Origin of the sequence: Arenicella sp. 4NH20-0111, from assembly GCF_040366405.1 — a bacterium.
Lineage (GTDB): Bacteria > Pseudomonadota > Gammaproteobacteria > Arenicellales > Arenicellaceae > Arenicella.
The window spans coordinates 230,687-346,029 of the sequence record NZ_BAABWF010000001.1 but is presented as its reverse complement, the minus strand read 5'-3'; the positions used below and the strand labels follow the sequence as shown (position 1 = coordinate 346,029).

86 protein-coding genes, 1 tRNA gene and 5 pseudogenes (2 of these 92 running past the window's edge) are annotated in these 115,343 nt (G+C 45.7%); 58 read left to right on the top strand and 34 right to left on the bottom strand.

Annotated elements, in window-relative coordinates:
* The 3 genes from ABWW54_RS01455 to ABWW54_RS01445 all read left to right on the top strand — a co-directional run.
* A protein-coding gene (locus ABWW54_RS01455; protein WP_353409364.1) for a hypothetical protein crosses the window boundary here: on the top strand, window positions 1-585 show its 3' portion. The gene continues 54 nt to the left of window position 1, outside the view; the window shows 585 of its 639 coding nt (coding positions 55-639); its start codon lies off the left edge, out of view; its stop codon occupies window positions 583-585.
* 194 nt (window positions 586-779) lie between these two features.
* Window positions 780-3,518: a hypothetical protein gene (locus ABWW54_RS01450; protein ID WP_353409362.1), complete on the top strand. Its 2,739-nt coding sequence runs from the start codon at window positions 780-782 to the stop codon at window positions 3,516-3,518.
* Window positions 3,515-4,213, top strand: coding sequence for a pesticin C-terminus-like muramidase (locus ABWW54_RS01445; protein WP_353409360.1), 699 nt, complete (start codon window positions 3,515-3,517; stop codon window positions 4,211-4,213). The genes ABWW54_RS01450 and ABWW54_RS01445 overlap by 4 nt, the downstream gene beginning before the upstream one ends.
* 123 nt (window positions 4,214-4,336) lie before the next feature.
* On the opposite strand, the gene ABWW54_RS01440 is transcribed toward ABWW54_RS01445, so the two are convergent.
* Both ABWW54_RS01440 and ABWW54_RS01435 read right to left on the bottom strand, forming a co-directional pair.
* Window positions 4,337-7,327 (bottom strand): TonB-dependent receptor, encoded by a 2,991-nt coding sequence (locus ABWW54_RS01440; protein ID WP_502907756.1) that lies wholly within the window; start codon window positions 7,325-7,327, stop codon window positions 4,337-4,339.
* A gap of 489 nt (window positions 7,328-7,816) precedes the next feature.
* Window positions 7,817-13,348, bottom strand: a complete 5,532-nt coding sequence (locus ABWW54_RS01435) for a DUF7379 domain-containing protein (protein ID WP_353409358.1) — start codon at window positions 13,346-13,348, stop codon at window positions 7,817-7,819.
* A gap of 265 nt (window positions 13,349-13,613) precedes the next feature.
* On the opposite strand from ABWW54_RS01435, the gene ABWW54_RS01430 reads away from it, so the two are divergent.
* Genes ABWW54_RS01430 through ABWW54_RS01420 form a run of 3 tightly spaced genes read left to right on the top strand, consistent with a single transcriptional unit; the run spans window position 13,614 to window position 15,244 of the window.
* Complete coding sequence (locus ABWW54_RS01430) at window positions 13,614-13,940, top strand: YbjQ family protein (RefSeq protein ID WP_353409356.1); 327 nt, start codon at window positions 13,614-13,616, stop codon at window positions 13,938-13,940.
* Between the two features lie 15 nt (window positions 13,941-13,955).
* Window positions 13,956-14,402 (top strand): YbjQ family protein, encoded by a 447-nt coding sequence (locus ABWW54_RS01425; RefSeq protein ID WP_353409354.1) that lies wholly within the window; start codon window positions 13,956-13,958, stop codon window positions 14,400-14,402.
* Window positions 14,403-14,407: 5 nt separating this feature from the next.
* Entirely contained in the window at window positions 14,408-15,244 is an 837-nt protein-coding gene (locus tag ABWW54_RS01420; RefSeq protein ID WP_353409352.1) for a M48 family metallopeptidase, read from the top strand.
* Between the two features lie 204 nt (window positions 15,245-15,448).
* On the opposite strand, the gene ABWW54_RS01415 is transcribed toward ABWW54_RS01420, so the two are convergent.
* Together ABWW54_RS01415 and ABWW54_RS01410 are read right to left on the bottom strand one after the other, a co-directional pair.
* Entirely contained in the window at window positions 15,449-15,898 is a 450-nt protein-coding gene (locus ABWW54_RS01415; RefSeq protein ID WP_353409350.1) for an anthrone oxygenase family protein, read from the bottom strand.
* Window positions 15,895-16,752 carry an NAD(P)H-binding protein gene (locus ABWW54_RS01410; protein ID WP_353409348.1) on the bottom strand — a complete coding sequence of 286 codons (858 nt, stop codon included), beginning with the start codon at window positions 16,750-16,752 and terminating at the stop codon, window positions 15,895-15,897. Before ABWW54_RS01410 ends, ABWW54_RS01415 begins: the two co-directional genes overlap by 4 nt.
* Window positions 16,753-16,874: 122 nt before the next feature.
* Between ABWW54_RS01410 and ABWW54_RS01405 the strand changes: the two genes are divergently transcribed.
* The 4 genes from ABWW54_RS01405 to ABWW54_RS01390 all read left to right on the top strand — a co-directional run bounded on the left by ABWW54_RS01405 (window position 16,875) and on the right by ABWW54_RS01390 (window position 20,661).
* Window positions 16,875-17,825: an AraC family transcriptional regulator gene (locus tag ABWW54_RS01405; protein WP_353409346.1), complete on the top strand. Its 951-nt coding sequence runs from the start codon at window positions 16,875-16,877 to the stop codon at window positions 17,823-17,825.
* A 163-nt stretch (window positions 17,826-17,988) separates the two neighbouring features.
* A complete protein-coding gene (locus ABWW54_RS01400) occupies window positions 17,989-18,693 on the top strand; it encodes a DUF4386 domain-containing protein (RefSeq protein WP_353409344.1) in 705 nt (234 codons plus the stop codon).
* A gap of 220 nt (window positions 18,694-18,913) precedes the next feature.
* The gene (locus ABWW54_RS01395; RefSeq protein ID WP_353409342.1) at window positions 18,914-19,927 is read left to right on the top strand and encodes a hypothetical protein; all 1,014 of its coding nucleotides are present in this window, start codon (window positions 18,914-18,916) and stop codon (window positions 19,925-19,927) included.
* 203 nt (window positions 19,928-20,130) lie between these two features.
* Window positions 20,131-20,661 (top strand): DUF6265 family protein, encoded by a 531-nt coding sequence (locus tag ABWW54_RS01390; protein ID WP_353409340.1) that lies wholly within the window; start codon window positions 20,131-20,133, stop codon window positions 20,659-20,661.
* A gap of 41 nt (window positions 20,662-20,702) precedes the next feature.
* Here ABWW54_RS01390 and ABWW54_RS01385 read toward each other — a convergent pair whose 3' ends face one another.
* Both ABWW54_RS01385 and ABWW54_RS01380 read right to left on the bottom strand, forming a co-directional pair.
* Entirely contained in the window at window positions 20,703-21,320 is a 618-nt protein-coding gene (locus ABWW54_RS01385; protein WP_353409338.1) for a uracil-DNA glycosylase, read from the bottom strand.
* A gap of 54 nt (window positions 21,321-21,374) precedes the next feature.
* A complete protein-coding gene (locus ABWW54_RS01380) occupies window positions 21,375-22,043 on the bottom strand; it encodes a hypothetical protein (protein WP_353409335.1) in 669 nt (222 codons plus the stop codon).
* Window positions 22,044-22,303: 260 nt separating this feature from the next.
* Here ABWW54_RS01380 and ABWW54_RS01375 point away from each other — a divergent pair, with 260 nt between their 5' ends.
* From ABWW54_RS01375 to ABWW54_RS01330, 10 genes are all read left to right on the top strand, one after another.
* Window positions 22,304-24,769: a type I restriction-modification system subunit M gene (locus ABWW54_RS01375; RefSeq protein WP_353409332.1), complete on the top strand. Its 2,466-nt coding sequence runs from the start codon at window positions 22,304-22,306 to the stop codon at window positions 24,767-24,769.
* Complete coding sequence (locus ABWW54_RS01370; RefSeq protein WP_353409329.1) at window positions 24,769-26,124, top strand: restriction endonuclease subunit S; 1,356 nt, start codon at window positions 24,769-24,771, stop codon at window positions 26,122-26,124. The genes ABWW54_RS01375 and ABWW54_RS01370 overlap by 1 nt, the downstream gene beginning before the upstream one ends.
* Window positions 26,121-27,467 (top strand): ATP-binding protein, encoded by a 1,347-nt coding sequence (locus tag ABWW54_RS01365; RefSeq protein ID WP_353409327.1) that lies wholly within the window; start codon window positions 26,121-26,123, stop codon window positions 27,465-27,467. Before ABWW54_RS01370 ends, ABWW54_RS01365 begins: the two co-directional genes overlap by 4 nt.
* Entirely contained in the window at window positions 27,464-30,607 is a 3,144-nt protein-coding gene (locus ABWW54_RS01360) for a type I restriction endonuclease subunit R (protein ID WP_353409325.1), read from the top strand. Before ABWW54_RS01365 ends, ABWW54_RS01360 begins: the two co-directional genes overlap by 4 nt.
* Window positions 30,608-30,621: 14 nt before the next feature.
* The gene (locus tag ABWW54_RS01355; RefSeq protein ID WP_353410364.1) at window positions 30,622-31,332 is read left to right on the top strand and encodes a M48 family metallopeptidase; all 711 of its coding nucleotides are present in this window, start codon (window positions 30,622-30,624) and stop codon (window positions 31,330-31,332) included.
* 317 nt (window positions 31,333-31,649) lie between these two features.
* Window positions 31,650-34,556, top strand: coding sequence for a P-loop NTPase fold protein (locus tag ABWW54_RS01350; protein WP_353409322.1), 2,907 nt, complete (start codon window positions 31,650-31,652; stop codon window positions 34,554-34,556).
* 3 nt (window positions 34,557-34,559) lie between these two features.
* Window positions 34,560-34,847 carry a LytTR family DNA-binding domain-containing protein gene (locus tag ABWW54_RS01345; RefSeq protein WP_353409319.1) on the top strand — a complete coding sequence of 96 codons (288 nt, stop codon included), beginning with the start codon at window positions 34,560-34,562 and terminating at the stop codon, window positions 34,845-34,847.
* A gap of 156 nt (window positions 34,848-35,003) precedes the next feature.
* Window positions 35,004-35,321 (top strand): hypothetical protein, encoded by a 318-nt coding sequence (locus ABWW54_RS01340; RefSeq protein WP_353409317.1) that lies wholly within the window; start codon window positions 35,004-35,006, stop codon window positions 35,319-35,321.
* Between the two features lie 233 nt (window positions 35,322-35,554).
* A complete protein-coding gene (locus ABWW54_RS01335; protein WP_353409315.1) occupies window positions 35,555-36,736 on the top strand; it encodes a DUF2726 domain-containing protein in 1,182 nt (393 codons plus the stop codon).
* 125 nt (window positions 36,737-36,861) lie between these two features.
* On the top strand, window positions 36,862-38,472 hold the full coding sequence (locus tag ABWW54_RS01330) for a cation:proton antiporter domain-containing protein (RefSeq protein ID WP_353409313.1): 1,611 nt from the start codon (window positions 36,862-36,864) through the stop codon (window positions 38,470-38,472).
* A 303-nt stretch (window positions 38,473-38,775) separates the two neighbouring features.
* Here the strand turns inward: ABWW54_RS01330 and ABWW54_RS01325 are convergent, their stop codons facing one another.
* The 5 genes from ABWW54_RS01325 to ABWW54_RS01305 all read right to left on the bottom strand — a co-directional run bounded on the left by ABWW54_RS01325 (window position 38,776) and on the right by ABWW54_RS01305 (window position 43,411).
* Window positions 38,776-39,192 (bottom strand): hypothetical protein, encoded by a 417-nt coding sequence (locus tag ABWW54_RS01325; RefSeq protein ID WP_353409311.1) that lies wholly within the window; start codon window positions 39,190-39,192, stop codon window positions 38,776-38,778.
* 12 nt (window positions 39,193-39,204) lie between these two features.
* Window positions 39,205-40,515: an FAD-dependent thymidylate synthase gene (locus tag ABWW54_RS01320; protein ID WP_353409309.1), complete on the bottom strand. Its 1,311-nt coding sequence runs from the start codon at window positions 40,513-40,515 to the stop codon at window positions 39,205-39,207.
* Window positions 40,516-40,683: 168 nt separating this feature from the next.
* Entirely contained in the window at window positions 40,684-42,030 is a 1,347-nt protein-coding gene (locus ABWW54_RS01315) for a B12-binding domain-containing radical SAM protein (protein ID WP_353409307.1), read from the bottom strand.
* On the bottom strand, window positions 42,027-42,578 hold the full coding sequence (locus ABWW54_RS01310; protein ID WP_353409305.1) for an AAA family ATPase: 552 nt from the start codon (window positions 42,576-42,578) through the stop codon (window positions 42,027-42,029). Before ABWW54_RS01310 ends, ABWW54_RS01315 begins: the two co-directional genes overlap by 4 nt.
* Window positions 42,575-43,411, bottom strand: a complete 837-nt coding sequence (locus ABWW54_RS01305; RefSeq protein WP_353409303.1) for a hypothetical protein — start codon at window positions 43,409-43,411, stop codon at window positions 42,575-42,577. Before ABWW54_RS01305 ends, ABWW54_RS01310 begins: the two co-directional genes overlap by 4 nt.
* A gap of 246 nt (window positions 43,412-43,657) precedes the next feature.
* Between ABWW54_RS01305 and mobQ the strand changes: the two genes are divergently transcribed.
* The 7 genes from mobQ (at window position 43,658) to ABWW54_RS01270 (ending at window position 50,274) form a co-directional block, all read left to right on the top strand.
* Window positions 43,658-44,767, top strand: a complete 1,110-nt coding sequence (gene mobQ, locus ABWW54_RS01300) for a MobQ family relaxase (protein ID WP_353409301.1) — start codon at window positions 43,658-43,660, stop codon at window positions 44,765-44,767.
* Between the two features lie 15 nt (window positions 44,768-44,782).
* Window positions 44,783-45,394: a hypothetical protein gene (locus tag ABWW54_RS01295; protein WP_353409299.1), complete on the top strand. Its 612-nt coding sequence runs from the start codon at window positions 44,783-44,785 to the stop codon at window positions 45,392-45,394.
* Between the two features lie 121 nt (window positions 45,395-45,515).
* Complete coding sequence (locus tag ABWW54_RS01290; RefSeq protein WP_353409297.1) at window positions 45,516-47,969, top strand: TraM recognition domain-containing protein; 2,454 nt, start codon at window positions 45,516-45,518, stop codon at window positions 47,967-47,969.
* Window positions 47,962-48,990 carry a hypothetical protein gene (locus tag ABWW54_RS01285; protein WP_353409295.1) on the top strand — a complete coding sequence of 343 codons (1,029 nt, stop codon included), beginning with the start codon at window positions 47,962-47,964 and terminating at the stop codon, window positions 48,988-48,990. The genes ABWW54_RS01290 and ABWW54_RS01285 overlap by 8 nt, the downstream gene beginning before the upstream one ends.
* 13 nt (window positions 48,991-49,003) lie before the next feature.
* Window positions 49,004-49,318, top strand: coding sequence for a hypothetical protein (locus tag ABWW54_RS01280; RefSeq protein WP_353409293.1), 315 nt, complete (start codon window positions 49,004-49,006; stop codon window positions 49,316-49,318).
* Window positions 49,319-49,326: 8 nt separating this feature from the next.
* Window positions 49,327-49,590 carry a hypothetical protein gene (locus ABWW54_RS01275; RefSeq protein ID WP_353409291.1) on the top strand — a complete coding sequence of 88 codons (264 nt, stop codon included), beginning with the start codon at window positions 49,327-49,329 and terminating at the stop codon, window positions 49,588-49,590.
* 240 nt (window positions 49,591-49,830) lie between these two features.
* Complete coding sequence (locus ABWW54_RS01270) at window positions 49,831-50,274, top strand: 5' nucleotidase, NT5C type (RefSeq protein ID WP_353409289.1); 444 nt, start codon at window positions 49,831-49,833, stop codon at window positions 50,272-50,274.
* Between the two features lie 157 nt (window positions 50,275-50,431).
* Here the strand turns inward: ABWW54_RS01270 and ABWW54_RS01265 are convergent, their stop codons facing one another.
* The 7 genes from ABWW54_RS01265 to ABWW54_RS01235 all read right to left on the bottom strand — a co-directional run bounded on the left by ABWW54_RS01265 (window position 50,432) and on the right by ABWW54_RS01235 (window position 55,133).
* Entirely contained in the window at window positions 50,432-51,289 is an 858-nt protein-coding gene (locus tag ABWW54_RS01265; protein ID WP_353409287.1) for a hypothetical protein, read from the bottom strand.
* A gap of 198 nt (window positions 51,290-51,487) precedes the next feature.
* Window positions 51,488-52,303 (bottom strand): GIY-YIG nuclease family protein, encoded by an 816-nt coding sequence (locus ABWW54_RS01260; protein ID WP_353409284.1) that lies wholly within the window; start codon window positions 52,301-52,303, stop codon window positions 51,488-51,490.
* Window positions 52,304-52,553: 250 nt separating this feature from the next.
* Window positions 52,554-52,844, bottom strand: a complete 291-nt coding sequence (locus ABWW54_RS01255; protein ID WP_353409282.1) for a hypothetical protein — start codon at window positions 52,842-52,844, stop codon at window positions 52,554-52,556.
* Between the two features lie 2 nt (window positions 52,845-52,846).
* Window positions 52,847-53,074, bottom strand: coding sequence for a hypothetical protein (locus ABWW54_RS01250; RefSeq protein WP_353409280.1), 228 nt, complete (start codon window positions 53,072-53,074; stop codon window positions 52,847-52,849).
* 73 nt (window positions 53,075-53,147) lie between these two features.
* On the bottom strand, window positions 53,148-53,789 hold the full coding sequence (locus tag ABWW54_RS01245) for a ParA family protein (protein WP_353409278.1): 642 nt from the start codon (window positions 53,787-53,789) through the stop codon (window positions 53,148-53,150).
* Between the two features lie 227 nt (window positions 53,790-54,016).
* Window positions 54,017-54,895, bottom strand: coding sequence for a replication protein RepA (locus ABWW54_RS01240; protein WP_353409276.1), 879 nt, complete (start codon window positions 54,893-54,895; stop codon window positions 54,017-54,019).
* A 13-nt stretch (window positions 54,896-54,908) separates the two neighbouring features.
* A complete protein-coding gene (locus tag ABWW54_RS01235) occupies window positions 54,909-55,133 on the bottom strand; it encodes a plasmid-related protein (protein ID WP_353409274.1) in 225 nt (74 codons plus the stop codon).
* An 84-nt stretch (window positions 55,134-55,217) separates the two neighbouring features.
* Here ABWW54_RS01235 and ABWW54_RS01230 point away from each other — a divergent pair, with 84 nt between their 5' ends.
* The 6 genes from ABWW54_RS01230 (at window position 55,218) to ABWW54_RS01205 (ending at window position 60,055) form a co-directional block, all read left to right on the top strand.
* Window positions 55,218-56,345, top strand: coding sequence for a sigma-70 RNA polymerase sigma factor region 4 domain-containing protein (locus ABWW54_RS01230; protein WP_353409272.1), 1,128 nt, complete (start codon window positions 55,218-55,220; stop codon window positions 56,343-56,345).
* A gap of 62 nt (window positions 56,346-56,407) precedes the next feature.
* Window positions 56,408-56,797 (top strand): hypothetical protein, encoded by a 390-nt coding sequence (locus ABWW54_RS01225; RefSeq protein WP_353409270.1) that lies wholly within the window; start codon window positions 56,408-56,410, stop codon window positions 56,795-56,797.
* 20 nt (window positions 56,798-56,817) lie between these two features.
* On the top strand, window positions 56,818-57,408 hold the full coding sequence (locus tag ABWW54_RS01220; RefSeq protein WP_353409268.1) for a hypothetical protein: 591 nt from the start codon (window positions 56,818-56,820) through the stop codon (window positions 57,406-57,408).
* A 47-nt stretch (window positions 57,409-57,455) separates the two neighbouring features.
* The gene (locus tag ABWW54_RS01215; protein WP_353409266.1) at window positions 57,456-57,671 is read left to right on the top strand and encodes a hypothetical protein; all 216 of its coding nucleotides are present in this window, start codon (window positions 57,456-57,458) and stop codon (window positions 57,669-57,671) included.
* 72 nt (window positions 57,672-57,743) lie between these two features.
* Window positions 57,744-58,931 (top strand): hypothetical protein, encoded by a 1,188-nt coding sequence (locus ABWW54_RS01210; RefSeq protein WP_353409264.1) that lies wholly within the window; start codon window positions 57,744-57,746, stop codon window positions 58,929-58,931.
* An 11-nt stretch (window positions 58,932-58,942) separates the two neighbouring features.
* Window positions 58,943-60,055 carry a hypothetical protein gene (locus ABWW54_RS01205; protein WP_353409262.1) on the top strand — a complete coding sequence of 371 codons (1,113 nt, stop codon included), beginning with the start codon at window positions 58,943-58,945 and terminating at the stop codon, window positions 60,053-60,055.
* On the opposite strand, the gene ABWW54_RS01200 is transcribed toward ABWW54_RS01205, so the two are convergent.
* The 4 genes from ABWW54_RS01200 to mutY form a co-directional block, all read right to left on the bottom strand.
* Window positions 60,052-61,086, bottom strand: coding sequence for a site-specific integrase (locus tag ABWW54_RS01200; protein ID WP_353409260.1), 1,035 nt, complete (start codon window positions 61,084-61,086; stop codon window positions 60,052-60,054). The genes ABWW54_RS01205 and ABWW54_RS01200 overlap by 4 nt on opposite strands.
* Window positions 61,087-61,194: 108 nt before the next feature.
* A tRNA-Phe gene (locus ABWW54_RS01195) sits at window positions 61,195-61,270 on the bottom strand.
* Between the two features lie 144 nt (window positions 61,271-61,414).
* Window positions 61,415-61,714 (bottom strand): oxidative damage protection protein, encoded by a 300-nt coding sequence (locus ABWW54_RS01190; RefSeq protein WP_353409258.1) that lies wholly within the window; start codon window positions 61,712-61,714, stop codon window positions 61,415-61,417.
* A gap of 21 nt (window positions 61,715-61,735) precedes the next feature.
* Complete coding sequence (gene mutY, locus ABWW54_RS01185; RefSeq protein ID WP_353409256.1) at window positions 61,736-62,785, bottom strand: A/G-specific adenine glycosylase; 1,050 nt, start codon at window positions 62,783-62,785, stop codon at window positions 61,736-61,738.
* A 137-nt stretch (window positions 62,786-62,922) separates the two neighbouring features.
* Between mutY and ABWW54_RS01180 the strand changes: the two genes are divergently transcribed.
* The 7 genes from ABWW54_RS01180 (at window position 62,923) to ABWW54_RS01150 (ending at window position 84,333) form a co-directional block, all read left to right on the top strand.
* Window positions 62,923-64,059, top strand: coding sequence for a nucleotidyltransferase family protein (locus ABWW54_RS01180; protein WP_353409254.1), 1,137 nt, complete (start codon window positions 62,923-62,925; stop codon window positions 64,057-64,059).
* A gap of 1 nt (window position 64,060) precedes the next feature.
* Window positions 64,061-64,351: a PqqD family protein gene (locus ABWW54_RS01175; protein WP_353409252.1), complete on the top strand. Its 291-nt coding sequence runs from the start codon at window positions 64,061-64,063 to the stop codon at window positions 64,349-64,351.
* Between the two features lies 1 nt (window position 64,352).
* Window positions 64,353-65,246, top strand: a complete 894-nt coding sequence (locus ABWW54_RS01170; protein ID WP_353409250.1) for a hypothetical protein — start codon at window positions 64,353-64,355, stop codon at window positions 65,244-65,246.
* Between the two features lie 589 nt (window positions 65,247-65,835).
* A complete protein-coding gene (locus ABWW54_RS01165; protein ID WP_353409248.1) occupies window positions 65,836-78,744 on the top strand; it encodes an SdrD B-like domain-containing protein in 12,909 nt (4,302 codons plus the stop codon).
* Window positions 78,741-80,912 carry a C25 family cysteine peptidase gene (locus tag ABWW54_RS01160; RefSeq protein ID WP_353409246.1) on the top strand — a complete coding sequence of 724 codons (2,172 nt, stop codon included), beginning with the start codon at window positions 78,741-78,743 and terminating at the stop codon, window positions 80,910-80,912. Before ABWW54_RS01165 ends, ABWW54_RS01160 begins: the two co-directional genes overlap by 4 nt.
* Window positions 80,913-80,942: 30 nt before the next feature.
* A complete protein-coding gene (locus tag ABWW54_RS01155) occupies window positions 80,943-81,482 on the top strand; it encodes a hypothetical protein (RefSeq protein ID WP_353409244.1) in 540 nt (179 codons plus the stop codon).
* Window positions 81,483-81,744: 262 nt separating this feature from the next.
* A complete protein-coding gene (locus tag ABWW54_RS01150; protein WP_353409242.1) occupies window positions 81,745-84,333 on the top strand; it encodes a S8 family serine peptidase in 2,589 nt (862 codons plus the stop codon).
* Window positions 84,334-84,390: 57 nt separating this feature from the next.
* Here ABWW54_RS01150 and rpiA read toward each other — a convergent pair whose 3' ends face one another.
* From rpiA to ABWW54_RS01120, 6 genes are all read right to left on the bottom strand, one after another.
* Window positions 84,391-85,050, bottom strand: coding sequence for a ribose-5-phosphate isomerase RpiA (rpiA, locus tag ABWW54_RS01145; RefSeq protein WP_353409239.1), 660 nt, complete (start codon window positions 85,048-85,050; stop codon window positions 84,391-84,393).
* Window positions 85,051-85,062: 12 nt separating this feature from the next.
* Complete coding sequence (locus tag ABWW54_RS01140) at window positions 85,063-85,545, bottom strand: dihydrofolate reductase (protein WP_353409236.1); 483 nt, start codon at window positions 85,543-85,545, stop codon at window positions 85,063-85,065.
* 36 nt (window positions 85,546-85,581) lie between these two features.
* A complete protein-coding gene (gene thyA, locus ABWW54_RS01135) occupies window positions 85,582-86,487 on the bottom strand; it encodes a thymidylate synthase (RefSeq protein WP_353409233.1) in 906 nt (301 codons plus the stop codon).
* 15 nt (window positions 86,488-86,502) lie between these two features.
* Entirely contained in the window at window positions 86,503-87,792 is a 1,290-nt protein-coding gene (gene purD / locus ABWW54_RS01130; protein WP_353409230.1) for a phosphoribosylamine--glycine ligase, read from the bottom strand.
* Between the two features lie 157 nt (window positions 87,793-87,949).
* A complete protein-coding gene (locus ABWW54_RS01125; protein WP_353409228.1) occupies window positions 87,950-88,801 on the bottom strand; it encodes a YIP1 family protein in 852 nt (283 codons plus the stop codon).
* Window positions 88,802-88,910: 109 nt separating this feature from the next.
* On the bottom strand, window positions 88,911-89,309 hold the full coding sequence (locus ABWW54_RS01120; protein ID WP_353409226.1) for a DUF2391 family protein: 399 nt from the start codon (window positions 89,307-89,309) through the stop codon (window positions 88,911-88,913).
* Between the two features lie 227 nt (window positions 89,310-89,536).
* On the opposite strand from ABWW54_RS01120, the gene ABWW54_RS01115 reads away from it, so the two are divergent.
* The 4 genes from ABWW54_RS01115 to ABWW54_RS01100 all read left to right on the top strand — a co-directional run bounded on the left by ABWW54_RS01115 (window position 89,537) and on the right by ABWW54_RS01100 (window position 97,277).
* A complete protein-coding gene (locus ABWW54_RS01115; protein ID WP_353409224.1) occupies window positions 89,537-91,330 on the top strand; it encodes a cation:proton antiporter in 1,794 nt (597 codons plus the stop codon).
* Between the two features lie 140 nt (window positions 91,331-91,470).
* Entirely contained in the window at window positions 91,471-91,818 is a 348-nt protein-coding gene (locus ABWW54_RS01110) for a 5-carboxymethyl-2-hydroxymuconate Delta-isomerase (protein WP_353409222.1), read from the top strand.
* 63 nt (window positions 91,819-91,881) lie between these two features.
* Window positions 91,882-93,753 carry an autotransporter assembly complex protein TamA gene (locus ABWW54_RS01105; RefSeq protein WP_353409220.1) on the top strand — a complete coding sequence of 624 codons (1,872 nt, stop codon included), beginning with the start codon at window positions 91,882-91,884 and terminating at the stop codon, window positions 93,751-93,753.
* Entirely contained in the window at window positions 93,750-97,277 is a 3,528-nt protein-coding gene (locus ABWW54_RS01100) for a translocation/assembly module TamB domain-containing protein (protein ID WP_353409218.1), read from the top strand. Before ABWW54_RS01105 ends, ABWW54_RS01100 begins: the two co-directional genes overlap by 4 nt.
* 14 nt (window positions 97,278-97,291) lie before the next feature.
* Here ABWW54_RS01100 and ABWW54_RS01095 read toward each other — a convergent pair whose 3' ends face one another.
* Window positions 97,292-98,257 carry a zinc transporter ZntB gene (locus tag ABWW54_RS01095; protein ID WP_353409216.1) on the bottom strand — a complete coding sequence of 322 codons (966 nt, stop codon included), beginning with the start codon at window positions 98,255-98,257 and terminating at the stop codon, window positions 97,292-97,294.
* Window positions 98,258-98,563: 306 nt separating this feature from the next.
* Here ABWW54_RS01095 and ABWW54_RS01090 point away from each other — a divergent pair, with 306 nt between their 5' ends.
* On the top strand, window positions 98,564-99,025 hold the full coding sequence (locus ABWW54_RS01090) for a tRNA (cytidine(34)-2'-O)-methyltransferase (RefSeq protein WP_353409214.1): 462 nt from the start codon (window positions 98,564-98,566) through the stop codon (window positions 99,023-99,025).
* A 17-nt stretch (window positions 99,026-99,042) separates the two neighbouring features.
* Here the strand turns inward: ABWW54_RS01090 and ABWW54_RS01085 are convergent, their stop codons facing one another.
* Window positions 99,043-99,984, bottom strand: a complete 942-nt coding sequence (locus tag ABWW54_RS01085) for a 2OG-Fe(II) oxygenase family protein (protein WP_353409212.1) — start codon at window positions 99,982-99,984, stop codon at window positions 99,043-99,045.
* Between the two features lie 275 nt (window positions 99,985-100,259).
* On the opposite strand from ABWW54_RS01085, the gene ABWW54_RS01080 reads away from it, so the two are divergent.
* The 10 genes and pseudogenes from ABWW54_RS01080 (at window position 100,260) to ABWW54_RS01040 (ending at window position 110,320) form a co-directional block, all read left to right on the top strand.
* Window positions 100,260-101,108: an enoyl-CoA hydratase/isomerase family protein gene (locus ABWW54_RS01080; RefSeq protein ID WP_353409210.1), complete on the top strand. Its 849-nt coding sequence runs from the start codon at window positions 100,260-100,262 to the stop codon at window positions 101,106-101,108.
* 198 nt (window positions 101,109-101,306) lie between these two features.
* Complete coding sequence (locus ABWW54_RS01075; protein ID WP_353409208.1) at window positions 101,307-102,104, top strand: SDR family NAD(P)-dependent oxidoreductase; 798 nt, start codon at window positions 101,307-101,309, stop codon at window positions 102,102-102,104.
* Between the two features lie 10 nt (window positions 102,105-102,114).
* Window positions 102,115-102,360: an HP1242/YdcH family protein gene (locus ABWW54_RS01070; protein ID WP_353409205.1), complete on the top strand. Its 246-nt coding sequence runs from the start codon at window positions 102,115-102,117 to the stop codon at window positions 102,358-102,360.
* A 427-nt stretch (window positions 102,361-102,787) separates the two neighbouring features.
* Complete coding sequence (locus ABWW54_RS01065) at window positions 102,788-104,008, top strand: DUF6531 domain-containing protein (RefSeq protein ID WP_353409202.1); 1,221 nt, start codon at window positions 102,788-102,790, stop codon at window positions 104,006-104,008.
* Window positions 104,009-104,010: 2 nt separating this feature from the next.
* Window positions 104,011-107,304 (top strand): annotated as a pseudogene (locus ABWW54_RS01060) (galactose-binding domain-containing protein); the annotation flags it as partial.
* A gap of 231 nt (window positions 107,305-107,535) precedes the next feature.
* Window positions 107,536-107,688 (top strand): annotated as a pseudogene (locus tag ABWW54_RS20140) (RHS repeat-associated core domain-containing protein); the annotation flags it as partial.
* A 424-nt stretch (window positions 107,689-108,112) separates the two neighbouring features.
* Window positions 108,113-108,427, top strand: coding sequence for a tetratricopeptide repeat protein (locus tag ABWW54_RS01055; protein WP_353409198.1), 315 nt, complete (start codon window positions 108,113-108,115; stop codon window positions 108,425-108,427).
* Between the two features lie 511 nt (window positions 108,428-108,938).
* Window positions 108,939-109,094: pseudogene (locus tag ABWW54_RS01050) on the top strand (RHS repeat-associated core domain-containing protein); the annotation flags it as partial.
* A 135-nt stretch (window positions 109,095-109,229) separates the two neighbouring features.
* The gene (locus ABWW54_RS01045; protein WP_353409194.1) at window positions 109,230-109,541 is read left to right on the top strand and encodes a transposase; all 312 of its coding nucleotides are present in this window, start codon (window positions 109,230-109,232) and stop codon (window positions 109,539-109,541) included.
* Window positions 109,538-110,320 (top strand): IS3 family transposase, encoded by a 783-nt coding sequence (locus ABWW54_RS01040; RefSeq protein WP_353409192.1) that lies wholly within the window; start codon window positions 109,538-109,540, stop codon window positions 110,318-110,320. Before ABWW54_RS01045 ends, ABWW54_RS01040 begins: the two co-directional genes overlap by 4 nt.
* An 18-nt stretch (window positions 110,321-110,338) precedes the next feature.
* Here the strand turns inward: ABWW54_RS01040 and ABWW54_RS01035 are convergent.
* Window positions 110,339-110,425 (bottom strand): annotated as a pseudogene (locus ABWW54_RS01035) (helix-turn-helix domain-containing protein); the annotation flags it as partial.
* Between ABWW54_RS01035 and ABWW54_RS01030 the strand changes: the two are divergent.
* Both ABWW54_RS01030 and ABWW54_RS01025 read left to right on the top strand, forming a co-directional pair.
* Window positions 110,385-111,557 (top strand): RHS repeat-associated core domain-containing protein, encoded by a 1,173-nt coding sequence (locus ABWW54_RS01030; RefSeq protein ID WP_502907755.1) that lies wholly within the window; start codon window positions 110,385-110,387, stop codon window positions 111,555-111,557. The pseudogene ABWW54_RS01035 and the gene ABWW54_RS01030 sit on opposite strands and share 41 nt — an antisense overlap.
* Window positions 111,541-112,065, top strand: coding sequence for a tetratricopeptide repeat protein (locus tag ABWW54_RS01025; protein ID WP_353409188.1), 525 nt, complete (start codon window positions 111,541-111,543; stop codon window positions 112,063-112,065). The genes ABWW54_RS01030 and ABWW54_RS01025 overlap by 17 nt, the downstream gene beginning before the upstream one ends.
* 39 nt (window positions 112,066-112,104) lie before the next feature.
* On the opposite strand, the pseudogene ABWW54_RS01020 reads toward ABWW54_RS01025, so the two are convergent.
* Window positions 112,105-112,227, bottom strand: a pseudogene (locus ABWW54_RS01020) (helix-turn-helix domain-containing protein); the annotation flags it as partial.
* A 255-nt stretch (window positions 112,228-112,482) separates the two neighbouring features.
* Window positions 112,483-113,379 carry a LysR family transcriptional regulator gene (locus tag ABWW54_RS01015; RefSeq protein WP_353409186.1) on the bottom strand — a complete coding sequence of 299 codons (897 nt, stop codon included), beginning with the start codon at window positions 113,377-113,379 and terminating at the stop codon, window positions 112,483-112,485.
* A gap of 105 nt (window positions 113,380-113,484) precedes the next feature.
* Here ABWW54_RS01015 and ABWW54_RS01010 point away from each other — a divergent pair, with 105 nt between their 5' ends.
* Complete coding sequence (locus ABWW54_RS01010) at window positions 113,485-114,471, top strand: zinc-dependent alcohol dehydrogenase family protein (RefSeq protein ID WP_353409184.1); 987 nt, start codon at window positions 113,485-113,487, stop codon at window positions 114,469-114,471.
* An 83-nt stretch (window positions 114,472-114,554) separates the two neighbouring features.
* Here ABWW54_RS01010 and ABWW54_RS01005 read toward each other — a convergent pair whose 3' ends face one another.
* Window positions 114,555-115,343: the 3' portion of a mechanosensitive ion channel family protein gene (locus ABWW54_RS01005; RefSeq protein WP_353409182.1), read on the bottom strand. The gene runs 48 nt beyond the window's last position; 789 of the gene's 837 nt are visible here — the last part of the coding sequence; its start codon lies beyond the right edge, outside the window; it ends in the stop codon at window positions 114,555-114,557.

The following is a 115,343-nucleotide window of genomic DNA, read 5'->3' as shown; positions in this document are numbered from 1 at the left end:
TGTTCACACGCTCCTAAATACAGTGAACGAATCTCGGGGCATAGAGTAATTTTCATACCAGAGACACCAGAGGAAAACCAACGCTTGCAAGGCGATAGTTCGTTGGAAAATAGCGATTTAACACCGCAGGCGCCACATATAGATATAGCTCTTACCAATACCAGTCATCTCTCATTATGTGATGTTAAAGCTAAAATAGTTGGGGTGAATAACCCTGATGCGGTATCAAACGTTTTACCAAGTGATATTCATCGACATTCCATCGTAAAATCGGTGACCGCTCCGAACTGGCACCCCGGACGTGTTTGGTATTTAGGTTTAGATGAGAAGTTTCAGTGTGTTATCCCCGTGCACGTGATTATCACATACTCCTATTTGAAACCTAAGAAAGAGTTTAAGCCTAAGGACTATTTCCAACAACCTATCGTCAATGATTCCTGCGATTCGAATGGAAAAGGAGAGAGCAGAAAACGTCGCAGAACAAAGGTTTATGAGTTCGTGAAGTTACCGCATAGGCCGACTGCAATAAGCACAGATAATTTAAAGGTCTGCGGCTTTCCAAAAAGTGACCGCGTTAAAACTTAACGGGAAAGAGTCCGTTCCTTGCAAAGCAATCGCTGTAAATTTTGACTGGTGTAGTGAGACTTCTCGATTCTTGAGAACACTAATGAAGAAGGAGCGGATGATCAAAGTACTTCCCAACTAAGGTTGGTATCACGATCTTCATTGCTCACGGTCTTATCGTTAGAAATACATACACAGTTAAAAAGGAGAACAGAATGAGTCGTGCATCAGAAAACTTAAGTCAGCATACGTTAATTAAAGCGCCTTCAGACATTGCAATTACTCAGGGCGCCGAATTCGTCATTGAAGGAATGTCCGGTTTCGATCCAGCGGAGTATTTATCCGTTGCACCGTCGTTTAAGTTTAGGCGATCGAAGGAGCTTATTGTCGCAGATATATCGGAAGTGAGTGATTTTCAAGGTGGCTTATTCCTCGATAATGATTACGTTTCAGCTATTAGGTATTTTCTAGAAAGCCTATGGATGCCTAAAAATGAAGGGTTTGTAGATTATGAGCAGGTGGCTGCGATAGCGGCAAGTAAAATTAAATCGTATAAATTGCCGGGCGCGGACAATCCAAATGGTCCGCATTTAGTGGAAGGAGTCCACTCCGAGGAAGGAACGAGTTTTAAGGATGTCGAAAAAGACTCGATTATAGCCGAGGCAAAAGTTCCCGATACGAATGAAATCTACTACTACCTCTTGTCCACCTTAGACGCTGACCCTTTGACTTTGAGTGACTTTATCGATGATGAAAATCGCTTAGAACGATACTTAGACACGTGGGAGAACAAGGTTGATGTTATTAAGCGTGTGTTTCCAAAGGGAACGCAATTGTCTAGTCGACACGAGTACCTGGATTTGTCGGTTGGTGCGTTGATGGAGTTTTTCCCCTATCTTGCAAACGTTAATAGAAGCACGCTGAAATTGAAAGCTCAACTCGAAAAGCAAATGAGCGATTCAACAGACTTCCGTATGACAAAGGCATTGCATCAGGAGTTGGGTGATATTGCTCTTGAGTTGGCGTCTATTAAGCGATCAATGGCGAACTTACAAAGCTTTGCATCTTCAAGAGGCTACATTTTAATAACAGAAGATGGAAAAAGAGAGGTCACTTATCGCGGAAAAAAGGCAACCCAAGACGTAAAAGAAGGGCAGCTTTTACAACAGTATTCATTTGAGTCTACCTGGGTAGAAGAGTACAAAGTGCATAAGTCGCGAAGAAGGTTGTTTAGAAGCCGTAAACGATGGACAGTTACTAGAAGGCGCACTAGAAAGGCCATCGATATAGGTTTGCGTCTAATTAGGAGCCCCGATGAAAATTTAAACGATTTTCTCGAAAATAGTTTGATCTCTAAAGGCATGGAACCGATCGTTTTTGAAAATAACGACCAGAGTCTATTGTCTCAAGACGGAAGAACCGTGGATGAAGTTCTTGAACTTTGCGACATAGATCCAATGTTTCGAAAAAGATGTGCGATTTTACTCCCCACCTATACGCAAACTTTATTTGGGGATGACGTCGTTTCAGGGTTTCACGTTATACGGGAGCCTCAGAGAGGTAAAGCCATCATTGGCATGCCAGACTATTTTGTCGAAGAAAGCCTGTCTTACCGCTTTCGATGGCTCGGTTGTGAGCTAGGAGAGTTAGTGTCTAGTATTAATTTATTGCCAGGCGAAGAGCGCGAAATTTCCATCAAAACTACTCGTAGCAGCCTCAGAGAGCATGAACTTAAAAGTACAACGAATGTGGAAAATGAATCCAGTTCTTCTTTTGATACGCTGACCTCGGTTGAAAACGAATTTCAAAAGGAAAATAAATCCGAAAAAACGAAATCTTGGAGCGCGAAGGCCTCGGGTTCCTACGGTGGTATATCCGGTGGTGTGAGTGCATCTGGTACTTCAAAAAAATCGGCCCGACAGTTTGCTAGGACGTTGAACAAAGTATCTTCGAAAGCCGTCAGTAAAATGCGAAGAAAAACAAAGCAAGAGGTAGTGGCTAGAGAATTAACACGAGAGTCTGCGGAAAATACGTCCTCATCGTCAGGGACTATAGTGAACCCCAACGTTGGCCGAACGTTGAATATCAATTTTTTCACAGTAAACAACGTGTATTCATCGGGGACCTTTTTGGATGAGTTTGGTTTTCTTTACGTGTCGCCGTTTGAAATGATCGATGGAACCGGGGTTAGGCAGACGTTCTATTTTGATAAAGAAGATGCGGCTGATTTCATTGAGAGGGCATTGAGCGACGTTGAAGTGTTGGCTTCCCGTAGTTTGAGGATGTCGAATCCCAAACTAAGTGAAGCCGACTACAATAAGGTCATAAAGACGTTTGTCACAGACTACTCTAAAGAGCTTAGATCGGGTATTTTCAAATCACTGGAGGATTATTCCCTCCATGAGGATGCGCCCGACGCAGTAGCGAGCGAACGTTCACCAGTGAATGCATTGTTAGCGAAAGACGATGAGCATAACTTTATTAGTGTTTCTCAAGCAGCGAAAAGTGGCCGAAGTATTGCCGATGTTCTCAAAGATATATCCACAACGGATGCGCCCATTGAACCGACGTTACTCTCAAGCCCTTCGAAAGCACTATATGCCGAATCAGGACTAGGGAACAATGAGGCGCTTGAAGGGTATGCCGTTGATATGAGGCGACTTGAGGTAGAGAAACAACTCACCGACATCATGGTTACACAGGACAGTTTGGGAAAAAAGACCACTCTGCAAAACCAAGTTTACCGTAATGTTTCGTATAAGCGAATCGAGAACAAAATCACGTTAAAAGTTGGAGGGAAAATTGAACTGGGATCTTGGGACGTGTTTCTTGCCGGTGCCAACTTAGGCTCTGTAGAGGTCACTAAAAACAAGCTGACCTATGAATTACTGGTTGAAGATCAATCTAACTTGCCTAATTCGGAGGATTACCCAATGGCTTTGGTGAAATCATGATGAGAATCCCCAGTTTTTTGGCATACCCAAGTGCGCCTCCAAGAGCTTATGCACGAGCGTTGCGCAGTCGGCAACGCAATTCTTTGGAGATCGACTGGGAATTTATCAGTAGAGAAGAGGGCGGACAACGATTGGTGGGCTACGTTCCATTGGCGAGCAAGTCTCAGAGTGGTGTGACCGTAGCGACTGGTTTTGACCTTGGATCTCGCAGTGTCTGGAGTTTATATAAGCTGGGTCTTAGCGAGGTGCTTGTTAAAAAACTAACGCCTTTTGTGGGGTATAAATCGCTGGCGGCCCAATCCATTTTAGATTCCTACCGTGATGCAGGCTCGCCTTTGATTATCACTCGGACTGAGGCGCAGGAGATCGATCGGTTGAGTAAGGAGCAGGCAACCAGTCTATTAGTGAAGCAATTCGATCGTGCTTCTAGAATCAAGTTTTCGAGTATGCCAAGGGGATACCAAACGGCGGTTGTTTCTCTCGCGTTTCAATATGGAAATTTGAGAATAAGAACGCCTAAGTTTTGGCGCTACGTCACGAGCGGAAATTGGAATATGGTCGCTAAGGAATTACGGAATTTTGGAGACAATTATAAGAAACGACGTGAGCGCGAGGCTCTTTTAGTTGAGAGTGAAATGGCGAATGGGCCGCAAGATGAACTGACCGACAATTCTATTTTACTTAACCAGAAATGAGTATTTCTGACGGATCAGTAGACTGATTTTTTGATGCGCCTATGTAGATAAAAATAAACCCCAGACTGACGACCGGGGTTTATTTTGTTTTACGAGCTTCTTTAGATAAAGAATGTTTCCTATCTAGAAACTATAACTAGCACCAACCGTTATGCGTCGATCGGTCAAACCTTGGAAGCACAATAGAGCGCCTTCATTGACGCAAGACTGTACAACGTCTTCTTCGGTCAAGTTAACGGCTTCTATGCCAATGTTTAATCGTTCGTTTACGTCATAGCTGATACTTGCGTTGAGTTGTCCACGATCCTCTTGAACCACTGGGAAACCCCAAGGAAAGCTGCTCGTGCTACCGAAATCGTCTGATCGATAGGCTTCACGCCATGTGTATCGCATTCTGGCTGAAAGACCATACTTTTCATAAAACACGGTGATGTTGTAAGAATTTTCCGAGAGGTCAAGCAACTGTGCGCGAAGATCCACGTCAGTTAAACCCGACGTTGCTTCAAACACATTTGACGCTCGACTGGTCGCGCCATTAAATGACTCGCCGCCGGTGAACTCTTGAATCGTGTAGTTAGCGAGAAGTCCAAACCCTGACGCCCAACCTAACTGATCTTCGAAATTCGAAAGGTCGTATTGAAAAGCAAGTTCAAAGCCTTTTTGCGTAGTCTGCCCGGCACCATTGATGCGTTGTGAGGAAGGTACACAAACTCCAACACCACCATCAGGACCAAATACGTTCACGTCCGCGATTGGGTTAAAAATACCGCCTTGTTCGCAAGGAGCCGTGGTGTCTCTGAAACCTGTAACAGGATCTTCAAATGGGCTTTCGTCATTTTGCACGAATAAGCCTGTACGCTTCTTATTGAAATAGCCGATGCTCACAACAGCCGCAGGAGCAAAATACCACTCAGCAGAAAGATCAAAGGATTCAACCTCTTCAGGCTCTAACTCAGGGTTACCGAGTTCTACATCAGGGTTAGGGCTGGTGCTAAACGTAAATGCAGATGATAGGTCGTCAAAGTCAGGACGTCGAATATCTTTACCATACCCAAAACGAAGAACCACATTTTCATTAACATTTGCCACTAAATTGATTCTAGGCAGTAGGAAGTCGTAAGACCCTGTTGAAGATGTGGGTGAAACCACACCATCTAACTCGGAAAAAGAATTAGAGGTAATGTCAGTTTCTAAATACCGAACCCCGACGTTGCCGCGGAAGATACCATGTTCAAAGTTTGCTTGCGCATACAAAGCGTTGGTTTCTTCTTCGATGTCAAAGAACGAACTTGTGCTTGACGTTGGTGAGCTGATCGATCGTGTGCCACCAATGGTTGTTATAGCTGAGTTCAGCGTTGCGAGGACCGCATCTGGGTCTGACGCAACTAACTCAGGGTCAATCACTAGGAAATCACGAACAAACAGTTCTCGACCGTCAGCGGCATTGAAGTTGTCTGGGCCTGCGACGAGGACGTTAGAAAACAAACTGCCTCTAGGGCTGTCCGATAAACTTCTTAAGCCGACATTGGTTCGGATCTGGTCTCGTACGCTGTTTGTTTCACTACGGCGGAAACCAAAATCAACTGATGTGATGCCTGTTTCACTCAAGTCATAGCTAAAATCAGCGCGCAACGCGTCTTCGCTGTTCTCGGCCCTGTCTTGTCGAATGCTTACATCACGAAGTACGAAATTCTCTGGGTCAAGAAATTGAGATGCTGTCGGAGCAAACTCCTCGCCAAATGCTACTCCGAATGCCAACGATCCGCCGGTTAAGTCGTAGATGAATGGCGTACTGTTATCGTTTGCGCCACCCGGGTCGAGCGGAGCATTAGGATTGATAAAGTTTAAAACCGTGTTGAACTGAGGAGTCGTTGTGTCTGAACTGGACGACGCTAATTGAAATTTCGCGGAAAGACGTTCGTTTATTTGCCAATCTGCTCCTAGACTGAAAATTTCACTTTTAGTAATACGTGAATTTGTCTCAGTGGAAGAACGAAAATTCGGATCGTCGTCATCGTCATTTAAGTCAACGCCAATCACACCACTCAACGCGGCTTGGATGCTACCTAGGTTTTGAATACCGTTGGAGCCATCTAATGAACCAAAATTGACGGTTTCAAACTGATCAGGAACTGAGATGTTATTCAGACTACTAACCCCGGAGGCTTGAATCCGCGAACTTTCTTCTCTGCGTTCTTGGTCATTGATGACTGCATCAAAAGACAGCGTTAAATTTTCGTTGGGTGCCCATTCAAAGGTACCAGCCAGGTTAGTGGTTTCGTACTCTAAGTTGTCATAGTCTTGCACGAAAAATTGAATCGGAAGGAAATCAAAACTCTGTGCACTGGCTGCGCCACTGTCGGCAGCGATCAAGTTGTCTCTGTCGGCTCGGGGACGAAATGCTGATACGTCTTGCTCTGTGTAAACGGCGCTTATTACGAGGCCAAAATCTCCGTTGTCGGTCGTCCAATTATCACCGTATGTTCCAGAGACGCGTGGTGTCGCACTGTCAGTAGACAGGCTGCTGTCTTCAGCTTGTACGCGAATAGAACCAACACGCTCTTTGAGCTCCAGAGGTCGGATGGTTCTTAAGTTAATAGTGCCACCAACTGACCCTTCAATGGTTTTAGCTTCGGGTGATTTTGTCACTTCTACCGCAGAAATGATGCCCGCTGACACGTCGTCAAAATCGATGCCGCTTCTTCCTGCACCCGAACCAACGGTCGATACACCGTTAATTTCTGTTCGATTAGCGTTAGTGCCGCGAATTTGAACCCCAGTACCTACGCCCGCTTCACGAGTGATTTGGATGCCGGTTACGTTCTCAAGAACTTCAGCTAAGTTTTGGTCAGGAAGCTTTCCGATATCTTCAGCTTGAATCACTTCAATCAGATTGTCGGAAGATCTCTTTTCTTCTAATGCATTAGCCAGGGAGCGTCGTATCCCTGTAACAACAATTTCTTCCAACGCTTTATCACCTTCAGCGGACGCGCTCGTCTGCGCAGAAACGGTGTTTGACATGCCAAGCATGGTGATTGAAAGACTTCCAATCATCAACCCTCTGGTTGATTGATGCGAAAGCGCCTCAGCAATTCTCCTCATTTTAAATTTCATCATATTATTCTCTTTGTTTGACTTGTATGGTGCGCGCTATCCTTCGATAGCATTTTTTAAGTCTTACAAAGTATTAAGACAATTACAATAAATATATCTTACATAATTGCACATTATTGGTATGACCAATTATGCAATAATCAGTATGTTTTGCCGTTTTAGTGACCCCTTGGTAAGTATAACTTATTGAATTATAAGGGTATTGTTCTTTTTTACACGCGTTATATCCTACTTGGGGAAGAAATAGGCAATATTGGTAATACAATTGGCCAATATATTGGTCAGTTCAGTTTTTTCCTACTTTATAGTCTCATTACCGGCTTGTTTTGAGGTTGGAGCAGGCCAAATTGTCGTAGCGGTGGGCCAGTTAAATAAGTTGAGCGACGCCAATTTCGCTCACCTCTTTGGGACGAATGGTAGATGACAATTCTATTGTAGGCGCTTGATGTTATCCCAGCATGAAATATAGTTTAGCGCCTACGATTGTACCTAATCTTGCAGCGAATTTACCTCACTTAACAACTCTTCAATTCGTGCTCTGGGCGTTGATTTACCAACCCCGCCGTGTTTTGCGAGCACAATACTAATGTATCTTAGGTGATCCCTAATTGACGTAAATTGCTTTTTAGAGCCCACCACAAATCGATAGTTCGGCAGCTCTAACTGACGATCGGAGGTTTCAGCCAACAGACCTAAGGTCTGTAAGTAGCATGAATCGTTCCTGTCCCAAAATGATTGGTCGATGTTTAATCTACTGGTCTCTATGTATAGCGTAACTTCATTAAGCAATTGCTTGATGTGTTTTGGGCACGCCGAGCGTTGGCTTTTGCGAGTGGTCCAGTAAACTAATAGCTCTGCGGTTGCCCTAGACAGTCCTGCATGAGGCTTTACGCCGACTTCAACATCGTCGTTATCTGACGAAGCAGAATGTAATTCGCTGATTCTTTCTAGAATTTCAGTTGGTTTTTTGGTTGATCTGGATTCCGCCTTCTTTAGAACTTCATACTTGAGCGTCGACGCCGCATAGTTGTAAAGAATGGGTTCGCGGTTACGTGTGATGAGTTGCGTTTGTAGGTAATTATTTGCTTCATCAAATAGGCGATCGGCATACGCCAATTCTTCTTTGAAGCTTTCTTTGATCTTGGTCTTCTCTCCTTTATCAGCGGCAACCAATGCGTCATGAAAATTCAAGCGAATGTGTATTGCCAGGTGAGATTGGAAGCTGGCTAGATGATCAAGTACCTTATGCGACAGTTCGGAGCAGCTCTCACTCCTGGCCAGCTTAATTGCCTGAATTGCTTCCTTGAATCTTCCAAGTTCGCCGTAGGCCATGCCAAGTTCGCTGAGGAAAACTGATTCATGAAGCCAGCCACGTTCGGCCACTGAAGCCTTGATCCTGTCGATGGTTTCTATGAGTGCGCTTTGGTTAAAGGAGGAACTTTTTGAGTTTCCTCCTGCTTTTGCCACAGAACGAATGTTTTTCAATTTTAACGTGACTTCATCAAGTGTGGCAAAACGATAGGGTGTATACACTTTAGATTTTCCTGGTGTTTTTCCACTGTCGGTGATTCTCAGCTGATATGAGGGGTCGCCGTAACATTGATAGGCACCCCACGTGTTGTCTAGCGGATTAAACTCGTAAGTGGCCCGTCTAGCTGCCTTGATCGCCTCACCGAAGGTCGCTTTGTTTTCTAGCATTTCGGTGTAAAAAACCTCCGAAAAAACTTCGGCCATTCTGTCGTCAACAGACCATCCTGCTGCCACGATGGCCTTCACTCCCATATTAATGAGTTCCCGAGATATAGACGCGGCCAACAAGTGAGGTTGTTTTGGTTGAGCTAATTCTGAGTTGCTTCCGATTTTCCCTAAATGACAACAGTTAATGAACACCAGCTCGGGTATCATTCGTCGACCGCTTAGCAAGTCGGCATTTAAATAACAGCCGTCGTTTAAGACCATGCCTGATACAATTTTCTCTTCTCCAAGTTGCTCATCCCACTCGCTGTAAACCCCATGGCCAGCTAAATGCAGGACTTTAGCATTGGTATTGACCACTTTTGAGATGACATCAATTCCGTCCTCGTTAATGCTTTCAACGCATTTAAAATTCGCATTTTTAAACAATTTTGTAACAAGCTGTGCCTCTCGCTTAGCGCCTCCTAGCGGCACAAAATCAGAATGTAGATCTAACCTCGGGTCACCAACAATGGTAATGATGTCCTCTAATGCATAACGAGGGGTTATCTGATTTTCCGGGTCTGACAGCTGTCGAATAAGGCCGCTTCTGACTGCAACAGGCTGAATATCTAAGTTTTCCTTATCGTCCATTAGTTCCCAAGGGATGTGGGCGGTATTCGAATCAAGCACCAGCATTAGGTCCCGATCATCGAAAGAAAAGTCCTTCAATTCCGATGGAAGCAAAACTTCAAACAAGGTATTGGAAATGGAGTGATTGTGATTTCCCCTGTTGATTGCTTGAGAAATCATAGACTCGACAACATTTGATTGATAAGACTGCTTAAATTCAGAAGCGCCGGAACGGTTTGAGACAATCTTGTACAAAAAAGAGTTGGTGCCTGAGCCCGATGAATCGCATTGCTGCAGCTTGCTTATGTCCATCCTTTGCCACCAATCGTAATCACTACGTTGAAATGGCCTTTCCCAACCAGCGCCGATATCTCCAAGTTCACCGACAGAAAAGTACTTCTTAAAGCTTTGGGTTCGTTCTACTAAGTCTGAAATTGCGTGTTGTGCCTTGATTGCTGTATCTCGATACAGTTCTACGAAGTCCAATGAAGTGATCTGAGGAACGAGTTCGTAAGATGTGTCACTATTGTTGTGCGCATTTTTGACACGCTCATTGGCTAGTAGTAAGCCGGCTAATAGCGCTTCCAAGCTTGCTCGCACCGAGACGCCGCCACCGCTTGAACCAATAATGAGCGTTGAAACGCGTAGTTTCTGTTGTGCGGCCGATTCAGTTGAAGAAAAATTAGGTGACGCCAACGTTGATATGCGGTGGTGGTTTTCAAGTAACTGAACTAGCCCATTCGCAAACGTGTGCTTTAGGGCGCCTGGGCTGAGTGAACCGACGGTACCGAGACCGATTACAAGCCCGCAGTTAAGGAGCCCATGATCATTGTCGGTACTATTCTCAAAATAACGAGCGGTGTTTCTCTTACCCGGATAGGTGCCTAAATCTCGGCTTAAGGTAAGCTGACCATCCAAGCACTCGTCCAGTGCGGACTCTGCTCCTACGACCGTGTCTCCTTCATAGTGGCCTACGCACATCACCCCATTTACGAATTTCAAATTACCATGCACAACGCGTACATTGACGTGTGTGCTAAGGGAGCTAGGGCGTGCATTAACCGCGTGTGAAGCGCCAAAAATCGAACTTAAGTCTTCTTCAGTCGGAATGAAATAGACTTCATCTTCATCGTAATTAGTTGAGTCCGTCGTATGAGACGCATCGCGTCTTTCACCCAGTGGGGTGGAGCTCAGTTGGCTGGTGAAGCCTGTTTCGAAGATTTCTTTAAACGCTGGAAAGTATTCCTTGCAGGCCGCTAAATTGCCGTGAGGCTCGTCCACATACCAGACTGGAATGTCATCCGGGATTCCGCTTTTCCAAGGTACTGCGCTGTCTCCTTCTGGTGTTGTGATAAAGGTTAGTTTATTTTTCTCATTGACTTGAACGGATATGGGCGTCTCTTTCGCTTTTCCTGCTATATAGATAGACTTTGCGATACCGTTTACGAAGAGCGGGACATCTTTTAATTGTCTATAAAAGTCCTTGGTTATATCTAAGTTGTTTGAAGAGGGTATAACAAACGCCTTATTTTTACTGGCCGCTTGTTTTAATGAAGCCCAATGCGTATCGCTGAACCACTCGCTATTTTCCGTATCCGGAAGCAAGTTTACTAACCCAGGAAATTGACCTACTAAATTTATCACTTCTTTTTTTGACTGAGTAAAGTCTAAGAAAGCGAGTCTATTGACGAGTTTATGATAACCCGTCAACACTTTTACGATCGAGTGAGAACCCCCGTTAGGGGTGCCGAGCATGACGAAACGAAATCCTGGCTCGTAGTTTAACAGCGTCGTCCATAGTTCCTTATCTACAATACCAACCCCGCGAGCCACCAAGCCGCCCATCGAGTGAGCGAGGATGTAAATGGGTTGCCTTTTATTGCTGTCTATTTGATCCTGAATTTCTTTTTTGAGTGCTTCAGCAAATACTCTGGAGGAGTCCGTAATTGGCAAGCGCCAATCGAACGATTGATCTATGACATTGTAAATTTTCCCAAAATACTTTATTGCTTTCCCATAGCTCAACCTAACGGGGCCGTCGGCAGAGACATCCTGAGCATCAATGCTTAGCTTTTTAAGTTCGCCCACGGCAATGCTAGAAATATCGATCCATATTTCTTCTTCTTTGTGCTTTAAATATGAGCCCATGATTCCTGGTAACAGGAACATAGCTGGCTTATTTGGGTCTCTCGTTAACGACAGCTTACCCCGTACAGCAGAGTTCGAGCCATCTCGTATGGAACGGTCGATTGGGCTAAACCCTAAACTTCGTAAACTAGGTGACGGCATGCCGAAGTTCTTAATGGCTAAACTGATTTTTCTTGATGACTCACCGTGATCGAAGTAACACAGGTGATGGATATCGCTTGATTCTTCAAGGTGAAACCACGCATTGTCTTGGGATCGTTTAAATCCGCCAAACATATTGCGCGTGTCTACCACCCAGTCGCTTCGACCATCGAATGCTAGCTTCGATAACAACTCCAGTGCCGCGCGACCAACATTCCAACCCGGTTGAGCCTCTCCAGAAATCACCGTCAGACGCCCCTTTAACTCTCGTGCGTCTATATTGAGGCAACGTAAAAGAGGCGAATCAGGCCTCATTGCCTCAAGTCCGGGTATTTCGGTTGCCAGCCGACGGGCACCAGCTATCAGCGTGGATAGCATGTCAACGGCCTCCGCGACAATCGCGAGTTGCGGGATGAGTTTACTGGCGGCCTTACTCGTTATTGTAAGCGCAGAAAGCCACAGACCTTGCGATTGCTGCAGTAAAGCGGTTCCCATAATTGGGCAAGCGCAACGTAAGAATTCAGTGACAATGGGTTTTCTTTCCTCGAGTAGACTAAAAAACTCCTCAAGTTCGGTTAGTTCCTTTTCTGCTAACGCTTGACTGCCTCTATTGTTGAGGTAAACCTTCTTAATTTTGTCGAAGCTCAAGCGCTCACCATCGCAGTGATAAGACGCGAGAAGGTCTCCAACGATGCCACCTCTAGAGTGGGTTATCAAATGTATTGTTGCGTTTTTTGGAAGTGCTTTTAGCACGGTGATGGCATTGGCAACAGGCGTGCTGATTAGCGTGCGATGCTCCAGCGAGTATATGCGTTTACCGTAGGTTTGCTCTATGTGTTGCCTTATCGGTTGATTAGACGACGAGCCCAGTCCGCCAAAACTGCCCTCGGTGGAGGAAAAGGTACCGTGAATAAAGAGTAGCGCAGGTTGTTCACTGGAGCTGATCGCGCGGGTTTTAGATAAGTTTAACGCATGGCTTTTTTCCAGCGCACTCTGTTCTTCCCAGCTGACTTGATAGACGCCTTCGCTCTTAGCGCCCCCTTTGATTAGCTTGTGCTCTACTTTTCGGGCAATGACGTTGGCGGATAATTTAATGACGTCTTTTTTGGTTGGTTTGAAAAAGGCAATCGCTCTAAAAATAAGGCGCCCAAGCCCTCTTTGTGCTGTCGGCGTTGCTTTGTTCTGAAGATTATCAAATTCTTCTGGAGTAACGGTGATGATAGTTCCGTCTATTAACTCAACTTGACAGATATCGTGATCACCGAATTCATGAGTCACGGATTCAGAGAAAGAGTCTCTGGCGCTACCCAGTTCAAACCCGCTGTCCAGCTGGTAGCCATCAATCGACGAAAATCGGTTCTGTGATGGAGTGAAAGCTTCCGATGTTGACCTAGCGGTGCGGACATACAATTCAATAGACGCCATGTTAGTTCCCTGTTTCCTTTTATATGGGGTGAGTGTACACCCAGAGTTGTCAGGCTAAAATATCATCGTAACGTCTGTCAATAATACTGTGGACGTTAGTCATGCCTTGTTAACCCATGATTTCTTTTGGTTGAAACTCTAAATCATTCTACTCTACGGGTTGTTGGTTCTAGATTTAGCAATTTACAAATAGGCTTTTGAAATTTTGGAAATTAGCCCCATTTAAATACTAGTAGCCGTCAATTTACAGTTAAAAGGAGTAATTATGTTTGTCTCAAATATGGAAATCATTCCTCAGAAAAAAATCACTAGGCACCTGGGCTTAGTTCAGGGCAGTACGGTGCGTGCCAAACACGTGGGCAAGGACATTCTTGCGGGGTTCAAGAACTTATTGGGTGGCGAATTAGTGGCTTACACTGAGTTAATGACTGAAGCTCGCCAAGAGGCTACCGAACGTATGATTGCCCAAGCTGAAAGCGTGGGTGCGAACGCAGTACTAAATGTTCGTTTTGCCACGTCATCAGTCGCCCAAGGTGCAGCTGAGTTGTTTGCGTACGGCACCGCGGTGGTACTTGAAGACTCAGATACATAAGAGTTGGAGTGATACATGATTGATGTTGTTATCGTTCTGACTCTGCTCGCACTCGGCTATGGCTTCGGCACTTATCGTGAGAAGAAGCATTTCAAATCTATTCAGCAGCGGGAAGCCGAATATCAAAATATTATGGTGTTCGAGAGTCGTTTTCCTCCAGAGAAAGACAAACACGCGGGCGCTTGGTTAGTGCAAGGCAATGTGGTTGTCTCCGCTGACTATTTTAAAAGGTTCGTGGCTGGTTTACGCATGTTGGTAGGTGGTCGATTACGCAGTTATGAGACATTGCTAGAGCGTGGGCGTAGAGAAGCTGTGTTGCGGATGAAAGAAGCGGCAAAGCAACAGGGTGCTGACAAAATCTTCAACGTGAAATTTGAAACCTCTTCCGTTTCAAAAGGAGAGGGCAATGCGGTGGGCTCAATTGAAGTGTTGGTCTATGGCAGCGCTTTGAAGAGCCAATAACAGCCATGGAGTATGAGAATCCGCAACCGACCGAAGGTATTAACTATACCCAAGAGCACCCTTTTAAGGAATTTGCACAACTGTTAGTCGGGCTCGCCGCGATTGCGGTTCTTTCGGTCTATATTTTAAGTCAGGCAGCGGGCTTTCTAGTTAGGTACATACCGTTTGAATACGAAGCGGAAATGGTCGCTGAGTTAGAGTTTTTCGACAATGAGTCAAACGACAAAGCCGTAAAAACTCGAGCAAGGTTACAAGCGCTTGCGGATAAACTCGCTGAAAATATGGATTTAGATTCCGCGATGGAAATCACGGTTCACTATAGTCAGTCTGACACAGTTAATGCTTTTGCGACTCTCGGGGGGCACTTAATGTTTTTCGAAGGACTAATTGAAGAGCTTGATTCAGAGCAAGAGCTAGCCGCTGTGATGGCGCATGAGATCGCACACATTCAACACCGTCATCCCATCGTTGCGTTAGGTAAGGGAGTTACTTTGGCTGCCTTGGTTGGCGTTATTGGCGGGGCATCGGGCAGTGCCGCTGGCGAATTGTTGATTGGTAGTTCGGCCAATTTAAGCTTGCTACAATTTTCAAAGTCACAAGAACTTGAAGCCGATGTAACAGCGGCCAAAGCGCTTAATAAAACCTATGGCAACATTCAGGGAGCGAAGGAATTGTTTACGCGTTTCGCCGAGATGGAGCATGACCACCTAGACTCTGCGGCTGGTTTGGAATTTTTCCGCAGTCACCCCTATTCACAGAACCGTTGGGATCAGCTACAGCAGCTCGCGGAAGAACACAAATGGTTGGTGAGCGGGGAATTAACTGATTGGAAGCAAGAATAATAATTGAGGCTGGACGCCTACGATATTAGTACCACTTTTGTAGTTCCAAGTTCCGATAGCTTCATGGGTTGGATTGAGCGAGCTAGCTTAACTGAATAAAGCTAAAGATAAGATCAATGCCTTCTAGTAAGTCCGTAAACCTCCTGCCGCGCACTCGGTTTCCATAATGGCACTTTAGTCACTCTCAGAATATGGAGTGACGTCTTAGGCGGCGTAGTTAAGAAGCATGAACGCCACAACGCAGCTTGCGGTACGAACATGATTTAATGCCACCCATTTCCGGCCATAGCCATTCCATGCCGCAACCAGCTTATTTGAATCATGAGCACAGTTTTTGAGATGGTTATTCAAGGGCACATTGCAAAACGCGGTTACACCGAGCATGCCGCCTAAATAGAATACGCAGGCCCAAATAATGTGAGGTTGGTTTGCGTGACTGAAAAAAATGCTCCAAATCAACAGGCCGGCATACCAAAGTGATGAGATTAAAAACAGCGGCATAAACCAGGTTTTTACTATTACATTATTGATGCTGTTCATTGCCTTGGCGCCTTCTGTACCGGGCAATTTGCATAGCGCTTGAACCACCACGAATGAAAAGGCAAAGTAAAGGCCGGCCATTAGGCCGGTCAAGAGGCTCAGAATCGTAATCATGATGCTGTGTCCTTTTTCCCATCATTCAGCCAAACCGATGTGCTTGCGGTTTTTTCAACGTAATCTTGAAAGCGTTTAGGCTCTCTACCCAGAACCTCTTGAATCGTGTTGGTAGTGAAAGCATTACTTCCATCTAATACATTCGTGAATAGCTCGTTCATCAACCAAGCAACGTCATCGGGCATGCCGTGTTGTTTCGCCGCATAAATATAATCATCCACGGGAATTGGCAGGTAGCTAATTTCTTCTCCAATTGTGGCACTAATGTGAGTGATACAGGTCTTGAATGAAAGTAACTCTGGGCCTGTGATTTCGAATAATTGATTTCTTATCTGCGACCTGGTGATTGCAGCCATCACGACATCGGCGATGTCATCCACATGAATGAACGGTTCGTCTGCCTTTGCATGAGGTAACACCATGTCTCTAGCAAGCACGCCATCTAACATAAAACTTTCGCTGAAGTTTTGCATAAACCAACTGGCGCGAACAACGTTCCAATCAAGACCGCTGTTCACAACTTGCTGCTCAGCGCGTTCTGCGCCTTTTTCTCCGCGACCAGAAAGCAATACTAGGTGTTGTATGCCTACGGTTTTGGCAACACGAATAAGGTTACGAATATCGGCTTCAGCACGTGGCACGGCCAAGTCAGGCTGATAGGTTATATACAACGTTTTTAGGCCGTCTAATGCTGCTGGCCAATGATCGGGCAGGTTCCAATTAAAACTTGGGGTAGTTTGGCGAGACAATCCTCTAACTTGATAGCCTTGGCTAAGCAGTGTCGATTGAACACGATGGCCGGTTTTTCCCGATGCGCCAATAATGCCGATAAGGTTTGTTTCTTTCTTATTCATAATGGTCCTTGAGTTCGGTGTAATTGAAAAAGTTAACTAACAACGCAGAGAATTTTGCATGAACCGTACTGGATATTTAATGCTCGGCTATCTATAGTTATTTGCAGATCATCCAATTTTTTATGTCAAACGAATACCGAAGAAACTTACCCGAATCGTCTGACCTTCTAGGTCAGGCGTTGTATCAACTCAGAATGAATGGCAGTTTGTATTGTCAGTCAGAGCTTTATGCTCCTTGGGGGTTAAAGATGCCTGAAATGCCTGGCGAAATGATGTTTCATATTGTTATGTCAGGTGAATGTTGGCTGTCAGTTGACTCACAAGCGGGCACCCATTTACCCGCAGGCAGTTTGGCGCTGGTGCCAAAAGGTCAAGGGCATTCGATATCTTCTGGTGAAGGAATTGAATGCACTAGCTTATTTGACATACCCATTATAAAAGTCAGTGAACGCTATGAATTCATGCGTCATGGCGGCGACGGTGACCACACATCGCTGTTGTGCGGAGTTATCAACTTCGATCAGGTGTCCGGCGCTAAGTTGATAGCACAGTTGCCCGATGTGCTTGCAGTGGATTCGGTGGGTGGCAATCAAAGTGCATGGTTACAAAGTACACTTAGATTGATAACCAGCGAGGCCGCGAACATGAGTCTAGGTGGTGAAACGATCATGGCGCACTTGGCCGATATTATTGTGATACACGCTATTCGACACTGGGTAGAAACCTCAATAGACGCGCAACATGGATGGTTGGGAGCATTGAAAGATCCCAAGCTTGGCAAAGCCTTAGTGGCTATCCACAATCAACCGGAAAAAAGTTGGACCGTGGACCAATTAGCGCAAGCAGCAGGTATGTCCAGATCAGGTTTTTCAGCGCGGTTCACAGAGATTATTGGTACCTCAGTTAAGCAATATTTAACGCATTGGCGCATGACATTAGCGCGGTCCAAATTGATGACACAAAAAATGCCGCTCGGTGATTTAGCCGAAGAACTTGGTTATCAATCTGAAGCCGCTTTTTCAAGAGCCTACAAACGCGTCATGGGTGAGTCGCCAATTCGTCAGATTAAGTGATCCGCACTTGACGTGCGATTCTGCATACTTAGGGCGTAAATAAAATTGAATCCAAGAACCCAATTGTTGCATCTAAGCTTCTATGAAGCCGATGCCGGACTTGCTAATAGTTAAGTCAGACATCCGTTGAAAATTCACCGCATGCTGAACATGGGAGAACACGATGAATCATTACGAGCTTGATCAGAACAACAAACTTAGCCACTACGTTGGCTGGTCACTTATCGCATCAATTGTTATAGGGATATTGGCGTCCATGACTATTTCGTCAGGAATCGATATAAACTTATCCGCCGACATTACCAAAACAGCCGAAAATATGTTGCAGGCTCAGCAGCGTTTGCACGCGCGGGCTTATGTGTCGTTGTTCTCATTTATGCTTCAAGGCTTTATTTCAGTGGGCTTCTTCTTTGTGTTGCGCGCGCATGGTCCGGTACTGGCTACCTGGGCGTTGGTCACCGGCGTTGCGGCGGCCCTGCTTAGTTTGACGGGAGCAGTGTCAGCAATGAACGTTGCATTGCTGGCTGAGAATTCAGCTTTCGATGCACTCACTAACGATGCTCAACGCCTGATGCTTGCCGGCATGCAAGTGACCTCAGACTACACTTCGTTTCACCTATCGTTGGTATTAGGCTGCATCGCCAATGCGGCCGTGTTCTACTTGTTTTTAAAGTCTAAGTTAATACCAAAACTTATCTCTGGCTGGGGCCTATTTGCGTCCTTATTTGTGGCAGCAACGATAGTAGGCCGGGACTTCATACCCGCACTGGGAAGCAACACCATCACCGTCGCATTTATGGTGTCGAACCTTACTGCCATAGTAGCGCTAGGGCTTTACCTCGGAATTAAAGGTGTTCGTAAGTCTTAGTATCTAGAAGGGTTTGCTTTTTAGCGCAATAGCCGGAATGGTTCTGCGTTCTGTTGCTTCGCACTCGATTTTTTGAGAGCTTGAGTGCGTAATGGGCTGTAATACAGCCCCATTATTAAGTTAGTGCATACTTTAGCATTGCATAGCGGTTTACAAACGTCGCAAGTTTTAGGCTTGCCTAACCGTTCAACTTTATAGCAACGCAAACAGGAGTGTGACCATGATGGAGTGGGCAAAAAAGGAAATAAAGAGGGCAGTCAATTTACTATTGGTTACCGCCGTGTCAGCTTTTGCGCTAAGCGGTCACGCAAAACAAGTAGACGATGAACTGGCTAGCGACTGCGAAGCCACACCGAAGGTGTTGTCCAATACATCACTGAGTGGTTTGGCCGACTATTGGTTTGGTTCGCCCGATTTTCAATTCGCCATTCTAACCGCGACCAACGCGCGTGCAGGTGATCCACGGTTTGACTTTATATCCAACCCGAACATATTAGCCGCTGGAAGCAACGTTTGTATACCTCAAATAGCCGAGGCCGAGCGATTGAAGCTTCGCTTTGATGGCTACTTAGAAGCCGTACATGACATGGCGTTAGCCGAACCCAGCGAAGTCGTTAACAGCCTTGATGCAGTGCCATCTTCAGGAGCCGTCACCGTGGTTTCGTGGGTAAGGTCAGACCAAGCTAAAGGCTTTGGCAGGCCAGGCAGTACGTACACTTCCAGCGGCAATATATGGGTGACTTTGGCGCCACACGTTCAAGAATTTTGCAAAGACTTTGTTAAAAATAACAGTAACAACCCCGACCGGCTCAACCTTCGATTGGAGCAACGGTTGGGTTTGGCACCCGCGTCATCCAAAACACATTTCATCGAACTAAAAATCAATACACCCGCCGATGGTAAATCACTCTTTAGGCCATGTGGCGACAGCTCTGTAACCACAACCAGTTGCGCGCTTCAGGCACCAACGAGTTGTAATATAAACGATAAGATTTGCCACCAAAAAGCCGACTTTTTCTATCAACAATATTACTCATCATATGGTTCCGCCCGACCCGTGGAGTTCCCTTGGACTTCACTCGGTTACACCTTTGATTGGGCCTATAAAGAAGCCGGTTTAGGTGGGCGCTTTGATTTTATACAAGTCGGCGAAAGTGAATACGTTGTTCCACCGAACACTGAAATGGAAGTTGTTTCAACGTTAACAACGGCGGAGTATTGCGGGCTTAAATAATAATAGTGAGCATGAAGCCCATTGTAAAATAGGCTTTGCTTCAACACATTTTTTGCGGCCGCCTTGTTGTCCGTTTGCGGCACAGCCTCGTTACAAGCGTTGTGAGGGCGAGATCAAGATATGACGAAAGGTGGTTTATTTGATTGTGCCTATGGCCATTCTGTATGCTTGATCTAATTTAAGCTTCATACAGAGAACGTCTAATGCGATTTCCATTCATCCCAGCTGCGTTAATAGCATTGCTTACTTTCGCCGTTGTAAACCCGGCAAGCGCGCAATCAACGCATACTGAAAACACGTTTAAGTTAGACGAATCAAGCTCGCGCCCCAAAGCCAGTATTGAGCAAGTCGATTGGTTAGTGGGTGATTGGGTTGGCACCGCATTTGGCAACCGTTTCGAAGAAGTTTGGAACCCAGCGTCAGCTGGAACCATGGTTGGTTTTTTCAAACTTTACAATGATCAAGGCGTTGTGTTTTACGAACTCTTAGTGCTGGAAGAAGAAGAGGGCAGCTTAAGCTTGAAAGTGAAACACTTCGGTGCGAATTTCCATGCATGGGAAAGCAAAGAAGATTTCGTCAATTTCAAACTCGTCAAGATCGAACCCGATGCCATTCATTTCTCTGGCCTCAGCTTTTACCGAGATGGCCCCGATAAGATAAACGGTTACATTGTTATGAAAGGAAAAGAAGGGGCCGTACGCGAAGAGCCGCTAATCTATAAGCGGCGCAAGTGAATGGCCTTTATTGAAACGACAAGGAAGTCACAAGAAAATGACTAGCGTCTACTAAATAGTATCTCGTCCAACCCCTGAATAAAGTCGCGTTTGCCACCATAAGAGGGGTGTCTAACGGCAAGAATGTCCTTATCAGGAAATGCCTTCTTCGCACACTGCGCCCCCTTATTGCCAACGCCCACAATCGTGTCGATTTGAAAGAGAGCTTGCAGTGATCTTAGATAACGAGCTCCAGACTTCATCTCTTTGGCCGTCGGCGCTCGGTTTTTAAATCGATTGCCTTTCGGGTGTGGGTGAAACGGAAACGCATTCCAGCACAACGGCGTGATCCGCCTTTCGCTCAAATACTCCCAAACAATGGTCGCCGTGTTCTCAGACTCCATATTCTCGATTACAAGATCAGGCCTAATTTGCTCAAGAAAAGGGTGTTCAAATCGCTCGAAAATCTGCCCACTACTAAACGGTATGCCCGTCAGCCCGCCACCTTTAAAACCCAATGCTTCACCAACCAGCAATACTGGTTTGTAGTTTAACTGGTCAATCGCGTTCAAATAAACTCTAAGGTTATTTGCCAAAGCAGGGTCTAAATACGGATTTTTAATGACCGACGTATTTCTCTTTTTACTTAAGCGTAATACAAAGTCATCTATGGAGTTCATTGGGTATTAGAGTGATATCGGCGTTGAGTTGTTCAAGAAAACAGAGGTGCGTGCTTACGAGTCTTTTTTATCACTTTTCCAATCAAGTCTATATTGTAAAACGTTGATGTAGTAGTTTATTTTGCTTAGTTTATACGAGCCATATACCCAGGATATGAAATAGATACCCGCAGCGATACTTAACACAGTGATAGAAGCGCCGTTTATTTCTGTGTGAAATATTTCTGATACATTTTTCGGCTGCTTTACCTGTAGAAAGAAGCTTATAACCGCGACTAAAGGTGCTCCAGTAACCAGTAATGCCCTAGCCTTACGTTTTAGCTCTTTGGCAACTCCTTTCATTATTGAGAGTTCTACCTCTATCTCACGTTTACTAACATCCTTTATCGCTTCGACCAGTGGCGCAAAATGTTTACGTTCAGATTCGATGTCTAGTTCGACTGAGAAAGAGCGTCGAAAGAAATTTTTACCTATTTCAAGAGAGTAACTTGCAAAGTGAAACGCAAATATCAACGCAAACGGCGTAAGAAACATTTGTGCTGAATACATTTCCAGTTCAAGTAGTACCATGCCGATAGCGGACAAGGCTATACTCAGTGCTGCTGAAAAATAGGCGCTTGCCTTCTTTTCGTTCAGGTTGGCCAGTAATAAGTAATCAGATTTTATGTCGTTGTTGGTGTTCTTAATCATTCGATAGATAGATGTCTGATGTGTTTGTTTCATAGTATTTCCTATTAATTCAAAATAACTGTATATAAATACAGAATATTTGATTGTTAAACACTTTGGGAAATTTGTTTTAATTCGTTCCTAGAATATGAATAATTAGCTTCTTAGCTGGCAGCCAAATAAACGATTTAGTATTCGATTTATAGTCGCATCTAACTATTTGTAAATAAAAGGAAAATTTAGTGAAAGGCTAATGTTCTTATTTGAACAATAATGTCGCGATTTTTCCGAATTTTGACCCGAACTATTTTTTAATGGCCATAAAAAAAACTGAACTCTATTCCTCCCTCTGGGCAAGCTGCGATGAGCTTCGTGGTGGCATGGATGCATCACAGTACAAAGACTATGTTCTTACGTTTCTTTTCCTTAAGTACGTTTCAGACAAGTCGTTAAATGATCCGAACGCCATGGTGGTGGTACCTAAGGGCTGTACGTTTCCCGATATTGTAGAGAATATTAAGAATCATAAAGAAGTTGGCGACAAACTAAATATTGTATTGCAGGCTATTGCTGACAAAAATGAATTGCCATGGCTTGCGAACAAAGACAATGACTTCAATGACGAAGACCGCCTTGGTAAAGGTAAAGAAATGGTTGATCGCTTGTCTAAGCTTATCGGGATTTTTGAAGGTCTAGATTTCGGTAATAATAGCGCGCAAGGTGATGATTTACTCGGTGATGCCTATGAGTATTTAATGCGTAATTTTGCGACTGAATCGGGTAAAAGCAAAGGCCAATTCTATACTCCCGCTGAAGTTTCCCGGGTGTTAGCCAAAGTAGTTGGCATTGATAATCAGACCACACAAGATCAAACGGTTTACGATCCAACCTGTGGTTCAGGCTCCTTGCTGCTTAAAGCGGATGACGAAGCGCCTAACGGCTTAAGTATTTACGGGCAGGAGAAAGACGTCTCCACCACCGCCCTGTGCCGTATGAATATGATACTGCACGGCAAGGCCGATGCCGCATTAGACATTGCCCCGGGCGGTCATAGCACCATTGCAGACCCATACTTCAAACAAGGCGACCAGTCAGAAGACAATGAAGTACTAAGACGCTTTGACTTCGCCGTCGCTAACCCGCCATTCTCGTTTAAAGCGTGGACCAACGGCATGCGTCGCGACGACAGCAAGGCCGATATTTTTAGGCGTTTCGAATACGGAGAGCCGCCGGAAAAAAATGGTGATTATGCGTTTCTATTGCACATTCTTAAATCCCTAAAAAGCACCGGTAAAGCCGCGGTCATTTTACCGCACGGCGTGCTGTTTCGTGGCAATGCGGAAGCCAGTATACGTCGTAGTCTGGTCAAGCAGGGTTACATCAAAGGCATTATCGGTTTACCCGCTAATTTGTTCTATGGCACTGGCATACCGGCGTGCATTATTGTGATTGATAAGGCCGGCGCCGAACAGCGTTTGAATGATACAGCAAGTGGTATTTTCATGCTCGACGCCAGCAAAGGCTTTACTAAAGACGGCCCCAAAAACCGCCTGCGCGAGCAAGACCTGCATAAAATTGTCGATGTGTTTAATAATCAACTAACTCAAACTGGCTACAGCCGCATGGTGGGTTTTGAAGAAATTGAAGGGAATGATTACAACCTTAATATACCGCGGTATATCGATAGCTCAACGCCAGAAGATTTACACGATTTGAGTGCGCACCTGAACGGTGGCATTCCTAACAGTGATATCGATGCGCTTAATCAATATTGGCAAGTGTTCCCCAATCTGCGCGCAAGCCTGTTTACCGCCGAGCGCGAAGGCTATAGCCAAGCCGTAGTCAAAGCGTCTGAGGTAAAAGCCACCATTCTTGAGCACCCAGAATTCGAGCAATTTGCTGAGCAAAGCATCAATATCTTTCATCAATGGAAAGCCCAAGCCAACTTATCAGCCATCGGACAAGGCCAAAACCCCAAAGAGATTATCCATCGCATATCAGAAGCCTTATTAGCCGCCTACCAAAATTCGCCGCTACTCAACTGTTACGACATGTATCAAATCGTCATGGATTACTGGGCTGATACCATGCAAGACGATGTTTATTTTATCACTCAAGACGGTTGGTCAGCCGCCAACACAGTTCGCGTTCTCAAAGCTAAAAAAGGCGAAAAGCTAAAAGAAACGCCTGACTTAATTATCAATAAAATCAAATTCAAAGCCGAACTGATACCGCCAGCGTTAATCGTTAAGCGCTCCTTTGCTGATGATCAAGTGACCATCGACAGTAAGCAAGCTAAATTTGATGCCTCAACCGCAGAGCGAGAAGCTTTTATTGAAGAACACGCAGTAGAAGGTGGCCTATTAGAAGAGGCGATTAACGACGGCGGTAAAGTGATCAAAGGCAATATCACCGCCAGACTTAGAGACGCGACCGATATCGATGAGCTTGAGGCCCTTAAAAAAGCCAAGCAATTATTCGAGGTAGAAGCGGTTAGTAAGAAGGCGCTAAACGAAGCGCGAGAGGTTCTGGATAAACTGGTGCTTGAACATTACCCCAAACTTACCGAGGCAGAGATTAAAATGCTTATTGTTGACGATAAATGGCTGGCTACCTTGCAGGCGAATATCAATGCTGAGATAGAGCGAGTTACTCAACAATTGGCTAACCGTGTTAAAACGTTGGAAGAACGTTATGCCGAATCTTTACCAGCCATAACGACGAGCGTCGATGTGCTTAGTGCTAAAGTAGATCAGCATTTGAAAAGCATGGGGTTGTAGTGGTGAGGAATGTAAGGCCGCAACAAGCACCGGAAGGATATAAAAAATCGGGCGTAGGTATTATTCCCGAAGATTGGGATGTCTTGCAGTTGCATACTATTGCAATACTGGAGAGAGGAAAATTTAGTGCACGCCCTCGAAATGATCCTAAATTTTTTGGTGGTAATGTCCCATTCATTCAAACTGGAGATATTGCTCGCTATAATGGTGTAAATGTTCACTATGACCGAACCCTGAATGAGGAAGGCGTCAAGATTAGTAAGGTCTTCCCAAAAGACACACTGTTTTTTACAATCGCTGCCAATATTGGTGACGTAGCAATAGTTCCGTTTTCAGTAGCCTGTCCAGATAGTTTGATCGCCATTAGAAATAATCCCGAGATTAATAAATTTTGGCTACTACAAACGCTCAAGTATAGAAAAGGAGAGTTTGAATCACTTGCAACTCATAATGCCCAGTTAAATATAAATCTGGAAAAATTGAATCCATATCAATTGGCTGTACCTCCTAAAACAGAACAAACAGCAATCGCCAACGCACTCTCCGATGTCGATGCCCTAATAACCTCACTGGAAATACTCATCGCCAAAAAACGCGATATCAAAACCGCCGCCATGCAGCAATTGCTCACCGGTAAAAAACGCCTCCCGCCTTTTTGTACAGGTGAGCACTTATCGGATGACGACACGGACGTTAAGGAGCAGATTGATGGGTGTCGGCCCGGTTATAAAAAAACTGATTTGGGCGAAATTCCTGAAGATTGGGATGTTGTTGAACTTAAAGACATCGCTGAACTGACCTCAAGTAAACGTATATTTGAGGATGATTATGTCCCGAATGGAATTCCTTTTTATAGAGGGCAAGAAATATCACAGATGCTTAAAGGTGAGAGGCCGGAAGTTAAGTGTTATATATCTGAGAGTAAATACAGCATTTTAAAAAATAAATATGGGGCTCCAGAGAAAGGAGATATTCTAATTACAGCTGTAGGTACGCTTGGTAATTCATACTTTGTGGATAGTGAGTTGCCTTTCTATTTTAAGGATGGAAACCTTATCTGGTTGAGAAAAATAAAAGATCGAGTAAACGCAGTCTACCTATCTAAGCAATTAGGTTGGCTTAAACCTAAAATTTTAGAGGGTGCTATTGGAAGCTCACAAAAAGCACTGACTATCGAAGTATTGAATAAATTACAAATTCCATTACCACCATATAAAGAGCAAGTAGTAATTTTCGATGTGTTATCAACTATTGATTTTGAAATTAGATCATTAGATAAACGTCTAAACAAAACCAAAGAAATCAAATACGGCATGATGCAAGAACTACTAACAGGGAGAACCCGATTGGTATGAGCGAATCGCAGCATAGGGAGTGGAAGGAATCTTGGCGTGATGACTATTTAAAATGGATTTGTGGGTTTGCCAATGCCGAAGGCGGTGTGTTGATTATTGGCCGGGATGATAAGGGTAATGATGTTGGTCTGAGTAACGTCAAAAAGCTACTGGAAGACTTGCCTAACAAAATACGTGATGTGCTCGGCATTATTGTTGACGTTAATTTGTTCGAAAGTGATGGAAAAGAGCTGATTGAAATCGTGGTGGAGGCTTACCCGTACGCGATTAACTACAAGGGCCAGTATCACTACCGCACCGGCAGCACTAAACAAGAATTAAAAGGTGCGGCCTTAGATAAGTTTCTATTGCAAAAACAAGGCAAACGGTGGGATGGCGTGCCGATACCTAAGGTCACAGTGGGTGACTTCAACCCCGACACATTTGAAAGCTTTAAACAGCAAGCGGCTAAAAGTCAGCGGGTGGATAGCGACGAGTTGCAAAGCGATTACCAAGGTCTGCTCGAAAGCCTTCATTTACTGGATGGCGACCATTTAAAACGCGCGGCAATCTTGTTGTTTCACCCGCAGCCGGAACAGTTTGTGACCGGCGCGTTTATAAAAATTGGATTCTTCGAAACGGACGATGATCTGCGCTATCAAGACGAAGTGCATGGCAATGTGTTTGATCAAGTCGCCATCACGTTCGATTTATTGCGCACCAAATACATGCGCGCCGAGATTCGTTACGAAGGTGAGCAACGCGTTGAAGACTTGCCTTACCCGGAAGCGGCACTGCGCGAAGCCTTATTAAACGCCGTTGCACATAAAGATTATGCCAGTGGCATACCGATTCAAATCAGCGTGTATGACAATCATATTTTGTTTTTTAACCCCGGTGAACTGCCCGATAATTGGACGGTAGACAAGCTTAAAACAAAACACCCATCCAAACCAAGCAACCCGGATATTGCCAATGCGTTTTTTCGCGCGGGTTTGATTGAAGCGTGGGGCCGGGGCACGCTAAAGATCATTAAGGAATGCGAGTTGGCTGGTTTACCAACGCCTGAATTTGACTATGAGAACCCCGATTTTTCGTTAACGTTGTTAGCTAAAACGCCGGGGAAAACGCCGGGGAAAACGCCGGGGAAAACGCCGGGGAAAACGCCGGGGAAAACGCCGGATTTGATTTTGGCGTTATTAGAACAGAACTCAGAACTTACTGTTCCCGAACTAGCCGCTGAGATTGGTAAAGACCGAAGAACAATCGAACGCGCGATAAGTAAATTACAACAACAAGGTAAGTTAGAACGCATTGGCCCAGCAAAGGGCGGTAAATGGAATGTCCTGGGGGGCAACGAATGAGCACAGTAGGGCAATCAGAACGCGACACTCAAGATCGCATCGTTGAGCTGTTTCAAAACAAGGAACTGCTCGGTTATGAGTATTATGGTCATTGGCAAAGCCGAGCGAACAATTCTAATGTTGAAGAAGAGTACTTACGCCCTTGGCTTAAACGGCAAGGGGTCTATGATGCACTCATTGGCAAAGCGATTCGTGAGTTAAAACTGGCCGCCAGCTTGGGCGATGGTAAAAAACCGTACTACGTTAACCGCGGTGTTTATAGCCTACTGCGTTACGGTGTTAAGGTTCGACAGGGCCAAGGCGAGCACACTCAAACGGTGTGGTTGATTAACTGGGCTGAACCTGAAAAGAATGACTTTGCCATCGCGCAAGAAGTCTCGGTAAAAGGTGAGAACAATAAGCGCCCTGATATTGTTTTATATGTAAACGGCATTGCATTGGGCGTGATCGAGTTGAAGCGCTCGTCTGAGTCGGTAGCGAAGGGAATTCGCCAAAATTTAGACAACCAAAAGAAAGAATTTATTCGAGAATTCTACAGCACCATGCAATTAGTAATGGCCGGTAATGACAGCGAAGGCTTGCGTTATGGCACAACTGAAACGCCGGAAAAGCATTACTATCGTTGGAAAGAAGAAAACCCTAATTACAATGCTGATGCTGAAGGCAGCAAAAAACATCTGTCGGTATTTGATGTTGATTATGTCAACGAGCTGTTGGATTTCGATATCATTAATCTGTGTCGTAAAGATCGTTTCCTAGAAATGATTCATGACTTTATTGTGTTTGATGCCGGCAGAAAAAAGATGTGCCGCCAAAACCAATATTTTGGCGTGCGGGCTGCTCAGAGCTTTATAGACAATAAAGAAGGCGGCATTATTTGGCACACCCAAGGGTCGGGTAAAAGTTTAACCATGGTGTGGTTGGCTAAATGGATTCGTGAGCATGTGAATAACGCGCGCGTGCTGGTGATTACCGATCGAACAGAGTTAGATGAGCAAATAGAAGGCGTGTTTCAAGGCGTAGACGAAGAGATTGTGCGCAGTAAGAATGGCGCTGATTTACTGGCCGATTTGAATCAGGCTGAGCCATGGCTATTGTGTTCTCTGGTGCATAAGTTTGGTCGCCAAGGCCGAGAAGCATCGGACGACGAAGCCACTGAGTCGTACCTACAAGAGCTGACTAAAAATTTGCCTAAAGATTTCAGCGCTAAAGGCAATGTGTTTGTATTTGTGGACGAGTGCCATCGAACTCAGTCAGGAAAATTACACAGCGCCATGAAAGCGATTTTGCCTGAGGCTATTTTCATTGGCTTTACAGGCACGCCGCTACTGAAAAAAGACAAACAGAAAAGCATCGAGGTGTTTGGCTCATTTATTCATACGTATAAATTTGATGAGGCGGTGGCTGATGGCGTGATACTGGACCTGCAATATGAGGCTCGTGACATAGATCAGTATGTGACCTCACAAGATAGAGTGGACACTTGGTTTGATGCCAAAACCCGAGGCTTGTCGGCGATGGCGAAAGTGCAGCTCAAGCAAAAGTGGGGCACGATGCAGAAAGTGTTATCTAGCCAGTCGAGGCTAGAACAAATTGTAAATGATATTTTATTGGATATGGATACTCGGCAGCGTCTGATGGACGGTCGCGGGAATGCGATGCTGGTATGTGCCAGTATTTACCAAGCGTGCAAGGTCTACGAGTTGTTCAATGGCACTGAGTTGAAAGGAAAATGCGCAATTGTTACCAGCTATTTGCCATCGCCCAATGACATTAAGGGCGAAGAAACCGGCGAAGGCTTGACCGAAAAATTGCACCAATACGATATTTATCAACAGATGTTGGCGGACTATTTTGAGTTACCCAAAGAAGACGCCATTAAAATGGCCACTCAATTTGAACAACGGGTAAAGAAACAGTTTAAAAAAGAGCCTGCGCAAATGCGTTTATTGATTGTGGTGGACAAACTGCTAACGGGTTTTGATGCACCGTCGGCGACTTACTTATACATCGATAAAAAAATGCAAGACCATGGTTTGTTTCAAGCGATTTGCCGAGTCAATCGTTTAGATGGAGATGACAAGCGATACGGTTATATTGTTGACTACAAAGATTTGTTTCACAGCTTGGAAACAACCATTGGTGATTACACCAGCGGGGCATTCGACGAGTATGATAAAGCGGATGTAGCAGGCCTGTTAACTAACCGGCTAGGCAAAGGCAAAGAAGACCTTGAAGAAGCAAGAGAAGTCATTAAGGCGTTGTGTGAGCCGGTATTGCAACCCAAGGAACCTATCGACTACATTCGATATTTTTGTGGCGATGTGGCAAATGCCGATGATCTAAAAATCAATGAGGCCAAACGGGTTAGTTTGTATAAAAATGCAGCATCGTTGGTACGTGCTTATTCGAATTTAGCGAACGAAATGCACGCGGCGGGTTATAGCGCAGATGAAGCTAAGGTTGTTAAAGCTGAAGTTCAGCACTTTAGTGATATGCGCCAAGAGGTAAAGCAGGCTTCGCGTGATGAAGTTGATATGAAGCAGTATGAGCCTGCAATGCGTCGATTACTTGATACTTATATCCGGGCTGACGATAGCGAGAAAGTAATTGATTTTGAAGAGCTTGGTTTAATCGAATTAATCATTGAGAGGTCAAAGCAACATCCCCAAAGTTCTGATACGAGATCAGTGCCTGACGCGATGGCCGAAGTGATTGAAAATAATATGCGCAAGGTAATTATTGACGAACAGCCAATTAATCCTAAGTATTACGAAAAAATGTCTGAGCTGTTAGACGCCTTAATCGCGCAACGCAGAGAAGCGGCAATCAGTTATGCAGAATATCTAGAACAAGTTAAGAACTTAGCAAATGACATTGAGCGGCCTGAAGAAACACCTGATTACCCTGGCGCAATGAATACCCGGGCAAAGCAGTCTTTATACGATAACCTTGATCAGAATGCGGATCTAGTGAGTCGCATTGATGCCGTGATTAAGCACACCAAAAAAGCGGATTGGAAAGAGAATCGATTCAAGTTGCGTAATATTGAGAATGCCGTTCGTGAAGAGCTCGGCGACTATCAAGTCAATATCGAAAGCATAATGGATATCATTAAAAGTCAGGCGGAGTACGACTAGTGAGTGTCTTAACAATGATTACCGTGAACGGCATTGATGTGCAAGTGGTCAGGAAGGACATCAAAAACCTTCACCTTGCCGTATATCCGCCTGACGGGAATGTGCGTGTGGCTGTGCCTACCCACGTTACGGATGACAATGTGCGTCTAGCGGTCGTGTCTAAGCTCAGTTGGATAAAGCGCCAGCAGAAAGATTTTCAAGATCAGCCGAGACAGTCTGAGCGTGAGTATGTGTCGGGGGAGTGTCATTATTATCAAGGTAAGCGTTATCGTCTTGAGCTCATTGAAAAAGATGCAAAGCCCGCTATTGAGTTATTTAAATCGGGTAAGCTGAGAATGTACGTTAGGCCAGGCGCCAGTGTAGCGACTAAGGAGCGATTGCTAAGCGGCTGGTACCGTACTGAGCTAAAGAAGTCGATTCCCGAGTTGCTCAGTAAATGGCAGCCTATTGTAGGCAGAGAGGCTGCCTTTTGGGGCATTAAAAAAATGAAAACTAAATGGGGTAGCTGTAATACCGATGCGAACCGCATTTGGCTCAATTTGGAGTTGGCGAAAAAGCCTGTAGAGTGTCTTGAATACATTTTGGTGCATGAATTGGTTCACCTTTATGAAAGAAACCACAATGAGCGTTTTAAGTTACGCTTAGAAAAAGCGCTGCCCAATTGGCGTGCGCGTCAGAATTTGCTCAACAGCTCTCCGTTATCCCATGAGAATTGGGACTATTAAATGCTAAACAAATTTGATTTGTTGGAAGTATGAAAGAGGATATCCTTGAGCAAATTGCTTGACCTTTTTACTGGCCATGTTTCTAGTGTCAGAGCCCTTTATTTATTAACCTGACGTAGTTAAGAGCATTGTAAAAAATCAGGCCATAATTATGATTCAGCTTTTCGGAGTCTAGGCCATGATTAATTTTGGGGGGCGTCATGTGTGGGTAGTTAATACAATCATGTGAAAATTTTGGGGAGGCGTACCCACCCTTTGAGGCGTCGAGATGTTTAGTTCGCTCGGCAAATTATAGATGGAATTTTAAGGAGAAAACTATGGCACGATTTTGTGGAGATAAAGATTCGAGAGCGACTCTTAGTGCGGCCGATGCGTGGAAAGAGCAGTGTTTAATTGGAGGGCTATCACTCTTTTATAAAGCGAGAGTGTGGACAGCGGAAAACGTGGAAAGCCTGGAGCGCTTTTATGTTGATAATTTAGACACTGGAGAAGGCGACTTTCTTTCTAAGCTGGAGAAGCAGCTGGCCGATGCACCCAAGAACACTATTGTGCTTTGTGGTGAGATGCTATGGGTATTATTACTGTGTGTGAGCAATATCACTCCGGAGAAGAAGAGAGAGACAATTAGTAGAGTAATATCGTGGAGCGGCACTCGATTGCCGATGAAGCATGAGCTGTTATCGGACCATGCACTCAAGGGCGTAGGTGGGGCAGGCTCAGGCTATAACCTGCATCGATGGCGTGAGCTGGTTTTCCTGATACGGTTGGCGAAGCAATGGTTTGAGTTGGATGAGGTTAACAAGGACGGAGTACTGTCTGACCCCTCAGGTTTATCGATTTTACTAGAACGAATTGAAGATCAAGACAAGCGGCAATTTAGATACATGTTGTTGTTCATGCTGCATCCGGATCACTATGAAAGAGTGTTTGGTGCTGGTGATAGAGTCAAAATTGTCTCTGAATTTACCGGTGACAGACTTCGGCAAGTTCGCGCCTTAAGTGAGCACGAAATTGATATAAAGCTAGCGGAAGTACGGGCCAAACTTGAGAGCGAATACAAAACTACAGAGTTGGATTGGTATGTGCCGCCTTTGCGAGCTCTTTGGATGGACACTTCGTCAAAAGGAAGCACCCAAGGCGGGCGGATAGTTCCCATTCTGCAAAAGTTTTTAGCGCAAACAGAAACTAAGTCACTCAAAACTCGAGAGTACCCCAACTACCATTCTGGTTTGGTAATGCGAGTCAGTTTAGGAATTGGTGGGGCTGCGTTTGTGCCTTGGATTGCATTTCTCGCAAAAAATCAAAAGCCTACCGAGGGCATATATCCGGTCTTCTTGTATTACAAAGAAGTTGATATGTTGGTTCTTGCTCGCGGAGTCAGTGCGACAAAAAAACCGGCTCTTCGCTGGCAAGGTGATGACCTGACGACCATAAAATCCTTTTTTGATGCGTCACTTGGAAGTAGCCCCATTCGGTATTCAGAGTCGTACCTTTTTTCTGCTTACAGTGTGAGGGAAGGGCTTGATTTGGAAAAGATAGAGTCGGATTTAGGAGAGTTGATCGAAGAATACAAGCGCTTAGTTGGAACCGAAAGCGTACAGGAAGAGCCGACCGACTATCTTGTTGATGCGGAGTCTTCCAAGGAAGAAGCGAACAGTGTTCAACGACTCCTCGCTGACCCGCGAGACGACAAGCCAGCAACAAAGGATTTGTTGGGTCGTGAAGGGTTGGTGAGGATTCTAAAAGGAGTGATCGATTCAGAGTCGAGGCAACATTTTATCGTCTCATTATTCGGAAAATGGGGAAGCGGAAAAAGTTCAGTTATCAGCATATTGCAAGAACGGTATAAGGATAGTAACGAGGATAGCAAGGACAACCATTTTGTGATTTTCAACGCGTGGCAAAATGGGCACAGCCAAAACATGACTGCGTCTATTGCGGAGGCATTTGTTGACAAACTCTATTCTTCTCAGTCAGCCGTAAAACAACTTTGGATGAGTTTGAGAGGGCAATGGGAGAGTGGTAAATCTGTGTTTGTGTTTTATTTGATAGCCACGGTGCTGATCTTTGTCGGGCTATCTTCTTATCTACTAACCCAAAAAGACTGGGTGCAGGAGGTTTCAAGCAGTTTTGCCTTTGCGGCTATAGGGCTGTTTTCAACAGTTCCCTCAATGGTCTGGGCATACTTAAACGACCCGTACACCGAAAAACTTCAAGAGCTTTCAAAGAAACCAGATTTTGGTGCGCACATAGGTATATCAGATGCAATTCGAAAGCAATTGCAGACGCTGCTAAATATCTACCCAAAAGTTGAGAGTTTATCTGGTTTGAAATTTTGGCAGTGGTTCCGCGAGAGAAGAAATGTTCGGTATATTTTGGTTGTGGACGATTTAGATAGGTGTTCAGATAAGAAAATTTTAGAAACGATAGAGGCCGTGCAGTTGGTGGTAAATATCGAAAACGTTATTGTTATTTTGGCTGTTGATCATGAAGTGTTAATGCGGGCTATTGCCAACCAATATCGTGGTCAACGGACTGGCTTAAAAGAAAAAGAGGCGCTAATTTTGGCCAGAGACTTTTTGGCTAAAATTCTACAAGTGACAATAATGTTGGAGCAGCCTAGCCTCAGCCAGAGGAAAAATTTCGTAAAACATAAGCTTTATAAAAAGCTGACTCAAGATGATATCGAGAATGCTGGGGGGGCACTAGCGAATCAAGCAAACTCGCTTGATCATGTTGAAAGCGCATACTTATCCAAAGAGCCGATGGTTATAGATGCTTCGCCAATAAATTGGTTTGAATACGAAACCGACGAGGACGAAGAGGCACTCTTTAATGAATCGGATGATTATCTTGAGCATAGTGCGGTGGAATATACATTTTTTATTCAATGCGTAGATGTGTTCAATATTCACAACCCGAGAGCACTGGTTAGACTGCACAATGTGATTACTTTTGTGAAAGGCTTATACCCCGAGGTTATGGAGGATGACTCCAAACTAAGGGCTTATATTTATTTGGTTTTCTGGTTCGAATATTACTCCACGTGCCCGACGTCTGAGCGAGATAAAATGCACGATAAGCTTGGCCGAGTAAGTATCGAAAGCTATTCTAGTATTGATAATTTGGCGAAAGATGTTGAATTAAATAGATATAGTGAGGATGAAATCAAAAAAGCGCTATACAGAATCAAGAATCTTTCATTACCCGCAGTAGTCGAGTAGGCGTTGATATCGTTAATAGCCCTAAAGGCTGAAGATCATTATCTGAGAATTACCACCGATGGTGGTAGTGCGTTAATTCTGATGAAATTTGACGATGCCTTAACGACGTTAAATGGGTACCCTGGCATACAAACGCATCGGTCCTGGTGGCTTGCTTACAGTCAACTCCAACATTTGAAGATCATAACTTTTAGTGTTAGTTTGCAAGATGGCACTAAGGTGCCCATAAGTCGGCGACGAAAAAAGGCAGTCCAATTGTTTGTCGAAGAGTTTAAGGCGAGCAATATTTGATTTGGCTTAGTCATGATTGTGGGTGGGAACCCCCTCAAAATTGAACGTTTTGGTTAAAACTAGATTGTTGAACCTGCGATTCTTGCCCTTCAGTACTTAAAGAATAAACGCCATAAATTGGCGTAAACCAACGCCGGGCTTGTTATCATTGGGGTAATGGATACCTTAGAAAATAGACTCAAAACCACCGCTTTTTGGCTTAAGCTTGGCGTCATAAATCATCTAGTGACTTTTGCGGTAATTGCCATGGGCTGTGTGTATTCCGGTTTTACTTGCCGAGGTGAATTGATGAAGGATGCTTTGTCGGTTTACGCATTTACCTTATTTACTCCGCAATTGGCTCTTGAAGTTATTTTAATATTGGCCTTGTTTTTGGTTTGCAGTTCTTTGCGAGATCTACGAGAAAATACCAAGCACCTTATGTGGTTTTTAGGCACATTGGTGCTGCTGGTGTTGTTTATGTATTGGCAATAGCGATGGTGGTGATTAACCTGTTGTTGCCGGAACAACTAGCCAAGGACACTACGCTTATCGATGTGGCGATTCCGTGATATATGAAATGTATCTTAGATGGGCTGCATTCGAACTTATAGGGCAAAGCGCTTAGCTTCCGGCGTTTAAATAGTTTTTAAATTGGGGCTTAGATTAATCTCTGTGGAGATACAACCAGTTCCCTGGATATTTAGTAGATAATAGGAAATCAGTTTATGGAATGGATGCTTTTACTTGTCGTCTTATTGGTTATAGCGGCGTTGATTCTAAAAAATCTTTCTGCAACAGGAGCGGAGGAAAGTAAGCCGCTATACGAACGGCAGAAAGAACTTCTAACGTCCGCCGAGCGATCATTTTACGGCGTATTACTACAGGCAGTGGATTCTAAAACCGTTGTGTTTTCTAAGGTACGTGTAGCCGATGTTTTGAAGCCTGTATCAGGTCTAGATCGCAGTAAGTGGCAAACGGCGTTCAACAAAATATCGGCCAAGCACTTTGACTTTGTTTTATGCGATGTAAAGACTCTGTCGGTGCAAATGGTGATAGAACTGGACGACGGTTCTCACCAAAAGAAAGCCCGTGTTAATCGTGATGATTTTTTAAACGCCGCTTGCAAATCAGCCAAACTGGATTTGATACGCATTAAAGCACAAAGAGCTTATCGCATCGAAGAGTTGAGAGTGCAGCTCTATGGTGCCAGGGCTATCAAAAACAGTGAAAGCGCCACTAAGACAGCTACAGGTGAAACCGCTGTCATCGATTCAACGACGAAGCAGTTGCCCATTCCACGTAACGCATCCAGCCTATCAGCGTATGACTTACTTATGTCTGCAGACGGTTTTGCTAAATTAAGTAGAGAGCTTAAGCAAGCACACCCACGAGGCCCACAGGTTTTTGTGCATGTTGGGCTTGAAGGCAGCTTGAAAAACCAAGTTCTGATGATTGGCGAAGCCAAAAATGGGGCATACAATAGATGGATGCAAGCGGTAAACGGCCATAAGAATGCGTTTTTTTGGTCCATAGGAGAGTCTGACCATTACACCCCAAAGAATGCGTCTGAGTATTCGAACTATTTGCTCTATTTTGCTGCGTTGTTTAATCAACAAACAAAACTGTATGTTATTGATGTCAGCTTAGATGAGATGTCGACCAAAAAACGTGAGCTAATTGAAGAATATGGGCCTATCTGGGATCAGTATCGGGATACGATTAAATCGTCAAATCATTACCCAACGATGACAGGGCAAAGTAAAGATCAGTCTGTTGTGAATGCCGTGGCAAAGTTAGGAGCGGCTAAACGGCTTATTTTCGCACAACGCAAATTGAGCAATGATTCAATCAAAAAACTGCCCGACGTTGTTTCCTTAGGACTCCGATCAGCCAAGGAGTGGGGCTAACTGGTTCTTCGACGCTTGAGAGTTTCTTGCGAGTCGGATTCCTCGAATTGAGGCTAGAGAGTTTATCGGTTAGTAACTATCATATGAATTTAGCCATCAATAATTAATCAGAGGAGTGCACAACCGTGGGTTTTGAGTGGATCGCAATAGCATTGGGTGATGTTACTTGGTTGGCGTTGGCTTTTTTGCTGGGCTTTTTATCCAGTGCGGTCAGATTGCCACCGATGGTGGGCTTTTTGGTTGCTGGGTTTGTATTAAACACGTTTGGTGTTGCCAGCGGAGAAATGCTGGCCAAGTTGGCAGATCTAGGAATCACTTTGTTGTTATTCACGGTCGGCCTGAAGCTGGATTTAAAGAGCTTGATGCGCCCTCAAATATGGGGCACCACCCTGATTCACATGTCTATAATCACCTCTCTGTTTGGAGGTATTATCTTTCTCCTCGCGATTATTGGCCTGCCCCTGTTTATTGACCTTACATTGGAGCAATCGCTATTACTGGCTTTTGCTCTCAGTTTTTCCAGCACTGTGTTTGTGGTGAAAGTTCTCGAGGAACGAGGCGAGATGAATTCACGCAATGGCCGTATCGCCATTGGCATATTAATTATGCAAGATTTGGCTGCTGTGTGTTTCTTGGCGATTACCGCAGGCAAGCTACCAACTATGTGGGCATTGCTTTTAATATTATTGATTCCACTCCGACCCGTGATCAATCTGATACTTGAAAAAACGGGTCATGGTGAGTTGTTAATTCTTTTCGGGTTAGTATTGGCATTAGGTGGCTCGGAAATATTCGAGATTGTCGGGGTTAAGGGTGACCTAGGCGCATTGCTTGTAGGGGTGTTGATTTCCACTCACGTTAAATCAAAGGAGTTGGCGGAATCGATGCTCAGTTTCAAAGATCTATTCTTGGTTGGCTTCTTCCTAACCATTGGTATGTCGGGTGAGCTGACGCTTCCTGCGGTAATGATTGGCCTAGCGTTAGTACCTTTGGTCTTTATCAAAGCGGCCCTTTTCTTAAAGTTAATGACCCAGCTAAAACTGCGAGCTAGGACGGCTCTGTTCGCCACGCTAAATTTGTCTAACTACAGTGAATTTGGGCTTATTGTTGTTGCGATCGGCGTTTCCAGTAATTGGTTGGACGGCCAGTGGTTGATTGTTATGGCGATTGCTTTGTCTGTGTCATTCGTCTTTGCTGCGCCGCTTAATAACGCTGATAATCGGCTATATCGTAAGTACCGAGGGCTGTGGCTATCAATGCAACACGCTAAGCGGTTGCCGGGCGATGGTTTGATTGACACACACGGAGCTCAGATTGCGGTATTCGGCATGGGAAGAGTGGGTGCCGGTGCTTATGATGAGCTATCAGCTACGCAAGATAAGGCCGTTATCGGCATCGATTTTAGCGTCCCGTTGATTGAAAGACATAAGGAAGAAGGTCGTAATGCGTTAGTGGGTAATCCGTGTGACCCAGAGTTTTGGGAGAAAATTGATCACAATCCGAGTTTCGATTTAATCTTGTTGGCGCTGCCTAACCTAGAGTCGAATATCAGAGCCATAGGCCAGCTTAGGGAAATGGCTCACTCAGCAAAGCTTGCGGTTGTCGTCCACTACGCCGATGAAGAAGAGACATTACGAGAAATGGGAATTTCGGCCGTCTATAATATCTATACCCGCGCTGGCGCAGGTTTCGCCGAACGTGCATTTAACGACTTCTACCAAAAGCATAAGGGATAGGAGTCAAATAATAACTAGGTATTCTGGCTTTGATGCTTAAGAAAGATATTTTAAATCGGAAGTACAAAGAGAAAATGGTAGCCAGGGGCAGAATCGAACTGCCGACACGGGGATTTTCAGTGTGTGTTTGAAGTGGTAAACCTAGATTACCTGGGGGGATCTAAGCGTAACTTGGCGATACGGAAAGTAATTTAGTATCAGTAATTTAACGTAATTAATGCAAACCTATAAAAGCCGATCAATGTACCTAATTTGTACCCATCTAAGTTATGCCTTAACCCGAAACTACTGTTAAAGGTATCTCTAGATTAATTTCGATCTTTTAATCGCTTGTATTAACTCAGTAGAATTGCTGGGAGTCTTAGAAAAGTACACATTATGTCTTTCAGATAGTTTTTTATGAAAATCACTGATGCCTTTATCATTTAAAATTACATATTTAGCTATATCGCTTTCTAGGTAATCTTCAGCGAAGACTTTCCTTTCATCAAGAAATTTTATAGGGTCCTTAGGTAAAGAATAAAATTTCCTTATAACTTCGAAAAATATTATTTTGAAGGCATTTGGCCCTGTTTTTGGTTTAAAGCAAATATCTGGTTTAAATTTAGATGAAAATGGTTCGTACTCAGCCGTAACATAAACTAGGCTAGCATTGCCATATTCAGATAAAGAGTTCGCAAATTCTTGAGCTTTCTTTAGGGTTTCGGGAGTGTCAGACAATTGAAGCCTCAATTAAACCTTTTTTTCTACAATATCCTGAAGACCCCTGCGTATATCGAAATCTGTAAGTGAATCATCTGAATATACTGGAATGTTAGGTATTTGATTTCTTATAAATAAAGCCATTTTTTGGGCTATTACACGAAGTGTTGGGTGAACAGTAACACTTGAGCGAAGTTCTGAAACATAAAGTAGCTGCGAAAGGTCATACTCTAGTTCGCATTGCACTTTATACCCCATAGGTAAAAAGTATTGAATATCATATTCGCTTAAAGATTCTTTGCTAGCTAGAGCTTCAGTAGCAGACTTTTGTTCACAAATAAGGTTTTCGGCATCAATTCTTAAGTCATCTGGAAGCTGATCTAAATACCAGTCATGAAAGCCGATATCATCGCCTAATAACGGGATTGGACAATAACCATTTCTGTGCCTTTGAAGATCCCTGAATGATCCATAATCTATATGGCATATAATTTTGTAGCGGCCTAAGTTTGCAATATTTCTCGGTAAAGTGGTTTTTTCAGGCCGTTCAATTATGAACTTTAAATCCCTGCTGTTTACAACATCTTGAATAAGCGGTTTAGCTTCAAATCCGTCGTTTAAATCAGAATGGTTTTTTAAGTAACTGCAACTACCATAGACATCTGACAGATATTTATCCTGAGATGAATAGCTTTTGTGAGAGAAACTGTTTGGATATGAATTTTTCAATACAGATTGAAGTTCAGAAGCGATAGCTTGAACTTCTTCTAGCGGGTGAGCCTTTAATCTGCATATATTTTCATGTGCTTGTCTAAGGTTGGTTGACCAAGACAGCTGCGTTGTTATGCCTGCAGGTAAAAAACCTCTCAAAACATCGAAAGTTCTGGCTTTAATAGCTTTTGACCAAATATTGGCATTTTCACCGCTATTTATCGGGAAACGTTTCTTTAGGTGATCTTCAACTTGCTCTTGGTTTGATAGATAGAAATCGAGCCAGCGAGATTGAATTTTTTCTCCAAGTGAGCTGAGTCCTGGATTGATGATTTTTTGCTGAGAAAAATCAATGTATCTAGTTGAAGATTCTTGTCCTGAGTACAGAGGGTTATCTTGTATTGCTTTAGTTGCTAACATCGATACATTCTCTATGAATAGAGTTGTTGTTCCGCAATCTCCTATAGATGCGTGTCCATAGCCTACATAGAAGCTCTCCATAAACTTCGCTGAACCACGTTCAAGAACTTTTTCAGCATGAACAACTACACTCTCAGATGATCTGCTATACAACGCTTGTAACATCGCTATAGATTCTGGGTCAAACTGGTCAAAATTTAAAATTTTCATTTGCTGTTCAATAGGGTAGTTGTATGTTCTAAGCGATATATATGCCCGAGGATATTATAACCATATCAATATAGAAAACACTCATATTTAAGAATTGTGTAAATAATGATTTAAGTCACGGCCTCAAACGAAAAAGGCAAAACTTATAATAAGTTGTGTAGAGCGACTCTAATATCCAAATGGACGATCTTCATGTTTTATGTGACGAACATCGTTTGAAAAAGTTTCCCAACTATACGCAGGATCTAAGTAAGAAAACTTTTTTAAGTAGTAGTAGTTTTCCTTTGACATGAATTCCCTTGCAATATTTCTCGCTTCCAACTTCGATTCTATTGCACCTAATTCTGGAGATAAGCCCACATCCCAAACGCCTTCTATATTCGTTTTATGGATTCCCGTAGAGCCTTGAGAGCGATAAAGATTATCGAAATACTTTATTCTGTCTCCGGTTCCGTAAGCCACGACCGGATAAGTTGAAACACCGAAAATCGCATCTGAGTGATCAGAAAGGAACTGCCTAGTTTCTTGCAATGTACTATAAGTTTCTCCGGGGTAAAGCAAGATGTTAACTTTTGCCTTAATACCAAGGTCTTTACACGCGTGCAGCATTTCACTGGCCTTTCTTATGTATGCCTCGGGCTTTGAAGTCTTTTTCATATTCAAAAGCTGCTCTGGAGATGCCGATTCGAGTCCTATATCTAGGACCTTCAGCCCAGCTTGAGCTAAAATTGCTAACTTTTCTCGACTTATCACATCCGCTCGAGTTTCTGTTCTCCATAAAAAAGTCTCATCTCTAGCCAGATATAAGTTCAAAAGTTGATTTGCCCATTCAATACTAGGAGCGAACATTGAACTTTCAAAATAGAAGTTTTTTTTACCGATATATGACTCAGAAATTTCGCTGATTTGTGTTAATAGGTTTGCTGGTCTTATCAATCGACTTAATGGTTCATTGGCTTCCTCACAGAATGCGCAACCAAGCCCGCAACCTCTAGAGACTTCTACACTGGGATGAAACGTTTCAAGCTCAGATAGGAGTGCATAATTGAGTGGTGTTGCTGATCTGTTTTGGTTATGAGAGAGAGTTCCATTTTTTCTCCAGCGATTAACTAGGCTGTCAATTACTTTCTCTCCTATCCCCCTATGGATATAAACAGAGGAAGGAAATTGTAATTTAATAAAATTCCAGTTTTGATCGATTACCCAGCGCCCGCCTATATGAATTTCTATGCTCTTTTTACGCGCTATAATTTCTTTAACTAGCTCGGATGCCCATGGAACTCCGTAAAAGCTTGGTATCGAGAGCAATATGACATTCGCTTCTAAAATAGACGGATTTTTATTAAGAAATAAGTTAGGAGGTGTAAAGTTGCCATGTAAGACTTGGACTATTGACGGAATTCTAGATGCTAGACTTAACAGGCCGTAGTTCAAATACCTATGTGCACGATAAAAAGGTTGGTCACCTTTTTTTGGAGAAAGCATTCCCGATGATATGGCAACAAGATGACTCATGAAAGATAATCTAATACGAATCTGGTTCGTTCTTTGATATTGGTAAGAGGCATTTCGATACGCTCAATTTTCCATTCTTCATATATTTTCAAAAGCTCCTTCTCATACTTTTTATGGTATTCAAGGCTAGGATTTCGAAATCCATCTTGTTCCAATTTGAGATATCCATTGGGGTAAAAGAAATGAAAGTCATACTTATAAATATTTTTATAACAAAGGGATTCTATGAACTCATTTTCGTCGTTTGTTGCGCTCTCGGAGCAATGTAGTCGCCAATAGGCTAAACAGTCCGCATATGAGCGCTCAGTTAGAAATTTCTTATTATTGTCTTCGAGTATGATCTTTTGTCCTAAATACATAGTTTGAAAAACACGGTAATAAGATGTCTTTATTTGGCTTGTCTGGCTTAGGCCCAAAAGAGATAGAAGTTGTCTACTATCAACCCCTAGAATCGTATACTTTAAACTATCGTTTACAGCAGACTTGACTATACTTTTTGCGACAGATGTTTTTCCGGTTCCAGCAGCACCTGTGAACGCTACCCTCATGATATATCGACTGTTAGTCTAGGGTGGTCCTTAACGTTTTCTAGGAACGATAAAAATGCCTTTCCAATTTGAGACGTTACTGTAACTTTCAAATAAGGAGTACGGGTATTGTCTTTAGAAACAGCAGTGAAAGGAAATACGTAAATAACATCATCCACTACCATAGCTGAAACATACCCGGCAGCAGTGACTAGCTTAATATCAATGTCTACATGTTCGGGCGATATTTTTGTACGTGCATCCTTAATGTGATCTAGTACACGTGATGACGTATCAGTTGTTGTACGGCTATCACGAGTTATATCGAATAACTGTACTTGAGAGATTTGTTCTACTTCCTTTCCTCTATTCAAGATGATATTTGTTTCAGGGTCGACAAAGCAAATACAAATATCAAGTTTTGGAGTGCGCTTTTTTTTTGTAATTAAAAGCTCTAAATGTTCAGACAAAAATTCTCCATTTGAAATACCAAAAGCCCATACGCGATGCTTTGCTTTCGCGATAGCGCTACTATAGTCGCTATTTGCTTGATCGCTACCTTTCTGATTAAAAAAATCCGTTATTCCAACCTTTTCCTCATAAAACTTTAGACGATTATAGTTTTCAGAAATTTTGTGGTCAAATACCCAGCGAAGAGCTTCAGATACTGTAAAAAAAATCCCAGATGCACTAATTGAGCCAAGAGTTCCTATCCAGATATTCGTTGGTATACCCAGGATTTTGTGGTTTGGATTGTTAGAGATTTCTAACAAAGCACCCATGGTTGCCCAACCACATGATACGAAAATTACTAAACCGATCAAAAGATATAAGACACGGCTAATATTATTCATAAATTGTCCCTATTTTTATTAGCTAGCATGAAAAGATATTTGCCTGTAAATTAAATCAAAAGGCGCTAGTTCAAGATTCAAATCAAATTTTTTAATAAGTGTAAGTTAATTACGCGAAACTAACAAACACTACAGGTGTATCGAAGAAACCCATCCCGTAAAATTTTCGTAAGAAGATTTAAGGGCGCACTTATGCAAACTTTCAGTTTGCGTGCGTAAAAATTAAAACCAAGGTTTGAATTTTTTATGGCGATCTACAGCTGTCGTGTACAGACAATCAGTCGATCTAAAGGCCGTTCGGCCACCGCTGCCGCTGCGTATCGAAGTGGCACTTCGATAGAAGATATTCGCACGGGCGAAATCCATAATTACACCAATAGGAATGGTGTAGAAACGACGGGCATTGTGCTGCCCGAAAATTCACCTCGTGAACTAAATCAACGAGAGAATTTGTGGAATGCCGCCGAGCAAGCGGAGACGCGTAAAAACTCCACTGTTGCTCGTGAGGTACTGGTCGCGGTTCCACATGAGTTAGATAAAGAATCTCGCCAAGAGCTGATCGAAGGTTACGCGCAACACCTCTCTGATCGTTACCAAACTGGTGTTGATTACGCGATTCATGAGCCAGATTGTCAAGGTGACAATCGCAACTATCACGCACATATCTTGATGACCACTCGTCGAATTGATGAGCAAGGTTTTGGCCCAAAGACGCGAGAGCTTGATGAAATTCGTGGTGACAATCCGCGCGGCAAATTAGAAGTAAATAACATCCGTCAGACTTGGGAAGAACACGCTAACCGTGCTCTTGAGCGTTCAGGCCAAGAAGAACGTATTGATAGCCGCAGTTTGAAGGATCAAGGAATTGACCGAGAGCCTACTGTGCATATCGGCCCTAGTGGAAGTGCGCTTGATCGTCGTAATGAGTTCTCCGAACGGGCTGAGCTCAACAAGCAAATTCGTGACCTCAACAAAGAGCGCGTGCAAGCTCTGCGTGAGTTAAAACAACTCCACAAAGAACAACGCGAATTGAGTTCTGAACTGTCTGAGCTTTACTCGGAACGCAAAGAAGTTGGCCGCGATTTAAAGAAAACGGAACGACTCAAAGCCGCAGTTGATCAGGTTAATGAAAACCGGGGTGAAGTATTCCAAGACCTGCAAGATAAGCACTCCAAATATCAGCGATGGCATGACAAGGAAATTCATAAAGCTATTAACGAGTATCACAGTTTTTCTGCATCTGAGCCGACCAAGAAAGGATGGTTTGAACGGCAGGCGAAGTTTGAACAACGTCAGCAGGACTTTGAGGTAGAGAAGGCGCAAAAGTTTGAGTCGATGCACAAAACGATTTCTTAGCATCGAGCGCCAAAGATGGACGATGCTATCTCAAAAGCGTCGTCGAAAGCCGCTTACGAACACAAGATCAAGAAAACTGAAATCGAAGCCAATACGCAAACCGACATTGGTGGCCAGGTCGAGAAGAAGACCTCGCACTACGAGGATATTCAAAAACAGATTTCGGAGCGCTCAGAAGCGCGTTCTGAAGTTCAAGACCGTATCAAGTCAAATCGTGAATTGCTGGCGGAAGTGGAGAAAAAATCTGCTGCCGCACAACAGCAATTCGAATCAAATACTAACTCATTTACAGGAGGCTCAATGAACCAAGAAACTGAAATTCAACCCGACAATACTCAAGCTCAAATCGATGCTGGTAGCAAACAAGAGGCTGAATATTACAAGGGCGCATTCGAGCGAAGGGAAGCCGAGGCAGATTTAGCGCTCAAGGAACACAAAGAACACTTTGAACGACTTGAGCAACCAGAGCTCGATAACATTGACCCAGTTCAAAATACATCAAGCTCACAACACGTGGAGGTCAATTCAGAGCGTCAGCAAATAGATTCGTTGCTTAATAAGGCTGACGAAAAATTAGCCGAAGCGGAACAAGCTCAAGAGAAGGAGGAAGACGATCTAGGCTACTAGAAATGAGGTGGGGCTGATGTTGGCGCACCAGCCCCTAATTCAACGTCACACACGAGGTTCAATTCATGTTTTTAACGTTAAATCGTTCGCAATATACCAAATATTGTGTGGGAGGCTCTATATGGGCTTAGTCGAGTTTTTAACCCTGCGCGGGTTTCTGACTGCGTTCTCATTTTGTTTTTGGAATGGGCAGTACGCGATCAGAAAAGCAATTCAAATTAAATGGCGAGGCAACGTGCCTATTGGAGTATATTGGGAGACCGACATCCCCGCCGAAGCGCCATATCTGGGCATGCAGCCGCATGGCACCCAAGATTGGAAGATACAGCGAGCCTACCATTCGTTGCTCGCGAATTACGGGGCAGATCGTTTGCACTTTGATCGCACATTCAAATATCTGCCGGGCCTATTATTGTTGGTGCCTCTGCTTCAATGGTCGTTCACCTGGACATTGAATTCAACCTGGGAGCTGTACGAGCTCGTGATGGCATTCTGGACAAGTTTGGCTGTGTTTATTGCCATTGCACCTTGCCTATCATCATCGTACATCTGGCGTTGGTTGTTGCCTTCCGTTTTGGTGACGCCGAGCGAGGAAAAAGCCTCGCTTAACGTGTTATCGAGATGCTTGGTGCGCTTACGCCCAAACAACAAAGTACCTGAAGATCTGGCAGACAAATACCGCGTTGGCGATATCGATTCAGATGGTGACAGCGTTGTTGGCCAAATATTGGCCGCTGATTTTGAAGTCTCAGCCCTGTATTTGCAGATTAGAGAAACACGCATTGTGTTCTTTTTCGCTGGCATCATTTTGATGTTGGCCACCTGGTTACCGACTGACTTCACAGCATTCGGAATGGCAAGTAAGAGCACGGTTTTGTTCCTGCTCATTGTCGCGCTGTTTGTATACGAAGTGACGCAACCAGCGCCGAGCCAATTGCGAGCGGAAGTGATGGATAAAGCCGCCAAACAATCGGCGACAGAATATCTACGAGACTCAGCTGGCCGCGACTACTGGCAGAACATCGAAAAGGCCAAAATCGCCCAGCAAATGAAGGCTGCTGAAGACGATTCGCCCCTTTTCCACTTTGGTGAATCAACAGGCATCTTGGCGTCAAGACGAGATCCGTTTGCGCCGTCATCAGAGGGAATAGACGTGACACTGTCACAGAATGACCTATCAACGCATTTGTGCGCATTAGGCGCGTCAGGAACGGGTAAAACCAGCGCCATCATTCGCCCTACGGTCAGCCAGTGGCTCAATCACAAAGCAGGAGGGTTGTTGGTTCTGGATGGCAAAGGCCAACTTGCTGAAGAGCTCGAAGACGCACCAGGCTACACCGTGATCTCACCTGATCGCTGTGATTACAATGCCATCGAGGGTTTGTTCCCTGAAGAAATTGCTGATGCTTGTCAGGCTATCTTTGGCGGCAAATCGAAAGAGGTTAGCATTTTCGATGACGCAGCCAGGAACGCGATCTTGAATGCTGCCATACTGCTGCACGAAAGCGATTCGGATTACACGATAAAAGCGATTTTCCGACTATTGGATAACGAGGAAGATCGAGAAACCTTAATGCGAGAAGTCGCCGAGCCTACGCCCCTATTCGCCAGGGCATGTGAGTATTGGTTGATCGAATACGCCGAGTATTCTGACCGGGTTAAATCATCTGTGATGGTCACGGCTAAGACCTGGTTAACGCCAGTGGTGCAAAACCGTTATCTGAGCCGCTGGAACGATTGCGCTAACGGTGAGCGTATTGAGGACGTGTGTAACGGCTCCCTAATCGGCCTCTCACTGCCTGAAGCCAAGTACGGCAAAGCAGGCAACTTGATTTCCATGTTTGCCATGCGTCGCATATACCAAGCCGTTAAGCTCCGGGGCGATGGCTGGCGCAAAGCGGGTGGCGCACAAGTGTTGATGGTCGCTGATGAAGTTCAGAACCTAGTTGGCCAGGCCGACCTTGAAATGGTACCCATCGCTCGATCTCTCGGTTTGGCAATGCTTTGGTCTACCCAAAACTTGGATGGCCTGAACAGCCGATTAGGTAAAGAAGAGACTCAACAACTTTTGGGCAACTTCGCCAACCTGATCGCATTCTCACCTAGAACCAATCTAAGTGATGAATTTGTCGCAAAGCGAGTCGGTGAAGTATGGCGTACCGTCGTAGAACGTTTTAACGGTTTTCCAGATTCACGTTTTTCTGTTGAATCATTCGTGCATTCAGGCACGGCAAAGATCATGCATGCCACGCCAGAAGAGCCAATGATCAACCGCAATATTAACTTCGGCAGAATGGGACACGTCGCCGGCTCTGAGAACCTGTTATACGGCAGTTTCAAAATGCACCTGCTGTTTAGAAAGTTGTTGCGGCTACCCATGCCTGACCACCCCGACATCAAAGAGCCGTATGCCGATGTGCAGATCAAACCATCGAAAATCGTCAATGCTGACGAAATCGACTCACTGCTATCACGCCAAGGTCTAGCTCTCGCCGTATTCAGACGTGCTGGCGTGATTCGTCGCGACGTGATTGCCACCAAGCCAATGTACTCATTTGGAGGTAATCATGATTGATTCTCCCAGTCACATGATCCGAGAGTTATTCGGTTTCGATCACGGAACAGTAGCGAATGCGAACCAAGTTCATCCTATTCGTGAGCAATATCCTGAGCTGGTTGGTAAAAACGGCATAAGTAATACAGCAAAGCAGAACTGGCAAAAGACCGATTGGATACCCATCGGTATCATTGCTCTATTCCTGGTATCGATGATTGTCTTCTTTGGTTACTACAAACCCGCCGCTAGGTTGGCCAAGACTAACGCCGATATAGTCCGTATATCCGCCGCCTTTGATCAACGTGTTAATCAGATTAACGGTATGGCTAATCAACTCGATCAGTTTGTGATCGACAATGCACTGCCCAGGGAACTACAAAGCACGGTATCAATCACACGGAACGCGGTAAACGCGCTGGCTCAGACAAAGCCGAATGAACAGACAATCACCCAACGGTTCGAGGCAGAGGCAAAGTTCAAGCAACTATCTGAGCAGATCATCCAAAATCGCGACTTGGCCGTATACGGCGAACTGAGCAAGCTTCCTGATGACTTTACCGATAAAGACGTAATCGATCGTGGAGTAAAAACGCTCGAACTGGTTGAACAGTGGGGAGATCATTTTTCGAGCACCGAGCAGGAAGCTGCAGATTTACTCGACACCTTCAATAACAAGCTGATGCCAAAACGGAAAATGGAGCTGCGCAACTCAATTCTGGCTGAATGGCAAGATGCACATAACTCCTTACTGCAGAACTGGAAACAACTCAAAGATCTGGAGATTTCACTTGCTGCCCGAGCAGAAGCAATCAAAGCGGCAAATGTACGCCAGGAAGAAATCAAACAAGCTGCCCTGGAACGACAGCACGAGTACGAACGAACTCAGGCTGAACGAGAAGCTTTGCGACCAAAGCCAGTCAAACAAATTCGTAGGCCACAACCTGTCAACCAATCTCAACCAAAGCAGCAACGCAAACCCAAAAAGCAACTAAGTGAGCTTGAGCGCCGTAAGCGTGACGCTTCAAAGCTAATCGATTAAGAAGGTACTAGAGATGAACAAAATCATTGCACTAATTTTAACGGCCGTCACTCTGAGCGGCTGCATGCCGAATAAACAACTTGGCCAAACTGTAGAGGAACTGAGACAACGGTTTACGGGCAAGAAATACAGTATAGAACCCATTCAGGGCGAAGATCAGCAATACCTAATTCGCATATTCAATACGGATGTTAAGAAGCGTAGGTTAAATCGACAAATCGTCATGAGTGAGGTGTGCCCGTATTCCCGGCATGCCGAAGTGTTGGTTGAGAAAGACGATCACAAGCTCGGCAAGACTCAGCTTGTAATCTGGTGCAGACCGAAATAGGAGGCATTATGAAAACCGTAATTTTAAGCATTTTTCTCGCTCTTGCCGCTAGCTATCCAGCATTTTCGCATGATGCAGAGGTCACCCGAGAATCAGTGTGCCAGCGTGGGCCTGGCGCCTATTTTCTTGAGGTAAATAAGGTCTTTTACCGAACGACCGTTGTCGAGACAGGAGGGTTAATATTTATTGACAATCCGCCCCACGAAGCCGCGGGCGGATTGTGCTATTGCCGAAACCAGGAAAGCCACCCTCCCATCTTGGTTTGTGATTAAACTTTCAACAGGAGATTACGAATGAAACTTTGGCATTTTATCGGGGCGGGCATAGCTACTATGGTTACCGCGCCAATAACATCGATCACGTTACCATTTGGGACGCTATTATGGTCCGCACTCGTTATATATCCGCTATCTTTATGGACGCTTAGGTCAATTGATTGCTGGCATCTAAAGTGGTCGAGTTAGCCCATCTTAAATACCATCGTCAACACTTTCTGACAGGGCTATAGCAATATGAAAATTGTATATATCGACATGGACGACACTCTCTGTGACTTTAAGAAAAGTTATAAACAGTCGCTTATTGAAAGGCCAGAGATTGCTTGGCCGCACTCACGGGAGGGGTTCTTTGTTGAACTGGAACCTCTTCCCCAGGCACTCGAAGCCGTGAATTCACTCATTAAATCAAGCAAATATGATGCCTATATTTTGACTTCACCTTCTGTACGTAATCCGCGCAGCTACATCGAAAAAAGACTTTGGATAGAAAAACACTTTGGTCTAACTTTTTGCAAGAAACTCATTATTTCACCGAATAAAGCGCTAAACACCGGGCATTACCTTATTGATGACAACATTGAGGGCAAGGGGCAAGAGCACTTTCAAGGGGAACTTATTCAGTATGGTAGCGGAGCATTTCCGAACTGGGGCTCTATAATTCGATACTTGGAAATTTAGTTGATGAATTGTAACCGTCAGATTTAGGTGTAAAAGTTCAAACTCGAGCTTATAAATTGATTAGTGGGGTCTTGAGATATCACTTTACAGCCAATATCGGTTTCTTGCTCTTAGCAATAATTTTGACTAAATATTGGTGCCTTAAATTAGTTAGAGATCACTTGGGACTAACAGCGCTCATGAAGCAAAAACCAATATTACTCAATCCAAGAACATACGCATTAAAAGACAATCGGGCACCGTTAAATCTTGACCCTAGCTCGAAACTAATGTGCCCACGTTTTAACAATCCTAAATGTACCAAACTTTCAATTAAGTAGGGCTCCATTTCAATGCCAGGGTGGTCTGGGGACCATGCATGCCAAGTAAGTCTTTTATCGTTTGAATAGACTCCGACTGTTTCAGGATATAGTCCAGTAGCGATTAATTCGTTGAATATTTTTGTACCTAAAAGATCGACGTCCTCATCCGACAATGACTCAAATGGTAAATGTTCTTTTGGGATTGATTCTCCTTTGAGAATTTCCCAAAAGCTTATATCAAATGCTGATCCACCCGCACGCTGAAGGAACTCTAAAGATCTTTTTTTACTGCTTGCTTCCCAAATTTTGCTTAATATATTAGCTTCTTCTGTACCGAGATTAGAGAGTAGAGACGTATGTATAGAATCGCGCGAATCGTAGTCGACAGAAGCAGACAACAAAAGATGTGCCCACTTTTCAATCATATCTTCGTCTTCCTCGAGCGAAGACTTTAGCGCCCATTCTTTCAAAAACTTAGTAGGCTTATACTCAATCACCAGATTGCTTTCACTAGCGATCTCTCTCGCTCTAGCTACCGCACGTGCGGTATATTCTAAGTTCCATAGATCGCCCCATATATTGATTCGCTCACCAATAACTTTTCCAAAACTTGTAAAAGGGCTAATTAGGTTACTCAATGCGACAGCACTTTCGCCTGATGCCTCGATAGAGCCTCCGCCCTTTTTAATATCTATTTTTATTTTATCTTCCATGTTTTAAAATTTAATTTTGGGATAAGTTTCTAGAGTGTCTGTGTTGAGGATTTTACGGCCATTTTCTAATTTAATCGAATTAAGAATTTTTGAGTTTTCGGAACAGGTTCGAATATTTACCGATTAGGCCTGAGTTTCTACAGGTCATTATATCAATATTCAACTTGATCTGTTCTAACTCTACCCGACATTTTGATTTTAAGCTGAACCGAAGTAGTCCTTAAAACATACTGAAGTTTTAGGCAAGTTATCGAGTCGTGATACTAGCATCATAAGCTCGCGACAGATTGGCTGAAGGTGCTTATGTTTTTCCATGTGGTAAGCTGAAAACAAGCTCAACTGTATGTAGGCTCCATCTCCAATTAATTCAGGAATGATGCCTATAGTTGCGCCGCTATAATGAATACGAACAGGTACACCAGAATGTGAATCAGGCATGATCGCTGGAAAATATTCTTCAATCTTTTTCTCTATATCCCTCCATACATGGACTGAAAAAATAATAAATCTACTAGGACTGCCCACTATTTGATAGGGTATTGTTTGATGCAATTTTTCGAAGATTCGAATTAGTTTGTTGGCCGCTACCAATCTTTGCCTATATATCTTTTCCTGGCGGTCAAGCTTTAAAGCTCGAAGCCGCTCTTTATCATCAACACTGGTTTTTATGAGATCACTTATAGCTGGTATCGATATGCCTTTTCTAATTTTTTCAGATCTTTCACAGATTTTTATTAGCTCTAATGCTTTATCTAGACAAGAGATCTTAAAAATTTCCGTCTTGCCAGTTCCATTGCCAACATCAACCCTGAATTCATCGAGCATATTTTGAAGCCCTCTTTCAAGCTTGAACACTCTATTGTTTGAAACCTCAATTTCATAGCTTCCCTCACAATCCATTTCTCCTATCCATTTGAAAGCCCTTGCTCTATTGAAAACTGTATCTGCTTTGCCGATTTTAATCACCTCACTATCTGGAAAAACAGCTATGTAGACATTTGACTTCGTATTCATTGACAACCTCTTAATAGTAATTCTGCGCGTTCTTCAGTGCTGATTTCTCCGTTGATCCATCTTTGGCGCAAAATTAAAGCGACAGCATCTGGCTCAACAGATAAACGTGAATATCCCTCCAAAGCGCCAGAGACTTCCACAGACCTAAACGCATTTAGCTTATCTTGGCGCTTAGTACCATTATGAAGTCTGTAGACTTGATTCCACACACCAGGGTGATCGAATATTCAGCTTGTGTTCTCATAAAACGTTAAAACTGAAAAACGTTTTTCTTGTAGCCAGCGAGTAATTCTCGATCGCGTTCACTAGCAGCTTCAATAGCTTTGTCGAAAAGAGCAGAATAGCCCTCTTCGTCCTTTTTTAGCTGTGAAACGACGAAGCCACCTAGAATGATTTTTGCACGCGTCTCACGCTTCCTTGCGGCTTCTCGCTCGCGAGCATCAATGGCTTTTAGTTGGTTCTTTAACTGCTTCTCACGTTCAGCAACTTTACGTAACTTTTCTTCTAGTTCAATTTTTTTCTTATTAGCTATTTGATTCATATTTACTCCTGATTATTTAAAAGCTGTTTTTTCAGAGCCGCAAGTGATCGTTCTAGCACTTCAGCGATCTTGGGTTTTTTGCCTTCTTTCTTTTTTATGGCCAAAGTCATTTGATCCAAATCTTCTCCGGCATCTTCGCTTATATATGTGCTAACTCGATAAGTGCGTCTTGGCTTTTGTGTTTTAAGTGGAATTGCTTCAGATTGCTCAGGCAACCGAGTGTTGGCCACTTCGTTTGATATCTTCGGAGGTGACGCCAGTCCTTTCCCTCGCGTTTTTCTGTTTTTCTGTTTTCACACGCAGTTACCGGAGAAGTTTTGATAGCAACTGGTGGATAACTGCTTTTGCGCTGTCGTTAAGTGTTTGGAACGATGTCTCAGTAATCGAGTAAGAGTCGTTGATTGCCCCACGATATCCTACACGTTCCCAAATCGCACTTGAGAGAACGTGTGGCGATGTATCACCAAAGTTTGCCATCCCTATATAGTCGAGAGCTTGGTTCAATTCTGCAGCTGTTCCTACACGCGTAAGGACTAACACTAGCCTATTCATCGGAACGCCATCATTTATTAATTGATAAAGTGTGCCTAGCGACAGGTCGATGTCTTTTTTGCTTGGAGGCGTTGGTAGAACTATGAGATCAACATTTTTTGCTATTAAGGCAGTCGCCGAAGTTGCTCTACTGGGTGCATCGATGATTGCTAGGCTTTCATCACTAAAGCAATTGAGTGCGTCTTTAGCGCTGTCTACGCAATAAACGTGAAAGGTTGGATCAATCTCATTTTCTATTCTCGTTTTGAGCCATTGAGAGATGGTTCTGTGTTCTTTGTCCAGGTCGGCTACTGCTACATCAAGTCCGTTATTGGCACATTCGACAGCCATTGCACATGCAATGCTTGATTTCATAACGTTTCCGCTTTGGGAGATAAAGGCGATTTTGTTCATAGTTCCGTTTACTAAATTTATTTGTCGAGAAAGGTTATCCACAATTTGTGCGTGGTTAACTACAGGTGTCGGTAATATTGATATCTATATAGGCTGTACCCCCAAATATGCGTATTAGTACCCCTAAGTATGCGTAATAGAACCCCTGTGTATGCGTAGGCTTACTGAAAGCAGAACCCCCATGTATGCGTGAATATAATTTTAGAAACACAGACTTATCCACAGAGTTAAACTCTGATTTTAGAAACATGGGGTGGGCTTGGTAACAGGCGTATTCGTCCGTATAGCAATTCAATATTTACAGTTGGGTATATAATCCTCACCGTCATCAGATGCTTCTTAAAAGCCTCTTGGAAGCGATTTAACCCTTTCTTATCTGCAGCATATCCAACTCCGATTTGGTCCTTTAGGCTTGGCCACGAGATCGTTACCGGCTCAGTTATGATGCTCATTTTGTAAGTCAGCCAAACATATATATCCATGGCGAGGGGCGAGCCTTTAAGGAGGTTTAGAGCACGCATATCAATCGGAGCTGAACTCTCTAAGATCTGGTTATAGAATTCTTGAGAAAGCTCTATAAACGATTTCTTTAGTAAGACAGTCTCAGGAGCTATTGGTGTCCACCAATATTGCTGTCTAGTTGCTAGGGCTAAAGTCTCAATTTTCTGGCAACCATTTTTGGTAACGTTGTGACCTATCGAACACGAGAACAAGCTCACGAACTGTTTCTTAACGCGTTTAATGCTTCCTTTTTTGCCGCCTGTAGAAGTCATGCTAAGGCCTCGTAAAAACTCGGATAGAGAGCCATCAATATCTATACGTTTAGATTTTGTGAGAATTACTTCTGTAGCTATCCAAGCCATGATTATGCGTGGTAAGCCTCCATAGGGGAGCCCTACGCCGTTCACGTCGGCATAAGTCACTTTCAACCTCCCATCAACGCGCTCAAAGATCCTGGCGCTTGTTTCGCTGTGAGGCATCGTGGCCCTGATAAGAATAGTTGGCATGTAAGCAATCGAGCCAGCTTGGTACGCGCTGTTCATTTGAATAATGCCCGCGCCTTCTATCAACCTTTTCTGATGGCGGGTCATTTTATTGTGGCTCATCAAAAAGGCTCTATTACTCAGGTGTGCCGTTATCCATAAGTTCAGCAATGCACACGGCTTTGAAATATACCCTGCGACCGATTCTGACTTTTCCAGAATTCAGGTGTCGTGATACAGCATCGTCTTTGCACAGAGATACTCGCAAGCCTTCAGGGCTCCGGCCAAGCACTTCCGCAACAGAGCCCATTCTCAATAAGGGCCCGTAAGTGTTTTGTAAGTAATCTAGCGTAGTGTTCATGTCTAATTAACTAATTGAATTCGTCGTTAACGTAATTGTTATTAGTTAGCGCTTTATCTACAATAAGTTAAATTTATACAAAAAGTGATAATTCTAGTTTTGAATCAGGTTGCTACAGAAAAATGTCCGGATCAGTTGTCGAGAGGCATAACTGATCTAGTTAGTATTTTTCGCGCTGATAATAGCTACAGCATCGCTAGTAAGAAAAAGTCGGTTTTTAGCTTAATGCGGGTGCATGTTGATCCACCTTTTAGAGCGCTGGTAGAAAAGTATCAAGAGCACCAGGATCTCAACTTTCTATCGTCTTTGGTTCCCTCAAAGTTTGGTCTTGTTCCTTGCGATGGGGTTAACTATTATGAGAAACGTCGTAAAAGCATAGAGACTTATGACGAGGCTCTTAAGTCATTTGCTAGGCGTAGTCTGCCGGAAGAAATTTATGAAGCGCTAGAGTCATTGAGCCATTTGATTTTCGAGATCAAGAGGCGTCGGCCAGCCTCAAGAGAAGGCATCAAAAAAGTATTCTGTGAGCTTTGTTGGCGTAAGACCGAGTGGGCTCAGAGTGAATTTTCTAATAGACAGCTCTATGAGAACCCCGAAGGTTCAAGGCGTTACTGTCATATCCACACATTGGCATTGGATGCTCACGAAAAGAACAAGGTAAAGAAATCGAATTGGGCAAACTATATCCGCGATATTCGCTATAGAGATGTTTTTGCGCGAGAGCTAGAATTACTTGAAAGGGGAAAACCTCAACAATCTACTTTTTTCCCGCCTCCCGTTTGGTTTATAAAGAACGATCTTCTTACCCAGGATGAACAGCGGAAGCTTATTTATCAACTCGTACATTCGGGCCTCAACAAACCGATACGACCTATGATTGTAAAATGCTATGCGCGTGGCTTAACTATTAAGGAGATAGCGAGCGAGCTCAGCATATCGGTTCCGGCTGTATACCGCCATTTGGCATTTATTAAGAAGAAAATCTCGGAAATTGTTGGTCAGAATTATTTGTCCTTAGAGAGTAGTAAACCTGTTACACATGCTAATCTCTCTAGAGATACTGAGTATAGGGATTATCTTCTAAAGAATGGTGTTGTCGAAGCCGAAGTGTCACCGATCTCATACGGTGAAGCTAGCACGCGGAGTCATGCACCATGTTTTGATAAAATAGTAAAAGAGTGCTCTGAGAGCGGATACCTATCTGAAGCCTAGAGTTAGGACGAATCCGTTCTTTAAATTAGCTTAGAAGACCTTATATAAACGGCTATAGCTATATGAAAACATGGAGAAAACCATTAGTGAAAATTTTTAAGGATAAAGAAAGAATTAAAGATCTCATTACATTGATTGGTTACCTAATGATGTTAGGCGCGGTAGTAAGAATTATGGCCGAGCCAATTAAGTTATTAGGTCTTACCTATATTTGGGGTTTCAGTATTTTTATTATGATCATGATTATTTTGATCGTAGCTTTTAGCGTTCATGTATTTGCCGACGTGATACGGCTGAGTCAACCAGATTTCACAACACCATTTGATGATGGACATTTTAATAAAGAGCGAGGGCTTAAAGACTTATTCAAGAAGGGCATTTGGACTTTTAGTATTTCAGTTGCATCGGTGATTATGCTTTGTCAATTTATGGTGCAAGTATTTTTGGCCTAGAAAAGGTTTGGAGGTAGTTTATGGAAAGTGAATTCCTTATTAAGTTTGCAGCTCCGATGACAGGGCTGGTAGTAGGCGTGTTGGGCTCAATAGTGGCACTCCTGACATTTTGGCAGAAACAAAAAACTCACCGCATAGCGCTTGCTGAGAAATTGCACCTAGCTCTAGAAAGTGGTTCTAAATTACTAGCGATGGAAGCGTTTTCTCAGCTTACTGGGCTTAGATATAAGTATTCAGATATAGAGTTGATATCTGAAGACAACGATGCGTTACAACGACTGATAATGCTCAAACGGCGAAGAGACGAAGTAACATTTTCTGAAGGTGAGTATAACTATGCAAAGTCTTATGTTAGAGCATCAAAAAGCATAGGTTATTGGATGAGTTGGGTGTTTTTTATACTCGGTTTAATTCTGGTGGTAACTACTATATTGGCGCTCTTTGCGGCAAGTGTTGTTGGTAAATTCGTATTTACTTATGCCGCTTTTCTTGCGGCATCGATTCTGTTGTGTGTGTATTCAGCGAGCGAAGTTTATTGGTATCGTGAAGCCGACAGGGTATTGAAATTAGAATCTGAAAAAAGGCTTGAAAATGAGGTGGGGGAAAGTTAGTTTAATCTAATTATTATTTAAGTGTCTTTAGGCTGATAGGGATGGCAGTGTCAGGTTCGATTCCTGCGGTGTTGCTAATTGGACTAGCTCTTTTATTATTGACGTTTATCAAGGTTTTAGGCATCTATCAATTTCCCAAAACTAAAACCCGAAACAAAAAGAAAAAAGAGGAATCATCTATGAAAATTAATATATTAATTGCAGTATCAGAAACCATTTGGGCTTTGGCAGTTAGTAACTCGGTTGGTACTCTGTCAGCCTAAAGACATTTAGCTTGCTAGAAATTCTTATGGTAGGCTTGAATACAAACTGGTCTTTAAATTGCTTTTAAATCTATGAAAATTTTGTCAAAACTATTTGATCAAAAGATCAGCGCTTACAATGTCTTAGCTGAAATTGAAGTCGCTGAGTATGAAACCCTTATTAAAGAGATTGTCTATAGCAATGAGTTTCAGCGACGAAGGGTTCGCTCATCAAAGTCGGTTTATTCGCTTTTAAAATCTGATTTGCTTGAGGGCTGTGTTATACCGTCGATATTTCTTGCACTAACGTCTGATGAAATTGACGCAGAAGATGCCTCGTTCGATGACATTTCAGATGTGCTTGTTAGAAAGAAAAGTGATTTAGTTATTCTTGATGGCCTTCAGCGAACTCTTAATATCTTAGAGCTGTTAGAGGATCTTCGAGAGCGTCAGGGCGATGAATTAGAGAGATTCGAAAAATCTACCTTACGATTAGAGTTCTATGTGGGAATTAATAGGATTGGTATTTTATATAGGATGCTTACACTGAATACTGGGCAAACTCCTATGAGTTTAAGGCAGCAAATTGAAATGCTGTACCTGGATTATGCTGATCGGAAAATTGCTGATGTTTTAATTGTTAAAGAAGCCGATGGCAAAACAGCAAAAGAGGTTAATGAGTACATTTTTAAGGATTTAATTGAAGGCTATTTAGCATATTTAGAAAAGAGTCCATTGCCTATAGACAGAGGTCGATTGTTGGAGGATATCGCGGCTATTGATAAATTATCTAAAAAAAATCAAGCGGCCGACATAGACTTATTTGAGCAATTTTGCACATCACTTAATACTTTTGTTAGTCACGTGAATTCCTTGTGTGGGGACTCTGGTGTTGACCCTAAATTTTTAAAAGATCATGGGAAGCCCTTCGGTGAGAGCGTGCCTGAGATATTTAAACGGAGCCAGTCTATAGCTGGATATGGAGCCGCTTTGGGGCGGCTTATAGATATGGAGGTAGTGAGTGATTTTGCATCTGCAAATATATTAACCGAGTCAATTTTAGAACTTGATGAAGAAGAATCCGCTATGTTTTTAACAAATGTAAATGAGTCTCTCTTATGGTTGAAAACTCATTCAAAGAAAATAGGAAATGCGCAACGTGAGTATTTTGTATGGTTCTTTAGAGAATTTTTCAACCCTGATAGCGATAGCTTTAAAGACTTAGTTTTGGCTGCTGAATCTGCTTTAAATAAATATAAATCGTTAAACTTTGGGGACTGATTGATCTGTGTATGGATACCTCATGGACACTAAAAAGTTACTCAAACGCTAAATATATATTTGAAGATCAAAATGACAAAAGGATTTTATTTGATTGCCCGCTAGACTTGCCTGATGCTGTTGATAATGAAAATTATCATATTCGGTTGCTCGAAAAATCTGGTGTAATCGAGAATGACACTCGTATTGTTCGATGCCGAAACCGTAAAGAGGTGGTTGGCGGTTGGCTCATCCCTCTACTGGCATTAGAATCATCTGAGCATTCGAAATCTGAGGATGATCATTTTCTTCTTGTTGCGAGCACTGCTTTAAGCATTCTTTTTGCAAAACCTATGGAATATCTAAATTTCGAAACGTTGAAAGGCAGCGATGAAAATTTTTTACTTACAGATTTATTAAATGAAGATGTAGTGCTTTTTTTTTATGACGCCTCTGTACTTGGTAACTTAAGCATTGATCATAATCTTCCTGTTAATTTTATATCGATGGGCTATGTTTTAAGGTCTCAGGCTAGAAATAGAGATTTGAAGCTTTCGGTGCCCCCAATATCAGAGAGTACGGTATATGTGAATTTTTACAGCGAGGACGTAACCAGTACTGACCTGATATTTGAGATATTGCATAACAATTATGCATATCAAGAAAACGTTGTTTTGCGCTTTTTTCTTCTATATCAAGTATTAGAGTTGATGTCGGATATCGTGCTAGATCATGAATATAGGCTCGTATCTAAAGAATTGAGTAAGAACTCATTGAGCCTTGATGAAATAAGAACCAATATAGATAAAATTAATAAGAACTCTAAATTAGGGCGACGTATAAATCTTCTTTTTAGAAATTATTGTGATGTCGATAGTGAGCTTAGGCTTAACTTAGACTCGGCGTGCAATGATTTTAGAGATGCGTTGATCGATGATGATCAAAGTAAAGTTTTCCCTGAAAACCTATACTCCGTTCGGAATACTGTCTTTCATGGTTATGCGAGCTTAGATCCTGGCTTAGTAGAAGAAAAGTTGGAAGCTATTGTGCAAGCATTGCTTGGAATAACTCCAGCTCTACTAAGCTCTTTTAGTCTTGAACGCAGATCCAAAAACTTTCATCAAGATAATGCATTAGATTCTTAAACCTTTGATATTTTGCTCACCAAGTCTTCGCTTCTCAAGTGAGTGTATCTTTTAAGCATTTGCATGGATTTATGGCCAGTGATCGAAGCAACTTCTTGGTCAGTTAATCCAGCTTCGACGAAGCGGCTAGTAGCTTCATGGCGAAGGTCATGGAACCTTAAATCAGTGATTTCGCCTCTTGCTAACGCAGAACTCCAAACTCGATTTAAAGTGTATGGTCTTCGGCTGCCATCTTTTCCTGGTTCACCATAAAAGAGTAAATTAGTGCCTAAAGGTCGAATAGGGTGCTGTAAAACTTCTTTGAATACGGCCTTCGCCTTGTCTGACAAAGGTATTGTGCGCGAATCGTTGTTCTTTGTGTTATGAATAGTAAGAACACCGCGTTTAAGATTAACCCTCGATTTCTCTAGCCCAAGAATTTCTCCTTGGCGCATGGCTGTATACAACGCTATGCGAACTATCCAACCTAGGAAGGGGTTGCTGTGTTGGTTGCATGCTCTGAGCAGGCGTTCTTCCTCATCATCAACTAGCCTTCTATCACGACCAGCTCCGGGGCTGGGTTTCCGCACATTCATTACGGGGTTCGAAACTAGGCCTAAGCCCCATTCCTTAATTGCAGTCGAATAGAGGTGGCTTAGAAGGGCGAGCTCTAAGCGAATAGTGCTTGCACTTTTTCCTTCTTGAGCTCGTTTGTCTCTGTATTTGGCGATGATCTCGGTATTGAGCGCAGCCAGGCTATACCGACCTAGTTGTGAGCGGAGTTGTTCTGCACGGCCGTATTCTCGTTTCTGAGTTGAAGGCTTTTTCGTTGGCGTAACTTCTTTGGTGTATCTGAGTAATGCCTGGGCGATGGTTAACTTTTCAGAGTGGTTTCTAGGTAAATAGATTCCACGAATAATTTCGTCTTCAGTGGTTCTGCCCCAGTCTTCAGCGTCACGTTTGATTCGGAATGTTTTGGATACTTTTGGCCAGCCAGAGCGACGAATAATCGCTTTCCATTTACCTGAATCTGTCTTGGTTATCGTGGCCATGTGGGAGTACCGAATCTGAGCAGTGTACCCAAATTGTACCCTTTGACGAAAGACAAGGGAAATCGACGAAATGGTTTTTATTTAAGTGATTGATATATAACGGAAAAATGGTGGCCAGGGACAGAATCGAACTGCCGACACGGGGATTTTCAGTCCCCTGCTCTACCGACTGAGCTACCTGGCCATTTGTTGTCTGCTTACTGCTTTTGCACTTACGGGAAGTGCCCAACAAATAAACGAAAGTGGGTTTCGTTTGGAGGGCGAATTAAAAGCCAATTCGCCCTTTGAGTCAAGTATTTTTGACTCTACATCGTAACTTTTTTTGTTCCTAGAATTCTTCGCTCAGTGGGTCGTTTGGATTTGCTGGCGGAACGTAGTCAGCTGGCTTCTCTGCGCCTTCGCCAAATAAGAATTTTTCCATCTCGCCTACGATCATTTCTTTGGCCTTTGGGTCCATGGGGTTTAGGCGGTATTCGTTGATCAGCATGGTTTGGTGGTTTATCCACTGGTCCCAGGCTTGTTGCGAGATATTATCGAATACGCGTTTGCCTAAGTCGCCAGGCCAAGTTTGAAAGGCTAGGCCGGGTGCTTCGATGTTTAGCTTTTGACAGAATACGGTGCGTGACATGGTAACTCCTGAGGTTGCTCGTTAATTTGAGTACTTCTCTAATAACTTCTTTACTGGGGCGGCTAGCCCTAGCGCTTGTTGTGATTCAGGTTTATACCACGTTTCGTCGGATTCGGCGACGCTAGCTGTTACAGCTTCTGTTGCAGCTTCTGTTGCCGCGTTAGGGCGGCAAAGAACGGGCGTGATTTCTAAGTGGTAATGACTGAAGGTGTGTTTATAAATGGGGAGCGTTTCTAGCGTTTCAATATCTAGGTTCCCGATGTCGTGTTTTGTGTCTAGTGTATTCACCTGAGGCGGGCACCACAGCCCTCCCCAAATGCCACTGGGTGGATTCTTTTGTAGGTAAAACTCATCGTTGGCATTTTTGATGAGCAGCATGTAGGTTTGCTTGGTCGGTTTGTTAGTCTTGGGCTTGCCGTGAGGTAATTCACTGGTACGGTCATTGCGTAAAGCCTTGCAGTCTTGGTTTAGCGGGCAGGCGTTGCAGTTGGGTTTGCTGCGGGTACAAAGCGTTGCGCCGAAGTCCATGATGGCTTGGGTGTAGGTGTGTACGTTTTTAGTGGGTGTGTTGCGCTCAGCGAGTTTCCAGAGGGTGTTTTCCACCGCTTTAACGCCGTACCAGCCTTCAACTTCGTAAAAACGGGCGAGTACGCGCTTTACATTGCCGTCTAAAATGGCAAAGCGCTGTTGAGTGGAAAATGCCAGCACGGCACCGGCGGTAGAGCGGCCGATGCCGGGTAGGGCAATAACGTCTTCGAAGGTGGTTGGAAACACCCCGCCGTGTTGGTCTCTTATGGTTTGCGCGGCTTTGTGGAGGTTGCGTGCTCGGGCGTAGTAGCCTAAGCCGGTCCAAAGATGCAGAACATCGTCTTGAGGCGCGTTTGCCAGATCTATAACCGTGGGAAAGCGCTCCATAAACCGCTGATAGTAGGAGATGACGGTGGTTACCTGAGTCTGTTGCAACATGATCTCAGACACCCAGATTCGGTAGCCATCTTGTGTATTTTGCCAAGGTAAGTCGTGTCGGCCGTGTTCGGCATGCCAGTTTAATAGGGCGTTTGAAATTAGCATCGCGTGGCCGCATTTGTGTCAAGGCCGGTCATTGTAACTTGCCATGGGTGATGAGCGAAGAGCCGCAAACATAATTCAGCTGGCTTTAAGTCTGTGAGATACTCTAAGTAACCTACAGATTTAATTGACAGTGCTTAATGCATACGCCTTTGCCATCCGTCGTCGCGTTAGCGCGATTTTCATTCACTGAAACCGAGCTTGAACTCGCCCAAGCCGAGCTTAGAACGGTGGATGACTGGCAAGAATGGCTAGATCAAGTGGAGCTGCACGGACTCTCGGGCTTCATTAACAAGCATTTACAAAGTTATGATCTGTCCATTCCGCCCGCCGTTAAACTGTCGTTGCGAGCACTCAAAATTCGTCATGCGGCCGCAGCAGATGCTCGTTATGAGGTGCTTGCAGACATTAATGCTGCGTTTGAGCAACAAGCCATACCGTATCTGGCGTTAAAAGGCGCTGCATTAATGCCTCATCTTTATGGTGAAGGGTATCTACGCCCGATGCGTGACATGGACTTATTGATTCCCAAATCTCATGAGCAACGGGCTGTAACTGTGATCCGGGAACTGGGGTTTGAAGTGCCGAACCGTCAACCGTCTCGGTACATGAAAAACATGCATGAATTGCCCAACGCAACGAAGCATGTGAATGGGTTTAAATGCAGTGTGGAATTGCATCGCGATGCGGTTTCCAGAGAAATATCCGGTCATCTATTTTTTCCTGAAGAGCCGTTGCTTGCCGATTGCACACAACGTATTAACTGGCAACAGTTGGCCTTGCCGGCCTTCGATAATGTCACGATGCTGCATCAAGTTTGCCGGCATTTGGAAGGTTTGCACGCGGGCGGTGTGCTTAAACTGATTAACGTGATGGATGTGATTGGGTTGGCTTTACTTGTGTTGCAACAGGGAAAATGGCGAGTGTTAGAATCGAAGCATCCACATGTTCTTGTCAGCCTATCGTATTTGCACTTACTGACGCCCTTACCGTCAGAGCTGGTGGAGGTGCTTCAAGGCGAGGGCACTAACAAGCCGGCGGTGAAGCCCCTTACGGGTGTCGGCCGAATAATGGTGTCATTAAGCAGTGCGCTTACCGGCAAAAGGTCGATCATCGAACGGTTTCAATTATTGTTTTCACCTTCTGATTGGTGGTTACGATTACACTATAATGTGCGCATGCAGCGTTCGCTTTTCTGGGTAAAGTGGTTTCGACACCCATTGAAGGTGAGCAGTTGGTTAGTTAAGAGATTCTATTCAGGACTGATGGGCGGTTAAAATGAGTAATCAAGAAATATATCGTCAAGCGGATAACTGTCTGGTTGAAGAAATGGGTGGCGAAGTATTGCTGTACAACCCAGATACGGCTACTACCTTGCACCTTAATGCGCCGTCGATCATTGTTTGGCAGCTCTGTACCGGGGAAAACACGGTAGGCGAATTGATCGAAGCGCTTCAGGAAGCTTATCCGGATCAAGATGATCAAATAGAAAGTGACGTCGTAGAGGCTATCGCCAGTCTTCATCACAATAAAGTTTTGATACGCGTGTCGGGCGATTTGGAAACCTGAGATGCCATCTGAGGGAAATAGTTCAATCAGCGTCACTACGATTGCCAATGACGCGACGGTGACGAAGACGTGGCAGATAGACATGGCGGGGGTACACATTTCCGTTACAGCTGCTGGCGAACCTTCTGTGCAGTTGGTTGATGTGGCCTTGTCAGCGATCGAATCGCACGGAGAGAACATTAGGCCTAGTATCGAGTTGCTTGTGACTCAAAACGGCCCCAATTGGCTATTGGTTGATCAACAAGTGCAGCAGCAATGGACGCTGACTAAGGCCGGTGACCTTATTTATCATCTTACTGACCGGATTGTGTTTCACATTGCCGATAAGGCGTCGGGTGTGCATTGTGTGCATGCGGCAGCCGTGGCAAAAAACGGGCGTGCGATGGTCATACCTGCGAACAGCGGAGCAGGAAAAAGCTCGTTTACAACCTGGTTAGTGTCTCAGGGGTTTGACTATTTAAGCGATGAATTGGTTTTAATAGACGATAGCTATCAATTGACCGGATTATCTAGGCCCATACAAATAAAAAAGTCGGGCGTGGATGCCATTAATGGGCTAGTGACTAGCAAGGAGTCCTTTCTGCGAGGTGATTTTGCAAGTGCGCTGGCCATTTCTGGATTGGGCGGCGCGGTGTGCGAACCTCGTCCTCAGAAATTGTCGCTGATGGTTTTTCCGCACTACGTCAGCGGCGCTGATTTTAGCTTTAAAGCGCTCTCAAGCGCCGAGGCTGGCATGGCGATTATGGAAAATCACGTCAATGCCAGAAGCCTTGATGGGCACGGGTTTTCGGCCATGATGGCGTTGGTTAAAGGCACGCCTTGCTACGCTTTAGAGTACGGTGGGTTCGATACGCTACCCCACGATTTTTCTACTCAGTTAAGCTCATTATTATAGAAAAAATATCTCCAAAATATCACCTGAGAATTAGTGCGCCAAGCTCATTGGTGTCGCTAATACCAGACACTTTTTTAGATCATAGGCTCAAATAATTTCCTTAACCAGTTGTTTACAAACAACTTTTATTTGGTGTATCTTGGTCTGGCAAATATTGCTTTCTTTATGAAAGTGGCCTCGGGGGGGGCGTATTGATGTCTGAAATCAGTTCGTATGGCCGTTTTATTGCGACAACTTTTTTTGAATTATCGCGCTGCATATTCAATGATTTTTTGCCGTGATTATTTTCTGGTATCACCATTCCCTCCTCATTAAATATAGACATTATTGATTTTCTTGATGCGTACTGTTCTAAGCTTTTTTGTTACGCAATAGGACAAAAAATCCATGTTTTACAAATGTTCACAAGCGACCAATTGTTAACATTCCGTAATCGGTGGATAGTGGGTGGGGGATGTTTTAGTGGGCGCTTTTTCAAAACATCTTTATGACAGTAAAAGCTGAATGAGTTGGGGTGGGATCTTCGTGTGTGTTTCGAAGCTGTTGAAACCAAACTTTCAGGCATAAAAACCAATGTTGGATGAGAGTTATGAAAAATCGTTCCGAGAATTACTTATCACGGAAGCTACTAGGTCTTGTGACCGCAGGCCTTTTAACACTAATCAATATACAGACTGCGACTGCGGATGTTCTAGCGACTAAAGAGCCGTTCGACGCAGGCACAGGAGCGCCGTTGGCCACGGTTGAGCTGGGTCAAACGGTGGAGTACTCATTCAACTGGAGTTGTAATTTTACCGGAACACCGCCACCAGGCGAATGCGGTGATTTTATTCTTGTTGACCCGTTACCGGCAGGGGTCTCGTTTGTGAGTTGTGCGGTACCGGGTATTTACAATTGTACTTACGATCCAACGGTCACCGTTGCTGCGCCGGCGGGCACGGTGACTATCGAAGCTGTTAATCCAGCTGAAATTTTCACAAATGGTCAATCGGCGTCAGCGTCAATCATTGTCCAACTTTCTACTGATCCATCTGATTTCGGCGCTGGAGCTTTGCCGCCATTGGTGAACACGGCAACCACGTCTTCAGCCGATGGTGACGAAGATGTGGTCTCTTCGCTTCCCATTAATCCACCCGAAAACAATTGGGAGATTTCTAAGTCTGTGACGGTTCCAGCGGCGCCGCTGGAACCCGCGTTGGACAACAACGTGGTGTATGAAATTGAGGTTTGCCCGAATGGCCCTTCTGGTCTGGGAACTGGCACCATTATCATTGAAAACCCAACGTTGACGGATGTTTGTCCAATGGGTGCCGTGATCGTTGGCGCAACCTTAAATGGAGCCGCGGTGGTGCCAACTGGGATGTGCCCGTCAGTGGACATCCCATTGCCAGCCACGTTTGACCCCGCGGATGGGTGCCAAGTGGTTGAGCTAACTCTTCAATACCCAGCTGGGGCGGGTGCTCCGGCCTTTGCTGCGGGTGTGTCGGTAACAAATGAAGTCGTACTGGGTGGGGACAATGTCGTTGGCGCTACTTGCCCAAACAACTGCACCGACGATGTCACTAATACGCTCGCTACGCCAGTGCCCGATGCCGAAATTGATAAGTCGGCGAAAAGAGATGAGATCGCGGAAGGTGCTTTCAGTCGGTACACAATTCGCTTTGACACGACAAATGCCAATGTTTCTCAAACTGGCATGGAAATCACCGATTTATTTCCGGCGGGAATGGTTCCGATTAGTCTCGAGCATCGTGGCGAGTGGAGTGACAACACGGTTGTGGCCAACGTGTTCGAATTGGGCACAGGCACATCCATAGAAGCCGGTTATGACGGAGACCCACTTGGGTTCTCACATACTTTTTCAGCCGGAGCCACTGGGTTCGAAGTGATTTTTACTACGGCCGTGCCACCTGGGTTTGATGGGGGAGACTTCCGTGTAAATTTCCGAGCCGACCCTGGTTTGAGCCTTGGCGATGACTTTGAAAACTGCGTAGAGGTCAGCTCGGACCAGATATTGCCTGCTGATAATCCGGAGTCCTGTTCGACTATTGATATTGTTGCTCCGACCTCGGACATTCAGCTTCTAAAAGATATGCCTGACGGTGTGTCTCCAGGCGCTACGTTCACCACGCGCTTTGATTTTACGCAGGATGATACGAGTTCAGTCGGGGCGGTTAATCCGGTAATAACGGATTGTATTCCAAACACATTGGAATTCGTTTCATGGGATAGCCTAGACTTTGTGAATGGTTTGGATGACCCGCGAGACGCCGTCAATACGTCAAATACAAATCCGCTTGGGGTTGAGCCAAATTTTGAGTTGTACGCTCCAGGAGACGTAAATAATACTTGCGCCGATCCTACGAGTACGTTTATCCGGTGGAGTTGGAAAGCGTCTGCGCCAGCAGGCTCCACGATGGTCGATGGGTCACCCGGTGTGGCAAACCCATTTACTTTCCCTGTTCGTAGAGATCGTATCGCTCCACGAGATAATGTGGGCGATGCAACAGGTGATTTGGGTATTTTTGTTCGAGTAAGAATGGAAACCACCATGCGAGTGAAGCCTGGTGTGCCTCAGCAAACTGGCCTGAGCAATAGCGTTCAATCTGTTCCAGAAAACACCGATTTTCGTTGTTTGAACAGCAGCGCATCAGACACCAATGACATAGACGGAGACAGCGTTACAGGCGCCGGTGATCCTGTTTGTAATCGAAACGAATCTTTTCAAATTCTGAGTTCTGCGGCGTTTGGTGGTAATAAGTTTGTCGCCGGATTTCCAGGGCTACCCAATTACGATCCTGACAACCCACCCGCGGATAATACCGCGGCGGCAAGTACTGGGATTGTGACGCCAGCCAGTTGTCCAGCCGATGCCGATGGCAGAACCCGAACGCCATGCGTTGCGCAGGCCATGAAGGATCAGCCATTTAATTACCGAATTCGCTTGAGTAACGATGGTAACGTTTTGCTTAAGGATTACATTGTCTATGACATATTACCCAATACAGATACCGCTGGTTCCGATACCGGTATTTCAGAAGCGCAAGCGGCCACCGTTCGCGGTTCCACGTGGGTGCCGTTGCTGAACGGTCCAGTGATGGTTTCCAGTGCGAACGCCATAGTTGCGGCCGAATTGGCGGCGAATGGTGTTGTTGAGTATTCTGCGTCTACTAACCCTTGTAGACCCGAGCTTTCCATTGCCAATGACACGCTGGGAGGTGATTGGCAGGCCGGAGTTTGCGATGACGACTGGACAACAACGCCGCTTGCAGATTCCGCAACATTTCCCAATGGCTACGCAAGTGTCCGCGCATGGCGATTGACGGTTCCGTTTGCCGCTGGATGGCCGGTCGGCGATCCAAACGATCAAGATGAAGAAGATATTGTTGTCGATTTAGAAATGCTTGCTGATCCAACCGCACCGGCAAGTGATTATGAGGCGCTCCCTGATCCTTCTCTGGAAATTGCGTGGAATAACGTGTCTTTTCGAGCTACTAATGTGGCCACTGATAGACGCTTATTGGCTGCGGAAGCAATTAAGACGGGGATAGTGATGCCTGCAGAGTACCCGCTTGATTCTACCGGTTTGAGAATAGGAAACTTGGTCTGGGTTGATGCGGATAACGATGGCTTGGCGGAAGCGGGTGAGCAGGGCATATTTGATGTCACGGTCCAGCTATGGAATGATTTGCTTGGTGATGGGCCGACACCTGATGATACGCTATACGACACCACGCAAACTGATGCAGAAGGCCATTACTTGTTCGACGACGCGGACTTAATGAACCGTGACGGCTTAGGTTTGCCAGCAGGCGACTACTATGTGGTAATTCCCAGTGCTCAAACAGGGTCCTTTGTACTGAGCGACAATTACTCTTCAACTACCGACGAAGAGGATGCGGACGCCAATGTGGATAACGATGACAACGGCGCTTTTGATGCCGCTGACTTGGTAACGCCAGTGCCTGGCTTAGATGGAATATATTCTGGCACAGTCAATCTGGCCTTAGGTGACGAGCCGACTGATGAGGAATTACGAAATGACGATGCCACTGACGACGACAATGATTTTTTTGATGACGATGATTCAAACGTCAGTGTTGACTTCGGGTTCTATCAACTTCGTCTGGGAAATCATGTCTGGTTAGATACCAATAACGATGGCGATGCAGATAGCAATGAGCCAGCTATTGAGAACATGCAGGTTCAACTCTTCTTGGATAACGGCGACGGTGTGTTTGATCCGGACACGGATACCTCAATTGGGACCGACACCACCGATGCCCAAGGACAATATTTGTTTGATGGGCTAGATACAGGTAACTATTTCGTTGCTATCCCTTCCGGTCAAACGGGTTTAGACGCTGGCGGCTCGACTTTTACGACAAACCAACTGTCTTCTTCAACTTCAACGTCGGCTGCGGGGGCCGCGCTTGGCTCTGATAATGATGACGATGGTGCGCCAGGTACTTTTGGGTCAACTACGCCAGTTAGCTATGCTTCCGTATCAACATTACTACCCTTGACCGTTGCAGGTGCACAAACTGGTGAGAGCGATTCTTCTCTAGACGGTGTTACTGGATCTAGCGCGACCGATGGGACAAATGCAAACGTCGAGCTAACAGAAAATCTTGCAGCAAATGCGGCTTTTCCCGACACCAATTCATATTTAACTGCGGACTTTGGGTTTACGTCAGCCGTGAGTCTTGGTAGTACCATTTGGGTTGATTTAGACGCTGACGGTACACAAGACGTTGGAGAAGGCGCGATAGCGAACGCCACTGTCACGTTGCTTGACGCAGCCGGAGCGGTGATTAACGACGCGGCAGGCAATCCAATTTCAGTTCTAACGGATGCCAATGGCCAGTACAACTTTAACCAGTTGCCACCAGGTACTTATCGAGTTTCGGTGGATCTCTCAACCTCCACGGTGCCGAATATTGACGATTTTTTCCCTTCACCAGTCCAGGTACCAAACCCTGAAAACAATTCGAATACAGATTCCAATATAGACTTTTTATCTGACCCCACGCCGACTGATCAAACGCACATTAGTGGGCCAATCATACTCACTGTGGGTGGTGAGCCAACGGGAGAGACTGACCCGATTAATTCGACCAGTATGGGCGCTTTAACTGACCCCGATCAACCCAATCAAACCGGGATCAACGATGATTCTGGCAACATGTCGTTGGATATGGGTTTTGTGCCACCCGTGAGCATCGGCAGTACCTTGTGGATTGACGACAACGAAGACGGTGACCAAGATACCGGTGAAACACCGATCGTTGGGGCATCGGTTACTTTGTTGAACGCAGACGGGACTGTTTTTGACAACAACCCATACATGGCAGGGATACAAGATTTGTCGGTGAGCACCGATGCCGATGGGCAATATAATTTTGATGGCCTACCACCAGGCGATTATCGAGTTCGTGTGAACTTAAGCTCGGCAACAAATTCAAATGCTGCGAGCCTCATTCCTACTTTGTTGCAAACACCGGATCCTGACGCGGCAGGGGCAGGTCAAAACCGTAACACCGATTCTAATATCGATGGCACTGTACCTGGGTCGGCTGTGGGCACTAACGCTGGAGATACGGCGACAGACCAAGTTCATACCAGTGGTGTGATTACATTACGTGCCAATACCGAACCAGTGGGCGAAGTTGATTCAATTGGCGCTGGTGGCGCTGGAGCTGTCGACCAGCCTAATCAAGGGCTAGTGCCTTCAGATGATCCAGATGCCAGTGGCAATATGACGGTGGATTTTGGCTTTATTGAGCCTGTGAGTTTGGGCAGTACCGTCTGGTTTGATAGTAACGGCGATGGGCTACAGACCGCTCTAGAGCCAGCTATTCAAGGCGCAACTATAACGTTGTTAAACGCTGATGGCAGCGTCTATGATACTGACCCGAATACCGTTGCTGTGGAACCGTTTACCGACACTACTGATGCTCAAGGGCAATATAATTTTAATGGGCTACCAGAGGGAACCTACCGAGTACAGGTGAACCTGAACACAGCAACGAGCCATACTGGCTCAGCATTGCGGATTACCCCCCCTCAAGTCGCGGACCCTGATGCGCCGGGTATCGGACAAGATAACAATACCGACTCTAACATTGACATTACGGCACCTGGCCACAGTCCGGCCACAAATACCTACCAAAGTGGGATTGTGGAGCTGACTATCGGCGCTGAGCCGTTAGCCGCCGTGGAAGTTGATCCAATTGGTACCGCTGGTCCAGATCAGCCAAATCAAACAGCGGCGCAACCAGATGCGAACGGTAATATGACCGTTGATTTTGGTTTCTTTGCGCCCGTCAGTTTGGGCAGCACCGTTTGGAATGACACCAACGCGGATGGCGATCAAGACAGTGGTGAACCCGCAATATTGGGTGCGACAGTAACGTTACTCAACGCGGCAGGGTTACCGGTCGACGGTAATCCAAACGTCGCTGGCGTGCAGCTTGTGACCACCACCACTGATGCACAAGGCCAGTATAATTTCAATGGATTAGTGCCGGGTGATTATCGAGTTCGGGTTAATTTGGCGACGGTTGTTGGCGGCGATGATTACATTCCTACCCCATTGCAAGTAGCCGACCCAGACGCTGCAGGGGCTGGTTTAAATAACAACACCGACTCAAACATCGATACTGCGTTTGACCCAATTACAACGGATCTCACTCATACAAGTGGAGTGATCACTCTGTCAGTGGGCGGTGAGCCTGCTGGCGAAGTGGATCCTATTGGTGGGGCTGGTTCGCAACCGGATCAACCTAATCAAACGTTAACCGCGGTAGATGATCCAGATACCTCCGGCAATATGACGGTGGATATGGGATTTATTCGTCCCGTCAGCGTTGGTAGTACCGTTTGGTTAGACACCAATAGTGACGGTGATCAAGACGCAGGCGAGCCGGCAATTGTTGGGGCAACGGTGACGTTATTGAACGACGACGGTTCAGTATTTGACAGTGACCCGAACATAATGGGGATTCAGGCGCTCACTGACACGACTGACACTACTGGGCAATATAATTTTAATGGGTTGCCAGAGGGTGATTATCGCATTCAGGTAAATCTAGCCACGGCGACAAATACCGCGGCAAACACCTTTGTGCCCACCCCACCACAGGTAGCAGACCCAGATGCGGCTGGAGCTGGGCAGAATAATAATACCGATTCTAATATAGATTCGGCGTTTGACCCCATTGCAACGGATCAAATTCACACCAGTGGAATTATATCCTTAAACGTGGGTGCCGAACCTGTTGGAGAAACGGATCCAATCACAACCGGAGGGACGGCGGATCAACCCGGTCAAGGTTTAACGGCTGATAGTCAGCCTGATGCCAATGGCAATATGACCGTTGACTTCGGTTTTATTGAACCAGTCAGTTTGGGAAGTACTATTTGGTTTGACAGTAATAACGACGGTCAACAAACGGCACTTGAACCAGCGATCGTGGGCGTGACTGTCACCTTAATGAACGCTGATGGCTCGGTTTACGACAGTAATCCAGCAACGCCGGGGATCGAGGCTCTGACTGACGTTACCGACGCCGATGGGCAATATAATTTCAATGGATTACCCGCTGGAGATTACAGAGTTCAGGTTAACTTGACCGGAGCGAGTAGCCATACCGGCGCCTCGTTATCGCCCACGCCCACTCAGGTACCTGACCCCGACGCCGCTGGAGACAACAACTCGGACTCAAATGTTGATTCCAGTGCGCCAGGCCATAGTCCAGCAACTAATACCTTTCAAAGTGGTGTGGTTACCTTGAGCGTAGGTGGCGAGTCAACTTCTGAGATAGACTCGATAGGCACGGCTGGTCCTGATCAACCCAATCAATCAGCGAATCAACCCGACGCCAGCGGTAACATGAGTGTCGATATGGGCTTCTTTGCTCCGGTAAGTTTAGGCAGTACCATTTGGAACGACACCAACGCAGATGGTGATCAAGATGCCTCGGAACCCGCAATTCAAGGTGCAACGGTTACTTTATTAAACGGCAATGGCACCGAATATGATAGCGATCCGAATACCGTAGGCGTGCAAACCTTGACCGCGATTACAGACGTTAACGGTCAGTATAATTTTGACGGTCTTATTCCGGGGGATTATCGAGTTCAAGTTAATTTGGCCAGCGTCACGGGTGGGGATGACTATATTCCTACCCCTCTGCAGGTTGCTGATCCCGATGCCGCAGGAGCAAGCTTTAACAGCAACGAAGATTCAAATATAGACGTGGCGTTCGATCCAATCTCAACCGATCAGATTCATACAAGCGGCATAGTTACCTTGTCCGTTGGTGATGAGCCAGTTGGTGAAACTGATCCGATTGATGCTGGCGGGGTCTTGGTTGCGGATCAACCCAATCAAGGTCTTACCCCTGGAGAAGATCCAGATAATGCAGGCAATATGACGGTTGATATGGGCTTTATTCGCCCCGTGAGTTTAGGCAGTACTGTTTGGTTGGATACGGACGGTGATGGCACCCAAGACGGAGGTGAGCCACCGATCGTTGGGGCCACCATCACGTTGCTTAACTCAAATGGCACCGTCTACGATAGTAACCCGGCCACGCCTGCGATTGACGCAGTGACTGATGTCACTGATAGCAATGGTGAGTATAATTTTAATGGTTTGCCAGAAGGCGACTATAGAGTGCAGGTTAACGTAGCAACGGCGAGTAATACTAACGCCTTGTTTTTTGTGCCGACCTTACCGCAAGTTGCGGACCCGGACGCGCCAGGACCGAGCGCGGATAGTAATGCTGATTCAAATATAGACACAGCGTTTGACCCAATCACAACCGATCAAATTCACACTAGTGGAATTGTTTCGTTGACGGTTGGTGGTGAACCCATTACCGAGGCTGACCCCATTGGCGCTGGACTCGTGGATCAACCAAATCAAGGTTTAACCGCGGACAGTCAACCAGACGCTAATGGCAACATGACCGTCGATTTTGGTTTTATGGAGCCAGTCAGCTTGGGTAGTACGGTCTGGTTTGATTCGGACACGGATGGCACCCAAGATGACAATGAACCTCCCATCGCGGGCGCGGTTGTTACCTTGCTTAATGATGACTTAAGTGTCTACGACAGCGACCCTAACACAGTGGGTGTGCAAGCCTTGACGGCGACCACTGATGGCACAGGTCAATATAACTTCAACGGCTTACCCGCAGGCAGCTATGTGGTACAGGTAAGTTTGGCTGGTATTGCTGGAGCGAACTCGATTTCTCCGTCTCCAGTTCAAGTGTCTGACCCTGAAAACAATACGAACAGTGACAGCAACATTGCTACGACTGATCAGAATGGGACACCCACCATCACGTCTGATGATTTGTATCGCAGTGGCATTATCGTGTTGAGCCCAAGAACAGAGCCATCGGCGGAAACTGACCCTGTTGATGGCGTGAATGACAATGGTGCGGTCGCTGACCAGCCTAACCAAGCTGGCTTGTTTGATGGCAGTGGAAACATGACGGTCGATTTTGGTTTCTTTCAACCCGTAAGCCTGGGCTCTACGATTTGGGAAGACATCAATGTCGATGGTATGCAAACAGCAGGAGAACCCGCTATCGTGGGTGCAACAGTCACGTTGTTAGACGCGGCCGGTGTGCCCGTTGCCGGTGTTTCTTCTGTCGTGACTAACGCGGAGGGTGAGTATAATTTTGACGGGCTATTGCCCGGTGATTATCGTGTGAGAGTTGATTTGTCTACGGTAACGGGTGGTGAAGATTTGTTTCCATCACCGATTCAAGAGGCTGATCCAGATGCACCAGGCGCCGCGTCAGAGAACAGCAATGAAGACTCGAATTTGGATTTTGCATTTGACACCACGGGTACGAATGTAACCACTGACCAAGTTCATACTAGTGGCGTGGTAACTCTAACTCCGGGAACCGAGCCGACCGGTGAGACAGACTCAATTGGGACCGCCGGCCCCGATCAGCCAAATCAAGATTTGCTGGGGGTGGATCCCGACGCGGCGGGTAACATGACTGTTGATATGGGGTTTGTACGACCCGTAAGTTTAGGCAGCACAGTCTGGCAAGATGAAAACGCCGACGGAACTCAGGATGATGGTGAACCTACCATTGTTGGAGCAACCGTTACGCTATTGGATTCGGCTGGAGATGAAGTTGATGGCGACCCATACACCGCAGGCGTGCAACCAATTACTACCATCACGGATGCGCAAGGGCAGTACTTTTTCAATGGGTTGCCAGCTGGTGAATATCGAGTTCAAGTTGACCTCTCTACCGTGACTGGAGGAGGGGCACTGATACCTTCGCCAACGCAAGTGGCTGACCCTGATGCCGCTGGTGACGACAATACTGATTCGAATGTTGATATTGCTTTTGACACCAACACAGCAGATCAAATACATACGAGTGGAGTGATTGCTCTCACGGTGGGCGGAGAGCCAACTGGAGAGGTCGATCCCATAGACTTAGTGGATGGAAATGGTGATGTGAGTGATGCACCCGGCCAAACGGCATCCAATCCCGATAATAGCGGTAATATGACTCTTGATATGGGCTTCTATTCGCCTGTGAGCGTTGGCAGCCTGATCTGGGAGGACACCAATGGAGATGGCCTGCAAGACGCAAGCGAACCCCCATTAGCTGGCGCAACCATTGAGTTGTTAGTACAAACAGCGCCGGGTGTGTTTGCGTCGGCCGTCGATGTCGCGAGCGCGGTAGTAGCGAGCGTCACTGTCGGGGCCGATGGCTTGTATGAATTCACCAACCTTCCGCCGGGTGACTATAAGGTGAGAGTGTCACCTCCGACGGGGTACTTTCCGTCGCCAGTGCAAAATACGACGTCTAACAATGACACAGAGAATGACTCTAATATTGCCAGTGAGCCCTCTTCTGGAGTGTTTGACAGTGCCGTATTCTCGGTAACGTCAGGCGGCGAACCTAATGAATCCGGGCCTGATACAAATAGAGGTGATTCTCAAGATGGTGCACCTGGTAGCGCGCAAGATTTGTCGGGCAACATGACAATCGATTTTGGCTTTGTTCCGCCAGCATCATTGGGTAACTATGTCTGGTTGGATCTGGATATGGATGGTGTGCAAGATGCTAATGAAGATGGGATTGCCAATGTAACGGTCAACCTATATCAAGATCAAAATGGTGACGGCGTTATCAATGGTGCTGAAGCGACAACGCCGGTTGCCACCGCGACCACAGGCCCGAATGGTGAGTACATCTTCCCCAATTTGCAGCCAGGAGTGGTGTACCAAACCGGGGTAGACGTTTCAACGCTAACCACGGGGTTAGTGCAAACGTATGACGAGGGCGATGGTGTGGGTGCGACAGACAGTTTATCTGCGCCAATCACGTTGGATCCGAATGAGTTTCATGAGACGGCTGACTTTGGTTATGCCCCAGCGACTGGCGTAGGTGCCGTCGGTGATACAATTTGGGTAGACGCTGACGATGACGGTCAACAAGATCCAGGCGAGCCGGGAATTGCCGGTGTCACGGTGTCAATTACGCCTCCACCGGACGTGGATTTAGGGTCTGGTTTGGGCGTTCCGATCACAACGGTGACGGATAACAACGGTAAGTATTTATTCCCCAATTTGCCATTGAACGAAACGTACATCGTTGAAGTGGATACCTCCACATTGCCGACCGGATACGTCTCCGGGCCAAGCAATTTGGGAGATCCGGACGTTCGAGATGGCAACAGCACGGACGCCGACGACCAAACCACCGTGGTGATCACAACTCAGAATCCTATCAATTTGGACCTTGATTTTGGTTATCTACCGCCAGCCGATCAAAATAACAGCGTTGGTAACACGCTTTGGATTGACATAGACATGGACGGCAACGGACCTTCTGGCGCTGGTGATGAAAGTGATACGACTGAGCTACCTTTGCCGGGCGTGACGGTATCTCTAGTCGACGTTGCGACTGGAGACGTAATTGCGACGACAATCACTGACGCAAACGGCCAATACTTGTTCACGGGAGTACCGGATGGCAACTACGAAGTACGAGTGACGGATCAGAACAATGTCTTAGCCGGTCTCTCGCAAACCGTAGACAGTGACGACCCTGCGAATCCAGGGTCATTTGTAGCCACCACTCCTAACGTTTCGGTCGTTGATTTAGACAGTGCCAGCACAAGAGCGACTCCGGTAAATAATGTAGATCAAGACTTCGGTTACGTCGATTCGTCATCAAGCACTGGTGATGGAACGATTGGTGACACGATATTCTTTGATTCGAATAATTCCGGGACGTTAGACGATGGTGAAGGTCTGGAAGGCGTTACGGTTCAATTATATGCTCCAGGTCCAGATGGAGTCATTGGCGGCGGAGACGATGTATTAATCGGATCGACTCAAACAGACGAAAACGGAAATTATTTGTTCACCGGTCTGGATACGTCAAATACTGGGCCAAACCCAGGCACCGAATATCAAGTAGTGGTTGATACCAATACACTGCCGAATGGCGGTTCTGGCTGGAGTAATTCGATCGATCCTGACACTGTCGGTACGGGTGATAGTACGAGTATTACCTCTCTAACCACCGCTAATTCAGTTGATCTGAATCAGGATTTTGGCTACGTGGGTAGTGCAGGCAACAGTTTATCAGGAACATTATGGTCGGATGCGAACGGCGATGGAATGTTCACCGAAGCCGGTGTCTTTTCAGGCGTAACGATTGAAGTAAGAGATCAAGATGGGAATGTTATTCAGACTGTAGTGACTGATTCAGACGGAAATTACGCGGTTAATAATCTGCCCGACGGTGTCTTTACGGTTGTGGTGACAGACGACGACAACGTGCTAAACGGTTTTGAGCATACTGATTCACCTAACGGCAGCAGCGACACGATAGATAACACCAGTAAAGACGACACTGGTTATGTTGTTGACCTAGATTCAAGTGGGACTTCGTCAACCCCTGTGGCTGACTCTACCGGTGATTTCGGGTATCAGCCAAGTATTACAAATCCAATATCTTTGGGGTCGTTTAGGGCTGAAAGCTCAGGTGACAACGTCACGTTTGTTTGGCGCACGCAAACCGAGGTGGCAAATTTGGGTTTCTATCTTTACGCTAACCAGAACGGTGAATGGGTCTTGCTTAACCCTGATCTGATACTTGGGCAAGGAGATTCAGTTCAGGTTCAAGAGTATCGTTTCACTGTTGAAACAACCGCCAATATGTTCGCCTTGAGCGATGTGGATCTTACCGGCAAGGAAACGTTGCATGGCCCGTTTGAGGTGGATACAACGCACGGTGTTATTGGAGATAGACAGTCAATAGACTGGAATGCAGAACGTTCGGAGCGAGAAGCCAAAGAACTCAAACGAACCGAGATGAAGATGCGTCAGCAACGCAAGCGATCGCAAAAACGAGTTAAGCAGCTGAAGGGGGAGCCACTTTCGTATGGAAGCGGAACTTCATTCGAGGCAGTGAGTCTAACGGGAGAAGCGGCATGAATAACCACAATTTTTTGAAAACCATTTCTGTTTCCACGAGCCTGATATTGGGGGCGGTTAGCTCTTCGGTGATTGCAGCAGATGATGTCGTTAATTTAGTGACGGTAGCGGAAGGGATTCATGAACTGACGGGTCAAGACTTGAAGCGTTTTGGTATTGACTTAACCGGAACTGACGTCAGTAGCATAGGGCTAATGAATAATGGCCAGCCCGTGCCAATTCAATTAGTGGGTGGCTCAAGTTTTTCTAACAGTTCCAAGATTCGTTTCATAGCGGATGCTGTCAATACTCTCTATACCGATGAGAACGTGTATACCTTGACGCTGAACGGCTCTGCAGAGCGAATTTCGGATGAAGCCACGCCATTAATGACCAGAACGAGCTTTGCCAATAGCTATCTAGCAACGGAGCGATTTGCACCTCAGGCCAAGTATTCGTTTACGTCGCCTAAATCGGACGATCCGTGGTACGCGAAGCGGATTGTTGCCGTGGGTAAGCAGAAAAGTGAACAATTCACCATGATGTTAGAGAACGTAGCGCCCGGTGGTAATGATGGATTATCAGGCGCAAAAATGTCGATGAATGTTTGGGGTGCTAGTGATTTACCTGGGCCACAAAATGATCATCATGTTCAAGTGTCGTTCAATGGCAAGCCGCTCACCAGCGGTCGATTTGACGGCTTACGTTCGAAAACGCTTGAAGCGCCATTGGAAGGGGTTGTGGATGGCGCAAATCGAATTGAACTGACATTGCCAATGGATACAGGGCAAGCCTATGATGCGGTAAATCTTAATTCGATTGAGGTTACTTATCCCAGTCAATTTGTTGCGCAGGACAGTCGCCTTAATTTTGAGTCGCGTCAGGCTAAGTTTCGTATTCAAGAATTAGCCCCAACTGGCACGCTGAACAACCGCCCTACGGTTGATGTGGTTGCGATGCGTAGGGACTCGAATGGAACGGTTAATATCAGCACAGTCTCGGCCAGCTGCAGAGTCACCTGTAAAGCCACCGTTCCGGGGAGTGGCCAGTTAGCTAATTATTATGTGTCGAGTGAGGCGGCTATGCTGAAACCCTCGCTTTCGCCGATGCCACTCGAAAGTGACATTCACAGCGGTAACGCACGGTACTTGATCATCAGCCATCCTGATTTTATCGGCTCTGCGGGAGACTATCAGTTGGAGTCGCTAGCCACCCAACTTCAGAGCGAAATGGGCAGCGTAGATGTGGTTGATGTTGAAAGTATTTACGCGCAGTTCGGGTTTCATCAGTTTGACCCAGAAGCGATACGCAACTACATCAAGTACTCACATCTAAATCGTGGCACCGAATACGTGTTGTTGGTAGGCGGCGATGTGTACGATTATCGTCAATTTGAGAACGAAGATGCGATGAGTTTTATACCCAGTATCTATGCAGCGACGGGCAATAATATTACGTTTGCTCCCGTAGACAGTAAATACGTAGACCTTAATGATAATAATATTCCTGATTTGCCGATTGGCAGGTTGCCTGTTAGAACCAATGCGCAACTCAAAATATTGTTAGATAAGCGAGATGACTTTTTAAACCGTTCGTACACGGGCAAAGCCCTTTTGGTTGCTGATAAATACGACGCTGCACAGCAGTACGATTTTGCAAATGACGCCGACGAAATTCACAGCGAGTATTTGCAAGGCTTTCAAGTAGAAAAGGCGTATGTAGATACGCTCGGGGTGAGCGCCGCTCGCCAGAAGGTCAGAGATCAAATTAACAGTGGGATAACATTGACCGCGTTTTTTGGTCACAGCTCAACGAACCAGTGGAGTTTCGATGGCTTGTTCACAGGGCCTGATGCCGCTGGCTTGAGCAATCAAGATAAGCCAACCGTGGTAACACAATGGGGATGTTGGAATGCCTATTATGTCAGCCCAAATGAAGACAGCATGGGACACCGATTCATGATGGAAGGAGATCGGGGCGCCGTTGCGGTTATGGGAGCCAGTACGTTAACCAACGCTGACTCAGAGCGTAGGTTGGCTCGCATGGTATTCGCTCGTCTTGCAAACGGAGAACGTTTGGGAGATGCTGTTACCAGTGCCAAGCAAGAGTATTCAATTACTCAACCAAATGACTTGGACGTGTTGATGGGTTGGACCGTTCTGGGGTTCCCAGAATTAATACTAAATTGAAAAAAGCAAACGAAAAGATTGGATTGAACTATGGAAACCCCAACCGAAATCGGCGAAGAGAAACAATTTAAGGGCCGGCGAAAACTGTTACTCGGAAGTGCCTCAAGCGTGGCTTTTGTCGCATGGCATAAGCCCATTATTAACGCAGTTGTCACGCCAGCTCATGCCCAGACCTCGGCACCGTTAACTCCGACGGCCGAAGATGTGTGCCCGATGATTGTCACTGGAAACGTGACGACCGGCCCTGTATCGGGAACGACGACACCTCCGGTATGTACGGCGACATTTGATATTTTGAGCTCGGACGCCAGTGCCGATCTCACGATCAGCGCGATTGACCCAGGTACGTTGCCGGCTAACGTGTCGATTGACATACAGGACCTAGGCGTCGCAAACACGACTACAGGGCCGCGTGTTGTTTGGCGTGGTCCAGCTTCTGATGCGCCGTTCTGTACGGATTTGATGCCGACGGACGAGGTCACATTCACCGTCACCGCAACGTGTGCAGCGGCAACCGCGGGAGATTCATTTACTCAGACCTTCACGCTGACTTCCATTATCACGCCTTAGTCAAGGTGTAAACTCAGGGTGTAAAACTTTATAAAACCCAATTTGGGATTGCTGCTATTTTCATGTAAATAGTTTATAAGAATTGGAAAACCCTAATTGCTCGTTCTTGGTAGTCAATTGGTAAAAGGGTCTAATTGAGAAAGTAAAGCTGGGTGATGGTTTGCGTTGATGCGGCCCGTCGGCAGTCTGGTCAAGCAGGAATATGAAAAGATGAGAGTAGGTTAAAATAATGACTTTTAGACGCAGTGTGGGTTGCCAATTAATGATTCTATCTAAACGTTTGTTGCTCATCTTGGTACTAACGAGTGCCCATGCTTTTTTACCAGCATGGGGAATCGAAGTTCAGTTAGCGGATGGCAGCATTGCTGCAAAGCCTGTTTATCATGGAGACTATTATTTTTCGCCTACTGGTGAGCAAGTAAAAGTCTATCGTAAAGAGGGCGTATTTGCATTGCCGTTTGATGCTGCCGAAGTTTCTGGTGCGTCTGATCTAGCGAAAAGAGCTAAGCAATCTGGTATTCAATCAAGCGAAGTCACGAAGCACAATTTACCTGGCGCGAAAGTTCTCAAAGTTAAGACGACTAGGGCGAAGGTAGCTGGTAGCGAAGACTTTATCAGTTCTAGGCTGAAGGCTCAGAATCCTCAAATGTTACCTGTTTTCACCAGTGAACGTGGCTTGGGTGATTTGCTGTTGCTTTCAAAAGTCACCATCAGCTTTGATGTGGCATTTGATCTTGAAGACAGTATTCGAATCTTAACAGAGCAACACGCACTTCAGATGGAACGACGTTTGTCCTTGTCTGGTCAGGTATACAGTTTTACGACGCCTAATTACTCAAGTCCCTCAGACTTGTTTTCGCTTGTGCGTCGATTAGCTAAACAGGCTGGCGTGAATTGGGTCGAGCCACAATTTTTCATGCAGGCGAATAAGTCTGCATTTTCCCCGAGTGATGAGTTTTACCAACAGCAATGGAATTTACAGAACCGAGGGTATCGAGGGTCTCGGTGCGACGCTGATTGCGATGCTGTAAATGCTTGGCGCATAGACAGCGGCGCTGGAGCGGCAACCGGTGCTGGCACCGTAATAGCCATCATTGATGACGGCGTTCAGCTTGATCATCCAGACTTAAATATCGAGCCTGGCGGTAAAGACTTTGTTGATGATACTTCCACCGTTTGTGGCGATGATGGGAATGCTGGCCCAGATAATAACGCAAGCCCAAGTCCAGTCGTTGGATGTGTCGTAGCGGGTGATAGTATCGATGCCGATAACCATGGCACAGCCGTGGCTGGAGTTGCCGCGGCTAAGCAAGGGAACGGCGGAGTCGTAGGCGCGGCGTTTAGTGCGTCTGTGTTGCCCATTCGCGCAATTTCTGAATACGAAGTCGCCAGTGTCAGCTCTTCAGCGCTTTGCAATAGGTTGGCCGAAGCCGTCGAGTACGCAGCGCAGCGAGCGGATGTGATAAACCTCAGCTGGAACTTGCCTGTGGGGTGCTCGGCCTTATCACAAGCCATTGAGAGAACAACCAATGGGTCGGTTACCGTAGGGACTGGTTCTCGCCGTGCGCTGGGGTCGCCAGTGGTTGTCTCAAGCGGAAATAATGCGTCTGGATGGGTAAAGGTCACGGCTGAAGTGGAAAGTGGCGAACATGCCTATGAATGGAGGTACTTAAGAAGTGATACGCCATCCACTGATATTGCGGGAATAGATGAAACAGTTTGGCTTGACGACATTACCTGGAGCGACGGAACGGTAGAAAACTTTGAGTCGTTAAATACCTTGGATGGGGTAAGTGGCTTTAGCACTGACTGGGTTCTTAATAGCTGTAATGCCGAGTGCACGTTCAATTTTGGTGATGAACCGGTTTGGGGAATAAACACCAATAGTCTAGTCAATTATGCTCATTCAGGAAGTAAGGCGGCTAGTTTAAATATCGAGAATTCAGATTGCGGAAATAGCTATCTGCACACAATAAAAGAGGGCCCTGAAGGTGAAGTTAGCTTTTGGGTTTGGGTCTCGGCGGACACGCAAGAAAGTTTCGATAGATTTGAATTTTTGGTCGATGGACAAGAAGTGGTGAGCTACGGTGATTTAGCCGCTTTTGGTTTCGTCGATAACCCCGTGGGTTACCCCGCGAATCTAAGCAATGCCGTCACCTCTTCTGAGCAAGGCGTCATTGCCGTGGGCGCCAGTACCAGTGGCGACTTATCTGGAGAGACGGGGGTTCTTCGAAGCGCTGAGGCTCGAGTTGCCTACAGTCAGTACGGCCCAACATTAGACATAGTGGCTCCTTCAAGCGATCAGCATTTGGGTGTTACAACAACCGACAGAATATCCAGTAGCGGGTCAGACTCATTAGGCTATAACACAGGCAGCACCGATGACGATATTAGCTCAAATCGTGCGTATACGGAAAACTTTGGTGGCACATCTGCGTCGGCCGCGTTAGTGTCTGGCGTCGCCGCGGCGATGATCGCTAAAAACCCATCATTAAGTGCGCAAAGAGTTAAAGAAATTTTGAAAGAGACGGCCGATAAGATTGGGACGGACTCTTTTGTCGCGGCGACCCCCAGTACACGCAATGATCAAGTTGGCAGCGGGCGGTTAAATATGTATAACGCGGTCAGGGTGGCTTCTGGTACTACTGCCAGTACCGTCAGTTCAGAATGCGCCGCCCAGCCATTTGATTATCAAGTAGCGGATGATCGTATTTTGTCTCGATTTCAGCCCCAGGCCTTGGCAGGACAATGCCCTGCTTTGGGAACGATTCCTGAGCGACCAGAGGATGAAGATTGCAGTTTTATCGTTATAAAAACAAAGAACGGCAGAGGGGCGGTTCTTTGTTTTTAATGGCTTTACGTCTATTTAACCAAGGTTTTTAAGGTTAATCAGAAATAGCGAAAGGCGTTATGCTTCGATCTTTGTGACGCCCTCACTGCCGCCAAGCAGTAATACGTCAGCTCCACGTTGCGCGAATAAGCCGTTGGTAACGACGCCAGCAATTTGGTTGATTTTTGCTTCAAGCTGAACAGGGTTTTCAATACTCATGTCGTGCACGTCAATAATCAGGTTCCCATTATCCGTCGTGACGTTGTCTCTTAAGATAGGGTTGCCTCCTAATTTTACCAACTGACGTGCTACGTAAGACTTTGCCATTGGGATAACTTCTATCGGTAACGGAAAGCTACCTAGGACGTTAACCAGTTTCGAATCATCGGCAATACAAATGAACTTATCGCTGGCTGCAGCCACGATCTTTTCACGTGTCAATGCTGCGCCACCGCCCTTTATTAAATGCAAGTGCTTGGTGGACTCGTCTGCACCATCGACATAAATAGGTAGACCGCCAACTTGATCGAGTTCCATGACTTTGATCCCATGGTTTCTCAAGCGCTCTGCGGATGCTTCTGAGCTCGCGACGGCACCGTCTATTTGACCTTTGATTTTGGCCAATTCATCGATAAATAGGTTGGCCGTGGAGCCGGTTCCGACACCGATGACCCAATCCCATTCAATATATTCAATGGCGGCTTCTGCCACGAGTTGTTTGGCTTGTTCTGGTGTCATGATCGGGTCTCTCTATGCTTTTTCGTAGGTAACGTAATCGAACATCGGATTATTGTCCGTGTTCTTGATTCGAGATATTTCTTTGAAGTCTAACTTGGAAAAATTTGGAAAAAATGTATCAGCAATGGGTGCATCAAATACTTCTGTAATTTCAAGGCTGGTGGCGTAGGCCAAAAACAGTTTGTAAATTTGTCCGCCGCCAATGACAAAGGCTTTGCCTGTGTCCTGTTCTTTGGCGACCTCTAAGGCAATGTTGAGGTCTTTGCTAACGGTCACGCCATCAGCCTGCCAATCAGGGTTTTCAGTTAATACGATATTCAGTCTACCCGGCAAAGCTCTGCCAATGGAGTCAAAGGTCTTACGGCCCATAATGATAGGCGAGCCCATGGTCAACTCTTTGAAACGTGGTAAATCTCCAGGCAAGTGCCACAGCAATTCATTATTGTGGCCCATTTCACCATTTTCACCGATGGCGGCGACTAAGATAATTTCCATTAGACTGTCTCGTAATCAATAGTGTCGATTGCTGCGTTAAACAGCGACTGGTGCTTTTATTGCGGATTCTGGTTGGTAATTCAAGAGCTCAAAGTCTTCAAATGTGAAGTCAAAAAGACTCTTAACATTGGGGTTAATGCTCATGGTAGGAAGCGACTTAGGCGCTCGAGAGAGCTGTTCTAAAACCTGGTTTTCATGATTGTTGTAAATGTGTACGTCGCCGTAGGTGTGAACGAAATCGCCAAGCTCCAGGTCACAGACTTGAGCTACCATCATAGTCAGAAGAGCGTAACTGGCAATATTAAACGGCACGCCTAAAAATAGGTCGGCGCTGCGTTGGTAGAGTTGGCAGCTCAATTTATTGTCGTGCGAAACGTAAAATTGAAACAAGGTATGGCAGGGTGGCAATCCTGCTTTTGCCATCTCTTCTATTTCGGCCGGGTTCCAGGCCGACACAATAAGCCGTCGAGAGGTGGGGTTTTGTTTGATCTCGTTGATAACCCAATCGAGTTGATCGATGCCCGAGAAATTTCTCCACTGTTTGCCATACACCGGCCCCAATTCACCCCATTTGGCGGCAAAGTCTTGATCTTTTTGAATGCGAATTACAAATGCGTCCAAGCGCTCTTCCCATTCACACGAGTGTTTTTCTAGGTTGCCTAAATCTTGGGCATTCAAATAATTTTGAAATGGCCATTCATTCCAAATTCCCACATTATTGTCTACTAGGTATTTTATGTTGGTGTCACCACGGACAAACCACAGCAGTTCGTGAATGATGCCACGTAAAAATACTTTTTTTGTGGTGAGCAGCGGAAACCCTTCACTCAGATTGCAACGCAGTTGGCGTCCAAAAACACTGCGTGTACCCGTGCCCGTTCGGTCGTCTTTGCCAACGCCGTTGTCGTAAACATCTTGCAAAAGGTCTAGGTATGCTTTCATGGTGGTCGCTTGTCTCTATTCTTGGGCTTCGCGCGCAACAGCGCGGTGACCTATATCATCGCGCAAATACATATTATTCCAAGAGATTACTTTCGCCGATTCATAGGCCAACTCTTGTGCTTCAGTTACCGTATTACCTAACGCAGTCACGCACAAAACACGACCGCCTGATGTGGTCACTTGATCATCTTTGAGTGCGGTGCCGGCATGAAAGGTCTTGCATGAGTCAGTGTCACATTGATCCAATCCGGAAATGACATCGCCCTTTGAATAACTGTCAGGGTATCCGCCTGCCGCCAAAACCACACCCAATGCTGCTCTCTCATCCCATTCGGCTGACGTAGAGTCCAATTTTTTATTGATTGCCGCTAGGCAAAGTGCCGCCAAATCTGATTTCAAACGCATCATGATCGGCTGCGTCTCAGGGTCACCGAAACGGCAGTTATATTCGATTACTTTGGGCTCTCCGCTTGGGCTAATCATAAGGCCAGCGTATAAAAAGCCAGTATATGGATGTCCTTCGGATTGCATACCTTTGACGGTGGGCATGATGACTTCTAGCATGATCTTCTCATGCATTTCCGGCGTCACCACTGGTGCGGGAGAATAGGCACCCATGCCTCCAGTATTTGGTCCTAAGTCGCCATTATCCCTGGCTTTATGATCTTGGGATGTGGCCATCGGAAGCACATTTTCACCATCCACCATGCAGATAAAGCTGGCTTCTTCGCCCGCTAAGAATTCCTCGACTACGATGCGCGCTCCGGCGTCACCGAATTTATTGTCGATCAGCATGTCTCGAGCCGCATCGGTTGCTTGCTCTAAGGTCATTGCGACGATGACGCCTTTGCCTGCTGCGAGTCCGTCGGCCTTGATTACGATTGGAGCACCTTGTTCGGTAATGTAGTCGCAAGCCTCATCAGCATTTGTGAATACTTTATAAGCGGCAGTGGGTATATCGTATTTTGCTAAAAAGTCCTTAGTGAATGATTTAGAACCTTCTAACTGGGCCGCACCGGCAGTGGGGCCAAAGCAGTTGAGGTTTGCCTCCGAAAAGGCATCAACGACTCCATTTACTAAGGGTACTTCAGGGCCGACTATCGTCAGCTCAATTTGCTTGCTTTGAGCAAAAGCAACCAAAGACGCAGTATCCTCTACACCGATACTTACGTTCTCTAACTTGTTTTCTATGGCTGTTCCCGCATTTCCTGGCGCCACATACACAGTCGAAATTGAGTCTGCTTGGGCAACTTTCCAAGCTAAAGCGTGCTCTCGGCCACCGCTGCCAATAATTAGTACTTTCATGCAGGTAAAATAGTAGGCTAACGCCTATCTGAAGGATTAGAATGCCGCGATTTTACATGCTGAGGGTCTAAAAGTCTTGATGTAAAGATTAGAATGTAGGGAGCTTGAATGGCGTAATTTCTATGCAGCCATCCAAGCTTCTCGAGTTTGCAGTGGATTAATTTTGTTTTTCTTCTTCTGCTTCTTTTAAACTCTCTTCTAGTCCTTTCGAAAATTCGTCCATGCCTTTTAAGAACTCCCCCAGTTCTTTCCCGGCTTCTTCAGGGCTCATATTTTCGAGGTCTTCGAGTTTCTCCAGGCTTTTCTCAAATCGACCCTGCTCTACGGCGTGTTCGATTGAGCTTCCTAATGTCGCTAGCTTGCTTTCATAATAACGAGCTTTTCTTTCGGTGCTGATATTACTTAGGACCGACAGCGCGGCTAGTATGCCAAAGACGATTTTTGCAGTCTGTTCTTTTATGGCGTGGACTTCAATGCTCGCTGTGTAGAGTAAAAATGCACTCCATAAGGTTTGCACTATTCCGCCTAAGTATGGAATCACCGAAATAACAGCAATAATCGGTGCAATCGCAAACGTGTAGGCGACACATCTATAAGCCGTTTCGTAAGACTGCTGCGACCCCATTAATTTCCAAATTACAAATACGACTGCCGCGCCGATAAAGCTGACTATCACGGCGCCGATGGGCGCAAAAATGAGGATGCCGAAACTAACGCCAGCTCCCATCATGGGGCTGTATTTAAGCAAACCGATAAAACTCAATACTAAGCCAACTATCGCCATTACCACGGCGATGCTGATTACAAACAGTAGGGGGTTGGTGTAACCACCCGTTTTTGGCATGTCTCTATAAAATTGCTTAGGCTGAGTAATGATTTTGAGCGCATCGGTTAACACACTATTAATATCAAACGAAGCATTGTTCGATGCATCTGCTTCTTCTGTTTGAGTTTCAGGTGCTTGAGGCACCTCTGGGTTCAATTCTTCTTCATTAGGCTTTTCGCTCATGTCGGTCTCCATCTGGTGTTTACAGTGTTAGCTTGCCTCTATATTAAGCAGGCCCATTGATTTGTGCTATTACCCATAAAGGTGATTTTTTTGAGCGGAGTACGAAAAATCATTCTTTATCAAAGCTGTCTACTACGATGGCTCCCATTGACGCTGGCATCGCGACCACAAACAATCGCTTAATAGCCACCGTTGGATCGGTAAAAAGTGGAAACTTATTTAGGCACATCAAGGTAATTGCAACGACAAGACTGGCCAGCCCATACGCAATTATGATTCGTATAACATAACTGAATACGCGATTTTCAATGTTGCCCTGGAATACACTTTGATACGTATAGAGCGACAGGAATACTACAGACACGCAAATGAGAGCGATCAGGTTGGGTAATGCCAGTGTTTCGCCTAAGCGCCAAGCTTCTTCCGAGAATGAGATTGGAACAGCCAAGGTAAATGCGCCAATCATTACCTGACTCGCGTCTTCTGAGTTAAAACTGATGTCAGCCATTATTTTTAGAAAGTTTAGAGGTTGTTATTGAGTACGTAAGAGATGTCCTTCTCATTTACGTTGCTAAAAATACTCAATGGCACAGTTGTTAACTGTGTCATACATAAAAAACTGTTAATCTCTATCGCCAATGCATTGTGTCAGAAATCCGCAAGTTACGCATTGCAATCATAAACGGATTGCGAAGTAAGGCTTGACGATAGTTGATTTCAAATAGGATGAGTTAAATGACATCACTTACCATACTGGGTTTAATTGGGTTTATTGGTTTTCTGTGCCAATGGTTTTCTTCAAAAGTGAAGCTCCCAGCCATACTATTTTTACTTTTGTCTGGCGTGCTACTTGGGCCGGTCTTTTCTGTATTTGATCCAAACGAATTGTTTGGCGACCTGTTGTTTCCGTTTATTTCCTTGTCTGTGGCGGTCATATTATTTGAAGGTGCGTTGACACTAAAGCGCAATGAGCTAAAAGAAATAGGTCAACCTGTTCGCAGAATGGTGAGCGTGGGCGTGGTAGTGAATGCCGGTATTATGACGGTGGCCGCTCATTATCTGATAGGCATGAGCTGGTCATTGTCCGCTCTTTTCGGAGCGCTAATGGTCGTAACTGGGCCGACCGTTATTATGCCGATGCTTAAGACGGTAAGACCGACTCCCAAGATTGCTGATGTGCTTCGATGGGAGGGCATTGTCATTGATCCGATTGGCGCGCTAATTGCGGTTTTGGTCTTTGAGTGGATTGCCGTGCAAAACGCGGCGGCTGAGGTCAGTGAGATATTCACCGTTTTCGCGGGCACTGTAGCGATAGGCTTTTTAATTGGTGTGGCAGCGGGCTACGCGTTTGGCTTGATGCTTCGTCATCACCTTATTCCAGAAAAACTTCACAACTTCGCGTCTTTGGCCGCGGTGTGTTTTGTGTTCGCGATTTCGGACGATTTGATGCACGAGTCAGGCTTGTTGGCGGTAACGGTTATGGGCATGTTATTGGCTAATATGAAGGACGTACACATTGAATCTATATTGGAATTTAAAGAAGATTTGACGGTGGTTTTTGTGTCGGCGTTGTTCATCGTTTTGGCCGCGCGGTTGGACTTTGAGGCCTTTGCGGCTCTTGGCTGGGGGGCTTTGGTTTTATTGCTGGTCATGCAGTTTATTGCTCGACCGTTGAAGGTCGCTGCCAGTTTTCGCGGCTCCGATTTTACGTGGAAAGAACAGGCGATGATTTCTTGGATTGGTCCAAGAGGTATTGTTGCGGCTGCGGTGTCTTCAGTATTTGCATTGCGTTTGACCGAGCTGGGCGTGGATGGGGCAGACAAGCTTGTCCCGCTGGCGTTTTCAATAATCATTGGGACCGTCGTTCTGCAAAGCCTGACGGCAAGACCGATGGCAAAAGCGTTGGGTGTGGCGATGCCTGCTACGCAGGGCGTGCTAATCATTGGCGCTAATCCATTCTCCATCGCGCTAGCTGAGTCGTTGGCCAAGCAGGATGTACACACCATCTTGTGTGACACAAACTGGGAAAACCTTAAGCAAGCCCGCAGTGTAGGGCTCAACACATACTACGGAAACCCTAGCTCTGAACACGCACATATGCATTTAAATATATCTCCATATGGGATGATGCTAGGGCTCTCTAGTCATTTTGAATACAACGTGACTCAGGCTAATAGTTTCAGAGATGAGTTTGGAGCCCGAAACGTGTATACATTGGCACCTAATCAGTCTTCCACCCGATTTCATAAGCACGTTGCCAGCCCACATAAAAGCGGAAGGATTCTGTTTTCTGAAGAAATCTCGTACTCGATAATTCGTAAGAAAGTAGCACAAGGCTGCTCGGTAAAAGTGACAGAGTTAAGCGATGAGTTCGGATTAGAGGACTGGTTAGAAAGTAACCCAACGGCTTTGATGCTCTTGGTATTGAAGCCAAGTGGCGACATTGTGTTTAATACGATTGACGATGAACTGCACGCTGAACCAGGCGTTAAAATAATTTATTTAAGTGAGTCGAAAGATAAGCCTTAATTATTAAGAGACAGCGACGTTTAGCAAAGCATCCAATGATAAAATAGAAGCTCACATGAACGTAGCTGTTTAGTTTGTTTTTCTTAACATAAGTAGCAAGCTAAGAGCAAGCCAATAGCAAGCCAAGAAGTAGGTTAAAAATGCCCCACTGTGTCATAGAGTGCTCTGCTGATTTAGCAGATATCGTCAGTTTCGAAACGTTGGTTAAAGAAGTCCACGATGTGACCGAATCGTCTGGGTTGTTCTCGACTGGCGACGTTAAAGCCAGGTTGGTGCTTTCGGATGATTATTGGGTCGGTGGTCGCCGCGAACATTTCGTGCATATCATATGCCACATACTGTCAGGACGAACGGTCCTACAACGTAAGCAGTTAGCCGATTCGATAGTAGTAACCCTTTGTGGACTCCTGCCATCGGTTGAAATGCTGTCCGTGGATGTAAGAGAGATTGACAAAAACACGTACAGCAACAAGAAAGGCCTTCGGTGAGCTGATGCCTAACGGCAATTGTGCCGCTAATCAGACTGCTTATAACAAGTTATATAATACATTGTGCTAAATAACGTTTTTAATAGAACCTTGGTCGTCTATGTCTGCTGGTTGCTTATGGGCAGCTGGCCAGTGTTAATAAGCGCAGCGACCGAACAAGAGGATAACCAAGCCACCCTAACTGTAGAGTTTGAAGGTGTAGAAGGAGAGGTGTTGGAGAACATCAGGCGACATGTACGATTAGTTAATCGTTTGCAGTCCCGAACACCATTTAGAGCAAATGAGCTTAGCCGTTTAAAAGGTCGAGTAAAGGATGAAGTGCTTCAAGCCGTTGAACCGTTTGGTTTCTATAACACGATTGTAACTAAGGTCTCTGGCAATGTCGGCGAGAGGTCCGATGTCAGCACTGAAGATAAATTGGTTTATCGGATTGACTTGAATGAGCCTGTCTTAGTTCGTCGAGTTGATTTGCAGCTTATTGGTGCCACACAAGCCGAGCAAATGTTTACTGAATGGCGCAATGATTACCCCCTAAGAAAAGGTGGCAGTCTTCTTCATTTAGCGTATGAAGCCGCAAAACGAAATTTGCAGGCCTTGGCTTTGCGGCAAGGCTATTTTGATGCGAGGTATGTCAAGAGCGAAATTGAGATAGATGAAACGCGCTCGTTTGCCGATATTACAATGCACTTTGATGCGGGAAAACGGTACGTCGTTAGTGGGTATGAAGTTCAATGGATGAGCAATGAGCTATCCAAGAAGACCAATCTCGCTGATGACACAAAGGGGGAGAATACAAGTACGTCGAAACCGCTCATCGATGAGGACCTCTTGGCTGTGCTCATCTCCGTTAAACCGGACGAAGCCTATGACATTGATACCCTGGCAAAGACTCAAAAGGCGCTCGCTGCGACCCCCTATTTTTCTGTTGTGGATGTTCAGCCTGGCGAGCTTGATCAGGCGACGTCTACGGTTCCGGTCGTCATTAAGCTAACGCCAACTAAAAAGCAATCTTACAGTTTTGAAATTGGCGTGGGTACCGACACCGGTGTGAGAGGCGGAGTCGGGTATGAAAACCGTCGTATTAATTCACGAGGGCATAACCTGAACGTTCGATTAGGTGGTTCGCAAATAGAAAAGTCAGCTAATTTAAATTACCGAATTCCCTTAACTCGAAAAGCCACTGACAGTTTAGATTTTTATGCCACCTTGGAAGAAAGCGATGATTTTCGAGATTTTGAAAAGTCTTCGATCGGAAGTCAGCTTTTATTAGACTGGCGAGGAGCTCAATTGAATTTTGGTCTGCAAGCGAGTCGTGAGCGCTCCTTTTCGTTGAATGACGAGCTAATGAACGAAGAACTGGTGACTGACTTGCTCATGCCCAGCATTGGGTGGCAGAAAACAAGCGTTGATGATCTTTATTTTCCAAACAAGGGTTGGGAAGCCTCATTGTCGGCGCGTGCAGGGAGTGAGAGCTTCGGGTCTGACATAGATCTGGCTCAAGCGATATTTTCCGCTAATGTGCTGTATCCGTTTATGGAAGGAAGGCTCAAATTTCGCTTCAAGCTTGCGGGAAGTCTGATTGACGATCCAAAACGACTGCCCGAATCATTAGGGTTTTTAACGGGGGGCGATGAAAGTGTGCGCGGCTATTCCTTTGAAAGCATTGGAGTAATGCGTAATGGCGAAATTACGGTCGCTAAGAACGAAATTGTTGGCAGTATAGAATATCAACACCCTCTTAAGAACGAATTGGCTTTGGCAACATTCTTTGACGCTGGAGACGCCTTTAACACCAGCCCCGATTACAAACGTGGTGCAGGTATAGGTTTGCGTTGGAGGCTGCCATTCGGTGCGTTGCGCTTGGATTTAGCGACTGCGTTGGATATTGATGGCGACCCTTGGCGGTTGCATTTTGGTTTTGGCACGCATTTATGAGCCGAGTTCGTAAAATTCTGAAGTGGGGTCTAGCCGTCAGCCTCATTCTCTCGATCTCGGTAATATTGTTGTTGAAAACACAATTTGGTTTGACAACCCTGGTACGTTTTTTGCCAGCCGATGTTGTGATTGAAAAGGCGAGGGGAACAGCGACGGATTTTAGCGCGCAGAAAATCGGTTACACGGTATCTGGGACCGCCCTGAGTATGGGGCCGGTTAAGCTTAAATGGCGAGCGTTTGATCTAATTCGAGGTAGGCTCCACGTTGAAAATGCCGTGATTAATGATCTATCAGTGAACCTGGCGGTTGCGACGGACAACGATGACACGTTGTATCAGCCATGGACCGGAGTTGAGCTTCCGATCGACGTCTTGATCGGCCGTGCTAAGGTTAATGGCTTGCGTGTTACGCAGGATAACAAAGAATTGTTTTCCGCGGATAGCTTTTCCGCTTCCTTATCCGCCATTGACAGTATTGTTGAGCTGCGTGACTTAGAACTGGTGCAGGGAGAAAATACAGCGTCTTTTAAGGCGAAGGTCGATCTTGAAAATATCACTGGCGGTGAGGTCAACATCAGCAATGCGGTAAATTGGACTGTTGATGGCAACACGACGTCGTTTTCTGGGTCATTGGATGGCAATTGGAGTGAACTGCATTTATCTCAGAATTTAAAAAGTCCTTTCGCCGCTCAACTGAATGCGTCATTTAGACAGGTTCTGACTGATAAAGTAAGTTTTGAAGTGTTTTTGAAAGGCGTTGATAAAGTCGGGCAGGGTATCGCTCCGGATTTTATTGATCACTCCGTAACGCTAAAATCGGGAATGATGGAGTTCAGTGGAGTCGTGTCACCCGGCCTAGGTTTGGAGGGCGCGAATATCATCATTGGCGGAGATGGGGAAATTGAAATTGTCGATCATGGTCTTTGGGCCGCGGATATTACTGCCAAGTTTGATGGCAGAGACCTCTCTATTGAAAAGCTAGACCTTCAGAGTAGCGACGGGCTAGGGCATCTAAACATCGATGGCACGATTGAAGAGATGATGGACTTTGTGAAGTTATCTGGCGGCGAAGCGTCATTAATGGGCCAATGGCAGAACATTTCAGTGATGCTTCCCAGTTTGTCTGGCGCTATAAATTCAACTGGCAGCTTTGCGGTGGTCGGGCCAAGTTCAGAAGTAAGAATTACCTTGGAGTCATCTGGCTCAGCCTTAGGTGTAACTAACCGAATATCAGGGGATTTTATCGCGGCTGAGTCATTCGTGAATGTAAATAAATTATCGTTGATCACGCCACAGACCGTGATCGGTGCATCGGGTGTGCTAGCTCAATCCTCAGACTTGATATGGACCATTGATTCAAAAAACATAGGGGAGTTTTTGCCATCAGCAAGCGGAGAGTTAGTTCTTACCGGCAGTCTCCAAGGGCCATTGAGTCGTCCCGATATAGAACTTAACGGCAGCACAGCCGCCTTGCAATACGACAATATTCTACTCAAGGGTTTCTCTGTTGATGCTGGGCTATCGGCCAGTAATCTAGAGGCTCCTCTCAATGTTGACTTGGAGTTGGGCGAACTGTCAGTTGATGGCCAACCAATGGTTGCCGATGTGGCGATGCAAGTTAATGGAACGATGAGTGATCATCGGTCAAAGTTAAATGCGATTTTAGCGAACTCTTCTCCTCTCATGCTCGAGTTTAAAGGACAGGTCGGGCAAGCGTCTGCGTCGTCTGACTATCACTGGTCTGGAGACGTTTCTACATTGGACCTTGATGACACCATCGCTGGCGACTGGTCACTGAGAGACAGTGCGTCCGTGAGTTACAAAAATGGGCTGTATCGTCTTTCGCCAACCTGCATGGTGAGTCATCAACAATCTGTTTGTGTTGAAGGGCACAAAGACATAGCGGGTCAAAGGCTGAAGGGCAGAGTGCGTTCGTTACAACTGGCCATGCTTAATACTTTGATCCAGTCTTCTGACGTAACCCTTGACGGTGCGTTAGATGGTGAATTTGAGTATCAGTATGATGGTAAAACCAAGGGCCCATCAGTGACAGCAAGGCTGAACGCCGAGCAGGGCACGATAAATTGGCTGGAAATTGAAGAAGAGTCTAGCGTGCCCAAGTTCATTGACTTCAATGACTTCACCATGACTCTAAATCAAGCAGCGACCTTGTCTTTCCTTTCGAACATGGAGCTTGATCAAGCGGGCCGCTTCAGTCTGGATGTTTCTGTGGGTGCGCCTTACGGGTCTACGGAATTTGATACCGCAACACTGGCTGGAACCAGTTTTTTGATGATCGACGACTTAGATGCGCTGCCTCCCAGCTTTTTTGGTGGAGTAGAGCTCAATGGCAAGCTTGATTCGCGAGCATCTTTGTCAGGGACGCCCACTAAACCGGCCATAAGTCTAAATGGTGGTTTAACTGACGCTAGATTCGAAATACCTGAGTTGGGAGTTGTTCTAGATCAGATTACGTTAAATGCCACAACTAATAGCCGCTCGCAAATAGAGTTGCAAGGAACTACTCGACTCGGAGACGGTGAGTTGATTCTTGACGGAATTTTGGACTTGAGTGATTTTGCTAAACCATCCTTTTCGGTAGACGCAACGGGGAATAACCTCTCCTTAGCTCAAACTAACGAATTGACGGTGGTGGGCGATGTTAAGTTAAATGCCAAAATTAACAGTGCATTAGCTAAGGTTCGTGGTGGGATACATATCGATCGCGCAGACATCGATCTTAAGCTGCCTGAGACCGCGGTATTGGCGTCCAACGATGTCGTGCTAAAGGGCGCAGAGTTTGACCGTACACAGATGATGCAGGATATTGATATAACGATAGATCTAGGCGAGAACACTCACATCCAAGCGCAGGGTTTAGATGCCATGCTCATTGGTAGCCTACGTGCGTATCAATCCCCTCAGAGTATCTTAAGAGGGGATGGCCGAATCGACATTAAAAACGGTCGATATCAAGCCTATGGTCAGAAATTAGATATTGACGAAGGGCGTCTTGTATTCAATGGAGGGAGTATTGATGATCCTGGATTGCAATTCAGGGCGCAAAAAACCGTTGAGGAAATTACAGCAGGTGTTCAAGTAAGTGGCCGAGCCAGCGCGCCCTCGCTTAATTTGTATTCCACGCCGTCCATGTCCGACCAAGATGTTCTGTCGGTATTGATTTTTGGAAAATCAATTAGCGCGCTAGGATCAAAAGACGGCCTGGTCTTGTTGCAAATAGCGAATTCTCTAAGAGGCGATGGGCGCAGTACCATTACTCAATTGACTCAGGATCTACAGAGCCGATTAGGCCTGACTGACTTGCAACTAAACTTGGTGGGAAGCACGCCTAATATTCAAGCCGGAAAACAACTGTCCTCAAGATTTTACGTAGGCTATGGGTATGGTTTGCTTGATGCGGCCCAATCGTTAATGTTGCGATACACATTAAGCCGGGCATGGTCGATTAAGGCCGACTTAGGAACGGATAGCGGAGCGGACCTACGTTATCAAATTGAGCGATAGTGAATCGTCGCCTTTTATAACCATTTCTTCCATAAAAATATCAGGCACAGTCCAAGTGCGGCACAGGTCATGATAATGGTGGCGATTAGAAAGCCATTGGGATTGTTGGTGCCAGGTAGGCCGCCTACATTCATTCCCAGTAAGCCTGTCACAAACGTCAGAGGTAGAAATACGGCGGCCACTACAGACAATACATACATGCGGGTATTTTGCTGTTGTGCTAATTGGCTTAGAAATGCTTCTTGCAACACAATAGCTCTTTCTCGTGCTAGGTCGAGATCTTCTAGGTAACGAGAGATACGATCAGACTCCTCTCGCAAGCGTTGTTTGTCACGGCTGCTTAAAATGTCCGAATCGACGTGGTTCAATCGATCTAGGGCATCTCGTTGAGGTGCTAGAAATCGACGAACTGACGCTATTTGTCTACGCAATGTGCCGAGTGTCGCTCTCAATTGACTGGGCTCTGAAGATTCAAGGCCGTCCTCAGCGGTACTCATATCATCTTCTATGCTATTGACGAAGTCTCCGATTCTGTCGGCAAGCTGGTTGACAAGGCGTGTCAGAAACTCCCCCGACGTCAGTGGTGGTTCACCCGCTTCAATGCTTTTAACAATATCGTTCACGGCTAACATTGCTCTGTTTCTAGTACTTAAAACACGGTTTCTCTCAATCCACAATCGGATTGAGACCATATCCTCAGGGTCGTTCCCGGGGTTGTTATTAACCCCCCGTAACACCACGAGTAGTCCGTTTTTGGTGGTAAACGATCGAGGTCTTGTTTCTTCGGCGGTTAAAGACTCGAATATCACGGTATCAATATTAGAGGATTCCTGCAGCCAAGTTATGGCGCCGGGCAAGCCTAAGTTTATATGCTGCCAAAGTAGTGAGTCAGGCTCGGGTTTTTCGATCGCAGCAGGAGAGTCAAAACTCTTGTCTTGGTTTATTTTATAGTGGTGAATAAAGATGGGGGCTTCGCTCATGATTTTGTCTCGACAGAGTGATGGAGTGTGGGAGTCTCACTCTCTTTGTCGGAGTTTTTTCAGACTCGAATATCAGTGATGCTCGCCTAACTTCACGGTACAAAAGTTGACGCTTTATCTTGGGTTGCTAGAGATGGTTCTGCTTATCTTATGACTCTAGTATGTTGATGCCAGTCGACAAATTCTAAGCGAAACGTCGGGTAAATAAGTCGTCGTGGCAAGCCCAACTAATTTTAAACTACGCTTAAAGAAGCATGTAAAAACGGTGTATTCTTGCAGCTGAATCCGTTTTAAGAATTTTGAAGCATGTTGCACATCGTTTTACACAATCCAATGATACCTCCGAACACCGGTAACATCATCCGACTGTCGGCAAATGTGGGGTTTCATTTGCACCTCATCGAACCCTTGGGCTTCGAGTTAGAAGAGAAAGCCCTACGGCGAGCCGGCTTAGACTACCACGATTTAGGTAGAGTAACGCGACACCCCGATTTCTCCGCATTCATGGATAAAGTCCAACCTTCGCGCGCTTTTGCCATCACTACGAAAGGTCAGCAACGATACTCAGATGTGGTCTTTCGCGATGATGATGTGTTGGTCTTTGGTTCTGAAACCAGTGGCTTGCCCGATGACGTTATGGCGTTGTTCCGTCCAGAGGACAGACTGCTGATTCCAATGCAGCCAAATAATCGCAGTCTAAATCTATCTAACTCTGTCTCCATTGTCGTCTATGAAGCTTGGCGTCAACTTGGCTTTGATGGCGCGTGATTAGTTTCAACGCTATCTTAGAACGGAGCAAACTTGTCTTTGTTTTCCGAGGGTTTTGACCAGCGTTCGTTAGGCGTAATCAATTGGCCAGTTTCCGACCGAGACGGTAATTGCATGCGATCACCATACAGCCAGAGTACAAAGTTCGTTCGTTTGCCGCCGGTGATTGGTTGAGCTGCGTGTGCCACGCTGCCTCGATGGAGCATCGCAACTCCGGGTTTGAACGTTAGCCTATTTGCTTTTCCTGAAATTGGGTCGTAGAAATCGACCTCTGACCCCAAATAAGTTTCGTCTGGCAAATTAAGATTGACGTTTAATGTGGCAGCGGATGCGTCGGAATGAAGGCGCAGGGATGTGTCCATATCGGGTTGGTATTGAATTGAAAATCCAAAGGTTTGAGTGTCGAAGCCAATTATTTCAGGAAACAGCAAACGCGCTATAGGGCGCATATATCGGTCATGAAGGTTGCGGTAAAAAGATTGAAAGCTAGGCGCGGCTAAAAAACCTTCTGACCGCTCGTCAAGCATGGCGCCAAATCGATTAAGTGCAATGCCATAGGGAGGCCTCATAGGAATTGCCGCGCTTGCGCAGTTTTCCAAATATTGGCGCAGAGTTGCGAGGTGTTCAGGATCAAAAAACTGACATTGAAAGACTCCTGGTGACACCTCCTCCCACATTTCTTTGACCTTATTCTCATTGCTTGGGTCATCCCAGGATTGTTCAACGGCACTACGGATTTTAGGATCCATCAATATATCGTCGATGTTATTAAGTCTTATGTTCTCGGTCGTTTCCCATTCTCTCCAAGCATTAGCGAGCAACCTGTTATGTTGCTCCCAAAACTCCAGAGCGGACGACGTTCTGTTAAGCATTGCAGCACGGGACGGAAGCTCTAGGGCGCGAGCCTTAGCTAGGTTAGTCGGTAGTAATTGCTTGTTTGAAAAAGAGGCGTTCTTCATTTTACGTTCTCCAGATTTAGGTTGATGGGCTCGTAATGATCAGAACAAGACTCTATTCTATGGCTTATCTTTTATAAATAAGCGCCAAATAGAATCAGAATATAGTTATTTTTTATAATAAGGCTGGCGGCTGTTATTCATTCGATGTTGCATTGCATTGCTCTATTGTCAATTAAATGAATATTCTGATTCTATATTTATCACTATTATCAATATTATCGAATAAGTGTACGGTTCAATCTGAATTAACCATGCTTAACATGAGGAAATGTGAGATGAACTACAAAAATTTTAAAACACTTAATGCTGTTGCAGACAATGGTGTCTTGACGGTGACAATTGACTTTCCGCCAGTCAATGTCCAGGGGCAAGCGATGCTCGAGGATTTGAATTCTCTGGCCATGAGACTTGAGCGTGACCGTGAAACAAAGGTTGTCGTTTTTCAGTCTGCTCACCCGGAAATATGGGTTTGCCACTACGATACTGAGTTATTGAAAGACATGTCCTCTGAAGTGGTTAGTCGAGAGGAAGTGCAGTTGCTGGACCTGCAGTCTGTTTTGGAACGAATCAGCCGGGTTCCTCAAGCGACCATTGCAAAACTCGAAGGGATGGCGCGTGGTGGAGGGCATGAGTTTGCTTTGGCGTGCGATATGCGCTTTGCAGCCCGTGGAAAATATAAGTTCATGCAAATGGAAGTTGGTATGGGCATCCTGCCATGTGGAGGCGGAGCGTCTCGAATGGCACGCCAAGTAGGACTGGGGCGCGCGTTGGAAATTGTGCTGAGCGCACGTGATTTCGATGCCGACCAGGCCGAAGCCTATGGCACTATAAATAAGGCGCTTGATCCGGATGAGATAGGTGAATACGTCGACGAACTCGCCAAGCGTATTGCTCAGTTTCCAGCAGAGTCGATTAATGCTTGCAAACAAACTGTTTATGAATCGATAGATAAGCCGATAGGTGACGCACTAAAAGCCGAAGCTTACTGGTTGTATCAAGCGACGAGTAAAACCGCTGCACTAACTCGTTTCGCCTGGGCCGATGATCAAGGTGCCCAGTTTGATATGGATAATCAGCGCAACTGGGAAAATATGGTGATGGACATTCAGGAAGTTAATGATTAAACAGATTTGCAAAACATCATTGGCCATTGGCCTAAATATTTGAACCAAGAGTAGCCGCGACAGAGGTTACTCTTTGGGTTGAATTGAGACCTAGGTCATGATTAAGAATATTCGCTCTGCATAGTAAACGAAATGAATGGTGGAAATTGGCCAACAGCTTAGGTCTAGCCACTGTTTAAAACCAGGAATTAAAAACTAATGAACAAAATCATACTAATAACAGGCTCTACCGATGGAATAGGTAAAGCTACGGCCAAGGCATTCATAAAGTTAGGGCATAGGGTTCTATTGCATGGCCGAAGTGTCGAAAAGCTTGCGAATGTTAAGGAGGAGCTGTCCAGCGAATTCGGTGAAGCTAATATTGAAGCTTTTGCGGCTGACTTATCTGATTTTAATAAGGTGAGAGCGCTTGCGGAACAGATTGCAGGAGAGCACCAACGTATTGACGTTTTAATAAACAATGCCGGTGTCTATAAAGTCGCTAACAAAACCGCCGACAATGGAATTGACGTTAGGTTTGTTGTGAACACGATCTCACCGTACCTTTTAACGTTAAGTCTAATGCCGTTGTTAGGGCGAGATGCGCGCGTTATCAACCTGTCCTCTGCGGCTCAAGCGCCGGTGGATATCTCCGCACTGGGAAAAGCGAACTATTTAACAGATGATTTGGCGTATGCGCAAAGTAAGCTTGCACTGACGATGTGGTCGCGTCACATGGCCGAAACACAAGGGGCAGAGGGCCCGGCTATTATAGCCGTCAACCCAGCGTCTTTTTTGGGAAGTAATATGGTTAAAGAAGCGTATGGAATGGAGGGTAAAGACTTGCAAATTGGCGTAGATGTTTTATCAAGAGCGGCACTGTCAGATGAATTTTCTGACGCGTCGGGCTTGTACTTTGACAATGATAAAGGTGTGTTTAGTCAGCCTCACTCCGATGCGCTGAATTCAAATAAAAACAGAAACGTTGTGAACAAACTCGATGAAATTTTAGCGTAAGGTAAAAACTATGTTAGGCGAAAATCATTCACTATTATCTGAATTTCCTCAATTTAAAGAACTCATCCTCAGATTGATATCTTCAAACCAATCGTTTGCCCAAGATGCCAAGCGGTACGATGAACTGGACTTTGATATTAGAAAATTGGAGCTTAAAAATTCTCCAGTCAGCGACGCTGTTATGTTGGAAATGAAAAAAGAAAGAGCGACTTTGAAAGACGATCTCTATCGACAATTAATCTCATATCGAAGTTAAGTTGCAGATATTGGTATCTGGTGTCACAGCTCGAAAGTTAGGATTCTAACAATACCTGTAAGACTCAAAACTGCCCGCGATCTTGGTGATATTTAACATAATGGGCGTTAAGCGACTGGTGCGCTAAGGTTAATTATCTAGTGGGATTTTAATCCTAGTCCAACTTAACTATTTTCTTAGTGCGCGGCATGTCGTATGACAAATTCGTTAGTTATTCGCTGAGGCGCTGTTCAGATTTACACTTATCGTGTATCTTCCGCTCTCAAATATAGGGAGTAATCTTCTGACAAGGAATCGTTTTTATCAACGGGTTTTACGTCTAAGTTACTGTTCATAACCACTGGTTCACCGGACTTTCTGAGGTTTCGTTCACCTTGTTAAGTGGGTCCACGATGGTGGTTGAGTCTTTTAGAAAAGCATAAAAATAATGAAATTTGGATTGTGTAATTGGGGTGGGTTGACCTTGTCTCGGGTCACCATGAGTGGGTTGGTTTTATTTTGTTTACTGTCATCGGTGTCCTGGACGTCAGTGGCTCAGAATACACCGCCGACTTCGGGTGGTGTGTGTTACTACAGTTATGGGGGGCCGACTTACGGTTCATCCATAGATGACGCCGCTGAACGCTCGTGTGGAAGCTGGGTGTTGGAGGTTAATGACGGTGTGTATGGAACCACCAGAGTTTGTCGAGATGGCTACGGTAACATTGCACGAATTCTTAGCTGTAGTGATAATTCATCCGTTTGCGAGACGGAGAGTGGTTTTGACGCACCTGATGCAGGTGGTTTCTGCGAAGATGCTTGCCCAAGCCCCAATGGGGTAAACACGTTGCCCACCGCCGAAGGGTGCACGCCAACCCAAGACAGTGGCAGTCCTTGTGAAAACGGCGAAGGTAACCCGTGCAATGTGGCTACGGGTAACAAATACCAATCTGAAACGGATTTTTCTCACGCAGGTTTTACGTTCTCTCGCTCTTATAATAGTGTCAATTTGGCCGATATCGGCTTGGGCAAAGGTTGGCAAAGTAACCACCATAAGAAGTTGGTGGTTTGGGCGGATACGCTAATACGCGTGTCCAGCACAGGTAAAGGCGAGCCGTTTCAAAACGTGGGCGGAGTGTGGCAAGGCGAAGCCGACAGTAAGGTTGCCGTTGTCGAAACCGTTAACCACTTTGAATTAACCAACGGCGACGGATCGGTTGAAATGTACACGTTGGACGGGCAACTGTTGAGTTTACTCTCGGCGTCTGGTCAGCAAACAACGTACGCCTATGATCAAGACGCTCAGCTGACCCAGATCACCAATCACTATGGGCACACCATGGGCTTTAGCTACCTTGATGGTTACATTGACACCGTGACGGACTCATTGGGCTTGGTGTACCGCTATGCTTACGACGCAAACGACAATTTAATCTCCGTTGCTTACCCTGATGACACGGTGGACGACACCGACAATCCGAAGAAGCTCTATCATTACGAAGACCTGGATTTCCCCAATCATTTAACGGGGATCACCGATGAAAACGGCGATCGTTACGCGACGTTTAGTTACGCAGACGATGGGCGCGCGATCTCGACAGAACACGCGACGACGACCAATGGCGTTGGTCAAGAGAAGTTCAGTCTTGATTTTGATGGAGGGCAATAGTCATGAAATACACGAACAAAGACACAGTTAAGTCGGTTGTCATGGGCGTTGCGCTCACACTCGGTGTCGCGTTAACACTCGGTTCTTCTCCTATCGCCAGTGCTAACACCACCACGGTCACGGACGCGGTGGGCACGCAAGTGCAATGGACGTTTCAATCGGTGTTGGGCGAACAAAAGTTGCTGAGCAAAGTAAACCAAACCGACGGCCAGAGCACCACCTTAACGTGGGACGCCAATGGTAATTTACTGACCCGCACCGACGCCGAAGGGCGAGTCACGTCGTACACCTATAACGCGACCAATCAGCGGCTGACAACGACCGAAGCCGCGGGCACGGTTAACGCACGAACAACGACTTATGAATACGTGGACGCGGACACGGATCTGGTGACTCGAACCATCTCGCCGTCCATTCACCTGGGCAGCAGCAAAGAAACGGTCAACACGTACGACGCGAACCTCAACATTACGTCCGTCACCGTTAACGGGTTTGATGCGTTGGGCAATGCGGTGACGCGCACCACTGGTTTTACGCACGACGCGGTGGGCAAAGTGACGGCCATAGACGGCCCTCGAACCGACGTTAATGACATCAGCACGTTTGAATACTACGACTGCAACACCGGCGCCGAGTGCGGCCAACTTAAGAGCGTCACCAATGCATTGGGGCACATCACCTCGTACGACGCTTATGATGCCGCCGCGCGGTTATTACAAAGCACCGACGCCAATGGCACCGTCACCACGTACGCGTACCATGTGCGTGGCTGGCTGACCAGTATTACTCAAACGCCAACGGCGGGCGCTGCGCGCGTGACCACTTATGCGTACGACAACGCCGGCCAGTTGGTCAACGTCGTTAATCCGGATGGCAGTGAACAACATTACGTGTATGACGCGGCGCACGATTTAATCGAGGTCAGTGACAATCTGGGCAACAAAGTTCGGTACGTTTACGACGCCAAAGGCAACCGTACTGATGAATCGATACTCGATTCAAATGATCTATTAGTGCGCAGTGTTGCAACGCAATACAATCATCGAAACTTCATTACGCAAATCAATAATGGCGGTTCGGTCACGCAACTGGTGAACGACGCCGTGGGCAACGTCAGCTCACAGACCGACCCTAACATTAACGCCACTGGCCATACCTACGACGCGTTGGACCGGTTAACAACCACCGTGGACGCGCTAACCAATAATTCGGATTATCAGTACGACGTTGCGGATCAATTAAGTCAAGTGACTGCGCCCAATGGCGCCGTGACCCAGTACGAATACGATGATTTGGGTAACCAAACCAAGGAAATCAGCGCCGACCGCGGCACCATCCTTTATACGCACGACGACGCGGGCAACGTGCTCAGCATGACCGACGCGCGCGGTGTGGTGACGAACTACGTTTACGACGCCCTTAATCGGTTAACTCACGTGTTGTACCCGACGGCCTCCGAAAAAGTGAGGTACGGATACGACGCAAACAACTGTGCGTTTAGCATGGGCCGGCTTTGCCGCGTTAGAGACGCGTCTGGTGTGCGGTTTTACGATTACGACGCCTGGGGCAATGTCGTCAGAGAGAGTGTGTACGAAAGAGACTTAGATTTCGTATTGATTGGTCTGTTTGTGACCGAGTACACCTACGATGCGGCCAATAGAGTCAGTGGCATTACCTACCCAAGTGGTCGCACGGTGTCCTACACTCGGGACGCGATTGGGCGACTGATCGGCGTTGACACGGCCGACGCCGATGGCAACGCTGATAACCTGATAGCCAATCGAAGTTATCGGCCAGATGGTCTCTGGACCAGTCAAGATTACGGCAACGGCTTGTCTCAAGCTAAGGTGTACGATAACCAAGGCCGCTTGGTGAGTCACGCGGCGGGCGCGTACAGCCGTGATTATCTCTACGATTCAAACGGTAATATTCTGAGCGCTGACGCGTCGGATAATTCAGTGGAACGAGATTACGGCTACGATGTGTTGGACCGTCTGACCAGTGAAAGCGATGGCATCCGAAACTTGATTCGCGATTACCAATACGACGCCAATGGCAACCGAGAGCAGTTCAGCGAAGGGTTATTGGTAACGCCATTAACGTATCACCCGAACAGTAACCGAGTAAACACCAACAACGGCGCAGCGGTGAGCGTGGATCCGTCTGGTCGAGTGTTGAGCGATGCGGCCGGACGCAGTTACACGTACAACGACGCCGGGCGAATTACGCAGATAGACAGCGGTGGCCAAACCGTTGGTCAGTATCGGTATAATTACCAACAGCTGCGCGCTAAAAAAGCCGCTGGTGGCGAGTTAACGATTTACCACTATGACTTGCTCGGCAACGTCATTGCGGAAAGTAATCGAACCGGCACGGTCGCCATCGAGTACGTGTACGCTGACGGAGAACGCATTGCGGCGATATTGCCCGAAACCGTCATCCCGACCTCGGCCGTCAATCTGGCGGTTGGCAAAGTGGCCACGCAAATAGACACCATCAACGGTTCGGTGGCCTCTCGGGCGGTAGACGGAAACACCGACGGCATCTACGGCAATGGGTCAGTCACTAACACATCTAGCCGTCTTCAGCCTTGGTGGCAGGTTGACTTAGGGGCCGATTCAGCGATCGATTCGATCACCATTCACAACCGCGTTGACGTGGACAGTGATCGATTGGCCGACTTTTACGTCCTTGTCTCCGACCAACCGTTTGGTCAACGTACCTTAGCGGATCTGCTTGCCGACGCTCAAGTCGCGCAGTATCACCACGTGGGCACGTTGTCAGGGGATTCGGTTCACATACCCACACCGGGCGCCGAAGGCCAGTACGTTCGACTGCAACTTTCGGGGACAAACTACCTGCATTTTGCTGAGATGCAAGTGATGGGCATCCCAACCGGCAACCCAAGTAATTGGGTTAACCTGGCTGAGGGTAAAATGTCGTCGCAGGTTTCCACCTATTCTGGTGGTCTTGCCGGTCGCGCGATCGATGGCAACGTCGACCCAGAATTCAATGGCGGGTCGGTCAGTCTGACCAACACGGCGTCCGAGCCTTGGTGGCAAGTTGATTTGGGGTCTCAACAGAGCGTGGATGTGGTGCGGCTTTATCAACGCATCGAAGCCAGTGCGCCATACTCAACGGAGCTTTCGGACTTTTACGTATTCTTATCACCGACGCCGTTCGGAAACAAAACGGTGGCTGACCTGGTTGCCGATCCGGCCATCGAGCACGCCTTTCATGCGGGCAGTTTTTTCGGGGCCAGTTTGGATATGAGCTTTCAAAATACGGCCGCACGGTACGTGAGGGTTCAGTCTAGCGGCCTAAGTCGCATGGTGTTAGCGGAGGTGGAAATACTGCAAGCCGCCAACGGCATGAACCAACCGCAGGAAGAAGGCGGAGTACACTTTTTTGTTAACGACCACTTAATGACCCCCCAGATGGCGGTTAATCGTGATAATGTGGTTACTTGGCAGGCGGAGTACACCTCGTTTGGTAACACCGACATCAGCGTTGAACAGTTTGTGAATAACCACCGTTTTCCTGGGCAGTATTATGATGCTGAGAGTGGACTGCATTATAATTGGAATCGGTACTATGATCCGACGACTGGGAGGTATGTTACTTCTGATCCGATTGGGTTAGATGGGGGGTTTAATACTTATGGGTATGTTGGGGGGAATCCATTAAAACTGAAAGACCCAACAGGTCAAAATGCAGTAGGTGCTTGTGTAACAGGATTGGTAGCTGAGCCTGGGCCATTCTCTGAAATCGCATGTGCTTGTTATGCGGTTTATCGTATAGGAAGCGCGATCAGGACACTTGTAACGTCTGAAGGTGAGTCATGTTCAGCTCCGCCTGCAGATGGGCCAGCAGATTCAGAACCTCAGCAGTGTGATGATGGGGAAGAGGAATGTAGTGATGAGTTTGTTCGAGAAGTTTATTATGGTGGAGATACAAAAACGTGTATGTATCGAAATAAATCACAAATGTATACTTTCCCTCAAGATAAAGAGCTTGCGTGCATGCCTATAGATAAAAAGACATGTTTAGTTGATACATCTAAAATGGGGCCTAAAGCTAGAAAAGCTTACGGACTATAGTGAAATGTTTGAGACGAATATAGACCAAGAAATTAGAAATTTTCATCTTGAAATTTACGACGGGTTTGATGTAATTTTAGAATTTGCTAAAAGCGGGCATATTGATGCTTGTGGTTGTTTAGGGCTCGCATATCAATTTGGATTGAATTGTGAAATTGACGCTGATAAATCAGAATATTATCTGAAATTTGCGGCAGAGAGAGGGCATGCCCAATCTGCTCATAATCTAGGAACTTTCTATATTACTCATAATATTGATTTAGAGGCATCGAAATTTTGGTTTAGGGAAGCTAGGTCTCTAGGCTTCCAACCTGGTTGACGCACAAGGGGTAAATAGTGATAAGGGGTTAGAGCCGAATTAAGAAGCTTGTCGACTGGAATCCCAGCGCCGAGATTGATGCTTAATAATCAACCCTTCTAATACTTCACGAACAACGGATTGTTCGTCATTACTCATCTGACTTAATGAAAAGGGGTCAGAGTGAAGCTGTCATAGTTTGACGGACACTTTAAATGGGAGACAATGATCTCTCAGGAGTATTCTAATGACAAGCAAACGAAGACCCTATAAAACTTACCCCAAAGAGTTCAAGCTTGAAGCTGTTCGCATGATGGAAACGTCAAATGAAAAGGGGTCAGAGCCGAATTAAGAAGCCTGCTGCTGAATCACAGTATCGATCATCTCAATAACAAACTTTTGCTTAGAGCGAGGCAGTGCACTGACTCGCTCTAGCTGTTGTTGTAGTTTAGTAGGAAAAATACGGGGTCAGGTCTTGCGTTTTGCCCTTTAAGAAATTTGGGCAGGCCCTAATCTCACATAGTTATGATGCGCGTCGGTGGGGCTGCATCGGTACTATGATCCGCAGACGGGGCGGTATGTTACTTCTGATCCGATTGGGTTACGAGGAGGTATGAATACATACGGATATGCTGGGGGGAATCCTCTTTATTGGATTGATCCTGATGGCCTAAATGCGTTGGCTTTAGAGGGTGTGATTAGTGCACCAAAACCGATACCCAGCAAATAAGGGGTCACAAATACAAATAAGGGGTCAGGTTGAAGCTGTCATAGTTTGACGGACACTTTAAATGAGAGACAATGATCTCTCAGGAGTATCCTAATGACAAGCAAACGAAGACCCTATAAAACTTACCCCAAAGAGTTCAAGCTTGAAGCTGTTCGCATGATGGAAACGTCAGAGCGGCCAGCCTCTGAAATTGCCGCTGAACTTGGAATTCGCCGCAACCTGCTCTACAAATGGAAGGAACAACTGGAGCTTAAAGGTGAGTCTAGCTTTAAGGCCAAACCAGGTAGACCACTTAAGTCCGCTCAAAGTGAAGAGGCGACGTTGCGCCAAGAAAATGAACGCTTGCGCGAAGAGGTGGAAATACTAAAAAAGGCCGCGGCGTACTTTGCTCGAGAGCTCAAGTGAGGTACGCCTTTATACGAAAGAATCGTTCGATTTATTCGGTTTCAACGCTCTGTAAAGTACTAAGTGTTTCAAGCAGTGGTTACTACGATTGGGTCGATCGCCCAATGAGCAATACGGCCAAGAAAAACCGACAACTCACGACCAAGATTAGATGCTTTCACAAGGCCAGTAACGATATCTATGGTGCTCCAAGGATACAACGAGACCTTGTTGACGACGGCGAACAAGTGAGCCGTCAGCGAGTCGGTAGGCTGATGAAGCAGGCAGATATACAGTCTAAGGTCGTTAAGAAGTTCATTGTAACCACAGACTCAAAATCGACCACTAAGCCCGCGCCAGATCGATTACGTCGAAGCTTCGCGACACCAGAGCCAAACCAAGCTTGGGTAACGGACACGACGTTTATCCGTACGCGTAAAGGTTGGTTGTTCTTAGCGACTGTTCTTGATCTTTACTCACGCAAGGTAGTGGGTTGGTCGATGAGTGATCGTAATAATACGAAGCTTGTCATCGACGCGCTGACCATGGCGTTCTGGCGGCGAAAAGTACGCACGAAAATCATTGTTCATTCAGATCGAGGCTCAACCTATGCATCACTTAGTTATCGGGCTCTAATAGCCGAAAATAGCGGTCTGTGTAGCATGAGTCGAAAAGGTGATTGTTATGATAATGCCGTCGCTGAAAGCTTCTTTGGCAGTCTAAAAAGTGAGCTTGTGGATCACGAAGACTATCGAACAAAGGAACAGGCGCGGCAAAGCGTGTTTAAATATATTGAGTGATAAGGGGTCAGAGCCGAATTAAGAAGCTTGTCGACTGGAATCCCAGCGTCGAGATTGATGCTTAATAATCAACCCTTCTAATACTTCACGAACAGCGGATTGTTCGTCATTTAACGGCGGGTCGGTCAGTCTGACCAACACGGTGTCAGAGCCTTGGTGGCAAGTTGATTTGGGGTCTCAACAGAGCGTGGATGTGGTGCGGCTTTATCAACGCATCGAAGCCAGTGCGCCATACTCAACGGAGCTTTCGGACTTTTACGTGTTCTTATCACCGACGCCGTTCGGAAACCAAACGGTGGCTGACCTGGTTGCCGATCCGGCCATCGAGCACGCCTTTCATGCGGGCAGTTTTTTCGGGGCCAGTTTGGATATGAGCTTTCAAAATACGGCCGCACGGTACGTGAGGGTTCAGTCTAGCGGCCTAAGTCGCATGGTGTTAGCCGAGGTGGAAATACTGCAAGCCGCCAACGGCATGAACCAACCACAGGAAGAAGGCGGAGTACACTTTTTTGTTAACGACCACTTAATGACCCCCCAGATGGCGGTTAATCGTGATAATGTGGTCACTTGGCAGGCGGAGTACACGTCGTTTGGTAAAACCGACATCAGCGTTGAACAGTTTGTGAATAACCACCGTTTTCCGGGGCAGTATTATGATTCGGAAAGTGGATTGTATTACAACTGGCATCGCTACTATGATCCCCAAACGGGCCGTTACTTAACCTCCGATCCGATTGGGTTAAGAGGTGGATTGAATACGTTTGGGTATGTTGGGGGGAATCCAGTTGGGTTCACAGATCCAACTGGTCAAAATGCAGTTGGTACTTGTGTTGCTGGTTTAATAGCGGAGCCAGGGCCGTTTTCAGAAATCGCATGTGTTTGTTATGCGGTTTATCGAATAGGTAGTGCAATAAAAACATTAGTCACGGAATCAGGTGGATCTTGTGCCGCCCCACCGGATAATGGACCTAAGGACTCTCAACCAAAGCAATGTGACGATGAAGACGATTGCGACAAAGAGTGGCGAGAAGCGCGACGAACTTGTCGAGACTTGATTATGGAACAAATGGAACAAATGGAACAAAGAGCAGGAAGAAGAAAAAAGAGGAGCGTAACTGGAGTAACAGGTGGATTTACTGATGTAGAGTCTTGTGCTGCGGGTTTAGTCTCCGAGCGCTGTGGAGGGAATAAAAAAGACTATGGTCGAAAGAAGAAGCCTTATGGGAGGAAGTTCTAAAATGGGTAATTACTTATTAACAGAGCTACAGAAAATCGATAAATTGGCTCGGTCAGGTGAGTTTATGAAGTGCATGGAGGCTTTTAATACTCTGATTCAACAATTCCCGTCTGAACATTCACTGCATAGAAAGAAAGCCGATGTATTGGAAGATTTTGGTAAATTTGACGATGCGTATCAAGCAAGACAAGAACTTGCTAGTTTAGAATTTAAGGAGCCAGCAGATTTGTATGAATTAGCTTTAGCGGCTTGGAAAGTTGAAAACTACTACGACTGTGCGGCTTGGGCGAATAAGGCTATTTTTGAATGTGAAAGGAACGAAAACTATTATTACTACCAATCTAGTATTTTTTATCAAGCAGTAGCTCAAATTGCTACTGCTGACTACGATGCAGCAGCATCTACAATAGAGAATTTAGATGACGATTACTCCACTCATGTTTCTAGGTTGGGCATGATTTCAAAAGAACATATAGTTTTAAAAATTGAATCTCGACATAGCTGGTAACTCAAAGCAAACAAAATAAGAAATGGGGTCAGAGCCGAATTAAGAAGCTTGTCGACTGGAATCCCAGCGCCGAGATTGATGCTTAATAATCAACCCTTCTAATACTTCACGAACAACGGATTGTTCGTCATTACTCATCTGGCTGACGGCCTCAAAACTTACTACACTATAACCATAGTGTAGTAAGTGTGGTTACCTAAGCCTATAGGTAACCCGGGCTTATGTCTGATAAAAAGACCTAAAAACTCGGTGTAGCGTATTAAGTGGCGATGGCTTAATTTTATTCGGACTATCGTCGCTTTGATTGCTTGGAATTGTTTTCGTATTCAATAAAAGATTAGTTACAAAGTGTATTATCGCTGTCGTAGTACTCATCTTCTTTTTAGGTCTCTAGGTTGAATGTTCCTCATTAAGTTCTTAACTTTTTTCCCAATAAGGAGTGTCGCCAAAGACCCCGCTAAAATAGTCAATGAATGCTCGCACCTTGGGTGCGAGTAACCTTGAGCTCGGGTAGACGGCCCAGATAGCGGTATTATTAATAAGGGGATAGTCTTTGAGCACATGAACTAACTCACCCTCGCGAAGTTGTTCATAAGCGCACCAAACGGAGCATATCGTAATCCCTATGCCATTAACGCAGGCGTCTCTAACGGCTTCGCCATTGTCAGATCTGAGCACGTTATTGGGTTTTATTAATTGAGGCCCATTGGGAGTATCGAAAGACCAGTCTTCTAAACCCATCAAGCCAATGCACTTTTTTCGTGTTAAATCCTGGATGGATTTAGGCTGACCGTATTGGCGAATAAATGACGGTGAGGCACACAGTATGCGAGTGTCTGTGGCTAGCTTTCTTGCAACGAGAGTTGAATCATTCAAGCTGGAGTTTCGAATTGCAATGTCAAAGCCGCCTTCAACCATGTCCAGAATTGAGTCGCTAAGACGCAGATCAAGAGTCAGGTTTGGATGCTTTTCCAAAAAATCATCAAGTGCCGGAATTAGGTGCATCCGGCCGAAAGACGCTGGTGCAGTAACTCGTAACGTACCTTGTGGCGAAATACTTCCCGAGCCAACAGAAGCCTGAGCGAGTTCAACACTGGCGAGCACTTCTTTGGCGTGTGGCAAAAAGTCCGTGCCTTCTTCCGTTAATGATACGCGGCGTGTTGTTCGGTGAATTAGCCGAACCCCTAACCCTTCTTCAAGTTTGTTGATGTGCGCGCTTGATACCGCTGGAGACAACCCAAGCTCTTTTCCCGCCAAGCTAATGTTATTAGTGGAGGCTACTCTAACAAATAGCTTGAGATGTTCTACATTCATTATCAAGCAAAACTATAAACTGATTAATTATGGATCGATATTATCATTGATGTAGTAAAAAACTATCATCGCTTTGAATTTAATTGGTGAAAGAGATAGTGGACCATGAAAGCGATGATTGTAAACGCATACGGCAATAGTGACGTGTTTGAAGAATCTGAAATTGAAAAGCCTCGTGTGATTCCTGGGCATGTTGTGGTTAAGGTTATGGCCACCAGCGTGAATACAGTTGACATGATGATTAGGCAAATGGGCCAAGAGCTTCCGTTGTCTCCCGCTTTGCCTGCAATTCTTGGGATGGACTTCGCTGGAATTGTCGAGGAAATCGGGAGTGATGTTACTGATTTCAACATAGGTGACGAGGTTTACGGCTGCGCTGGGGGGCTAGCCGATTTACCCGGAGCACTGGCCGAATATATGTTGGCTGATTGCAAGCTAATAGCACATAAGCCGTCATCATTGAGCATGCGTGAAGCAGCTGCGTTGCCACTCGTCGGAATCACGGCTTATGAAGGTCTGGTGAGATCAGGAGTCAAAGAACATCAAAAGGTATTGGTGCACGGTGGCTCGGGTGGTGTTGGCCATATTGCGATTCAGTTGGCGAACTACTTTGGTGCACAGGTGTATTCCACTGGCGGTGGTGAAGCACAGCTATCAATGATTGAGTCACTTGGCGCTACCGGAATTAACTATCGCACCGAATCAGTCTCTGAGTACGTTGAACAGCATAGCGAGGGCTTTGGTTTTGATGTCGTATTTGATTCCGTTGGTGGTGAAAATATGTTGAACTCTTTTGAGGCAGCAAGGCTGAATGGTCATGTCGCAACCACGGTTTCCATGCTGGAGCTTGATTTGACGGCGGCACATTTTAAAGGCCTTTCATTGCATGTGGTATTCATGCTTATACCCATGCTCCACAATGTTAATCGGCAGCAACACGGTCGTATTTTGGCTGAGCTTGCCTCGATTGCGGACAATGGGGCGTTAAAGCCTATTGTCGACGAACGACAGTTTGATATTGCCGAAGTTGGTTTAGCTCACGATCATCTAGCAAGCGGTAACGCAATGGGTAAGGTGGTGTTGACGGTCTGAGCGTCGTTTGTTATTCATGCGATGAGAGCGAGCCCTGTATTATCACGCGCCCTTGAGTATTAAGGGCGCGCCTGAGCCTGCTTTTAGTTATTTTCAACGACTGTAGTATGAACTTGACGCTGTGGGTAGGGAATGGAGATTCCTTCTTTGTCGAAACTCTTTTTGATGTTTTCGATCATGTCGTTATGTACACCCCAGTAATCGGCAGAACAAACCCATGGCCTAACGATGAAGTTTACGCTGCTGTCAGCCAGTTCAGTTACCGCAACGATGGGAGCTGGTTCGCTGAGAATTCTGCTGTCAGCGGCTATTAAGCCTTTGATTACGTCGCGTGCTTTGTCGATATCATCGTCATAGCCGATGCCAATCACCATGTCGACACGTCGGCTTCCGGTGGACGAAAAGTTGGTGATATTGCTGTCTAATACCCTGGCATTGGGAATGATTACCGCTTTGTTATCACCAGTTCGTAACTCAGTCGTAAATATTTTAATGGTATGGACGGTCCCTGCAGTGCCAGCAATATCGACGAATTCTCCAACCCTGAAAGGGCGCAAGAGAATGATCAATACCCCAGCGGCAAAATTCGATAATGACCCTTGTAGCGCCAAACCAATTGCTAAGCCTGCGGCACCTAAAATGGCCACAAAAGAGGCTGTTTGAATCCCTAGTTGACCTAGAGCGGCAACTACGATGACGGCAAAGAGCCCCCAATAGAGCAAGCTGTCGATAAAACCAATAAGTTCAATATCCACCTCTTGCTTACGCATTGTTTTTACCGCGAGGTTGGTGATTGCACGTGCAATTCGCTTTCCTATTAGGAATATTGCGATGGCGAGCAATATTTTTAGCCCGTATTCGCTGCCGTATTT

What these genes read in the sequence shown, in the direction of transcription:
- ABWW54_RS01450 (WP_353409362.1), top strand. Translation starts at nt 780, where the DNA reads ATGAGTCGTGCATCAGAAAACTTAAGTCAGCATACGTTAATTAAAGCG.
- ABWW54_RS01445 (WP_353409360.1), top strand. Translation starts at nt 3,515, where the DNA reads ATGATGAGAATCCCCAGTTTTTTGGCATACCCAAGTGCGCCTCCAAGA.
- ABWW54_RS01440 (WP_502907756.1), bottom strand. Translation starts at nt 7,327, where the DNA reads ATGAAATTTAAAATGAGGAGAATTGCTGAGGCGCTTTCGCATCAATCA.
- ABWW54_RS01435 (WP_353409358.1), bottom strand. Translation starts at nt 13,348, where the DNA reads ATGGCGTCTATTGAATTGTATGTCCGCACCGCTAGGTCAACATCGGAA.
- ABWW54_RS01430 (WP_353409356.1), top strand. Translation starts at nt 13,614, where the DNA reads ATGTTTGTCTCAAATATGGAAATCATTCCTCAGAAAAAAATCACTAGG.
- ABWW54_RS01425 (WP_353409354.1), top strand. Translation starts at nt 13,956, where the DNA reads ATGATTGATGTTGTTATCGTTCTGACTCTGCTCGCACTCGGCTATGGC.
- ABWW54_RS01420 (WP_353409352.1), top strand. Translation starts at nt 14,408, where the DNA reads ATGGAGTATGAGAATCCGCAACCGACCGAAGGTATTAACTATACCCAA.
- ABWW54_RS01415 (WP_353409350.1), bottom strand. Translation starts at nt 15,898, where the DNA reads ATGATTACGATTCTGAGCCTCTTGACCGGCCTAATGGCCGGCCTTTAC.
- ABWW54_RS01410 (WP_353409348.1), bottom strand. Translation starts at nt 16,752, where the DNA reads ATGAATAAGAAAGAAACAAACCTTATCGGCATTATTGGCGCATCGGGA.
- ABWW54_RS01405 (WP_353409346.1), top strand. Translation starts at nt 16,875, where the DNA reads ATGTCAAACGAATACCGAAGAAACTTACCCGAATCGTCTGACCTTCTA.
- ABWW54_RS01400 (WP_353409344.1), top strand. Translation starts at nt 17,989, where the DNA reads ATGAATCATTACGAGCTTGATCAGAACAACAAACTTAGCCACTACGTT.
- ABWW54_RS01395 (WP_353409342.1), top strand. Translation starts at nt 18,914, where the DNA reads ATGATGGAGTGGGCAAAAAAGGAAATAAAGAGGGCAGTCAATTTACTA.
- ABWW54_RS01390 (WP_353409340.1), top strand. Translation starts at nt 20,131, where the DNA reads ATGCGATTTCCATTCATCCCAGCTGCGTTAATAGCATTGCTTACTTTC.
- ABWW54_RS01385 (WP_353409338.1), bottom strand. Translation starts at nt 21,320, where the DNA reads ATGAACTCCATAGATGACTTTGTATTACGCTTAAGTAAAAAGAGAAAT.
- ABWW54_RS01380 (WP_353409335.1), bottom strand. Translation starts at nt 22,043, where the DNA reads ATGAAACAAACACATCAGACATCTATCTATCGAATGATTAAGAACACC.
- ABWW54_RS01375 (WP_353409332.1), top strand. Translation starts at nt 22,304, where the DNA reads ATGGCCATAAAAAAAACTGAACTCTATTCCTCCCTCTGGGCAAGCTGC.
- ABWW54_RS01365 (WP_353409327.1), top strand. Translation starts at nt 26,121, where the DNA reads ATGAGCGAATCGCAGCATAGGGAGTGGAAGGAATCTTGGCGTGATGAC.
- ABWW54_RS01360 (WP_353409325.1), top strand. Translation starts at nt 27,464, where the DNA reads ATGAGCACAGTAGGGCAATCAGAACGCGACACTCAAGATCGCATCGTT.
- ABWW54_RS01355 (WP_353410364.1), top strand. Translation starts at nt 30,622, where the DNA reads ATGATTACCGTGAACGGCATTGATGTGCAAGTGGTCAGGAAGGACATC.
- ABWW54_RS01350 (WP_353409322.1), top strand. Translation starts at nt 31,650, where the DNA reads ATGGCACGATTTTGTGGAGATAAAGATTCGAGAGCGACTCTTAGTGCG.
- ABWW54_RS01340 (WP_353409317.1), top strand. Translation starts at nt 35,004, where the DNA reads ATGGATACCTTAGAAAATAGACTCAAAACCACCGCTTTTTGGCTTAAG.
- ABWW54_RS01335 (WP_353409315.1), top strand. Translation starts at nt 35,555, where the DNA reads ATGGAATGGATGCTTTTACTTGTCGTCTTATTGGTTATAGCGGCGTTG.
- ABWW54_RS01320 (WP_353409309.1), bottom strand. Translation starts at nt 40,515, where the DNA reads ATGAAAATTTTAAATTTTGACCAGTTTGACCCAGAATCTATAGCGATG.
- ABWW54_RS01315 (WP_353409307.1), bottom strand. Translation starts at nt 42,030, where the DNA reads ATGAGTCATCTTGTTGCCATATCATCGGGAATGCTTTCTCCAAAAAAA.
- ABWW54_RS01310 (WP_353409305.1), bottom strand. Translation starts at nt 42,578, where the DNA reads ATGAGGGTAGCGTTCACAGGTGCTGCTGGAACCGGAAAAACATCTGTC.
- ABWW54_RS01305 (WP_353409303.1), bottom strand. Translation starts at nt 43,411, where the DNA reads ATGAATAATATTAGCCGTGTCTTATATCTTTTGATCGGTTTAGTAATT.
- mobQ (WP_353409301.1), top strand. Translation starts at nt 43,658, where the DNA reads ATGGCGATCTACAGCTGTCGTGTACAGACAATCAGTCGATCTAAAGGC.
- ABWW54_RS01295 (WP_353409299.1), top strand. Translation starts at nt 44,783, where the DNA reads ATGGACGATGCTATCTCAAAAGCGTCGTCGAAAGCCGCTTACGAACAC.
- ABWW54_RS01290 (WP_353409297.1), top strand. Translation starts at nt 45,516, where the DNA reads ATGGGCTTAGTCGAGTTTTTAACCCTGCGCGGGTTTCTGACTGCGTTC.
- ABWW54_RS01285 (WP_353409295.1), top strand. Translation starts at nt 47,962, where the DNA reads ATGATTGATTCTCCCAGTCACATGATCCGAGAGTTATTCGGTTTCGAT.
- ABWW54_RS01280 (WP_353409293.1), top strand. Translation starts at nt 49,004, where the DNA reads ATGAACAAAATCATTGCACTAATTTTAACGGCCGTCACTCTGAGCGGC.
- ABWW54_RS01275 (WP_353409291.1), top strand. Translation starts at nt 49,327, where the DNA reads ATGAAAACCGTAATTTTAAGCATTTTTCTCGCTCTTGCCGCTAGCTAT.
- ABWW54_RS01270 (WP_353409289.1), top strand. Translation starts at nt 49,831, where the DNA reads ATGAAAATTGTATATATCGACATGGACGACACTCTCTGTGACTTTAAG.
- ABWW54_RS01265 (WP_353409287.1), bottom strand. Translation starts at nt 51,289, where the DNA reads ATGGAAGATAAAATAAAAATAGATATTAAAAAGGGCGGAGGCTCTATC.
- ABWW54_RS01260 (WP_353409284.1), bottom strand. Translation starts at nt 52,303, where the DNA reads ATGAATACGAAGTCAAATGTCTACATAGCTGTTTTTCCAGATAGTGAG.
- ABWW54_RS01255 (WP_353409282.1), bottom strand. Translation starts at nt 52,844, where the DNA reads ATGAATCAAATAGCTAATAAGAAAAAAATTGAACTAGAAGAAAAGTTA.
- ABWW54_RS01245 (WP_353409278.1), bottom strand. Translation starts at nt 53,789, where the DNA reads ATGAACAAAATCGCCTTTATCTCCCAAAGCGGAAACGTTATGAAATCA.
- ABWW54_RS01240 (WP_353409276.1), bottom strand. Translation starts at nt 54,895, where the DNA reads ATGAGCCACAATAAAATGACCCGCCATCAGAAAAGGTTGATAGAAGGC.
- ABWW54_RS01235 (WP_353409274.1), bottom strand. Translation starts at nt 55,133, where the DNA reads ATGAACACTACGCTAGATTACTTACAAAACACTTACGGGCCCTTATTG.
- ABWW54_RS01225 (WP_353409270.1), top strand. Translation starts at nt 56,408, where the DNA reads ATGAAAACATGGAGAAAACCATTAGTGAAAATTTTTAAGGATAAAGAA.
- ABWW54_RS01220 (WP_353409268.1), top strand. Translation starts at nt 56,818, where the DNA reads ATGGAAAGTGAATTCCTTATTAAGTTTGCAGCTCCGATGACAGGGCTG.
- ABWW54_RS01210 (WP_353409264.1), top strand. Translation starts at nt 57,744, where the DNA reads ATGAAAATTTTGTCAAAACTATTTGATCAAAAGATCAGCGCTTACAAT.
- ABWW54_RS01205 (WP_353409262.1), top strand. Translation starts at nt 58,943, where the DNA reads ATGGATACCTCATGGACACTAAAAAGTTACTCAAACGCTAAATATATA.
- ABWW54_RS01200 (WP_353409260.1), bottom strand. Translation starts at nt 61,086, where the DNA reads ATGGCCACGATAACCAAGACAGATTCAGGTAAATGGAAAGCGATTATT.
- ABWW54_RS01190 (WP_353409258.1), bottom strand. Translation starts at nt 61,714, where the DNA reads ATGTCACGCACCGTATTCTGTCAAAAGCTAAACATCGAAGCACCCGGC.
- mutY (WP_353409256.1), bottom strand. Translation starts at nt 62,785, where the DNA reads ATGCTAATTTCAAACGCCCTATTAAACTGGCATGCCGAACACGGCCGA.
- ABWW54_RS01180 (WP_353409254.1), top strand. Translation starts at nt 62,923, where the DNA reads ATGCATACGCCTTTGCCATCCGTCGTCGCGTTAGCGCGATTTTCATTC.
- ABWW54_RS01175 (WP_353409252.1), top strand. Translation starts at nt 64,061, where the DNA reads ATGAGTAATCAAGAAATATATCGTCAAGCGGATAACTGTCTGGTTGAA.
- ABWW54_RS01170 (WP_353409250.1), top strand. Translation starts at nt 64,353, where the DNA reads ATGCCATCTGAGGGAAATAGTTCAATCAGCGTCACTACGATTGCCAAT.
- ABWW54_RS01165 (WP_353409248.1), top strand. Translation starts at nt 65,836, where the DNA reads ATGAAAAATCGTTCCGAGAATTACTTATCACGGAAGCTACTAGGTCTT.
- ABWW54_RS01160 (WP_353409246.1), top strand. Translation starts at nt 78,741, where the DNA reads ATGAATAACCACAATTTTTTGAAAACCATTTCTGTTTCCACGAGCCTG.
- ABWW54_RS01155 (WP_353409244.1), top strand. Translation starts at nt 80,943, where the DNA reads ATGGAAACCCCAACCGAAATCGGCGAAGAGAAACAATTTAAGGGCCGG.
- ABWW54_RS01150 (WP_353409242.1), top strand. Translation starts at nt 81,745, where the DNA reads ATGATTCTATCTAAACGTTTGTTGCTCATCTTGGTACTAACGAGTGCC.
- rpiA (WP_353409239.1), bottom strand. Translation starts at nt 85,050, where the DNA reads ATGACACCAGAACAAGCCAAACAACTCGTGGCAGAAGCCGCCATTGAA.
- ABWW54_RS01140 (WP_353409236.1), bottom strand. Translation starts at nt 85,545, where the DNA reads ATGGAAATTATCTTAGTCGCCGCCATCGGTGAAAATGGTGAAATGGGC.
- thyA (WP_353409233.1), bottom strand. Translation starts at nt 86,487, where the DNA reads ATGAAAGCATACCTAGACCTTTTGCAAGATGTTTACGACAACGGCGTT.
- purD (WP_353409230.1), bottom strand. Translation starts at nt 87,792, where the DNA reads ATGAAAGTACTAATTATTGGCAGCGGTGGCCGAGAGCACGCTTTAGCT.
- ABWW54_RS01125 (WP_353409228.1), bottom strand. Translation starts at nt 88,801, where the DNA reads ATGAGCGAAAAGCCTAATGAAGAAGAATTGAACCCAGAGGTGCCTCAA.
- ABWW54_RS01120 (WP_353409226.1), bottom strand. Translation starts at nt 89,309, where the DNA reads ATGGCTGACATCAGTTTTAACTCAGAAGACGCGAGTCAGGTAATGATT.
- ABWW54_RS01115 (WP_353409224.1), top strand. Translation starts at nt 89,537, where the DNA reads ATGACATCACTTACCATACTGGGTTTAATTGGGTTTATTGGTTTTCTG.
- ABWW54_RS01110 (WP_353409222.1), top strand. Translation starts at nt 91,471, where the DNA reads ATGCCCCACTGTGTCATAGAGTGCTCTGCTGATTTAGCAGATATCGTC.
- ABWW54_RS01100 (WP_353409218.1), top strand. Translation starts at nt 93,750, where the DNA reads ATGAGCCGAGTTCGTAAAATTCTGAAGTGGGGTCTAGCCGTCAGCCTC.
- ABWW54_RS01095 (WP_353409216.1), bottom strand. Translation starts at nt 98,257, where the DNA reads ATGAGCGAAGCCCCCATCTTTATTCACCACTATAAAATAAACCAAGAC.
- ABWW54_RS01090 (WP_353409214.1), top strand. Translation starts at nt 98,564, where the DNA reads ATGTTGCACATCGTTTTACACAATCCAATGATACCTCCGAACACCGGT.
- ABWW54_RS01085 (WP_353409212.1), bottom strand. Translation starts at nt 99,984, where the DNA reads ATGAAGAACGCCTCTTTTTCAAACAAGCAATTACTACCGACTAACCTA.
- ABWW54_RS01080 (WP_353409210.1), top strand. Translation starts at nt 100,260, where the DNA reads ATGAACTACAAAAATTTTAAAACACTTAATGCTGTTGCAGACAATGGT.
- ABWW54_RS01075 (WP_353409208.1), top strand. Translation starts at nt 101,307, where the DNA reads ATGAACAAAATCATACTAATAACAGGCTCTACCGATGGAATAGGTAAA.
- ABWW54_RS01070 (WP_353409205.1), top strand. Translation starts at nt 102,115, where the DNA reads ATGTTAGGCGAAAATCATTCACTATTATCTGAATTTCCTCAATTTAAA.
- ABWW54_RS01065 (WP_353409202.1), top strand. Translation starts at nt 102,788, where the DNA reads ATGAAATTTGGATTGTGTAATTGGGGTGGGTTGACCTTGTCTCGGGTC.
- ABWW54_RS01055 (WP_353409198.1), top strand. Translation starts at nt 108,113, where the DNA reads ATGTTTGAGACGAATATAGACCAAGAAATTAGAAATTTTCATCTTGAA.
- ABWW54_RS01045 (WP_353409194.1), top strand. Translation starts at nt 109,230, where the DNA reads ATGACAAGCAAACGAAGACCCTATAAAACTTACCCCAAAGAGTTCAAG.
- ABWW54_RS01025 (WP_353409188.1), top strand. Translation starts at nt 111,541, where the DNA reads ATGGGAGGAAGTTCTAAAATGGGTAATTACTTATTAACAGAGCTACAG.
- ABWW54_RS01015 (WP_353409186.1), bottom strand. Translation starts at nt 113,379, where the DNA reads ATGAATGTAGAACATCTCAAGCTATTTGTTAGAGTAGCCTCCACTAAT.
- ABWW54_RS01010 (WP_353409184.1), top strand. Translation starts at nt 113,485, where the DNA reads ATGAAAGCGATGATTGTAAACGCATACGGCAATAGTGACGTGTTTGAA.